The following is a 113,221-nucleotide window of genomic DNA, read 5'->3' as shown; positions in this document are numbered from 1 at the left end:
CGCGTGCGCGCATCGCCTTGGCGGCTTGCGGCGGCAACTGTGCGAAGACCGCGTTCGATTCGCGCGGGAACATGATGCTTACGCCGGGAATTTCCTGCAAGCGCGTTTGCAGCAACTCGGCCATCGCATTCGCGTGACGCGCGTTGCGTAGCCACACATCGTTATCGAGCAGGCCGAGCCACGGCGCCGAGATGAACCGCATCTTCGACGCCAACTGCCCGGCCTGCTTCAGACGGTAGGCAAAATCGTCGGCGAGCGAGCGGTCGAAAAACACCACCGCTTCGCCGACCGGCAAGCCGTTCTTGGTGCCGCCGAAGCACAGCACGTCGACACCCGCGCGCCACGTGATCTCCGAGGGATGCACATCGAGCGCGGCTACCGCGTTGGCGAAGCGCGCGCCGTCCATATGCACCTTCAGATGACGGCGCTTGGCAATCGCCGCGATCGCGCGCACTTCCTCGACGCTATAGACGGTGCCGACTTCCGTCGACTGCGTCAACGTGACGACTTTGGGCTTCGGATAATGGATGTCGGCGCGGCGCGTGACGATGGCTTCGATCGCATCCGGCGTGAGCTTGCCGCCGACGCCCGGCGCCGTCAGCAGCTTCGAGCCACCCGAGAAAAATTCGGGGCCGCCGCATTCGTCGGTTTCGATGTGGGCCAGTTCGTGGCAGATCACCGAGTGATACGACTGACACAGCGACGCCAGCGCCAGCGAATTGGCCGCCGTGCCATTGAATACGAAGAACACCTCGCAATCGGTCTGGAACAGGTCGCGCAGACGGTCGCACACCTGGTTGGTCCACGAGTCGTCGCCGTAGGCCGGCTCGTGACCGCTGTTGTTGGCGGCGATCAGCGCCTCGAGCGCTTCGGGGCAGATGCCGGCATAGTTGTCGGACGCGAAATGTTGCATGGCTGGCGGCGCGCCCGGCGACAGGCGCACTGAGATGGCGGGAAAGCGGTCATTCTAGTGCGCCGGTGGCCGATTGGGTTCTCGTCTGCTGCGGTGCGGCTAATTGCAGCCGCAATCCGGCATACGGCCTCGTCCGCGCGGGCGACGCGCCACCACGACCAGACCCGCCGCGCCCAGCAGCAACGCACCCGTCGCCAGCCACAAGGCAAGCGAGAACGAACCGGTGTGCTCGGCGATCGGCGCGGCAACCAGCGGACCGACGATCTGACCGATGCCATAGGCCGCCGTCGCGTAGCCCATCAGACCGGCTGCGTCGTCGCCGCGCAGACGCCGCGCTTCGCGCATCGCAAACAGCGTGATCGCGGTGAACGGCAAGCCGATCAGGATGCTGCCGAGCGAGAAGCCGCCCGCCGTCGGCCACACGATGCCGAGCGCGATGCCACAGGCTTGCAGCACGTAGCAGGCGGCCAGCAGGCTGCGATTGTCCCAATGCACCGGCAGGCGCGCCGCCAGCAGCGAGCCGACCATCAGCGCCGCGCCGAACATCGGCCAGAACAGATCGGGCCAGGCGGAGCCCGGCAGCGCATGGCGCGCGATTACCGGCAGGAAGGTCGCGGTGATGATGTAACCGAAGCCGGGAACGCCGTAGAGGACGATTAGCCAGAAGGCGTCGGCGCGGTGCGGGGGATGAGTGGGTCGGGCGGCTTGAGCGGCCGGGTTCACACGAGCGCCTTCGCTTTGACTTCGACCCGCGTTATTCGGTGGCGTATCGCCGAACACCGGCCATACCATGATGGAAAGCACCACGGCGATCGCGCCAAACGCGAGCCACCCTGCCGGGGCGCCATAGCCGCCGGCCGCGCTGACGAGCAAGCCCGTCCCGACGATCCCCAAACCGGGGCCCGTGTAGATCACGCCGCCCCAGCCATGCGCGCCCAATTCGGTCAGGCGGCGCAAGCCCCATTGCGACGCGAACACGAACGTCCACGCGCTGACGGCCCCGGCGATGAAGCGCACCATCGCCCACACCCAGAATTGCCCTGTCAGGCCCATTGCAAGCGTCAGCAAGGCCGTCGCGACCAACCCGACCCGTACCATGCGCGCGGGCTCGACCCTTAGCGCGGCGCAGGTGATGGCGCCGATGAAATAACCTGCGTAATTGAACGAGGCAAGCCAGCCGCCGTGCTGGATATCGAGCTGCGGCTGACCCCAGGCGCCGCCATGGAGCATCAAGGGTAGCAGCGGCGTAAAAGCGAAACGGCCGATCCCGAGCACGACGGCGAGCGCCACCATGCAGGCCAGCGCCGCGCGACGGGCAGCGTGGCGCTCGGCTCGAATGTCGTGGGCCGTAGCGCTGGGATTGGCCTTTGCGTTGGAAGCGAGATCGTTCATGAGCGGGCGCGAGTCGTAATGGATGACGAATGGAAGACGCCTGGCCGGCACGTTCGCCGGTTCGGATTCGTGTCATTGCATATTAGCTTGACCTTCGAATCATAAAAAATGAATAATTAGGATACTACTCATCGCTGGAAGAGAATCATGGATCTGGCCGGCTTGACCATATTTCGAGCTGTCGTGCGGGAAAACGGCGTGACGCGCGCCGCCGCCAAGCTCAACCGCGTTCAGTCGAACGTCACCACGCGCATCAAACAACTCGAAGAGCAGCTGGGAACCGATCTGTTTATCCGCGACGGCCGTCGCCTCGTGCTCACGCCGGCTGGCGAGACCTTGCTGCCTTATGCCGAGCGGCTGCTAGCACTGGCCGACGAGGCACGTCACGCGGTGCGCGAGGATCGTCCGAGCGGACGTCTGCGGTTGGGCACGATGGAAAGCGTCGCGGCGACGCGTCTGCCCGGCTTGCTCGCGCACTATCACCAGCAATGGCCGGACGTCGCGCTCGAGCTCGAGACGGGCACGACCGGCAAATTGATCGAGCGGGTCCGCGAATTCGAAGTGGATGCCGCTTTGGTGGCCACGCCGTCAGACCCGGCGGCGCTCGGCGATGTCTTCGAGTCGGTGCCGGTGTTCAGGGAACAGCTGGTGATGTTGACGCCGCGAGGGCATCGGCCGATTCACGAGGTACGGGATATCGCCCTATCGACGCTGATTGCGTTCGAGCGCGGCTGTGCCTACCGGGCGTATATCGAGAAGTGGTATCTGGAACATGGCGTGAGGCCGGCTCGCGTACTGGAACTGGGCTCGTATCACGCGATCGTGGCTTGCGTCGCGGCGGGCGCAGGCGTGGCCGTGGCGCCGAAATCCGTGCTGAATTTGCAGACCGATGCCAGCAATATCGCGGTTCACGAACTGCCCGATATCGACATGATCGAGACACTGCTTGTCTGGCGACGCGGGCATTTTTCGTCCGCGCTCAATGCTCTTCGGCAAACGCTGGTCGCGCATGAGGATGGGCGTGCGATGCCGGGGGGGATTGCGGATGCGAATACCGATGCGGGTATAGCGGCGGCTGCGTCCTGATCGTCTCTTGCAACTGGAGACTACTTCGCTCCATGCATCACCCATCAACGACTTGGGCCACGTGGGCGCTCGAACTTCGAGTGCCCACGTGGCCCAATCAGACCTGAATCAAAGCTTCGCGATCAGAGCTGCGCTTCGACCCAACCCTTGACGCCTGCCAGCGCCGCCGGCAGATTCGCCGGCTCGGTGCCGCCGGCCTGCGCCATATCCGGGCGACCACCGCCCTTGCCGCCGACCTGCTGCGCAACGAAGTTGACCAGCTCGCCCGCCTTGACCTTCTTGCTGGCGTCTGCCGTCACACCGGCGATCAGGCTCACCTTGCCGCCTTCGACCGAAGCCAGCACGATCGCCGCACTCTTGAGCTTGTCTTTCAGCTTGTCGACGGTCTCGCGCAGCGTCTTGACGTCCGCGCCTTCGAGCGTGGCCGCCAGCACATGAACACCGGCGATTTCGATGGCCTGACCGACGAGTTCGTCGCCCTGGCTCGACGCCATCTTCGACTTCAGCGCGCTCAGTTCCTTCTCCAGCGACTTCACCTGATCCTGCACCTGGGTGATGCGCTGGGTCAGTTCCGACGGTTGCGCCTTCAGCACTGCCGCCGCGGCATTGATGCGCGCGTCGAGCTCCTGCACGAAGCGCACGGCGTTGTCGCCCGTGATCGCTTCCACGCGACGGATACCTGCTGCCACACCGCCTTCCATCACGATCTTGAACAAACCGATGTCGCCGGTGCGATTCACGTGCGTGCCGCCGCACAATTCACGCGAGAAGCCGAGGTCGAGCACGCGCACTTCGTCGCCGTACTTTTCGCCGAATAGCGCCATCGCGCCGCCCTTCACCGCTTCGTCGAACGGCATGACCTGCACGATGCCCGGCGCGTTCGCCAGCACTTCGGCGTTGACGATTTCTTCGACGCGGCGAATCTGCTCGTCCGTCATCGGCGAGTTATGCGCGAAGTCGAAACGGGTCTTGTCGGCGTCGACCAGCGAGCCCTTCTGTTGCACGTGCGAGCCCAGCACTTCGCGCAGCGCCTTGTGCATCAAGTGCGTGGCCGAGTGGTTGCGCTGCGTGCGGGTGCGGCGCACCGCGTCGATTTCCGCCTTGACCACGTCGCCCAGCTTCAGCGTGCCTTGCTCCAGCGTGCCGTGATGACCGACCACGTCGGCTTGCACCTTCAGCGTATCGGCCACGGCGAAGCGGATGCTCGCGTTGGCCAGCACGCCCTGGTCGCCGACCTGACCGCCCGACTCGGCGTAGAACGGCGTGTGATCGAGCACGACGACAGCCTGCTGGCCGTCGCGCACTTCCTTTACCGATGCGCCGTCGACATACAGCGCGATCACTTTCGCGTCGTCGAACGCGACTTCTTCGTAGCCGTGGAACGTGGTCTTCGCGCCCGAGTATTCGAGGCCTTGCGCCATCTTGAACTTGCCTGCCGCGCGAGCCTGTTCGCGTTGACGCGCCATCGCTTCGTCGAAAGCGGCTTCGTCGACCGTCACTTCGCGTTCGCGGCACACGTCGGCCGTCAGATCGAGCGGGAAGCCGTAGGTGTCGTGCAGCTTGAATGCGAGTTCGCCGTCCAGTGTCTTGCCGCCCTTCGCTTCGAGGTCGGCCAGCGCGCTTTCGAGAATCGACATGCCGTGCTCGATGGTCTCGAAGAAGCGTTCTTCTTCCTGACGCAGCACGTCGGTCACGCGTTGTTCCGCTTCCTTCAACTCCGGATAGGCATCGCCCATTTGCGCGACGAGGTCCGGCACCATGCGATGGAAGAACGAACCCTTCTTGCCCAGCTTGTAACCGTGACGGATGGCGCGACGCACGATACGGCGCAGCACGTAGCCGCGGCCTTCATTGCCCGGAATCACACCGTCGACGATCAGGAACGAGCACGCGCGAATGTGATCGGCGATCACCTTCAGCGAGTTGTTGGTCAGATCGCTGACGCCGGTTTCGCGGCCGGCGGCCTTGATGAGCGCCTGGAACAGATCGATTTCGTAGTTGCTGTGCACGTGCTGCAGCACGGCCGCGATACGCTCAAGACCCATGCCGGTGTCGACGCACTGCTTGGGCAGCGGCGTCATGTTGCCTTGCGCGTCACGGCTGAACTGCATGAACACGAGATTCCAGATCTCGATGTAGCGGTCGCCGTCTTCCTCGGGCGAGCCCGGAGGGCCGCCCCACACGTCCGCGCCATGGTCGTAGAAGATTTCCGAGCATGGGCCGCACGGACCGACGTCGGCCATCTGCCAGAAGTTGTCCGAGGCGTAGCGCGCGCCCTTGTTGTCGCCGATGCGGATGATGCGCTCGACCGGCACGCCGACTTCTTTCGCCCAGATGTCGTGCGCTTCGTCGTCTTCGTGATAGACGGTCACCCACAGCTTGTCTTTGGGCAACTGGTACACGCCCGTCAGCAGTTCCCACGCGTAGTGGATCGCGTCGCGCTTGAAGTAGTCGCCGAACGAGAAGTTGCCCAGCATTTCGAAGAACGTGTGGTGACGCGCGGTGTAGCCGACGTTTTCCAGATCGTTGTGCTTGCCGCCGGCGCGCACGCTGCGCTGCGCGGTGGTGGCACGCGAATACGGACGCGATTCCGCGCCGAGGAACACATCTTTGAACTGCACCATTCCCGAATTGGTGAAGAGCAATGTCGGGTCGTTGCCGGGCACAAGGCTCGACGAACGAACGATCGAATGGCCCTTCGATTCGAAGAACTTGAGGAATTTCTCGCGGATTTCGGCGGCTTTCATAGCGTGCGGGGGACGGTCCTGGCTGTTACCGGCGGCATCGTGGGATGCGCCAACTGTTTGTTTCTTAAACGACTGATTATACGGGATCGGCGCCGCCGCGCGATGGCGGCCCCCGCAGGTCGGCCGTTCGGCCAGGTTTGACCGGGCAGCATGGGACATCGGCGCCGCTGGCGGGTGCGCGCTTCGTCCTATGCCGTTCGGCCGACTGCGCCTGCGTACGGGAATCGCTTAAGATTGCCCCACATCCGCGGCGTCCCGCACGCCGCGTCGGCTACCTAGGAGACATCGAACAAAATGGGCGCTCTCAGTCATATCCGCGTGCTGGATCTCACCCGCGTGCTCGCCGGGCCCTGGTGCGCGCAAACTCTCGCCGATTTCGGCGCCGACGTGATCAAGATCGAACGCCCCGAAGCCGGCGACGACACCCGTCACTGGGGCCCTCCGTATCTCAAGACGTTGGAAGGCGAAGACACGCGCGAGGCGGCCTATTACCTCGCCGCGAACCGCAACAAGCGCTCGGTCACCGTCGACATCGCCACGCCCGAAGGCCAGCGGATCATCCGCGAACTGGCCGCGCAGAGCGACGTGGTGCTGGAGAACTACAAGGTCGGCCAACTGAAGAAGTACGGTCTCGACTACGCCTCGCTCAAAGAGGTGAAGCCCGATCTGATCTACTGCTCGGTGACCGGTTTCGGGCAGACCGGACCGTATGCGCAGCGCGCGGGCTACGACTTCATCGTGCAGGGCATCGGCGGCTTCATGAGCATTACCGGTGAGCGCGACGGCCAGCCGGGCGGCGGTCCGCAAAAGGCCGGGGTTGCGATCGCCGACCTCATGACCGGCATGTACTCCACGATTGCCGTGCTCACCGCTCTCACCCATCGCGACCGGACGGGCGAAGGGCAATACATCGACATGGCATTGCTCGACGTGCAGGTGGCCATGCTCGCCAACATGAATTCCAACTACCTCGCGAGCGGTCAGCCGCCGGTTCGCTGGGGCAATGCGCATCCGAACATCGTGCCCTACCAGACCTTCCAGACGAGCGACGGCTGGATCATCGTCGCGGTCGGCAACGACGGGCAGTTCCGCAAATTCGTCGAAGCCGGCGCGCGCCCCGAACTGGCCGACGACGAGCGTTTCGCGACCAATCCGGCCCGCGTGCGGCACCGCGACGTCCTCGTGCCGATTCTCGCGGAGATGGTGCGCCTGCAGGGCAAGCAGCAATGGATCGCCGCGCTCGAAGCCGCGGGGGTACCGTGCGGGCCGATCAACGATCTGGGCGAGGTCTTCGAGAACGAGCAGGTGATCGCGCGCGACATGCGGGTGGATCTGCCGCATCCGTCGGGCGGCACGGTCAAGCTGGTGCGCAACCCGATCAGGATGACCGGGACCCCGCCGCAAGCGATCTCGCACCCGCCCACGCTCGGCGAGCACACCGAGAGCATCTTGCGCGACGTGCTGGGTTATGACGAAGCCAGGATTGCGGCATTGCGCACGCAATCGGTGATTTGACGCGGTAGCAGAGCCGGCGCGCCGGACGCAAACTCAAGCGCGTTCGGCGAGCGAAGCGAGCCACTGCCGGCCCTCGCCCCAGTCGCCAAGTCCGCTATCGGCGTTGATATGACCGCGCGCGCCGATCCCGATCCAGCGGCTGCCCCACGCGCTCGCGCAGCTTTGTGAGAACGGCACGCCGCCGTACGGATCGTCGCTGCTCGCTACGACAACGCTCGCAAACGGCAAGCGCGTGAGCGGCACCGGCGAGAAGCCGCGGGCGTCCGCCGGAAAGTGAGCTTCAGCGGGATCGGGCGGCGCCACCAGCAAGGCGCCCGCGACCTTCGGAAGCTGTGCGGGGCTGGCGTATCGCGACGCCCAGAAAGCGGCCGTCAGACAGCCAAGGCTGTGCGCCGCGAACACGACCGGCGATTGCGCGGCCGCCACGGCGGCGTCGAGCGTGCGGCACCAGGCCTCGCACACGGGATGATCCCAGTCCGGCATCTGCACCCGCTCGAACGCCGGATCGAGCGCCTCCCAGCGGGTTTGCCAGTGGCCGTCGCCAGAATTCTGATAGCCAGGCAGTACGAGTATGTTCGGTTTGTGTGTGCTCATCGGGTGCCCCGCCGCCGTTCTTATCTGCTATTTCTGCATCAACGTATCACACGTCCCACGCCCACTCCACGCGGGTCCGCTGCGGGCTCAGGCGTCGTGCCGTCGATACGGATCAGTTGCACGTCGCCGTTGAACGACTGCCCTTCGAGCACGTAGCCCTTGGCCTTCAACTGGTCCGCAAGCTCGCCCGTGACCGGATGGTACGGCTCAAAATAAATCGTCTTCTGCGGCAACAACTGATGATGAAAGCGCATCGCGGCCAATGCATCCGTGGGCGACAAATTGAAGTCGTACAGGTCGGTCATCACCTGGAAAATCGATGTCAGGATACGCGAGCCGCCCGGCGTGCCGATCACGAGCGCCACCTTGTTGTCCTTCAACAGAATGGTCGGCGTCATCGACGACAACGGCCGGCGTCCCGGCGCCACCGTATTCGCTTCGCTGTCGCTCGCGCCGGACGGGCTCGCTGCGGCGGGCTTGGTGACGAAATCGTCCATGGCGTCGTTCAGCACGAAGCCGCCACCGTCCACGACTACGCCCGAGCCGAAATCGCCGTTCAGCGTATAGGTGTTCGACACGGCGTTGCCCCACTTGTCGACCACCGAGAAATGCGTGGTCTGCGCCTTCTCCTGTGTTGCCTCGCCAAGGCCCGGCTTGACTGGCGTGGCGCCCGGGACTTCGTCGGGTTTGACTTCGTCGGCGCGTTGCGCGAGGTAGGCGTCGTCGGTCAGCTTGTCGACCGGCACCTGTGCCGAATCCGGATCGGCGAGGTATTGCTGACGATCGGCGAACACGCGGTCCTCGATCTGCGCGACCAGATGAATATACGGCGCGGAATTGAGTTCGAGGCCGTCGAAGGCCTGCTTCAGATCGGCCTTCATTTTCAGCATCTGGATCAGGCCGACACCGCCCGAACTCGGCGGCGGCGCCGTGAGCACGCGATAGCCGTTCCAGTCGGCCGAAAGCGGCTGGCGCCAGGCCGCCTTGTATTGAATCAGATCCTGCTTCGTCAAGAGGCCGTGACCGTACATCTGCTGGGCAATCAGATCGGCGGTGCGGCCCTCGTAGAACTCGCGGCCGCCGTCGCTGGAAATGCGCGACAACGTTTGTGCAAGCTCAGGCTGGCGGTACATCACGCCCGTCTTGAGATTCGAAAAATAGGCTTCGAAGTTGGTCTTGCCGGTGAAATTCTTCGCTGCCGCATCGCGGCGCTTCTGCAGACCGGCGTCGACCTGGAAGCCGTCGGTCGCGTAACGTATCGCCGGGGCCAGCACCTGTTTCCACTTCAATTTACCGAAACGCTGCTGCGCCTCCCACATGCCCTCGACCGTGCCCGGCACGCCCACCGCGCGATGGCCGACCGTACTTGCGCCCGGCATCAGGTTGCCCTTGTCGTCCAGGTACATGTCGCGCGTGGCCTGCTGCGGCGCGCGTTCACGGTAGTCCAGAAAGTACGGCTTGCCGTCCATGTAGAGCGTCATGAACCCGCCGCCGCCGATGTTGCCGGCGTCCGGCCGCGTCACGGCGAGCGTAAAGGCGATCGCCACCGCAGCGTCGACGGCGTTGCCTCCGGCCGCGAAGATCTGCTGCGCGGTGTCCGCACTGTAGCGATCCGGCACGGCAACCGCCGACGCATCGAATACCGCCTTGGGTGGCGCTGTTTTCGCCAGTGCGGCAGCCGGTGCGACACTGACCGCGAACGCGGCGAGCAGCGCCGAAGCCGTCACGGTGCGGACCAGAGAAAGAGAAGCGAAAAACGCGCGAGGCGCGTCGTGCGACGAAACGGGCATCCGAGAAACTCCGGGAACGAAGGGCGCCGGGGGTCCGGGCGACGGTAACTGGCAACCGCGGCGGTAACCGCGAGGCAAGGGCGGGCAACAGCCGCAACCGCGCCAACCTGGACGGAGCGACAAAGGACGGTGCGGCCCGCGTGAACGGCTGCGACGAGTGCACGCGCTGCGCGTCGGGAGCGCGAACTGCACTGCCCGGGACAATATCGGGCGGCGCGTGGATGGCGACAGGAAAAGGGCCGCGCATCCCGCGGACGAAGCCGCGCCGCGTGCATCCTAAGTCGCCGACGCCGACGCCGACAAACCGTTTTACCTCCTGTTACAGCACCTTTAACCCAGCTTGCAGCCGACCGTCAAACTTCCACAAACCCGTCAAATCCGCTCAAACGTTGGCTACACGCCGCACTCGTCAGCCGCAACGGAACGTGTCAGGTAGAATTGACGCATAAGTGGGTGCATTGCGCGCCCCCGACAGACTTTCACTTTCTCGCATGAATACCGAACGCAACGACGCGCCAGCGGCATCCAATTTCATCCGCAACATCATTGACGAAGACAACCGCAACGGCAAGTGGGGTCAGCGTGTCGAAACGCGCTTCCCGCCGGAGCCGAACGGTTATCTGCACATCGGTCATGCCAAGAGCATCTGTTTGAACTTCGGCGTGGCGCGCAGCTATGGCGGCGTGTGCCATCTGCGTTTCGACGACACCAATCCGGAAAAGGAAAGCGTCGAATACGTCGATTCGATCATCGACGCCGTGCGTTGGCTCGGCTTTGAATGGGAAAAGAGCGGCAAGGAAGAGCTGTACTACGCGAGCGACTACTACGACAAGCTGTACGAGTTCGCCGAACTGCTGATCGAACGCGGCAAGGCCTATGTGGACAGCCAGTCGGCCGAAGAAATGCGTGCGAACCGTGGCTCGGCCACCGAAGTCGGCACGCCGTCGCGCTTCCGCGAGCGCTCGGTGGAGGAAAACCTGGACCTGTTCCGCCGCATGAAGGCAGGCGAGTTCAAGGAAGGCGAGCATGTGCTGCGCGCCAAAATCAACATGTCGTCGCCGAACTTCAACATGCGCGATCCGGTCATCTACCGGATCCGTTTCGCGCATCACTACCGCACCGGCGACAAATGGTGCGTGTACCCGATGTACGACTACACGCACTGTATTTCGGACGCGCTGGAAAACATCACGCATTCGCTGTGCACGCTGGAGTTCGAAGACCATCGTCCGCTCTATGACTGGATTCTGAACGAGCTGGCCGAAGCCGGCATTTTCACGCGTCCGCTGCCGCAACAGATCGAGTTCTCGCGTCTGAACCTGACCTACGCGATCACCAGCAAGCGCAAGCTGCTGCAACTCGTGAACGAAGGTCACGTCGAAGGCTGGGACGATCCGCGCATGCCGACCATCGTTGGCGTGCGTCGCCGTGGTTTTACGCCGGAAGCGATCCAGTTGTTCTGCGAGCGCATCGGCGTGACCAAGGTCGATTCGTGGATCGACATGAGCGTGTTCGAAGGCGCGCTGCGCGACGATCTGGACGACAAGGCGCCGCGTACGGCCGCCGTGCTCGATCCGGTCAAGCTGATCATCGACAATTTTCCGGAAGGCGTCACCGAGTCGTGCAATGCGCCGGTTCACCCGCATCATCCGGAAATGGGCGTGCGCGAGTTTCCGATTTCGCGCGAGCTGTGGATCGAACGCGACGACTACAACGAAACGCCGCCGAAAGGCTACTTCCGCCTGTTCCCGGGCAACAAGGTCCGTCTGCGTTATGGCTACGTGATCGAATGCGTGGGCGCGGACAAGGACGAGAACGGCAACATCGTGGCAGTCCATTGCACGTACTTCCCGGACAGCAAGTCCGGTACGGAAGGCGCGAACAACTACAAGGTCAAAGGCAACATTCACTGGGTCAGCGCAGCCAGCGCCTGCCCGGCGGAAGTGCGGATTTACGACCGACTGTTCAAGGATGCGCAACCGGACGCCGGTGGCCGCGATTTCCTCGAGGCGCTGAATCCGGACTCGAAGCGCGTGGTCAACGCGTATCTCGAACCGGGCGCGCGCGAGGCCCTGCCGGAGCAGCGTTACCAGTTCGAGCGCCATGGCTACTTCGTCGCCGACCGGGTCGATTCGAAGCCGGGCAAGCCCGTGTTCAACCGTATCGTCAGCTTGCGCGACAGCTGGGGCAAGCCGGCGTAAGCCGGGGCGCTCGTCGCGCAGTTGAACCTGAATACGGCGTGCATCTTGTCCATGAGATGCACGCCGTTTTGTTGCACCATGTTCCATCGACAGCGACAGCGCGACCTCGGGTCCGCGCCAGTCCGGGAGGTCCGATGAAAGTTGCAGTCCGCCGCGGGACCATTACACGCAGTCAAACGCACCGCACGCGTCATTTGCTCGCCGCGCTGCTCACGTTCGGCACCGTCATGCTGGCCAGCCCTGTCCGCGCGGACGAACTCACCGGCACGCTGAAGAAAATCCACGACGACGGCGTGGTCGTGCTCGGCGTACGCGAAGCGTCGATGCCCTTCTCCTATTTCGACGGCAAGGCAACGGTGGGCTATTCGCAGGCCATCGCGATGCAGATCGTCGACGAAATCAGGAAGACGCTCAGCATGCCGCAGCTGAAGGTGCACGAAATTACCGTGACCTCGTCGAATCGCACGCCGATGCTGCTCAACAATCAGATCGACCTGGAGTGCGGTTCCACCACGCATACCGTGGAGCGCGAAAACGTCGCAGCCTTTTCGAACAGTTTCTTCCAGTATGCAGTGCGCATGATCACGCGCAAGAGCAGCGGTATTACGGATTTTTCGGAACTGGCCGGCAAGACGGTCGTCACGACCGCGGGCACCTCCGACGAGCGCCTGCTGCGTCAGCTCAACACCGAGAAACACCTGAACATGCGCATCACGAGTGCGCGCGATCACCAGGAGGCGTTCACCGCGCTCAAGGATGACAAGGCCGTGGCCTTCGTGATGGACGAGCCGATCGTGTACGGCTTCAAGGCGACCGACGCGCGCCCTGAGGACTTCGTGGTGACCGGCACGTCGCTCGGCGCCGAGGTCTACGCGTGCATGTTCCGCAAAGGCGATGAACCGTTCCGCGCACTGGTGAACGGCGTGATCGCGCGCGGTCAGACTTCCGGCGACGCGGAGCGTCTGTATCGGCAGTGGTTCACGCAGCCTATTCCACCGCGCGGCATCAATCTGAATTTTCCGCTATCGGAACAGAATCGCGCACTGTTCGCGCATCCGAACGATCGCGCGCTCGACTGAGCGTATCGACTCACACGCCACCGCTACAGCGACCGGTGGAGTTCCCCGAGCGACAGGATGGTCTGAAAGAGCCGCGTGAGACTGCGGCTCGCATAGCGTTCGACCTCGTGCGGCGCAGCCCAGCGGTAGGCATCCATTTCCGGAATCAGCGTGCCGTCGGTGCGACGCGGGAAGAACGACGTACAGGTGCACGTACTGAGATCGAGTTCGCTCGCGCGAGCACGCGCGGCGAACAGATGTAAATCCTTGTCCCGCCGGTAAACGAACAGCCCCAGATCCGTCAGCCGTTCGGGCTCGATGGCGATACCCGTTTCCTCGACCATTTCGCGCACGGCCGTAATGTGCGGCGCCTCGCCCTCTTCGCCATGTCCCTTGGGAATGTCCCAGTGCGAGGTTTCGGTAGCGTGCGCGAGTAGCGCCCGCCCCTGCGGGTCGAGCAAGACGATGCCGCACGAGACGACGCGCGTCATCATCGCCGGATCGGGGCGTGAGAACGATCAGCCATGCGCCGCGCCCGGCGCGAGTCCGCCGGCGCTGTCATCCCCGCTCGCATGCTCAGTGCTTTTTCTGCAGCACCCAGTTGCCGCTGCCCTGCTTGCAGAACTGCGGGCGCAGGTTCATCGATTGACCCTTGGCATTGAGCACGACGCCGAGATCGCGGCAAGTGCGGTCGCCGTCCTTGGCGGTGCTGGCCACCGTGATGTTGGCGTCGATCTTGACGCTGTTGCCGGTGCCTTCATTGACCCAGGTCGTGCTTTCGCCGTCCTTCTTGTCGTTCAACGCAGCGAACACGGCCTTTTTGACCGAGTCGATGTCGCGCTGCTTCATGTAGCTGATCGGCGTGTCGTTCAGAAAGCCGAGGTTCGCCGCTTGCGCGCCGAATGCACTGCCAAGCAGGAGACAACCGGCGCTCAGATGAAACAGGACTCGGGTTCGCATCGACATGAAGGGTTCTCCTCGAAAGTGTGGCAAGCGTTCACGAGTGCGCTCGCCGCGGCTCATGATCTGGACCTCAAAAGCATAGCATGTCCCTCCCGATGTGACCGCACGCCACAGTCTGGCGACGATCTGCATCAAGCGGCAACCGGCCCGGCGCACCGAATTTTAGGATCGATCTCATTCCGCCCGAGAAGATGCTTTTCTAAGATTGGACTGTTGCGCTTCCGCGCGAATTACACCTTAGGCCACGTCATCATGAACCTCTCCTGTGCGCTGCAAACCGCCACCGTCGCGCTCGCATTGCTCTGCATGGCGCTCGTGCCGCTTGCGCTGCGCCGCGATCCAGGCCTCGCGCGGCGCGTCGTGCGGATGGACCGCTTACCGCGCACGCGCTGGCCGAACTGGCTCACACGCATCGGTTTTGCCTGCCTGTTGACGTCCTTCGCGTTGCTGTTGATCGCCTGCTACTACATTCTCGCCGGCGCCGCCCAGTGAGCGCCGCACGGCGACACGAAGCCCGTCTTTTCCGCGCGGAATACCCCGCAGTCAGCGCCGCGTACAAGCAGCCATTTTTCAAGCAGATGAAACTTAAAAGGCGAGCAACGTCTCGCGCGAGTTGGGACTTTCACAGGGCAGCTTCGGCTGCCTTTTTTTACGTTTCCCGCACGCACGCCAAGCTCGGGCAGCGTTCTCGCGACCAGCGTATGCTTCGAGCGAAGGAGCGAGGTGCTCACACCTATGACGGCTCGACATCCTCTTACGACGTTGCAGGCCTGCCCATTTCATCAGGAGCTCGACAGCATGACTGAAAAAACCATCAAGGTCCCCGGCCCCGATCATCCGATCACGGTCGAGCCCGCTCAGGCTCGCGTGGTCGTGACCGTGGCCGGCCGCGTGATCGCGGATACGCAAAAGGCGCTGGTGTTGCGCGAGGCGTCGTATCCGGCGGCGTATTACATCCCGCGCACGGACACCGAGATGTCACTGCTCGAGCGCACCGATCACGCAACTTACTGCCCGTACAAGGGCGATTGCGCGTACTACAGCATTCCGCTCGGCGGCGAGCGGACCGTGAATTCGGTGTGGACCTACGAGTCGCCGTATGCGGCGGTGAAGGAAATCGCGCAGCATCTGGCGTTCTACCCGGATCGGGTCGACTCGATCGAGGTGAAGGCGGCGGGCTGAGCGTTGCATGACCGCGCGTCGTGGCTTGCCGCGGCGCGCGCTTGTTGAAGTGGGGTGCAGGGAAAAAGATGAAGTACGGCAGGAGGGACTCGAACCCCCCACCCTCGGCTTAGAAGGCCGATGCTCTATCCAGCTGAGCTACTGCCGTATTGACGTGAGGCGATGCAAGCGCCAGTTGCTACGCGCATCGCCCGCAATGAGAACCTGCTGTTGGGCACTGGACCCTGCGCCCTCATACATTTGCGAGCGGCAGCGTCCCGAATACCGAAATTGTAACTGACGGCAAGTTGAGCTGGGCCCGGATTATAACCGATCGTTCCCGACTCGCCACATCGCTGGACGCCCGGCAGCAGACGATCCGCCCGGGATCAAACCGGCTGCGGATGCAGCACGAACCAGCCGAGGAACAGCGCACCGGCGATCACGCAATACACGCCGAACGAAGCCAGACGTCCACGGCCTTCGAAATAGCGCATCAGGAAGCGCACGCTGAGATAAGCCGCGATGGCGGTCAGCACGCCGCCGAGCAGCGCGTCCGCGAGTTGACCCGGCGCATGAAACAGCTTCGGCAGTTCGAGCACACCGGCCGCGAAAATGATCGGCGTGCCAAGCAGGAACGAAAACTCCGCCGACTTCTCCGCCGTGAGGCCCGCCGCGTTGCCGGCGATCATCGTCAGACCGCTGCGCGAGAAACCCGGAATCAGCGCGCCGATCTGCGCCAGACCGACCAGAAAGGCCTGGCGGAACGTGAGCTTCTCCGGCGACTGATGCGCGCGCGAGCGCTGCAGCCGATCCCCGAACCACAGCAACACGCCGTTGACAATCAGCGCGATCGCCACGATGCGCAGATCGTGGAAAAGTCGCTCGAGTCGTTTTTCAAGGATCAGTCCGACCAGACCCGCCGGAATCGTGCCGATGATGAGCGCCCACATCATATGCGCGTCGTCGTTGCGACGTCCGCCGAACGAGGCGAAGAAACCGCGAAACAGCGCGCACCAGCGCTTGCGGAAGTACCACAGCAACGCGAACGCCGTGCCGAGATGCAGCGCGACGAGAAACGGCAGCAGCTGCGGCGCGTGTTTGTCGATATGCATCCCGAACAGAGCGGGCACGAGCAGCGTATGGCCGAGGCTGCTCACCGGAAACAGTTCGGTGACGCCTTGCAGCACGCTGAGAAAAATCAGAAACGACAGGTTCACGCGGCGGTCCTTGTAAGGAAAATGTCGGGGAACAGCGCGCCACGGAAGGAAAAACGGGCGCAGCAAAAGCGCACCGATTATGCCTGGCTGGAATGTCAGCGCCAAGCGTTTGCACCGCATTCGGGGAAATATTGATGCGCTGCGTCACAACTGGAAACCGTTGTTACGCCGCAGAAAAAGAAACGGGCTGCCATGACGGACAGCCCGCGTTCTGAGCGATTCCTTGAAGCGTCAGGTCATACGCGTCGACGTCACGCGCTACCGGCAGGCGGCAACCTGCAAGACCTGAAGCGAAGCGTACGGATCAGCCCTCGAGCTTGTAAAAAAAGTAGACCGTGCTTGCCGCAAACATGCCGAACAACGCCACACCCATTGCCATTGCGAGATCCATGAAGCCTCCGGAGCAGTCTCGCCCGGTCGTCGAAGTTACCGGGCAGTCGAGGCCATTATCGGCAAAGAGCACGGACGTGCGACACCCGCAATTTCCCCAGAAGGGTTTCCCCGTAGCGCAAAGCAGCGCAGAATCGGCGTCTTCCACCCCTACTTTTTCAGCCCACCGACCATGCCTCTTTCCCAGCAACCGGACATTCTCGAGATTGCCCAGGACACCTCCGTGCTCCGTTTCGCGCCGCAAGCGGGCGGCCGCCTGATGTCGTGGATCATCGACGGCGAAGAGGTGATCCATTGGCCCGAGCACGCCGACTGGAGCCAGCCGGCACGCGTTCGCGGCGGCAATCCGCTGCTGTTTCCGTTTCTCGGCCGACACCGCGTGGACGGCAAGATCGGCTACTGGCGCGACGCCGCAGGCACGGTTCGCGAACTGCCGATGCACGGCTTCGCCCGCGATCTGCCCTTCGACGCCCACGCCGACACGGACGGCGCCGGCCTGCGCATGGTCCTGACCGACAGCGATGCGACCCGCGCCGGCTACCCGTTCGGCTTCCGCTTCGAAGCGACCTATACGCTGGTCGACGCGCACACGCTGGACGTCAGCCTCACGACCACCAACACGGGCGACACGCGACTGCCCTACTACGCCGGCCATCACTTCTACTTCACGCTGCCGCATACGCAGCGCGGCGAATCCACGCTGGACTTGCCGAAAACCGAACGCTGCTACCAGCAGGAAGACGGCTCGATCAGCCCGGGCGAACCCGGCGCGCCGCGCTATACGCTCGACGAGGCGCGCATCCTCGACCGCTTCCATTGCCTCGTCGGTGCGCCGGATCAACCGGTGCGACTGACGGCGCCCGGCCTGAACCGTGTGATCACGATCGACCTCCAACGGCCCGGCTCGGTGCCCTGGTATGCCGTGACGACGTGGACCGAAGCGGCCGGATCGGACTTCTATTGCGTCGAGCCCTGGCTCGGTTTGCCGGACGCGATTCACAACGACCGGGGTTTGCGCTGGCTCGAAGCGGGTCAAACCGAAACGGCGACGCTGCGCATCAGCGTCGGCAAACCAGCCTGAGCGGAGGCTTTTCAGGGAGCCGTTCGCGGTCCCGGAAAGCCTTGGACGCGCTCCGGGCAGACAGCGCAGCCAGGCGGCTTCCGGTCGCGTCGCGCGCCGCACGAAGTGCTTCGGCTACCCACATTTCGGGTGCCGCAGCGCAAAACCGTTAGAATCGGACGCTTTGCATCCACCTGCCGCGTGATCGGGATCGGCGCGCGGCAGCGCTTTGCGAGGTCCCATGCGGGGAACAACAAGAATGATGAAACGACTCGCCTGCGCGTCGTTGCTGGCTCTGCTCGCCGCGTGCGGGTCGGCGCCGGTGGCGCCAGGCTTTTACCGGGTCGAACGGGGCGATACGCTGTCGAAGATCGCGCGCAGCAGCCGGCAATCCGTGCCCAGCATCGTGCGCTGGAACAATCTGGCCAATCCGGACGCCATCGAGGTCGGCCAGGTGCTGCGCGTCGTTCCGCCGGGCGGCGCATCGACGAGCGGCGCCGTGCGAAGCAGTGGTGGCGGCGCAAGCGCTTCGGCGACACCGCGTGCGGCGCCGGCCGAGAGCGCGCCGTCCGCTGCGCCCGCTTCGAGCATTTCACTGATCTGGCCCGCGGACGGCACGGTCATCCGCCGCTTCGACGGCGCCAACTCCAAAGGCATCGACATTTCGGCGGCAGCCGGCACGCCGGTGCTGGCGGCGGCGCCCGGCACGGTCGTGTATGCGGGCAACGGCTTGCGCGGTTACGGCAACCTGCTGATCCTCAAGCACAACTCGGAATATCTGACCGCCTACGCGCACAACCGCGCGCTGCTGGTGAAGGAAGGCCAAACGGTCAGCCGCGGCGAGAAGATTGCCGAAATGGGCGACACCGACACCGACCGGGTCATGCTGCACTTCGAACTGCGCTATCAGGGCCGCTCGATCGACCCGTCGCGGGCGCTCCCGCCACGCTAGACAACGATTGGAGCCGCGTGCCGCCGCCAGGCACGCGCCGTGCAACCGCGCTCGGGGAACCCAGCGTGCTATAAAAGGCTCCATTCGATACGCGACGTGGCTACGCGCCACGTCTTACTCCGATATCTGAAAGGAATTTGAAATGAAGAGCGCATGTGCGTCCGTCGCCACCGCCGTGGCGATCGGTCTTGGCCTGCTGACGCTCGGCGGCCTGAGCGGCTGCTCGAGCACCACCCAGATGACCTACCTGCCAAGCGGAGATACCGGCTTCGCAATCAACTGCAGCGGCAGCGACGCGAGTTCCAGCTGGGCTGAATGCTACAAACGCGCGGGCGAAGTCTGCGGCAACTACGGCTACGACGTGGTGTCGAAAGACGTCGACAATGGCGCGACCTCGGGCGGCACGGTCGGCGGCATCTTCGGTGCCAATGTGAAGAACCGCTCGATGGTGGTCCGCTGCAAACAATAACCCTGCCTGCCTTTCCGCGATTCGCGGCGTCGCATGGGCTAGCGTCGGCGCAAGCGTCCCGAGCGCGGATCGATACGCACCGCGAAAGCAAACAGCACCGCGAGCGCGACCGGCCAGATCACCAGAAATATGATTAACCAGGTCATGGCCGGATGAAAGGAAATGTAATTTTCCATGATGAGCGGCGCGTGTGAAGCCGTCATGAATCGGGCAAAAGCCGGACAGAAAAAAAGCCCGGCACGAGGCCGGGCTAACGGGGGTTCGGCGCATATCGGCAAAGGACCGGTTCACCATGCGCCAGAACGAAATTTAACAACCCCTATTTACAAGTGCAATCGCTTAATTGCACTTGCAATGTGACTCGGCGTACCGATTCCGCGTTACGTGAACCGAAACTGACGGATTTAAACTGGCCAAAAGCGCCTTGATGGCGGACAGAAAATACCGTTACAGGGATGAATGAAAAAACCCGTCCTGGCCGCCAGACCGCATCTATCCACGATCTACACGAATGGCGCGCAAACCCCTGAGGAAAGAACGCTGGCCGATATCCGCTATTTAAATCAGCCTATACCGGACGATTTATCGGCAATCCAGCTTTAGTGCGCCAACGCACCTTGAAGCAATATTAATTCAAATCACGCAACACGATAAACCGCAAATCTCCTCACCAGAAATTCGCGAATAGCGAAAAAACAGTTAATACCGCATTCTGCCGACAAAAGCCCGCCCGGAAAATCGCCCGCATTATCGATTCAACTGATTGGCTGATATGGTTCGCGGGCCGCACGATTGGCGGCCATAAGAATAGCGTCGAATTGCCCGGTTCGACGCCCCGACATAGCGCCTTACATCACACGCAATCCCAGTTCGGTGACCAGTACCGCGGCCTGTTGATGCGAGATCGTCGCACCTTTGAAAAGCGCCGCGTCGACCAGCCGCACGCCGCTCAGATCGGCCTCGCGCAAGTCCGCGCCATCGAAGCGGGCGCCCTTCAGATTCGCGTCCTTCAGACTCCCACCGTCGAAGATTGCCTCCCGGAAATCGACGCCGGCAAGGTCGGCATCGGAGAAATCCAGTTGCTCCAGCGTCGCCTTGCGAAACGACAAGCCGCGCAAGTGCGCGCCGACCAGCAGCGTTTCGACGAAGCTCAGGCCGAGCGACGTGCAGGCTTCGAAATTGGCGCCCGTGAGCTTGCAGCCGCGAAACGACGCCGAGGCGAGTTTGGCGCGCCGCCAACTCGTGTTGTTCAGATCGCTCGACTGGAACGCGGCATCGACCAGATCCGCCGACGCGAAATCCGCTTCGCGGCCCCGACAGCGAACCCACCGGGTATGCGAAAGCGCCGCGCCGAAAAACGAGGTCTCGGCGATCGTGCAGCGATGAAATTCGGCGCCGCGCAGATCGAGCCGCGACAGATCGGCGCCTTCGAAGTCGCAGTCGGTGAAATGAAGCGGCTGCCGGTTATCGGCGAGGCTTGCCGCGATGAGACGCTCCACGTCGGCACGCGTGAGAGTGAGTTCGCTCACGCCATGAGCCGTGGCGTTTGCAGCGTTGACCGGGCCCGGGGCCGGCGCCGTTGAATCCTGTGACATGAAGGTTCAGAATGATTTTTCGAAAGACCCAAAGCCTACCGGAAGGCGCGCCGCCCTGGCGGCCCACACCGATGGTTTATAGTAACGACCCCCTCAAAACACGCTTACGATGACTTCCAACGACGCCCCCCAAAGCCCGCTGTACGCCACGCTGCTCGCTGAAACCGCCAAGATCGGCTGGGGCGAGCTGGAACGCTTTTTTGCGCGCGGCATCCTGCTGCGCGTCGCACGCGATCTCGATCTGGTGAGCGTCGCGGAGGCGATCGCCGGCGACGACACCACCCAGGTCACACAGTGGTTGTCCGCCGGTCTCGTCGAGCGCGTGCAGGCTGAAACCGCCGCCGACTATGCCGCGCGCGACCCCGACCTGTGGGCTGTGGTCGTGTCGCCGTGGGTGTGCGTGCAGGAACGCAGTTGAACGACGCCGCACACGACGGTCAGATGCAGACGGCGACCAAATCGGCCCAAACGCAGACGCCCACGGCCGCCGCCGCGCTACCCGTGCACTGGCACCGGCGCGTGCTGACGCTGGCGTTTCCCATCGTCCTCGCCAATCTGACCCAACCGATACTCGGCGCCGTCGACACCGCCGTCGCGGGCCATCTGGAGGGCGCGTCCTACCTCGGCGGCGTGGCGCTCGGCGGCCTGTTTTTCAACTTCGTGTTCTGGGGCTTCGGCTTCCTGCGCATGGGCACCACGGGGCTGGTCGCTCAAGCACACGGTGCGGGCGATCAGGTCGAACTACGCAATAACATCGTGCGCGCGCTGCTGCTCGCGGCCACGATCGGCGCGGCGGTGCTCGCGCTGCAGGTGCCGCTGATCGATTGCGCATTGCGCGCCATCGGCGGCAGCGAAGCCGTGCAGCGTCATGCGCGCGTCTATTGTCATGCGCGCATCTGGGCGGCTCCACTCGCGCTCGGCAACTACGTCGTACTCGGCTGGTTGCTCGGCACGCAGCGGGTGCGGCTCGCGTTGCTGTCGCAGGTGTTCATCAATAGCGTCAACATCGTGGCGGTGCTGCTGTTCGTTTATGGGTTCGATTGGGGCGTAGCGGGCATCGGCGCGGCGACCGCCACCGCCGACACGCTCGGCTTCGTGCTCGGCGCCGCCCTGCTCTGGTACAACCGGCCGCGCGGACTGCCCGCGCTGAACCGTGCCGCCTTGCTCGACGGCGTGGCACTCAGGCGCCTCGTAGTCCTCAATCGCGACATCTTCGTGCGCACGCTGTGCCTGCTTGGCTCGTTCGGCTGGTTCGCTCATCTGGGCGCGCGGCAAGGCGACGCCACGCTCGCCGCGAACGCGCTACTGCTGAATTTTCAGACGTTCATGGCCTACGGACTCGACGGCTTCGCGCACGCCGCCGAAGCGCTCGTCGGCGCCGCAATCGGCGCGCGCGACCGGCACGCCTTCTCGCAGGCGATCAAGGTCACGGCGCTGTGGTCCGCGCTCGGCGCGCTGGGCTTCTCGCTGATCTATTGGGGCGCTGGGAGGTGGATCGTCGAGGGGTTGACCGACCAGCCCGCAGTACGCGCGACAGCGGAAATGTATCTGCCTTGGGCCGCGCTCTCGCCGGTGATTTCCGTATGGGGATTTCTGCTCGACGGCGTGTTCATCGGCGCGACCCGCACGCGCGAATTGATGCTGGCGATGGCGGTGTCGTTCGTGCTCTTCGTTGCTGCTTCGTGGGCCTTGCTCGCGCTCTACGGCAACCACGGTCTGTGGGCCGCCATGCTGCTTTTCATGGCCTTGCGCGGCGTAACGCTTGCGCGCTATTTACCCGGCCTCGTAAGCGGCATGGCGGGGCCCGCTGCGGCAACTGCGTAGTCCGCTTTACGGCACGACCGGCGCGGGCGTCATCGCGGGCGGACGGGTGTCGGTCGGCACGCCGTGGTAATCGGCGGGGTCTTGCGGCGCGGGGCGATGAACCGTCGAACCATCGACGCAACCTGCAAGGCCGGCGGCGAACAACAAGGCAATCATCTGAACTCGGAACATGGACAGTCGTCTCTCGAAACGGAAGGAAATGCTCGCCGCCTGGCGCCGGTAAGCACCAGCCGGGAACGCCGGGAGTCTACCTGCAAAGCTCATGCCCCGACGCCGCCGCGCGCACGCCGACCCTCCCGTTTTGCACCGCGTGACCTACTATAAAGTCACAGCCGCATGTCATAGGAGACTGCCATGGACGCTGAAACGATCGCGGGTCTGATCGGACTCGCAATAGGTCTGCTCGTGCTGCTCGCCCTGTCGATTTTCGAATCGAGAACCTACCGGCGCGAACACGACGGCGAAGGCATGCTGCACCACTGGGTGACGCACCAGCAGATGCACCGACCGCACTGGATGCGTCGCCGGCACTAACTCGTACCTCCCTTCCCGCGACTCCCTGGCGACGCCCGATAGGCACATGGATTGCTGAGTCTCCGGTTGCATGGAACGCGCAACTCGCGCGCGAAAACGTCCCGGCGCGAATGCGCCGAACCAACCAGACTACGGCCCCTCTGCCCCGAGGGCCAGACAGGGAGAATTCAAATGACCATCGGAACCATACTGCTAATTCTGCTCATCCTGCTGCTGATCGGCGCCTTGCCGAGCTGGCCGTACAGCAGCGGATGGGGTTACCGGCCGACCGGGCTCGTCGGCGTCGTGCTGATCATCGTGATCGTGCTGTTGCTGATGGGACGCATCTAGCCGTGCTGGCGGAGCAATTTCGCCTTCGCGTTCGCCCCGGATATCCGTTTTGATCCGCCACCAGGCGCCGCTTTTCACTTCGACGCAATTCGTGATTGACTCTGGCACCCAATGCCACGTAGAATCTCGGATTCGTCGGAGCGTAGCGCAGCCTGGTAGCGCATCTGATTTGGGATCAGAGGGTCGAAGGTTCGAATCCTTTCGCTCCGACCACGAAAAGCAGTACGAAACCCGCGTTGCCTCCGGCTTCGCGGGTTTTTGCTTTTTAGCGCCGAATTGAAACCATGACGGCCGCCGAAGTCGTGCCGCAACCCAAGTCAAGGAGACACGCATGGACCTGATTCTCTGGCGTCACGCCGAAGCCGAAGATTTTGCCAGCAGCGATCTCGCTCGCGCACTGACCACCCGGGGCCGCAAGCAGGCTCAGAACGTCGCCAAGTGGCTGCGCACCCGTCTGCCCGACGATGCCGTGGTGCTCGCAAGTCCCGCGGTGCGCACCATCCAGACGGCCGAAACCCTGAGCGATCAATATCGCGTGGTGCGCGAACTCGCGCCCAACGCCAGCGCCCACGACGTACTCGAAGCCGCCGGCTGGCCCAAAGGCATCGCGCAGACGGTGGTAATCGTCGGCCATCAACCGACGCTCGGCCATGTTGCCGCGCAATTGCTCGGGAATAGTCAGGCGAGTTGGCCGGTGAAGAAAGCCGGCGTGTGGTGGCTCGCGAGCCGCGAGCGCGCGGGCGACGACCAGGCCGTGCTGCTCGCCGCGATGAGCCCCGATCTGGTTTAAGACACGACCGAGGGTAACGACGCGGGTCGCGCGAAAACAACAATCGCGCCGCCTGCATCGACATTACAAGCCGCGCGCACGCAGCTTACGGGCAGTCATCCAATCGTCATGGCTTTGCCATGCGAGCGTCACCAGGCGTTACTACATTGGCGGAAAAAGACCTCCCCCTTTTTTCGACCAGGACGCCCCATGCGAGAACTGCCGACGCCCACCCTGCCCCTGGCTTCGATCTTCGAAACGCGACGTCTGCCGCGCGCCGAGGAAACGGTCACCGCCCAGCATCGCCTGCAAGTCACGTGGGCGCGCACCGACGAAGAACTGCGCGAAGCGCAACGTCTGCGCTACCGCGTGTTCGCCGACGAAATGGGCGCGCGTCTTACCGGCCCTGCAGGTCTCGATGTCGATTCGTTCGACGCGTATTGCGACCATCTGCTGGTACGCGATCTCGACACGCTGAAGGTGGTCGGCACGTATCGCGCGCTGCCGCCGCACCAGGCCGCGCGCATCGGGCGTCTGTATGCGGAAAGCGAATTCGACGTGTCGCGTCTCACGCACCTGCGCGCCAAGATGGTCGAAGTGGGCCGCTCGTGCGTGCATCCTGATTACCGCAGCGGCTCGGTCATCATGTCGTTGTGGGCGGGCCTCGCCGCCTACATGAAACACAACGGCTACGAGACGATGCTGGGCTGCGCAAGCGTCGCGATGGTCGACGGCGGACACTACGCGGCGAACCTGTATATGTCGCTGCGCGACAGCGCGCTGACGGCGCCGGAATATCGCGCGTTCGCTCATACGCCGCTGCCGGTCGAAGAATTGCAAACGGGCGCCGACGTCACTCCGCCCCCGCTCGTGAAGGGTTATCTGCGGCTCGGTGCGAAGATTTGCGGTGCACCGGCCTGGGATCCCGACTTCAATACCGCAGACTTTCTGACGCTGTTCCGTCTGTCCGATATCAACGCACGCTACGCGCGCCACTTCCTCGGCGACGCATAGCCGCGCTGAACGGATCGAGCCGCCGGTTCTGCGTCGGCGATAAAAAAGCCCGGTATGTACCGGGCTTTTTTGCTTTTGTCGCGGCGACGTCAATCGTCGGTATACACCACGCGATAGGGAATACCGACCTTCTCCCATTCCGCGGCTTCCTGGATCAGGCTGTAATCGGTCAGCGGATTGTTGGCCACCCATTCATTCGGCAAACGCACTTCATAGCCGCCATTGACCTGCGCGACCGCGATACCAGGCAAGCCGACATCCGCGCGTCGGCGGCACAGCAATGACGCGAGCCGCAAGCAGAACAGCAGCGGCCACTCCACTTCGCGCGTTTGCGACAACTTGCCGAGCTTACCCGCATGACCCAGCACCAGCGCCGCGAGGCGCGCCTGATCGGTGCGCGAAAAGCCCGGCATGTCGGCATTGCTGGCGATGTACGCCGAATGCTTGTGATATGCGCTGTGCGAAATCGACAGGCCGATCTCATGCAGCGCCGCGGCCCAGCCGAGGAACATATGGTTTTCAGCGCGGCGCTCCTGATCGGGCTCCGCGAACTGATCGTAGAAGCTCACCGCGAGTTCGCCGATGCGCGACGCCTGCGCGCGATCCACGCCATAGCGGCGCATGAAGCCTCCCACCGTGACCGTGCGCATGTCTTCGTGCTGCGAACGGCCCAGCAGGTCGTACAGCACGCCCAGACGCAGCGCACCGTCGGTGGTGTCGACGTAATCGACACCGAGTTCGTCGAACACGGCAATCATGATCGACAGGCCACCCGCGAGCACCGGAATGCGATCGCCTTTGAGCGACACCAGCTTCAGGCGATTGACGTTTTCCGCCTTGATCAACGCACGCTTGAGGCGCTCGAGGCCGCCGCGCGAAATGCCGTGCGTGATGCCCGGATCGTTGAAACCGTTCGCCTCGACCAGTTCGGCCAACGCGCGCGCCGTGCCCGACGAACCGATGGCTTGCTCCCAGCCGGTCTTTTTATACTCGGCGGAAATGATCTGGATTTCGCGGCCTGCGGCGAGTTCGGCCTGGCGCATCGTGTATTCGTCGACATTGCCGGCGGGAAAAAACGCGCGGCTATGGCTCACGCAACCGATGTACAGACTTTCCATCTTGATCGGCGTGTAGTGCGAGCCGATGATGAATTCTGTCGAGCCGCCGCCGATATCCACGACCAGACGCTTGCCCGGACTGGCGGGCACGGAGTGTGCAGCGCCCGCATAGATGAGGCGCGCTTCTTCGCGCCCGGCGATCACTTCAATCGGAAAGCCAAGCGCTGCTTGCGCCTCGCCGAGAAATTCGCCGGCGTTCTTGGCGATGCGCAGCGTATTGGTGGCAACCGCGCGAACGTGATCGGGATGAAAGTCGCGCAAGCGCTCGCCGAAGCGCTTGAGCGCGTCCCAACCGCGCACTTGCGAGGCCCGATCGAGCATCTTGTCGCGCGACAGACCGGCGGCCAGACGCACCGGTTCGCGCAACGCGTCGACCTGATAGATCTGGCTGCCTGCGTCGGTTTCCTCGACCCGGCCGATAATCAGCCGGAAGCTGTTCGAACCGAGATCGACGGCGGCGAGGAGTTGAGGCGTGTTGACCATCGAGTATGCAGACTCCATGCGCGCGAGCGCAGCGGCGTTGGGCGCGGACGATGCCATAGGCGCCTTGTGGCCGGCCGCGCGGTTCAAAGACGCCATTCTAAGCGTAGCGGGCCTCACGATGTCACCTTGCGCAGATGGGGGTCCCCTATGGTCCCATATGCACTGCGTCATATTGACGACACGCGCGTCATCGGGCGTAGAATCGAAAACATCGCGAATGTCATAACAACGTCATCATACTGTGAGAATTTCCGAGCGTCTTTCCGCCTCTCTTCCTGACATTCCATTCTCGCTGCCGATGTCCATCCGCTACCCCTTATTGAATCGCGAGCTGGGCATTCTGGGTTTCAACGAGCGTGTGTTGGCACAAGCTGCCGACCCTGCCGTCCCTTTGCTCGAACGCTTACGCTTCATCTGCATCACCAGCAGCAATCTCGACGAATTCTTCGAAGTCCGCATGGCCGGACTGCAGGAACAGATGCGCGACAACCCCGGCGCACTGTCGCCGGACGGCATGTCGCTGCAGCACGTGTACGACCTCGTGGTCGAGCGTGCGCAAAAACTCGTGCATCGTCAGTACACCATGCTGCACGACACCGTGCTGCCCGCGCTCGAAGGCGAAGGCATCTATTTCCACGGCACCGAAGCGTGGAACGAAGCGCAGACCGAATGGGCGCGCAACTATTTTTTCGACGAGCTGCTGCCGGTCCTCACGCCGATCGGACTCGACCCGGCGCATCCGTTTCCGCGCGTGCTCAACAAGAGCCTGAACTTCGTTGTCGAACTCGAAGGCAAGGACGCCTTCGGCCGTCAGGCCATGATGGGCATCGTGCAGGCGCCACGCGCGCTGCCGCGGCTCGTGCGCATGCCGCAGGACCTGTCGGGCTATCCGCATGGTTTCGTGCTGCTGAGCTCGCTGTTGCAGCGTTTTGTCGGCGAACTGTTTCCGAGTCTGGTGGTGCGTAGCTGCAATCAGTTTCGCATCACGCGCAATAGCGAACTGTTCGTCGACGAAGACGAAATCACCAATCTGCGCGTCGCGTTGCAGGGTGAATTGCCGGCGCGCCATCTGGGCAATGCGGTGCGGCTCGAAGTGTCGGCGGAAACGCCCGCGCATGTCGTGCGGCGTCTGCAGGACGAAAGCGGTCTGCTGGACAAGGACTGCTATTACGCCGACGGCCCAGTGAATCTCGTGCGTCTGATGCAATTGCCGGAGATGGTGGACCGGCCCGATCTGAAGTTCGTGCCGCACATTCCCGCCATTCCGGCACAGATCGCGAACAGCGCCAGCATGTTCGACGTGATCGATCAGGGCGACGTGCTGCTGCATCATCCGTATGAGAGCTTCCAGCCGGTGCTGGAATTGCTGCTGCAGGCGGCCAAAGATCCGAACGTGGTCGCGATCAAGCAGACCATTTATCGCACCGGCACCGATTCGCCGCTGATGGACGCGCTGATGCAAGCCGCGCGCAACGGCAAGGAAGTCACGGTGGTGGTCGAGCTGCTCGCGCGCTTCGACGAAGAAACCAATATCAACTGGGCCTCGCAACTGGAGGCCGTGGGTGCGCACGTCGTTTATGGCGTGGTGGGCCACAAGTGCCACGCCAAAATGATGCTGATCGTGCGACGCGTGTCGACCGGCGGCAAGACCACGCTCAAGCGCTACGTGCACCTGGGCACCGGCAACTATCATCCGCGCACGGCGCGTCTCTATACCGACTTCGGCCTGATGACGGCCGACCAGAAAATCTGCGAAGACGTGCATCATGTGTTCCAGCAACTCACGGGCATTGGCGGCGAGTTGCGGCTGCATGAGCTGTGGCAGTCGCCGTTCACCCTGCATCCGAAACTCGTCGATGCGATTCGCGCCGAAGCCGAGCACGCGCGTGCGGGCAAGAAGGCGCGCATCGTCGCGAAGATGAATGCGCTGCTCGAACCGACGGTGATCGCCGAGCTGTACGAAGCGGCGCAAGCCGGCGTAAAGATCGATCTGATCGTGCGCGGCGTGTGTTCGTTGCAGCCGGGTGTGCCGGGGCTGTCGGAGAACATCACGGTGCGCTCTATCGTGGGACGCTTTCTCGAGCACCATCGCATCTTCTACTTCTACGACGGCGGCAAGGAACAGGTTTATCTGTCGAGCGCCGACTGGATGGACCGCAACTTCTTCCGCCGTGTCGAAGTGGCGTTTCCGATCAATAACCGCCGCTTGAAACGGCGCGTGATCGCCGAAGGTCTGTCCGCGTTTCTCGGCGACAACCAGACCGCCTGGCTGATGCAGAGCGACGGCCATTATCGACGTCGCCGGCCGGGAAAATCGTCGCGCAACGCGCAGATGAGTCTGCTGGGGAAATTCTGTTCGTGAGTCGATACTGTCCCGACATGAAAAAGCCCCCTGCAGGTCATTGACCAACAGGGGGCTTTTTACAGAATCGCTACATCAAACCGCGCGCCTCGCCTTCAAACCGGCGCCGGCTGCCGCCGCGCCGTTCGATACACGGGAAAGCGCACGGTAAAGGTGCTGCCCCGCCCTTCTTCGCTCTTCACGTCGAGCTGGGCATCGTGCCGTTGCAGCACATGCTTGACGATGGCGAGGCCAAGGCCCGTCCCACCCGTGTCGCGCGAACGGCTGCGATCGACGCGATAGAAGCGCTCGGTGAGCCGCGGAATGTCGGCGGCCGGAATGCCCAGTCCGCTGTCCGTCACCGAGAACACCGCGTTGCCGCCCTGCGCATGCCAGTTCACCTTGATCGCACCGCCATCCGGCGTATAGCGGATCGCGTTGGTGACCAGATTGCCGAACGCGCTGAGAATTTCCGTTTCGACGCCCGTCACCGTGAGCCCTTCGTCGGTGTCGAAATGAATCCTGTGATGATGGCTGGACAGACTTTCCGCGTCGTCGCGCAGATGCCGCAAGACCGCGCGCATATCGATCATCTGATCGCTCGGCGGCTTGTTGTCGCCTTCGAGTTTCGCCAGCACGAGCAGATCGTTGACGATATGACGCATGCGCGACGCCTGCTGCTCCATCAGTTCGAGATAGCGCCCGCGCTCCGCTTCGCTCAGCGGCAGTTCGCGCATCGTCTCCAGAAAGCCGGACAGCACGGTGAGCGGCGTCTTCAGTTCGTGCGAAACGTTCGCCACGAAATCGCGCCGCATCGCGTCGGTGCGTTCGAGCTCGGTAATGTCTTGCGACAACACCAGCTTGCGATTCTCGCCATACGGAAACACCTGCACCGACAGCACGTTCTGGCGCTTCTCGCCCATGCCGCGCATGATCAGCATCTCTTCGTAGCGATGCGAATTCAGATAGCGGACGAAGTCGGGCTGACGCACCAGATGCGTGATGTGCTGACGCAAGTCGCGCTTCGCGTCGAGGCCGAAATGGATTTCGGAAATCGCGTTGCACCACTCGATCTGATCGTGATCGTCGAGCATCGCCACGCCATTGGGCGAGGCCTGGATAGCCTGAATGAAACGCGAATGCTGCTGTTCGACCTGGCGCACCTGGGCATGCCAGCGCTTCGCGAGCTTATGCAGACGGTAATAGATTTCGCCCCAGATGCCGGGTGCGCTCGGCACCTCGCCATACACGGGGGCGTCGAGCAAACGCCACAAACGTTGTTTATGAAACGTGCTGAAGAGGCTCTGCGCGAGCAGCATGACGATCGCGAGTACGAGCCCTGCCTTGACGTTCAGGAATGCGCCGACCAACACGCATAGAACAGCCAGCAGCACGACCGACACGATGGAGCGCGCCCAGATGATGTTCATGGTCTAGCGATCGAAGAGAGAAGCGTACGCGCCGAAAATGGAAATCGCCGCGCCCGGCGCGACGAAAAGTGACGTATCCAGCGTATCAACTGCAGGCGGCACACACGCCGCCTTCGTATCTCAGGCGCTCTTCGCGAGCCGGTAGCCGCTACCGCGTACCGTCTCAATCATAGCATCGCAGCCAGCGGGCTTAAGGGCCGCGCGCAGACGCTTGATGTGCACGTCTACCGTACGCTCTTCGACGAACACGTGATCGCCCCACACCTGATCGAGCAATTGCGTGCGGCTGTGCACGCGCTCCGGGTGCGTCATGAAAAAGTGCAGCAGACGGAATTCCGTCGGACCGAGATCGAGCTTGATCTCACTGCCTTCGGCATGCGCGGCCACGCGGTGCGTTGCCGGATCGAGCTTGAGGCCGTTGATCGCGACCACGTCTTCGGTCAACTGCGGCGCGCGGCGGCGCAACACCGCCTTGATGCGCGCCATCAACTCTTTCGGCGAAAACGGCTTGGTGACATAGTCGTCCGCGCCGATCTCGAGACCGAGCACCTTGTCCTGCTCATCGCCACGCGCGGTCAGCATGATGATCGGAATGTGCTTGGTGCGTTCGTTGCTGCGCAGATCGCGCGCGAACGCGATGCCCGATTTACCCGGCAACATCCAGTCGAGCAGCACGAGGTCGGGCAGTACGTCGCTGATCAGGTTTTGCGCCTGCTCCGCGTTGTACGCGCGAATCGGGCAGTGTCCGGCGTGTTGAAGATTGACCGAAATCAGTTCGGAAATGGCGGGCTCATCTTCAATGACGAGAATGCTGCTGGGCATCGGCACCTCTGGTCCTTATCTCTGGATTAACTGAGTGCTTCGCGTTCGAGCGCGTCGCGCGACTTGTGTCGCACATCGGTGCCCTTGACGATGTAGATGATGAATTCGGCGATGTTCTTCGCGTGGTCGCCGATCCGCTCGATCGCCTTGGCGATGAAGAGGAAATCGAGGCCCACCGAAATCGAACGCGGATCTTCGGTCATGTACGAAATCAGCTTGCGCACGAACGCGCGGAATTCCTCGTCGATGGCTTTGTCGTCGCGCACGATCTGCGCGGCGGCCACCGTATCGAGACGCGCGAACGCGTCGAGCGCGCGGCGCAGAATCGACACCGCCATTTCGCCCGACAGCTTGATCTCGGCGATATTGATGGTGCGCGAAGCGCCGTCTTCCATCAGACGCTTGGTACGCTTGGCGATTTTTTCGGCTTCGTCGCCGGCGCGCTCGAGATTCGTGATGGTCTTCGAAATCGCGATCAGCAGGCGCAGGTCACGCGCGGCCGGCTGACGGCGCGCGATGATGTTGCTGCACTCTTCGTCGATATCGACTTCCATCTTGTTCAGACGCTCTTCCGCGGCGATCACCTGCTCGGCGATGTCGAGATCGAACTCGTTGAGCGCGCGCATCGCATTGACGATCTGCGATTCGACGAGGCCGCCCATTTCGAGCACCTTCGAAGAAACCAGATTCAGATCGGCGTCGAACTGGCTGGACAGGTGTTTGTCGGACATGTCGTACTCCCTTGATTTGCTCGTCGGCTTAGCCGAAGCGGCCAGTGATGTAATCCTCGGTTTCCTTGCGGACCGGCTTGATGAAGATCTTTTCGGTGTCGCCGAATTCGATCAACTCACCGAGGTACATATAGGCAGTGTAGTCCGAACAGCGGGCCGCCTGTTGCATGTTGTGCGTGACGATCACCACCGTGTAATCGCTCTTCAGTTCAGCGATCAATTCCTCGATGCGGCCCGTCGAAATCGGGTCCAATGCCGAGCACGGTTCGTCGAGCAACAGCACTTCCGGACGGATCGCGATACCGCGCGCGATACACAGACGCTGCTGCTGACCACCGGACAAACCGTAGCCGCTCTGGCCGAGCTTGTCCTTCACTTCGTTCCACAGCGCGGCCTTGGTGAGCGCCCATTCGACGCGATCGTCCATTTCCGAGCGCGGCAGCGTCTCGAACATCTTCACGCCGAACGCGATGTTGTCGTAGATCGACATCGGGAACGGGGTTGGCTTCTGGAACACCATGCCGATCCGTGCGCGCAGCAGCGAGATATCGCGCTTGGAGGTCAGCAGGTTTTCGCCCTCCATCAGGATTTCGCCTTCGGCGCGCTGCTCCGGATAGAGCGCGTACATCTTGTTCAAAGTGCGCAACAAGGTGGACTTGCCGCAACCCGACGGGCCGATGAACGCGGTCACCTTGCCTTCGGGAATCTGCAGATTGATGTTCTTCAGCGCGTGATACTTGCCGTAGAAGAAGTTCAGGTCCTTGATCTCGATCTTCGGGCGCGACGACGACGGCGCCTGGCCGTTCTGGGACGGATCGAAACCAGCAGGTGCGGTAGGACGCACGGTCGGATTCAGTTGAGTTTCTGCCATATTCATCGGATTACACTCCGCCCTTACTTGTTCGAGAAGATCGTGCGCGCGAGGATATTCAATCCCAGCACCGCGAGCGTGATCAGGAAGACGCCGGCCCACGCGAGCGATTGCCACTGCGCAAACGGGCTCATCGCAAACTTGTAGATCGTGACCGGCAGGTTCGCGACCGGCTGGCCCATGTCCCACGAGAAGAATTGATTCGACAGCGCCGTGAACAGCAGCGGCGCGGTTTCGCCGGCAATCCGCGCGACGCCGAGCAGCACGCCGGTGACGATACCCGCAATGGATGCCTTGAGCGTGATCGACAGCACCATCTTCCACTTCGGCGTGCCGAGTGCGAAAGCCGCTTCACGCAGCGCGTTCGGCACCAGTTTCAGCATGTTTTCCGTGGTGCGGATCACGATCGGAATCTGCAGCAAGGCGAGCGCGAAGACGCCGGCCCAACCGCTGAAGTGACCCATCTTCGCCACCACCAGCGCGTAGACGAACAGGCCCACCACGATCGACGGCGCCGACAGCAGGATGTCGTTGATGAACCGCGTGAAGCTCGCAAGCCAGCCTTTCTGGCCGTATTCCGCGAGATAGACGCCCGCCAGAATACCGATCGGCGTGCCCACGAAGGTCGCGAGTCCAACCAGCATCAGACTGCCGACGATCGCGTTGGCGAGACCGCCGCCATCCGTGTTCGGCGGCGGCGTGGACTGCGTGAACAGCTCGACGGACAAGCCGCCGATACCGAGACGCAGCGTCGTATAGAGAATCCAGACGAGCCACAGCAAGCCGAAGGCCATCGCCAGCAGCGACATGGTCAGCGCAATGGCGTTCTTGAAGCGGCGGCGTCCTTGCAGACGCACGCGCATCGCTTCGAGCGCAGCCGCGTCGTTCGAACCCGGCATATTCAAAGTGGGCTGGCTCATTTCGCGCCCTCCGCTTTTTCCAGGCGAAGCAGCATGAACTTCGAGACTGCCAGCACGACGAAAGTAATCACGAACAGAATCAGGCCGAGCTCCATCAGCGCCGATGTATGCAGGCCCGGATCCGCTTCGGCGAATTCGTTGGCGAGCGCCGACGTGATGCTGTTACCCGGCGAAAACAGTGAGACGTTGTCGAGCAGGTTGGTGTTGCCGATCACGAAGGTGACGGCCATCGTCTCGCCGAGCGCGCGGCCGAGGCCGAGCATCACGCCGCCGATCACGCCGCTCTTCGTAAAGGGCAGCACGATCTTCCACATCACTTCCCACGTCGTGCAGCCGATGCCGTACGCCGACTCCTTCAGCAGGACCGGTGTCACTTCGAACACGTCGCGCATCACCGAGGCGATGTACGGAATGATCATGATCGCGAGAATCACGCCCGCGCACAGGATGCCGATGCCGATCGGCGCGCCCTGAAACAGCGCACCGACGAACGGAATGCCGCCGAGCACTGTGCCGAGCGGCTTTTCGAAATACGCCGCGAAAATCGGCGCGAACACCAGCAGGCCCCACATGCCGTACACGATCGACGGGATCGCGGCGAGCAGTTCGATGGCGATACCGAGCGGGCGACGCAGCCATGCCGGCGCGAGTTCGGTCAGGAAAAGCGCGATGCCGAAGCTGACGGGCACCGCGATGATGAGTGCAATGAGCGAAGTGGCGATCGTGCCGTAGATCGGCACCAAAGCGCCAAACTGTTTGCTGGGTGGATCCCAGTCGGAAGTCCACAGGAAGCTGAGACCGAATTGCCTGATCGACGGCATGGACGCGACGACCAGCGAAACGATGATGCCGCCGAGCAGCAACAGGGTGATGATCGCGGCAAGGCGCGCGAGACCGCCGAAGATCACGTCGCCGGCGCGGCTGGGCGCCTTCTGTTGCGACGCGCTGCCGGGCGGGGTCGACCGCGAAGCGCCAGACGCTAGTTGGATGTCGGACATGAGAGCCTGATGGACCTGGTTCCAGTTGCCGTCGACACTTGTCGAGCGGCGGTAGTGCCGGTGAATGCTGGCTTATTGCTGGCTTATTGCTGGCTAATGCCATTGGCCGTCCTCACACGAGGACGGCCAATGTGTTACATGAAGCTTGTAACGTGTCGCTTCGCTTACTCGGCGATTGCCTTGCCCGAAGCGTCCTTCACCTTCGACTTCCACTGCGTGCGGATTTCAGCCGTCACCGATTCCGGCAGCGAGATGTAGTCCAGATCGTTTGCAGCCTGGGTGCCGTTCTTGAACGCCCAGTCGAAGAACTTCAGTGCTTCCGCGCCTTGCGCCGGCTTGTCCTGCGCCGTGTGCAGCAGCACGAAGGTTGCGCCGACGATCGGCCATGCGTCCTTGCCCGGCTCGTTCGTCAGGATCTGGTAGAACGACTTCGACCAGTCAGCACCCGCTGCCGCTGCCTTGAACGTTTCCGTCTTCGGCTCGACCACGGCACCCGTCGAATTCTTCAGGCTGACGTACGTCATGTGGTTTTGCTTGGCGTACGCCCATTCCACATAACCGATTGCGCCCGGCAGACGTTGCACGAAAGCGGCGACGCCGTCGTTGCCCTTGCCGCCCGTACCCGTCGGCCACGAGACCGTTGCGCCTTCACCGACCTTCGCCTTCCAGTCCGGGTTGACCTTCGACAGGTAGTTCGTCCAGATGAACGTGGTGCCCGAACCGTCGGCGCGGCGAACCACGGCGATGTCGGTATCCGGCAGCTTGATCTTCGGGTTCAACGCGGCGATTGCCGGGTCGTTCCACTTCTTGATCTTGCCCAGGTAGATGTCGCCGAGCACTTCACCCGACAGCGTCAATTCGCCAGCCTTCACGCCCGGCACGTTGATCGCGGGAACCACACCGCCGACCACCGTCGGGAACTGGAACAGACCTGCCTTCGCGAGTTCGTCGTCCTTCAGCGGCGCGTCCGAACCGGCGAAATCGACCGTCTTCGCTTCGATCTGCTTGATACCACCCGACGAGCCGATACCTTGATAGTTGACCTTGCCGCCGCCCGACTTCTGATAGGCGTCAGCCCACTTCGTATAAATCGGTGCTGCAAAGGTGCTGCCCGCGCCAGTGATGTCTGCGGCTTGCGCGGAGATCGCGAAAAGCGCGCCAGCGACGCCAGCGAACACGGTGTGCATCAATTTCATGAGACTCTCCAAGGTGTGAGCGGTGTGAGCGGATAACACGAACACCGCGAAGCTTAGGGTCTCTTTGTGACAGTAACGTGACTTACCGTGAAACGGATGTGACAGTGAGATTACTAAGGTGAAAGGCGTTGCGACGGGGAAATAACTGTTTGCACGACGTTGCAGGCGTCGTTCTACAGATTAGACGAAAAAGACGGGGCGCGAACGTTTGCGCTTCTGGATAGAGAAACGGCGGGGGCGGCGTTGCACCTGCTCCCGCCGTGAACAGGCGTGTTAGGCCGTAGCCTGCTTGACTGCCGCCGCGATCGATTCCGCATGATGCAGCGCGTCGTCGACTTTTTCCGCCTCGACCATCACGCGCAGCACCGGCTCCGTGCCGGACGCGCGAATCAGCACGCGGCCGCGGCCCTTCAGGGCATCTTCGGCCTTGGCGATCGCGCGACGGATCACGTCGCTGCTCTTCCAGTCGGCGTCGGGCTTCATGCGCACGTTGATGAGCTTTTGCGGGAACAGCGTGACGCCGTCGAGCAGTTCCGCGAGCGACTTGTCGCTGCGCTGCATGGCGGCGAGCACGAGCAGTGCGGACACGATGCCGTCGCCCGTCGAATGGCGGTCAAGGGAGAGAATATGGCCGGAGCCTTCTGCGCCCAATTGCCAACCGTGCTCGCGCAATTGCTCGAGCACATAGCGGTCGCCGACCGCCGCGCGCACGAACTTCACGCCCACTTCCTGAAGCGCGACTTCGACTGCCATGTTGGTCATCAAGGTGCCGACCGCGCCCGGCACCTTGCCGTCGGTCGCCATGCGGTCCTTGACGAGGATGTACAGCAATTCGTCGCCGTTATAGAGCCGCCCTGCCGCATCCACCACCTGCAGACGGTCGGCGTCGCCGTCGAGCGCGATGCCGAGGTCCGCGTGATTCGCGCGCACCGCGCGCACCAGCGCATCCGGCGCGGTGGCGCCGACACCGTCGTTGATATTGAAGCCGTTCGGCGCAACGCCGATCGGAATCACATCCGCGCCGAGTTCATGGAACACGTGCGGTGCGACGTCGTACGCGGCGCCATGCGCGCAGTCGACCACCAGCTTCAGGCCGCGTAAGTCGAACGCGGCCGGGAACGTGCTTTTGCAAAACTCGATGTAGCGGCCGGCTGCGTCGTCCAGACGGCGTGCCTTGCCAAGCTGCTCGGAAGCGGCGCAAGCGAGCGGCTGGTCGAGCTGCTCTTCGATCTGCGATTCCACTTCGTCGGGCAACTTGTTGCCGTCGGCGGAGAAGAACTTGATGCCGTTGTCGTAATAAGGATTGTGCGACGCGCTGATCACGACGCCCGCGGCAAGCCGCAGCGCGCGCGTGAGGTAGGCGATACCGGGCGTCGGCATCGGACCGGCCAGCATCACGTCGACGCCTGCCGCGGAAAAGCCCGCTTCGAGCGCGGCTTCGAGCATGTAGCCCGAGACCCGCGTGTCTTTACCGATCAGCACCGTGGGCCGCGCGCCCGTTTTGGCCCAGCGGTCGCCGCCGGCGAGCACTTTGCCCGCCGCATAACCTAGTCGCAATACAAACTCCGGCGTAATTGGCCCTTCGCCGACTTTGCCTCGAATCCCGTCCGTTCCGAAATAACGACGTGCCATGTTTTATCTTCCTCCTTGGCTTTGGGTTCAACCGCGCGCGCGACGTTGATCCGCCGCGTCGCGCATGGCTGCCCATACTTTCAATGCATCTACTGTTTGTGCGACGTCGTGCACGCGCAAAATCGCCGCGCCCCGCTCCGCGGCGCACACCGCCGCGGCGATACTGCCCGCCACGCGCTCCGGCGCCGGACGCCCGACCACCGCGCCGATCATCGACTTGCGCGACATGCCGGCGAGAATCGGATACGGCGGCTCGGCTTGCGGCGCCGTGTCCAGCAATTGCGCGAGCAACTCGTAATTATGTTCGACGACGGCTTTGCCGAAGCCGAAACCTGGGTCGACGCTGATACGCGCACGCGCGATACCTGCGGCCTTGAGCGCGGCTACGCGCTCTTCGAGAAATTCTCTGACTTCAGCCACCACCTCATCATAGACGGGCTCGCCGAGCTGCATGGTCTGCGGTTCGCCGAGCATATGCATCACACATAGTCCGCATTCGCTGTCGCGCACGGCGTCGATTGCGCCGGGCATGCGAAAGCCCCAGATGTCGTTGATCAGATCGGCGCCCGCGGCCAACGTGTGACGCATGACTTCAGGCTTGTACGTATCGATCGATAGCGGGACGTTCGCGCCGCGCAACTGCTCGACAAGGGGAATCACGCGGTCCAGTTCCTCGTCGAGCGGCACCGGCGGCGCGCCGGGACGAGTCGACTCGCCTCCGATATCGATGATGTCGGCGCCATCGAGCAACATGCGCTCGGCCTGGCGCAACGCTTCAGCGCGCAGGGTGTATTGGCCACCATCGGAAAAGGAGTCGGGCGTGACGTTCAGAATGCCCATCACCAACGGGCGCTCGAAACTCAGCTTGAAGCGGCCGCATTGCAGCGGCTCGGGCACGGCAGGATAAGAGAAATCGACTTTCGACACGTAGCGGTACATCAACCAAAGCGGATAAATGCAAAACGGGCCGGTGTGAAACACACCGGCCCGCACTTTCTACTGATGAGTCATCAAGCCGGCGCGGTCGCGCTGCCCGGCTTCACTTCGGTGCCCGGGCTGCCGCCCGACGAAGCGTCGCTAGCCGACGGCGACGAGGTCTTCGGCGAACGCGGCGGACGGCCGGCCATGATGTCGTTGATCTGATCGGCGTCGATCGTTTCCCACTCCATCAGTGCGGCGGTCATCGCTTCGACCTTGTCGCGGTTTTCATCCAGCAGGCGCTTGGCGAGGTTGTACTGCTCGTCCAGCACGCGACGGATTTCCGCGTCGACCTTCTGCTGCGTCGCTTCCGAAATGGTGCGCGTGAAACCGCGGCCAAACGGCGTGGCGTCGTTTTCGTCGTCGACGTAGACCATCGGCCCGAGCGCGTCCGTCATACCGAAGCGAGCCACCATGGCGCGCGCGGTTTGCGTGGCCTTGTTGAAGTCGTCCGATGCGCCGGTGCTGATCAGGTTAAGAAACAGCTCTTCCGCGACACGGCCACCAAACAGGATCGCGAGACGATCGAGCAGGTAGTCCTTCGAATACGTTTCGTTGTCATGCTCCGGCAACTGCCAGGTGACGCCCAACGCACGGCCGCGCGGAATGATCGTGACCTTGTGCACCGGATCGGCCTTCGGCAACAGCTTGGCGATCACCGCGTGGCCCGACTCGTGGTACGCCGTAGCACGCTTCGATTCCTCGCGGATCACGGCCGACTTGCGCTCCGGACCCATGAAGATCTTGTCCTTCGCGTCTTCGAAATCGTTCATTTCGACGATGCGCTTGCCGCGGCGAGCCGCAAACAACGCCGCTTCGTTCACGAGGTTCGCGAGGTCGGCACCCGAGAAGCCCGGCGTGCCGCGTGCGATCACCGCTGCGTCGACGTCGTTCGAAATCGGCACCTTGCGCAGGTGAACCTTCATGATGTGTTCGCGGCCGCGGATGTCCGGCAGACCCACATACACCTGACGGTCGAAACGACCCGGACGCAACAGCGCCTTGTCGAGCACGTCCGAACGGTTCGTTGCAGCGATCACGATCACGCCTGAGTTCGCTTCGAAACCGTCCATCTCGACCAGCATCTGGTTCAAGGTCTGTTCGCGTTCGTCGTTACCACCGCCCATACCGGCGCCACGATGACGACCGACCGCGTCGATTTCGTCGATGAACACGATGCACGGTGCGTGCTTCTTGGCCTGTTCGAACATGTCGCGCACACGTGCTGCGCCGACACCGACGAACATTTCCACGAAGTCCGAACCCGAGATGCTGAAGAACGGCACTTTCGCTTCGCCGGCAATGGCCCGCGCCAGCAGCGTCTTACCGGTTCCCGGTGGGCCGACCAGCAACACGCCGCGCGGAATTCGACCGCCCAGCTTCTGGAATTTCTGTGGATCGCGCAGGAAGTCGACGAGTTCGGAGACTTCCTCCTTGGCCTCGTCGCAACCGGCGACGTCGGTGAAATTGATTGCGTTGTTGTTTTCGTCGATCAGACGTGCACGGGATTTACCGAACGAGAACGCACCGCCTTTCCCGCCTCCCTGCATCTGTCGCATCATGTAGAACCAGAACCCGATGATCAGGATCGTGGGTCCGAGGTAGTACAGCGCGGACACCAGCGCATTCGGTTCGTCGTCAGCCTTGCCGCTCACCTGAACGCCGTACTTCATCAGATCGCCGACCATCCAGATGTCGCCGGGCGACACGATCTGGTATTTCTGGCCGTCTGCTGGAGTGACCGTGAGGTTGCGCCCCTGGACAATGACGTTCTTGACTTTGCCGGCTTTCGCGTCGTCCATGAACTGCGAATAGGAAACGCCTTCCTGGACACGGGGCTTGTCGAACTGCTTGAACACCGTAAACAGCACCAGTGCGATAACCAGCCACACTGCTGCTTTCGAAAACATATTGTTGTTCAAAGCACCACTCCTTCACTTAGACGGGCGCCTACATTTGCCTTGCGGCACCACGAAAGCATTCTAATCCAGTCCGCAGACCCCTGCCATAACGAATCACTACCACAGAAATAGCGTAGCGAACCATCGCAGCGCCCATTTCGACGCCATCAGTCCATTAACGGCAGATGCGGTACCTTCCTGCAGCGCTCCTAGACGGAACGCTTGAGATGCTTACCCAAAATAAACGTTTCCGACGACTTGTCCCGCGACGCCTTCGGCTTGCGGGCCGCGACCACCTTGAACTGGCGCTTGAACTTTTCGACAATCTGGCTGTAACCACTGCCGTGAAAGCATTTGACTAAAAGGGCACCATCCGGTTTCAGGTGATTTTGCGAAAATTCCATCGCGAGATCGCACAAATGCTCGATCCGCGCGGCATCCGCCACCGCCACCCCCGACAGGTTGGGCGCCATATCCGAAATTACAAGGTCGACCTGTCGCTCTCCCACCAATTCTTCTAGCTGGTGCACGACCGCGTCTTCGCGGAAGTCGCCCTGAATGAAGTGGACATCGGCGATCGGCTCCATCGGCAGCATATCCAGCGCGATGATCGTGCCGTCGATCCCGCCCGCCCGTTCAGCGTCGCGTTGCGAGCCCTTTGCGAGCTTGTTGCGGGCGTACTGACTCCAGCTGCCCGGCACCGAGCCCAGATCGACGATCACCTGCCCCGGGCGGATCAGCTTGTCCTGCTCATCGATTTCCTTCAGCTTGTAGGCAGCACGGGCGCGATAGCCCTCCCGCTGCGCCATTTTCACGTAGGGATCGTTGATGTGGTCATGCAGCCACGCGGTATTGAATTTGTTTTTTGCCATTAATCTTTGAACTCTTGCTGCGTCATGTCGCGCTTTAGCGGATAATACGCGGTTAATTCGCGCGGCCGCCGCCAAAAACTGGCGATCATCCGCGATTCTGTTGTTCTGACGCGCCGCTCTGTCGAATCGATCCGTTTGCGCCCATCAAGTGGGCTGGAACGGGTACGCAGATGCCGCCATTTTAGTCGAGTCTCCCACTTTCCATGCCCGCTCTCAAAGTCTCTTCCGACCAACGCGCCGAATTGCGCTCCCAGGCACATGCGCTCAAACCGGTCGTGCTCGTCGGCGCCGAAGGCTTGACCGACGCTGTGCTCACCGAGATCAAGGTCCACCTTGGCGCTCACCAGCTGATCAAAATCCGCGTGTTCGGCGACGAACGCGAGGAACGCATCGCTATCTACGAAGAAATCTGCGACAAGCTGAGCGCTGCGCCGATCCAGCACATCGGCAAGCTGCTGGTGATCTGGAAGCCGGAAGGCGCCGTACAACCGGCGGTGAAGGCCAAGCGCGGCGCCCTGCCGAGCGCCCGTGAAGCTGCTGTCGAAGCCAAGCCGGGCAAGGGTCGCGCACCGCGTGTGGTGACCGTGGTCAAGCCCAGCGAAATTCCGATGCGCAAGCCGAAGGCCAAGGCGGTCGTGGTGCGCGGCAATGAACGCGTCACGCAAGGCGGCAACATCAAGCGCGCCAAGAAGCGCCAGACCAGTGCGAAGCGTTCGCACCAGTCGTCGAAGTAAGCGAGCGGTGAGAGGTGCGGGCCATGTCCCGCACCTTGGCCTGGACCGGCAAGCGAAGATCTCAGAACTCGGCGAGTGCTTGAAAACCGCGTGAGAGAAACTGCTGGGTCAGCTTGCTAGCCCAAGCCAAAGCTCAGCCCGTCACATTCCCCGCCCTACTGCGAGCACCCTGCTCTGCCGTTGCGCTCACGGCGCCCGCGGGCAGCTTCCACACGAGCGCCACGCCCAGCAGGCTTTCGATCAGATAGAACAAACTCGATACGCCGTGCAGGATGCCAAAGCGCGTCGCATAAACCGAGTGCCCGACATCGCTGCCAGCTTCGAGCGCGGCAACGCGCATTGCATTCATAAACGGCTGTAAAGCGAAATAACCCACCAGCACGCACACCAGCATGCCGGCGATCAGCCAGCGCAACCGACGATAAGCCTCGCCACCACGGCGAACCAGCAGATTGGCGAGACCCAGCAGCAAAATACCGCACACCGCGCCCAGCACACCTTCGATGCGAAACAGTTGCGCCGCCACCGCGCCCGCCGAAACACGGTCGAGCGATGTAAACAGTACGGGCGCAACCGCATAGCCGATAGTCAGCAGACTACCGACCCACACCACCGTCAATAGACGGAAAAATCGATGCGGCATCTGGGACACCGGCGCCGTCTTCAAACGTAGCTTACCGCGATGATTTCGTATTCGCGCACGCCGCCCGGTGCTTGCACCGAGGCCACGTCACCTTCGGACTTGCCGATCAACGCGCGCGCGATCGGCGAGCTGATCGAGATCAAACCGTGGTCGATATCCGCTTCGTCGTCGCCGACGATCTGGTACTTGACCGGCGCACCCGACTCCAGGTCTTCCAACTCAACCGTCGCGCCGAACACCACGCGGCCATCGGCTTCTACCTTGGACGGGTCGATCACTTGCGCGCCGGCCAGCTTCGATTCGATTTCGGCAATACGGCCTTCGACAAAACCCTGCTTTTCCTTCGCCGCGTCGTATTCCGCATTTTCCGACAGATCGCCTTGAGCACGCGCTTCTGCGATCGAATTGATCACGGAGGGACGCTCAACCGATTTCAGGCGCTGCAATTCATCGCGCAACATTTCCGCGCCGCGCTTCGTCAATGGAACAGTGCTCATAAACAACTCTATGCAAAAAAACAGCCGTAAAAAAAATCACCGCGGTTAAGTGCATTCCGTAGGAGCCGGCGCCGCGGGCAAAACCCGGGCCACAGCACCTGCGGAACGCCGCTTAACCGCGGCACTTACATCTTGGACAGGTATTCGAAGCCTTAGTTTAGGCGAGCATGCAGCCCTTGTAAATCATAGACTTCGAGGTCCTTCAAATAGCGCAAACCTTCCACGGCGGCCCGCGCGCCGGACATGGTCGTGTAGTACGTGACCTTGTTCGCCTGTGCGCTCATACGGATCGAACGCGAATCGGCGATCGCTGCGCGCGTTTCGTCGACGGTGGTGAAGACCAGCGCGATTTCGCCGTTCTTGATCATGTCGACGATGTGCGGACGGCCGTCTTTCACCTTGTTGACGACCTTGACCGGCACGCCCGCCGCTTCGATCGCGGCAGCCGTGCCCTTGGTGGCGACGATCGGGTAGCCGAGTTCGTGCAGCATGCGCGCGACTTCGACGGCCTTCGGCTTGTCGGCGTCCATCACGGTCAGCAGCACCGTGCCGGATTCCGGCAGACGCGAACCCGCAGCCAACTGCGACTTGAAGAGCGCTTCGCCGAAGGTCATGCCCACGCCCATCACTTCACCGGTCGAACGCATTTCCGGTCCGAGCACCGGATCGACTGCCGGGAACTTAACGAACGGGAACACGGCTTCCTTCACGCTGAAGTACGGCGGAATGATTTCCTTCGTCACGCCTTGCGAGGCGAGCGTCTGGCCGACCATCGCACGCGCCGCGATTTTCGCGAGCGGCAGGCTGGTCGCCTTCGACACGTACGGCACCGTCCGCGAGGCACGCGGGTTCACTTCCAGCACGTAGATGACGTCTTCTTTCGAGCCATCGGCCTGCGGCACTTGCTGGATCGCGAACTGCACGTTCATCAGGCCGATCACGTTCAGCGCCTTCGCCATCGCGCCGGTCTGACGCTTCAGCTCGGCAATGGTTTCCTGCGACAGCGAGTACGGCGGCAGCGAGCAAGCCGAGTCGCCGGAATGCACGCCGGCCTGTTCGATGTGCTCCATCACGCCGCCGATAAACACGGCTTCGCCATCCGAAATGCAATCCACGTCGCATTCGATCGCATCGTTCAGGAAGCGGTCGAGCAGCACCGGCGAATCGTGCGACACCTTCACGGCCTCGCGCATGTAGCGCTCGAGGTCGCGCGGCTCGTGGACGATTTCCATCGCGCGTCCACCCAGCACGTACGACGGGCGCACCACCAGCGGATAGCCGATTTCGTCGGCGAGCTTGAGTGCTTCGTCTTCGGCGCGTGCAGTGCGGTTCGGCGGCTGACGCAGACCGAGGTCCTGCAGCAGCTTCTGGAAACGCTCACGGTCTTCGGCAGCGTCGATCATGTCCGGCGAGGTGCCGACGATCGGCACACCGTTCGCTTCGAGATCGAGCGCGAGCTTCAGCGGCGTCTGGCCGCCGTATTGCACGATCACGCCAACCGGCTTTTCCTTGTCGACGATTTCGAGCACGTCTTCGAGCGTCAGCGATTCGAAATACAGACGGTCGGACGTGTCGTAGTCGGTCGAGACGGTTTCAGGGTTGCAGTTGACCATGATCGTTTCGTAGCCGTCTTCGCGCATGGCGAGCGCGGCGTGCACGCAGCAATAGTCGAACTCGATACCCTGGCCGATCCGGTTCGGGCCGCCGCCCAGCACCATGATCTTCTTGTTGTTGGTCGGGTTCGCTTCGCACTCTTCCTCGTAGGTCGAGTACATGTAGGCGGTTTTCGTCGCGAACTCGGCCGCGCAGGTGTCGACGCGCTTGTAGACCGGGCGCACGTTCAACTCGATACGGCGCGCGCGCACTTCCATCGGCTTCGCGCCGAGCAGCTTGGCCAGACGACGATCCGAGAAACCGCTTTGCTTCAGGTACTTCAGTTCTTCCTTCGAGAGGCTCGCGAGCGTGCGGCCTGCCAGCGCCTTTTCCTTCAGGACGATCTGTTCGATCTGCGCGAGGAACCACGGATCGATCGAGGTCTCTTCGAAAATCTCTTCGGCCGTCATGCCGACGCGGAATGCATCGCCCACGTACCAGATGCGATCCGGACCGGCTTCGCCGATCTCGCGGATGATCTCGTCGCGGCTTTCGGTCTTTTCATCCAGACCGTCGACGCCGACTTCCAGACCGCGCAGCGCTTTCTGGAACGATTCCTGGAAGGTGCGGCCAATCGCCATCACTTCGCCGACCGACTTCATCTGCGTGGTCAGGCGCGCATCGGCTTCGCGGAATTTCTCGAACGCGAAACGCGGAATCTTGGTGACGACGTAGTCGATCGTCGGTTCGAACGACGCCGGCGTCTGGCCGCCGGTGATTTCGTTCTTCAGTTCGTCGAGCGAGTAGCCGACTGCGAGCTTCGCCGCGATCTTGGCGATCGGGAAACCCGTTGCCTTCGAGGCCAATGCCGACGAACGCGACACGCGCGGATTCATTTCGATCACGACCATCCGGCCATCTTTCGGATTGATCGAAAACTGCACGTTCGAGCCGCCCGTGTCCACGCCGATTTCGCGCAGCACGGCGAGCGATGCGTTGCGCAGGATCTGGTATTCCTTGTCGGTGAGCGTTTGCGCCGGCGCGACGGTGATCGAGTCGCCGGTGTGAATGCCCATCGGGTCCAGGTTTTCGATCGAGCAGACGATGATGCAGTTGTCCTGCTTGTCGCGGACCACTTCCATCTCATACTCTTTCCAGCCGAGCAGCGATTCTTCGATCAGCAGTTCGCGCGTAGGCGAGAGATCGAGACCGCGCTTGCAGATCTCTTCGAACTCGTCGCGGTTATACGCGATGCCGCCGCCGGAGCCGCCCAGCGTGAACGACGGACGGATCACGACCGGATAGCCGCCGCTGCCCGTCAGTGCAGCGATTTCCGCCTGCACCTGCAACGCCTCTTCCATCGAATGCGCCGTGCCCGACTTGGCCGAACCGAGACCGATTTTGGTCATCGCGTCCTTGAACTTCTGACGATCTTCCGCCTTGTCGATGGCTTCCGGCGACGCGCCGATCAGCTCGACCTTGTACTTTTCCAGCACGCCGTGCGCGTGGAGGTCCAGCGCGCAGTTCAGCGCGGTCTGGCCGCCCATCGTCGGCAGGATCGCGTCCGGGCGCTCCTTGGCGATGATGCGCTCCACCACTTCCCAGGTGATCGGCTCGATGTAGGTGACGTCGGCCGTGTTCGGGTCGGTCATGATCGTCGCCGGATTGCTGTTGACGAGGATGACCTTGTAGCCTTCCTCACGCAGCGCCTTGCATGCCTGCGCGCCCGAGTAATCGAACTCGCACGCCTGGCCGATGATGATCGGACCCGCGCCGATAATGAGAATGCTCTTGATGTCTGTCCGCTTGGGCATAACGCTCTCGCTAAATATTCCTGTGTTCTTTCCGTTGGCGCGCGTCGTTGCTACGTTGCGCGCGCTCCGCTGTGTGCGGTTCGCTTCGCGTACTTCTCTCGCGCTGCGAACCGCGCGCCGCCGGGGCGCATCACATGCTCTGCCTGCTTTTGCTGACGCTTATGCTGCCTTTATGCCGCCGCGCTCTTGCCGGCCTTCTTCGCGTCCATCAACGCCGTGAAGCGGTCGAACAGATAGGCGATGTCGTGCGGGCCGGGCGACGCTTCCGGGTGTCCCTGGAAGCAGAACGCCGGCTTGTCGGTCAGCGCGAAGCCTTGCAGCGTGCCGTCGAACAGCGACACGTGCGTGGCACGCGCATTGGCCGGCAACGTATCGGCGTCGACCGCAAAACCGTGGTTCTGCGACGTGATGACCACGCGGCCGTCGTCGAGATCCTTCACTGGATGGTTTGCACCGTGGTGGCCGGTCTTCATCTTCATGGTCTTCGCGCCAACCGCGAGGCCCATGATCTGATGGCCGAGGCAGATGCCGAACGTGGGGATGCCGCGCTCGATAAGTTCCTTGGTCGCCGCGATCGCGTAATCGCACGGTTCCGGGTCGCCGGGACCGTTCGACAGGAACACGCCGTCCGGGTCGAGCGCGAGCGCGTCGGCCGCGGTGGCTTGCGCCGGCAGCACGGTCACGTGGCAACCGCGCTCGGCCAGCATGCGCAGAATGTTGTACTTGACGCCGTAATCAAACGCGACGACGCGATACTTCGGCGCGTTCTGCGTGCCGTAGCCGCTGCCCAGACGCCATTCGGTCTGGGTCCATTCGTAGGCTTCGTTCGTCGACACGACCTTCGCGAGGTCCATGCCGGCGAGGCCCGGGAACGAGCGCGCGAGTTCGATGGCTTTGGCTTCGTCGTCGGAACCGGCGAGGATCGCACCGTTTTGCGCACCCTTGTCGCGCAGCACGCGGGTCAGCATACGGGTGTCGAGACCGGCGATGGCGACCACGCCTTCGTCCTTGAGGTATTGCGGGAGCGTGCGCTCCATGCGGAAGTTCGACGCGAGAACCGGCAGATCGCGAATGATCAGGCCGGCGGCATGGACTTTCGTGGCTTCGACGTCTTCGGCATTCACGCCGACGTTGCCGATATGCGGATACGTGAGGGTCACGATCTGGCGCGCGTAGCTCGGGTCAGTCAGGATTTCCTGATAGCCGGTGATAGCGGTGTTGAACACAACTTCGCCGATGGTATGCCCGGGGGCGCCGATCGAGTAACCACGAAAGACCGTGCCGTCGGCGAGCGCGAGCAGAGCGGGAGAAAATGACGGCAACACGGGAGACTCCTTGGGGGAACACCCTGTTGCCGACCTGTCTATCCGACTGCGAGCCGCAGCGGAACGCATCCATGGGATGCACGCGCAGACTCGCTCGCGAACTGCCGATGACGTTGCAAGGGGCGCGATGGGTCCATTGTGTGGACGGATCGGCTGGGTGCAGGGCCCTTCTTGCTACGCCAGTGGCGCGCGGCGGATGAACGGTATGGGAGAGGTAGGCGCTAGGGTGCGGGTTGATAAGCTCAAACCTTGAAATTATAGCGCGAAACACCCCTTCCCTCCAAATCCGAGATGGCGAACCGGCTAGCGCCGACGCCTCCCTGAGTCAATCAAAGCCTTGCTGCGCCTGGCTTTCAAGCCGGCTGACAAAATTTACCCGGCGCGAATCGGGATAACGCCGGTCAATATGACATGGCCGGCGAACGCTAGCGCGACGGGGTTCAGGCTTCCTGCCGCTCGGGGGCGTCGACCGGCCGGCGCGCCTTCCGGTCAGGCCACACGAACCAGATCGCGCTCGCTATCTGCAGCACGATGAGAATGCCCCATGCGGTCAGATGCGCGGTAACCGGATAGTGGCCGCCACTGGCCGGCCAATGCGACAGCACCGCGCCGACGCCAATCTGGAAACCGAAAATCAGCAAGAAGATGATCAGATTCAGCGTGGTGTTGACGCGACCGGTCATCTGCGGCGGAAAATGCCGCGCCATCACCGCATAGATCAGGATGCCCGTGCCGCCGAACGCGCCGTACGCGGCCCACAGCAAACCGGCCGGCAGCGGCGCCTTGAACACGATCAGGAGTTGCGTCAGCACGAACAGCGCCATGCCGATACCGCAAAAGGCCTGCAACGGGACGCCGCGTCGCTCGAGACTGCGCGCCGCCGCGCCGAAGCCGACGCAGCCGGCCATCATCGCGAAACCGAGGATCGACACCAGCACCGCCGCCTCGCGCGGCTCGAAGGCCTGCACGTCACGCAGCCAGGCGCCGACCCACAGCGATTGCATCGCGTAGAAAACGCCCTGCGTGACCACCGAGAACGACGCAATCTTCCAGAATGCCGCGCTGCCCAGGATGTGCAGCGTGCCTTTGAACTGCGTGCGGATACTCGCCTGCTGGTGGGTTTGCTTCGTGTCCGGCGCGAGCGTCCACAGCGCCAGCGCCACCAGCACCGTCATCACGCCCAATCCGACACAAACCGTGCGCCAACTGGCGAAACCCAACACCCACGTGAGCGGCGAGCCGACCATCACGCCGCCCAGACCGCCGACCGCCATCACGAGCCCGTTCATCAACGGCAGACGCGCGGCGGCGAAGTGTTGCGCCAGCGCCTTGAATGCGCCACCCAGGCAAACCGAGACGCCCATGCCGATCAGCAGGCGTCCCACCATCATCATGCCGAGGCTGTGCGCCGCACCGAATATCCAGATCCCGAGCGCGGCAAAAAGCAAGGTACCCGCCGTGACCCGCCGTGCGCCGAAATGATCCAGCAACACGCCGGCTGGAATCTGCGCGCCCGCGAAACCAAGGAAATACAGACTGGTCAGCACGCCGAGGTTAGCCGCCGACAAACCGAGATCGTGCGTAATGAACGGCGCGAAACCGAGGTTGACGCCGCGAAACACGTAGGAAACGAAATAGCCCGCGGAAAAGAGCAGAAAGACGCGCAGTTGGGTAGACGACATAAACGTGAGTGAGAAACAGCTGGTTCAGTCAAAGGACGAACGATAAAGCAAATGTGCCCGCTTCACCGAAATCGTCTGCGCAATGAAAAACGCCGTCACCACAGGTGACGGCGTTGAAAAAGCACGGTGCGTGATCGGAGCGCAATCCACGCGCTGCCCCCGCAACGCATGTGGTCACTACCGTGAGAGCCGCTATTGGTCTATTTACCCTTCTTCGCGCTGGCCGCGGTCTTCGGGCGGCTCTCTGCCGCAGCCTTCGACGCCTTGCTGGGCGTGGAAACCGACACCTTCGTCACTTTGCCCTTGGTAGCGGCGGACGCTGTCGGCTTGCTGACCTTTCCTACCGGCTCGGATACTTTCACGACGCCCGAACGGCCACGACCCTTCTTCTTATCGTAGCGCGAATCGCTGCGTGTGTCTGCGACACGGGTGCCGATCTTCTCGACGCCGCCGGCCTGTACATCGGTGGCGATGCGCTCGGGACCCGGCTCGCTCGGCATGGCTTTGCCGACCGGAACGTGCAGCACGATCACCTGACCGCGTGAGACGCTATCGCGATGCGTGCGATTCCATCCCTTCACCTGACCGACTGAAACGCCGTAACGCAAAGCGATCGCTGCCATCGACTGGTTGCGGCGCACGCGGATCAGCATCTTGCGTGTGTCGGGGACGTCCGGCTCCATGGCCAGCACCGCGGTTTCAGCGACGTCGGCGCTGATGTCTTCGTCGTCGTCCGAGCCGCGCGGCACCACGATGGTAGAGCCCGGTTTCAAACGCATGCCGACCGGAATCTTGTTGACTTCCATCAGCGTGTCGGCATCGACACCGATTTTTTGCGCGATCGCCGCCGGCGCTGCGCGCTCGGTCACCGTGTACGTGGTCCACGACGACAGCGCGCCGGAGTATGCCTTCAGATTGCGCTCGAAGGCGCTGGCGTTGTCGAACGGCAGCAGGATTTGCGGCTGCGTGGCGCCGAGGATCACCGGCTTCCTGAACGACGGGTTCAGCGAACGGAACTCGTCGGTGGAAAGGTTCGCGAGCTTGGCGGCCATGTCCACGTCAATGTCGTGCGAGGTGGTCACCGTCACGAAATACGGGTGGTTCGGAATCGACGGCAGCGTGAGCCCGTACATTTGCGGGTTCATCACGATGTTCTTGACCGCCTGCAGCTTCGGCACGTAATTGCGCGTCTCGTTCGGCATGCGCAGGCTGAGGTAGTCGGTAGGCAGGCCAGCCGCTTCGTTGCGGGCGATCGCGCGCTGCACGTTGCCCTCACCCCAGTTGTACGCGGCGAGCGCAAGCTGCCAGTCGCCGAACATGTCATGCAGACGCGAGAGGTAATCGAGCGCGGCGCTGGTCGAAGCCAGTACGTCGCGGCGCTCGTCCTGCCACATGTTCTGCTTGAGGTTGTAGGTGCGGCCCGTGCCCGGCATGAACTGCCACATGCCGGCGGCCTTCGCCACCGACAACGCCTGCGGGCTATACGCCGATTCGATGAACGGCAGCAGCGCGAGCTCGGTCGGCATGTGACGTGCCTCAAGCTCTTCGACGATGTGATACAGGTATTTTTGCGAGCGCTCGGTCATGCGCTGCACGTAGTCGGGACGCTGCGCGTACCAGTTGACCTGCATGTCGACCAGATCGGTCTGCAGGTCGGGCATCTGGAAACCACGGCGAATACGGCCCCACAGATCGGCGTCGGCGCTCGTCAATTGATCGACCGAGCCCTGGTCGACGTTGATCGTCTCTTTGGCGCTGGCTGTCTTGCGAAGGGCGTCGGCTACGGCTTGCTGGCTGGCGGGATTTGTTGCGGAGGTAGAACTATTCGTCGCTGGTCCCTGACTCGCACACGCGGCGAGTGTCAGGACCAACAACGCACTAAAGATAAATCTCATGAACGTCTCGGCTTCCACAAGGGCTGGAATTTGCAGCCGATAGTACGAAACGGCAACGTTTACGTCAATCGGAAAATTACGAAAAAATCAAGCAAATCTTGGGCTTGGCGAATTTTTCCGATTTTTAGCGTGAGGAACACCCTCACGCGAGGCGGGTCATCGGAAGCGATTTTTCCATTCGCGCATCAGCGTAAATGCCGTCAATCGATCGGGCACTTTTTCATGCAACTGCTCTTGCAAGGCCGCCTGAACCCCCGGCACGTCGGCGCGCAAAAACGGGTTTACGGCGCGTTCGTGGGCGATGGTGGTCGGCAAAGTCGGCACGTTGCGGGACCGCAAGTCGGCCGCTTTGTCACGCCAGGCTTGCAGTTCGGCGTTGTCTGGCTCGCAGGCGAGCGCGAAGCGGATATTCGACAGCGTGTACTCGTGCGCGCAATGGACTTCGGTCGCGCCGGGCAACGCGGCGAGTGCGTCGAGCGAGGCGAGCATCTGCCTGGGCGTACCTTCGAAGAGCCGTCCGCAGCCACAGGCGAACAGCGTATCGCCGCAAAAGACGTGCGGTGTGCCGTTTGGATCGGCCGCCTGGAAATAGGCGATGTGACCACTCGTGTGACCCGGCACGTCGAGCACGCTCAGTTCGAGCGCCGGCGCCGCAATCGACACGCGATCGCCATTTTCAAGACGCTGCGTGAGATGCTCGATCGCTTCACCGGCGGGGCCGTAGACGGGCACCGCCTGGCCATTCAGCAGATCGGCCACCCCACCGACGTGGTCTTGATGATGGTGCGTGAGTAAAATAGCGCTCAGCCGCCAACCCCGTTTCGCCAGATAGGCGCGAACGGGCGCGGCCTCACCCGGATCGACGACGACCGCGTGGTGACCGTCGGAAACGACCCAGATGTAATTGTCATCAAACGCCGGGACCGGTACGTACTCGAGCGCATTCATAGGCGACGCATTCTTTGATATGACTGACCGAGCGATTATAGACTGGCCCGCCTGGACCGATTCGCCACCCGGCCGCTACGTGCTCGAATGGGAGCAAACCCAACTCGACCGTGTAGTGTCCGACGTGTTCGGCTACCATGCGCTGCAACTCGGCCTGCCGCAACTCGACGCGCTGCGCGAAAACCGCATGCCGTGCCGCGGCCTCGTGCTCGATGCTGCGAGCGGCGCGAGCGCGCCCTACACGTTCCCGCGCGGCGCGAAGCGCGTAGGCAACGGCCTGCTTCATGGCGCGGCACTGGGCGGCGGTGCCGATCTGTCGGCGCCGGGCGGCCGCAGTGCGGTATGGTGCGATCTGCTCGACTTGCCGTTCGAAGCGCAGAGCGTCGATCTGATCGTGATGCCGCACACGCTCGAATTCACCAGCGACCCGCATCGGCTGTTGCGCGAAGCCGAGCGCGTGTTGATGCCCGAAGGCCAGCTGATCATTCTCGGCTTCAACTCATTGTCTCTATGGGGCGCGCGGCAATCGGTCGGCAAGATGACCGGCCGCCCGTTCGTGCCGGCTGCCGTCGACCTGATCGCTTTCACGCGCCTGAAGGACTGGATCAAACTGCTGGGCTTCGACCTTGAACGCGGACGCTTCGGCTGCTATCGTCCGCCGCTTGGCAGCGATCAATGGCTGTCCCGCTATGAATTCATGGAAGCCGCCGGCGACCGCTGGTGGCCGATTTTCGGCGCCACTTACATGATCAAGGCGATCAAGCGCGTGCGCGGCATGCACCTCGTCGGCCCGCTGAAAGTGAAGAAACCCGTCCTCGCCGCGGGCCTCGCGCCCGCCGCCACACCGAATACACGCAACCACACTCAATGACTTCCGATCTCATCGATATTTATACCGACGGCGCCTGCAAAGGCAATCCTGGACCCGGCGGCTGGGGCGCGTTGCTGCGCTTCGGCGATCAGGAAAAAGAACTGTTCGGCGGCGAAGCCAACACCACGAACAACCGCATGGAACTGATGGGCGTGATTGGCGCGCTCGAAGCGCTCAAGCGTCCGTGCAAAGCGGTCGTTCACACCGACTCGCAGTATGTGCAAAAAGGCATCAGCGAGTGGATTCACGGCTGGAAGAAGAAAGGCTGGATCACCGCCGCCAAACAACCGGTGAAGAACGCCGATCTCTGGAAACGGCTCGACGCGCTCGTCGCGCAACACGAGATCGAATGGCGCTGGGTACGCGGGCACAACGGCCATCCGGAAAACGAGCGCGCGGATCAACTGGCCAATCGGGGCGTCGCGTCGCTCACGCAAGTTTGATCGCGAGCACGCCTTCGTCACGCGCCCTACTCGCGCTTTTTCCGTTGCAAATTTCTGAAGCAGGCTAATCCGACATGCGTCAACTCATCCTCGATACCGAAACCACCGGCCTGAATGCCCGCACGGGCGACCGGATTCTCGAACTCGGTTGCGTCGAAATGGTGAACCGCCGGCTCACGGGCAACAACCTGCATTTCTACATCAATCCGGAACGCGACAGCGATCCGGGCGCATTGGCGGTGCACGGACTGACCACCGAATTCCTGAGCGACAAGCCGAAGTTCGCCGAGATCGCCGATCAGATTCGCGACTTCATCCAGGACGCGGAACTGATCATTCATAACGCGCCGTTCGACATCGGCTTTCTCGACGCCGAATTCGCGCTGCTAGGTTTGCCGCCGGTCAAAACGTATTGCGGCGAGATCATCGACACGCTTGCGCGCGCGAAGCAGATGTTCCCCGGCAAGCGCAACTCGCTCGATGCGCTGTGCGACCGCTTCGGCGTCAGCAATGCACACCGCACGCTGCACGGTGCACTGCTCGACTCGGAACTGCTCGCTGAAGTTTATCTGGCGATGACGCGTGGCCAGGAGAGCCTGGTCATCGACATGCTCGGCGAATCGCATGGCGGTGGCGATGCGAATACGCCGCGGATCGCGCTCGAGTCGCTGGATCTGGTCGTGCTTGTCGCGAGCGACGACGAACTCGCCGCGCACCAGGCCGTGCTCGACGGACTCGACAAAGCGGTCAAGGGCACCAGCGTCTGGCGACTCGAACCGGCACCGACTGCGGATGAGCAAACCGCTTAAAAAATACTGGACGAGCCCGAAAATTGCTGACATAATTCGGCTCTCTTCGGGTGGTTAGCTCAGCGGTAGAGCACTGCCTTCACACGGCAGGGGTCACTGGTTCGATCCCAGTACTACCCACCAGAATTTTGGTGTGTCGATCACCGAAGAATAAAGGGCTTACGCAGCAATGCGTAAGCCCTTTTCTATTTTGTTGCTCGCATCCTCGCGTTGCAGCGTCAAGAACGAAACTTCGTACGATTGCGGGCGCGAAATACTGCTGATATAGTGGGTCTTCGGGCATTCGCCCCGTCTATTTGCTCCACTTCAATCGACCACAAGGGAGGCGTCACATGTTCGCAGTGCACATCGCTTTCCCCGGCATGGTCTCGCGATCGTACCTCCGACCGTAACGTCGTTATCGTCGTTGTTTCATCGCTTACGCGGTTCTGCCTGAACAGGCGTTTCGCGCAAATTCCAGACAGTTTGTAGTCCCATCGCCGATTCTTTGCGGCGCGGTTTAACTGTCTCGTCCTTTCGCTCCTGACTGGAACCTCGGCACGTTCACGCGTCGCCGGGTCGTGGCAAATGACCAGAAAAAAACTCGACTTTCGCGGACAAGCCTTCAAGGACGTCCTTGGCTTTACCTTCCTTCATTGGGCGCAACAGCCCTGGCGCGTTTGCGTCATCACCGCGCTGGTGTTGCTCGCCGCTTTGGCTGACGTGCTCACGCCGATGTTCGCCGGGCACCTCGTCGACGCCATCGCCTCCGGCTCGGCGGGCGACGCCGTCGCGTGGCACGCGGCCGTCACGGCCTTCTGCGTGCTCGCGGCGCTCGGCCTCGGCGCGACTTTGCTGCGGCAAGGCGTGTATTTCAACATCATCCGGCTCACGCTCGAGATGATGAGCGAGATCGCAGCCAACGCGTTTCATCGCGTGCAACGCTTTTCGACCGACTGGCACGCCAACAGCTTCGCGGGTTCCACGGTGCGCAAGATCACGCGCGGCATGTGGGCGCTCGACCTGCTCAACGACACGCTGCTGATCGCGCTACTGCCGTCGCTCGTCATGCTGGGCGGCGCAACGGTGCTGCTCGGCTGGCGCTGGCCGCTGATGGGCGCCGTCGTCGGCATCGGCTCGCTGCTGTATATCGCGGTAACCGTGGCGATGTCGCTCGGCTTCGTCGCGCCTGCCGCACGCCTCGCTAATGCATGGGACACGCGCATGGGCGGCGCACTCGCCGACGCGGTCAGCTGCAACGGCGTGGTGAAGGCGTTCGGCGCCGAAGAGCGCGAAGAAGCCCTGCTCGCGCGCGTGATCGACAAGTGGCGTCAGCGCACACGCCGCACCTGGCAGCGCGGCACGATCAACGGCGGCGTCCAGGGCGGCATGCTGGTGGCGATTCAGGCCGCGATTCTCGGCTCCGCGTTGTTGTTGTGGGCGCGCGGCGAAGCGAGCGTCGGCGACATCACGTTCGCACTGACCATGTTCTTCATGCTGCAAGGCTACTTGCGCGACGTCGGCATGCACATCCGCAACCTGCAGCGCTCGGTCAACGACATGGAGGAACTGGTGTCGCTGAACCGGCAGCCGCTCGGGATCGAAGATCGCGTCGACGCAGGTCCGATCGCGATCGGCAAAGGCGAGATCCGCTTCGAGCACGTCACGTTCCATTACGGCGCGAGCGGCAGGCCGCTCTACGAGAACTTCTCGGTGCGGATCGCGCCTGGGGAACGCGTTGGCCTGGTGGGACATTCGGGCTCGGGGAAAACGACCTTCATCAAGCTGATCCAGCGCCTGTACGACATTTCTGAAGGCCGGATCACGATCGACGGTCAGGACATCGCCCGTGTGCGGCAAGCGTCGTTGCGCGGCCAGATCGCGATCGTGCAGCAGGAGCCGGTGCTGTTTCACCGTTCGCTCGCGGAGAACATCGCGTACGCCCGACCGGGCGCAAGCCGCGCCGAGATCGAACGCGCGGCGCAACTGGCCAGCGCGCACGACTTCATCGCGGCGCTGCCCAACGGCTACGACACGCTGGTGGGCGAACGCGGCGTCAAGCTTTCGGGCGGCGAGCGTCAACGTGTGGCGATCGCGCGCGCGTTCCTCGCGGACGCGCCGATCCTGATTCTGGACGAGGCGACGTCGAGCCTCGACAGCGAGAGCGAAGTGCTGATCCAGCAGGCCATGGAACGCCTGATGATGGGCCGCACCACGCTGGTGGTGGCGCATCGTCTGTCGACCGTGCGCGCGCTCGACAGGCTGCTGGTACTGGACAAGGGCAAGGTCATCGAGGAAGGCAGTCACGACGCGCTGATCAAGCTCGAAAACGGCCTGTATCGGCGGTTGTTCGAACGTCAGGCGCTGGAGCTCATCAAGGGACTGGAGAAGCCGGACCTGGCCAGCGAGACGACTCGCGCAAAGGTGGGCCGAACGGATGAGTCCAGCCTGCTTGTGGGCAAGTAAGCCGTATCGAGACGCGGGGTAAGTGGAGTGTGGGAGGCGCCGGAACACGGCGCCTCCCACACACTGAGCCACGTCCGCCTGACTACACCGGCTACGGCTACACCACGCCCGCCGGCAATCCCACCCCACGCGCCATGCCCGTGGCGGCGAATACCATTAGTACCAGCAAGATCGTCTGAATCACGCTGAAGCGTGCGTACGAACGCGCCTTGTGCAGATCTGGCGGCGTGCCTTTTCTGAGCGACGCGCGCCAGCGCATCAACGCGAGCATCGACGGCACTTCGAGCACGAGGATCACGACCAGCAGCGTCATCTTCAAGTGAAAGAGCGGCTCATGGAGATAGTAGTCCGCGCCCTTTTCATAACCGCCGAAAGCGCGCATCAGACCGGTGACGATCAGTACCAGAGCCGACAACCCCCAACCGGTATCCGCACGAAACACGGATCGCAAAGCAGCGGGCACGGTGGCGCGGCGCAGCGCCCAGGTGCGCCGGAGAATCGACGCGAGCGCAAAACCAAACGCAAGCAGATGGACGGCGGCAAGCAACCAGCGAACCAGCATAGCGACTCCTGCGAACGACGCGACACGATCGATGTACGTCCAAGCCCCGTCTTCTTGCGGCGGGCGCCATGACTTCATTATCGGCTAAGGCTCAATCTACGAAGACTGCTTTGGCCGCGCGGTGCGTGGCCGACTGCACCAAGCCGACGATTCAGACCTGCTGCAATGAGGTGTCGAGTGCACGCGCGGCGGCCCGATCGCCTTCGCTGGTCAACGCGGCGCGAAATACGGTTTGCCGGTTGTGACCTGCCGCGGCCGGCGAATCCCAAAGCAATTCGATTTTCTGCCGGCGCCTGAACGCGCCGTGCGCCAAAGCCGGCGCCGTTGCCGAGCCTTGCGATGCACGCGCCACGCCCGCCTCACCGACGCCGCTGAACGCGACTACCGGAGTGGGCGTCGGCGCAGCGGGCATCGCTTGCCCGAGCGCCCATCGCACGGATAGTTCGCGCGCATCGTACTGCCCCACCTTGCGACGCTCCGCCCATACGATCGCCGTGCGCGTGACCGGATCGAGCGCCATCGCGTAACGGCCGATCGCAAACCGGCGCGCAGCAATATTGGTACGCCACAGCGCGCGCGGGCGGCAGATCCACATGACCGCGGCATACAGCGCCGGCGCGGCCAGCAGCCAGCCGTTGGTGGCCGCCACCGCTTGCGCCGCGCGCCGCCAGCCCGCGCTCGCCGCAAAGGCGCCGATCGACCAGACGGCAAACAGAAATCCGAGGAAAGCAAAGAGCCGCAGCGCCTGCCGCAGCCATTGCGGCAGCGGATGAAACGGACGCTCGGCCATAGCGCGCGCGCCAGGCAGGAAAATCAGCAGAAACAGGAATACCAGGTTGACGCACGCCCAGGGCGACGACACCATGGCCGACAGCGCAGCGCCCAGGTCCATCTGCGCCATCGAAAATAGCCAGCGGGCGAGGAGCACGAGACCGATGGCGCGCAACGCGAAAATCGTTCCGGCGCCGGGCGCCGCGTTCGCACGCGTCTCTTTCGTTCTCGCCAAGGCATCCTCCTGTCGTCGGCGTCGCCGCAGCCAAATTTGCGGCACGGCCATTATAGGGATATTACGGAGGGTGGCTCATTCCGGCCGGTCGAAACCCGCACTTTCCACCGATCAATCCAAAAAACGCGGCGCGCATGCAACAACGCCCCGTGAGCGCGCGGCGCACGGGGCGTTGTGTGGCCGTCGCGAGAGTGCCCGAAAGCGCTCTTACCCGGCCGGACTGCTTCGAATTTCAGCTCGCGTTGACTTCACGCAGCACCGTACGATGCTTCTGACGCAGCAGCTCTTCGTAGGTGGCGACGTAGTTCTTCGCCATCACCTTCGACGAGAAGCGCGATTCGAATGCCTTGCGCACACCGGCGCGCGACAGCGTGTGCAGACGCTTGACGGCGGCGACCGCGCTGATTTCGTCTTCGACGACGAAGCCCGACACGCCGTTTTCGATCACTTCCGGCACCGAACCGCGGTTGAACGCGATCGCCGGGGTACCGCACGCCATCGCTTCGATCATGACCAGACCGAACGGCTCCGGCCAGTCGATCGGGAACACCAGCGCATGCGCGTTGCCGAGGAACTCACGCTTTTCGGTTTCGCCGATTTCGCCGATGTACTCGACGTGCGGGAGCGCCATCAGCGGCTTGATCACTTCTTCGTAATAGGCGCGGTCGGCCTTGTCGATCTTCGCGGCAACCTTGAGCTTCATACCTGCCTGCCCGGCGATACGGATCGCGCGGTCGAGGCCCTTCTCCGGCGAGACGCGGCCGAGGAAAGCGAGGTAGCCCGGCTCGACGTTGGGGATCGGCGTGAGCACGTCTTCCGGCAGGCCGTGATACACGGTTTGCAGCCAGTTCGCCTGTTGCAGCGGAATACGCTGGTTGTCCGAAATCGACACCACCGGCACGTCGCTGAACGTGTTGAAGATCGGCTGCAGTTCCGGCAGATCGAGACGACCGTGCAGCGTGGTCAGAAACGGCACCGGCTGACGCGCGAACAGCGAGAACGGGTAGTAATCGATGTGGAAATGCAGCACGTCGAATTCGTCCGCGCGGCGGCGCACTTCTTCCAGCAGCAGCATGTGCGGGGCCATCACGTCGCGGATGGTCGGGTCGAGGCGCAGCGCCTGCGGCCAGAAGGCTTCGAGCTTTGCCGAGGTAATGGAATCGCCGCTCGCGAAGAGCGTGACGTCATGGCCCTGCTCGACCAGCGCTTCGGTCAGATAGGACACCACGCGTTCCGTCCCGCCATACAGCTTGGGAGGAACCGCCTCGTGCAACGGAGCGATTTGAGCGATTCGCATATGAAAAACTCCTCGTAAAAAATCAGGCAAAGATACTGCGTTTGGTAAAAGCGACTCGCTTGCTCGCCAGGGCAGTCTGGCCGGACATGCCGGCACGGGCCTGATTCTTTCGAGAAATCCTGCGATGGATCGCTTGGGGTATGGAGCCCAGACCGGCTGTCGCCGTCTGCGCATGTGCAATAAAACGCACACGCCGCAGCTACGTTGACAAACTGTCAGAAATTTCGTTGGGCATACGGTGCATGCATTATCGATGCCGGGAGCCTCGCTGCACCACACCATTTCAAAGTCTTTACGTTGTTACAAGGGCGAAACACTTTGCAAACCCTTGTTTTCTAAGACAGTTCTACAGTGGCAACTGGTTCGCGGCGATTGCGGCACCGCGGCATCGGTAAGCACTTGCGTCAACTTTGCCGGTACGCATTGAAGAAATGCCGCAGCGCAGTTGAATGCAATTTGTAATTATATCCTGAAATATTCCGCCACCTGGGTGAACCACCGACCCGTCGACGGGTCCAGGAACTGTAGGTCGCGGAGGTCTATCGCGAATTGAATCGCGCCATCGCCCGGATACACAGGGCGCAATCGCTTTTGCATGTTTACAATGCGAAGCATCGGCTTCGCGGGGCGCCATGCCTGTGTGGCCCGCGCTTTGCATGCACAACCCGAATCTCATCGACCTCACGATCAATTGGAACACTTAACCATCGCCCAGCGTAATGCCCAGAACGCAAAGCTCGCCAGCTATGCGCACCGGCCGCTCGCGTTTCTTTTCCGCTTTATCCGCCGCCACCCGCTTGCCCATGCGATCGTGTTGTGCAGCGTGTTTGCGGCCGTGGGTTGTGCGCTCGCTTCGCAATACGCGATCAAGCATCTGATCGACGTGCTCGGCGAAGGCCGGCATCATCCCGGCCCGCTGTGGGGCGCGTTCGCCATCCTGGTCGGCCTGATCGCCGCCGACAACCTGCTGTGGCGGATCGGCGGATGGGTGGCCGCGCATACCTTCGTCGCCGTGACGGGGGATCTACGGCGCGACCTGTTCCAGTATCTCAGCGGCCACTCGCCGACTTATTACTCCGAGAAACAGCCCGGCATGCTCGCCAGCCGGATCACCGCGACCTCGAACGCCGTCTACACCGCCGAAAACACCACGGCCTGGAACGTGCTGCCGCCTTGCATCGCGGTGCTCGGCGCGATCGTCATGATCATCGCGGTCAATCCGCTGATGGCCGGCGGCCTGATGCTGTGCTCGGCGATTCTCTCGGTCGTGCTGTACAAACTGGCCGGGCGCGGCTCGGCTCGCCACCATCATTTCGCGACCAAGGCGGCCTCCGTCGACGGCGAGCTGGTCGATGTGATCAGCAATATGGGCCTCGTGCGCGCGTTCGGCATGACCTTCCGCGAACAGCAACGGTTTGGCGCGACGGTCAAGGCGGAGATGGACGCGCGCCAGCAGAGCCTGCTGTATCTGGAAAAGCTGCGTCTGTTGCACGCGGTGATCACCGCGCTGCTGTCGGCGGGTTTGCTGGGCTGGGCGCTGTGGCTGTGGGATCAGGGCAAGGCGACCTCGGGCGACATCGTGCTGGTCAGTTCGCTCGGCTTCACGATCCTGCACGGCACGCGCGATCTGGCCGTGGCGCTCGTCGACGTCACCCAGCACGTGGCACGACTCGCCGAAGCCGTGCGCACGCTGCTCGAGCCGCATGGCATGCCGGATCGAGACGGCGCGACCGAGCTGGTGCCGCAAGGCGGCCGGATCGACTTCGAAAGCGTCACGTTTGCCTACCCGCGCCGCCGGCCGATTCTCGATCACTTCGACCTGCATATCGAACCGGGCCAGCGCGTCGGCCTGATCGGCAAGTCGGGGGCCGGCAAATCCACCGTGCTGGCGCTGCTACAGCGTTTCTACGAGACCCAGGGCGGCGCAATCAGGATCGACGGCCAGGACATCGCCACGGTCACGCAGGACAGCTTGCGTCATTCGATCGCGCTGGTGCCGCAGGATATTTCGCTGTTCCATCGCTCGGTGTACGAGAACATCGCCTACGGCCGCCCCGAAGCGACCCGCGACGAAGTGCTCGCCGCCGCTCGCGAAGCGCGTTGCGCCGACTTCATCGAAGCCATGCCGGAAGGGTACGACACGATCGTCGGCGATCGCGGCGTGAAGCTCTCGGGCGGTCAACGTCAGCGGATTGCGATTGCACGTGCGATTCTGAAGAACGCGCCGATCCTGCTGCTCGACGAAGCGACCTCGGCGCTGGACAGCGCGTCGGAAGAAGCGATCCAGAAGGCGCTCGACCGACTGATGGTCGGTCGCACGGTGGTCGCGATCGCGCACCGTCTGTCGACGCTGAACAACTTCGACCGGATCATCGTGATGAGCGCCGGCAAGGTGATCGACGACGGCAGCCCGGAAGAATTGCGTCAACGTCCGGGCCTGTATCGCGATCTGCTTTCGAAGCAGTACGGTAAGGGGACGACGTTGCATGTCGGCGGCAAGAAGGTGGACGAACAGCACGTCGTTTGAAACTAGCCACACGCAAATAAAAAGGCCGCTCGACAGAGCGGCCTTTTTTATCGGCGGGTGCTTCGCACAGAGTCGCAGCCGGCCCGATAAACTAGCCCGCCAGCGTTTCCCGCGCCGCCTTCTTCCCGGACGACGCAGCCCGCCCCTTCCCGCTTTTAGCGTTCTTCGTCGCAGTAATCCCCTGCAAATCGCGCATGAAGTTATCGCGCCACACCGACACATTGTTTGCGCGCAGCTGCACCATCATGTCGCGATAACGCGCCTGACGCTCCGCCAGCGGCATCTCCAGCGCCCTCGCCAGCGCCTCGGCCATGCCGTCGATATCGACCGGATTGACGATCAACGCGCCGTCCAGTTCCTGCGCCGCGCCCGCAAACCGCGACAACACCAGCACGCCTGGATTCTCCGGATCCTGCGCCGAGACATACTCCTTGGCGACGAGGTTCATGCCGTCGCGCAAAGGCGTGACATAGCCCACGTGCGCCGTGCGAAACAGCGCGGCCAGCACCGAGCGCTCGTACTGTTTATGGATGTAGAGAATCGGCGTCCAGTCGAGTTCGGCAAAGCGTCCGTTGATACGCCCCGACTCCCCTTCGAGCTGCAGGCGGATGTCCTGATAAGCGTGCATATCGGCGCGCGTCGGCGGTGCGATCTGCAGGAACGACACCTTGTTGCGCTGCGCGCTCGCCTGTTCGAGCAGGCGCTCGAAGGCGCGAAACCGCTCCACCAGTCCCTTTGAATAATCGAGACGGTCGACGCTCATGATCAGCTTGCGCGAGTGCAGCGTCGCCTTCATGGTGCGCACCGGCTTGCCGCGCTCGCCCGCTTTAGCCAGCTCGGCGATCTCATCCGGATAGACGCCGATCGGATATGCCGCCGCGCGCAAGCTGCGGCCGAATGCGTGGAGGGTCAGCGGGCCGTTGGCCGCAGCGTCCACCGAACCGTTCGCCTCGTTGACGATGTAGTCGCAGAACGCGCGCAGATCCGGCGACGTCTGGAAACCGAGCAGATCGAACGAACAGAGCGCTTCGACCAGCTGGCGATGCGGAGGCACCGCCAGCAACACTTGCGAAGCCGGAAACGGAATATGCAGGAAGAAGCCGATCCGGTTCTTCACGCCGGCTGCACGCAGCGCTTGCGCGAACGGAATCAGGTGATAGTCGTGTACCCAGATCACGTCGTCGTCACGCAGCAGCGGCACGAGTTGCTGCGCGAGCCATGCGTTGACCCGGCAATAGCCTTCGAAATCGTGCCGGTCGTATTGCACCAGGTCGGCGCGATAGTGGAATGCGGGCCATAGCGTTGCGTTCGAGAAGCCGCGATAGTACTGATCGTAATCGCGGCGCATCAGCGCGATGGTCGCGAACGTCACCGGCCCGCGCTCTTCGACCTTGATCTGCGGCTGGCCCGAGCTGAGCACGTCGCCGCTCCAGCCGAACCACATGCCGCCGGTTTCCTTCAGCGCGTCGTACACGCCGACCGCCAGACCGCCCGCCGCCGGGCCGCCCTCGGAGATCGGCGCTACCCGGTTCGATACGATGATCAGTCGGCCCATGTAGCGCGATTCCCGATGCAGTATTGGATTGATGTTGAACGTCGCGGCGTCGCCATCATGCGGTGCGCGTCGCCGCGACAATCGATTCCAGCCAGTCGAGCAGCGCCGTCACCGAGTCGACGCGCGTATGCGCCAGCGTCTCGCCCGCGCCGACCTTGATCGACAGCCCAGCGCGCTCGTTGACGACGACAAAGCCTTTCTCGTCGGTCAGATCGTCGCCGGCGAATACCGGCTTGCGGCCGACGAAGGGCGGTTCGTCCAGGAACGCCCGCATGGCGCGGCCCTTGTCGACGTCCTTCGGTTTGATTTCGTAGACCATCTTGCCCGGCTGCAGCACGTAGGCGCCAGGGTAGTCGGCCACCAGCCGCTCGGTCGCTGCACGGGCGACCTGTTCGCGGTCTGGCGCATTGCGATAGTGCAGCGCGAGCGCCGCGCCCTTGATCTCGAGCAGCATGCCCGGATGGTCGTTGACCACCTGCGCAAGCACTTGCTCCATGCGCAGCAGCCGCTCATCGTGAAAGCCGATGCGCTGCGTGTCGCCATTCGCATCGCGCCGCTCGGCGCCGTGCAGACCGGCGATCGGCAGATCGGGCATGCCGAGAAACGCGTCGATACTGTCGATGCCACGCCCCGACACGATGGCTACCGCGCCATTGGTCAGGCTGCGCAGCTCGGTCAGTAGCACGATCACGCGCGGTTCCACCAGCACGCCGTCCGGCGTGGGTGCGAGTTCGACCAGCGTGCCGTCGAAGTCGAAGAAAAATGCCGTCTCGCTCGGAGACAGAACAGCCGGAAGTGCTTGCATCGGTTAGTTTTGCCTTTCAGCCTTCTGAGGCCGGAAAAGTGTGCGCATCTTACCGCGCAACGCTCAAATTTTCGAGAAAGTAAGCTTTAACGCAGGCGCGGCACCGCGCGTGCGGGCTGCCGTGATCGCGTTCAAAAGCGGAACAATCCTGCTCCATCAGGCGTACAGCAGTCTGCGTCAAATTGACCCGCAAACCACGCGCCCGCAGGCTCGCACGGCGTCGACCCCAGTTTTGCTATACAGTCCCTGCCACCAGCGCCATTGTCATCGCGGCCATATTTGCACACTATGACGGGCCATGTGTTTGCAGACCAAACCGCGCGGCGCCAATCGCGTTTCATAGTGTGCGCTGTCCTTCAATCGAGTCATTGAACCCTGCTTTGTTCCCGACCTTCACTCCCCGGCATCCGCGGACAAACGACACACCGGCGCACGAACCGCGGTCGGCGCGCCGCCTCGCGCTGGTTGCGGCACTGAGCGTGCTGACCATGCTGGCGGCCTGCACGCATCGCACGGAAACGTGGCAGTTGACCAATGTAACCGGCCACCTGCCCGACCTAGATCTGACGCTCACCGGCGACGACGGCCGCGCCGTGACAGCCGATACGTTCAAGGGCCGCACCTCGCTCGTCTACTTTGGCTACACGCATTGTCCCGATGTGTGCCCTGAAACCATGGGACGCCTGATGCAGGTGCTCGCCAAACTCGGCCCCGACGCACAGAAGGTGCGGATCCTCTTCATCACCGTCGATCCCGCGCGTGACACGCCGCAAGCTTTGCGCGATTACGTCGGCGCCTTCGACTCGCAGCATGCCGAAGGTCTGACCGGCACCGACTGGCAGATCGAGTCGCTTGCCAAACGTTACCGGGTTGCGTATCAGATGGAAAAACGCGACCCCAACGGCAACTATGAAGTCACCCATAGCTCCGCCGTCTACGTGTTCGACAGCCAGGGCCACGCGCGCCTGCTGGCTACCGACCACGACACGCCCGATGCGATCGCACAAGACCTGCGTCGTATCATCGATGACCGTTCCTGACCTTTCCCGAGTCTATACATGTCGATCAAGATCAAAACGTTCGCTTCACTGAGCTGCGCCCTCGCCCTTTCTTTTGGTGGTGCGTTGAACGCGCACGCGGCCGGCGCCGGCGCCGGCGCCATCAGCGTCAAGGACGCGTGGGTTCGCTGGCTGCCGAACAATCTGCCCGCCGCCGGCTACGTGACGCTCGTCAACGCGAGCGACAAACCGGTCGACCTCGTCGACGTGTCGAGCAAGGACTACGGTGGCGCGATGTTGCATCAGACCGTGTCGAACGGGTCGTCGCAGCAGATGGTGATGGTCGACAAGCTGACGGTGCCCGCGCACGGGCAGGCGTCGATCTCGCCGGGCGGCTATCACGTCATGCTGGAGGACGCGAAGCACAAGATCGCACCGGGCGACACCGTGCATCTCACGCTGAAGTTCTCCGACGGCGAAACGCTCGATACGCCGTTCGCCGTCAAGTCGCCGGCCCAGACCAAGTAATCCGCTGCGATGAACCTGCTCTACTGGCTCGATCCCTGGGAGTTTTCGCCGACCGTCGTGATCGCCTTGCTGGTGCCGGCGATCCTGTTCGTGCGCGGCGCGCGCAAGGCGAAGCTGTCGCTCGCGCGGCGCATTTCCTTCTGGTTCGGGCTGGTGGGGTTGTACGTCGCGCTGCACACGCGACTCGATTATTTCTTCGAGCATGAGTTCTTCATGCATCGGGCGCAGCATCTCGTGCTGCATCACCTCGGGCCGTTTTTCATTGCGCTGTCGTATCCGGGCGCGGCATTGCGTGCCGGGATTCCGTTTGGCTGGCGACAGCGGTTCGTGCGACCCGCACTCGACACGCCGTTCGTACGCAGGCTGCTCGACGTGGTGATGCATCCGGTCGTCGCGGTCACGCTGTTCGTTGGGCTGATTTACTTCTGGCTGATGTCACCGATTCATTTCGTCGCGATGCTCGACTGGCGGCTGTATCGCGTGATGAACTGGAGCATGGTGATCGACGGCCTGCTGTTCTGGTGGCTCGTGCTCGATCCGCGCCCCGCGCCACCGGCGCGTTTGTCGCCGGGCAAACGCGTTCTCGTGGTGATCGCCGCGATTCCGCCGCAGATCATGCTCGGCGCGTTTATCTTCTTCACGTCGCACGAGTTGTATCCAATCTACTCGATCTGCGGCCGCGCGTTCACGTGGCTGAGCCCGATGCGCGATCAGCAGATCGGCGGGCTGCTGCTGTGGATTCCGGGTTCGATGATGAGCGTGATCGGTGCGCTCGTCGCGCTGCGTCACTGGATGCGGCTGTCGGCACGCGGCCGCTTGCGCAACGAACGACGCGCGAGGACGGCCCAGGGATCGACGACGAGCGCGCCGACGTCGCCGTCCGCTTAGGCCGAACGCATCCAGACGTGCGGGATGCCGTCTTCGTCGTGAATCTCCGAGACCGGCGCAAAGCCGAATGCCCCGTAGAAGCCTTGCAGATGCGCCTGCGCATGCAAACGGATCGGCGTGTCGGGCCATTGCGCACGGATATGCGTCAGCGCGCGTTCGAGCATCGCGTTGCCCAGACCGATGCCGCGGAATCCCGCCGTCGTGAGTACGCGGCCGATGCGGATATCGGTGTCGTCGGCGTCCGGTAGCAAGACGCGCAGATAACCCGCGAGCGGCGGTCGCTGTTCGCCGGGGCCAAACGCGAAAAGATGCCACGCGTCCGTATCGAGGCCGTCGATATCGCCATACACACAATTCTGCTCGACGACGAACACCGCGCTGCGCGCAGCCAGCATCGCATAGACTTCGGCGCTGCTGAGGTGGTCGAACGCCTTCCAGCGCCATTCGAGTTGCGCCAGTCGCGTGGCGGCGCTTTGCTGCGGTTCGGTCATGAAAAAATTCGAAAAATAAACCCGTCGCCAACACGGCGACGATGGCGAATTATGCCCGACGCGGCTTCCTGCTACAGCGGGCTCGCGCGGCTCAGCCGTGCTGCTGCGGGTCGCGCGCTTGCGGGCGCGCCCCGGCGTTCTCCGGACAAACCCGCAGCCCCCACCAGCGCGCTGCTTACGTGTCGGCCAGAACCGGTTCGACGGGACGCGCGAGGCATTCGAGCAGATTGCCGGGCCCGCTTAAATGCAAGGCGCCGACCACCACCAGGGTCCGCTCCGGCCGCGCCAGCAATTCGGTCAGGCGCGTGGCCCACGCGCGATTGCGTGCGTCGAGAATCGCGTGACGGATGCCCGGCAGGTTGAACATCGGCGACTCGTCGGCGATCTGCTGCACGGCCGCGAGATCGCCCTCCAGCCATGCCGCGTGCATGCGTTCGAGCGTGCGTTGCGGTTCCGCGAGATCGGCCATCAATAGAGCGAGCGCCGCACCGGCGACTTCCAGCGGAATCGTCTCGAGCGCCGCCGCCACTTCCTGCGCGCTTTCGAGGTAGCGAAACGGCTTGGTTTCGGCTAGCGCCGAGCGCAACATGCGCGGCTCGACGCCTTCGACGACTTGCTGAAACAGCGTTGGCGCGACGATCAGCGCGGCCCACGGACGTAATCCGGCCAGCGGCGCCAACGGGCCTTCGATGGGCCATGCAGCCTGAAGCCGCGCCCATGCTTCGGCGGGAAGAAAAGCCTGGAGCTGATCGGCGCCGCCCTGCACACCGCCCGTGAGAAACGGCAGGATCGACGGCGGATCGGATTCGAAGACCAGCGCTTCGGCCCAGTCATAAGCCTCGCCGATCCACGGCGGCGTTCTACGGCTGCTGGCGGGAAACAGATGCATCGAGCCGAGCAGACGCACGTTGGTGCCGGTAAGTTGTAGGTACATGCGGTCTCGGTAGGGACGGGCAATAAGGCAAGAAAGCGGACCTGCCAGCGCGTGCTTCAGCCGCTGACGCCCAGCGCGCTTCGACGGTTCACGACGCCACGCCACGCGGTGCGAACGGTGCAGGCGACGAACAGCAGGAAAAAGATCTGCGAAAGGTACAGGTCCGCGCGAATCGGATAATGCAGCGCGAACCACGAATTGTGCGCCACATCCGTCACGATGACGGCGACGCACATTATCAGCCCTGCTGCCGGCGCGACGAGAAGGAGCAAAGCGGTCAGCGGATCGATGAAGAGGAGCGACGTCCAGTAGACCCGCGTGAGCGGTGCGGCGCCGCCATAATCCCACCATAAGCCGTGAATCAATGCCGCATGCAGATGCGTCCACGTGGCGCCGCACAGGCACAGCGCGTAGAGCACGCGCAGGCAAAGGGAGCGCCGTTGGATGTCCTGCCCAGGCATACGTTGCGAGCCTCCGGAATAAAGCGTTCGAAGGCCCGATAATCGCATAGGTCGTGCTTATTCCGTGCTTCGTTTATACGATTCCAGTTCGTTGGTATAACGCTCGGAACGAACGCCATTACTGCCGTAATACTCTTCCACCGATTTCACCCAGCGGCCGATTTCCGGCACATACCAGAATGCTTTATATGTGCGCCCGGTCACCTGAGCGGGACCGATTTTCTGGGCGTGCGTGATCATCGCCGTATCGCCTTGCTGGGTTTGCACGGCTTGCGTAACCGTCTGCGTCGGCTCGAGTTGCGCGACCCAATCGCCTTCGGCTTCGATCTTGATCGCCTGATATTTTCCGGCCGGCACATCGACGGCTTCCGTGCCGACGACGCGATATTGCGTCGTCCATTTCGCCGACGCGAAAGCCTTGTTCGGATGCGGCTCCGTGTATTGGATTTCCCAGCTCTTGCCGGGCGACAGCGGGAACACGAGCGGTCGGTTGACGACCGTATCCGTGCCGTTTACGTTGCGCTCGCGGCTCCAGTCAGCGCCCGCGATCACTTCGGCCGGCGCCTGAGTCGCGCCCACTGGTTGCGACGTGTAGTAGATGTGGGACGGCGTGACGCGCGTGACCGTGACCAGGTCGTGCGTCTGACGCCAGACCGACGGCGCTTTCTCGTAAGTATTCACGTAGGTCCACGCGTCCCCGCTCTTCACCGAGGACGGCGGCATTGATTGCGCCGCCGCTATAAATGGCAAAGCCACGGCTAATAACATTGCAAAGTTTATGATTTTTTTCATGGTCGAATCGTTGTAGTTAGAGCGGTTTTTCATCGGACCGGCGTGGGATACTTTATATGATCGGCGGTGAATCGATAACGGTCATTGTCTGATTTCCGGCAGTAAAAAATCAACAAATAAAATTGAAAGAGAAAAATAGAAAAATGAAAGAAAAGACCAGACGTTTAGTCATTGAACGGGCCATTACGCTGACGGGCACCGCACTGCTTTTATCGGCGTGCGGAGGGGGTTCATCGGGGAGTTCGGGGTCGGCGGCCAACGCGGCCAATCTGAGCGATACGCAAAAGAGCTACGAAAGCGTGGCGCTCGCGGCAAACGGCGGGCTGCACTATGTGTATGGCAGCCTGTCGCTCACGACGTCGTCGAGCGGCGCACTCTCGGTCAGCCCGAGCAGCCTTTTCTACACGGACGATTCAAGCCTGCCGCAAAGTCCGGCGAACGGTCCGCAGATGCTGAGCATCGCGACTACGTCGTTGTCGGCGTCGCTGAAGGTGCCGACGCCCAGCGCCTATCGCGAGGTCATCAACGGCGCTGTCAATCTCAGCTCGGTGCCGGCGCAGGTCCGCGTCAGCTACACGGGACCAAACGTGCGGGAAGACTATCTTGCTGCCGACGGCCAGACGGTGATGCGCACCTACCTGGGCACGAGTTACACGGTGGTGCCGCTAACGGGTCTGGTCTCTGCGTCGCCAGCCGATCTCTTCGCGAATAGCCCGCTCGGGCTCATCACGAATTCACTGAACGGGAAATCGCTCTACAACACGCAGGCGAGTTGGCAAGCTGGCGCGGCGTATACGAAGGTGGTGAGACAGACCGTCGGCGACGAACTGTTCACGTACGATTGCGTATCGCCCGCCACCACGGGCACCACGCCGACGCCGTGCTCGACGACGGCATCGACACTCGAAAGCTTCTTCCCCTACGCGAGCACGGCCGACGGCAAAACCTATCAACTCAGCGATGGACAGATCTTCACCGAAGGCGGTGTGCGGGCGTGGGTCGCCAATGCACAACTCGGCGGCTCGACCACCGACTATCGGGTCTACTACCAGATCAACGGTGGGATCTCGGCTGCCTATCTCATCAAGGACGGCACGACGCTGCAGGTTGCCCCGCTCGGTGGTGGAACGCCGCAGAGCAGCTATTACTTCCTCAACGGCGCGGCGGTTCAGACGATCAAGTCGGCGATCAATTTTTGATGTGGCAAGTGTGAAGTCGTGAGTCGGCGCTCGTGGAGCGCCGAAAAAAGAAAAGCCCCGACGAGTCGGGGCTTTTCTTTACATCAACTACTGGAGGCGCGAGCCGGAGTCGAACCGGCCTAAACGGCTTTGCAGGCCGCTGCATAACCGCTTTGCTATCGCGCCGCAAGCGGACTCTGGAACCTAGCTGCAGATTCTCAGGTTGTCTGGCGGCCAATCACGTGGATCGACCCACCAAACAAAAAGGGAAGCGTTGCTTCCCCTTATGTATGGAGCGGGAGACGAGGCTCGAACTCGCGACCTCAACCTTGGCAAGGTTGCGCTCTACCAACTGAGCTACTCCCGCATTGCCCTGCTTCACAACGCGCTGCACTTTTACTTCGCCAAACAACGCGGTGCTTCAAAAATCTGGAGCGGGAGACGAGGCTCGAACTCGCGACCTCAACCTTGGCAAGGTTGCGCTCTACCAACTGAGCTACTCCCGCATTGTGCTGCTTTTGCTACTAACTTCTGCCTTGTTACTGCAACTGCTCTCTTACTGCCTCCGACGCTTAGAACTGCGTGCATCGGAGAAACGAGATTATGGAGAATCGACCGAAACGTGTCAACCCCTTTTGCGAATCTCTTTTACTGAACAGATTTCACTCATGAATCAACGATGTTGAAACACGCACGAGACGGCGCATCGCCCTGAACCATCAGGCCACGCCGCCCCGCTCGCGAATCTGTGGCCACGCGAGTTTCATGTAGTACAGCATCGACCAGATCGTCAGGAACGCGGCCAGATAAATCAGCCACAAGCCCCACACGCGCGTGTCGACTGTCACGCCGCCGCCGAACGGCAAGGGACCGTAGAACAGCAGCATCGGAATCGCCACCATCTGACAGACGGTCTTCAATTTGCCGAGCGAATTCACCGCCACGCTCTTCGACGCGCCGATCTGCGCCATCCATTCGCGCAGCGCCGAGATCGCGATTTCGCGGCCGACGATCACCAGCGCAATCGCCGAATCGATTCGCGCCAGTTGCACGAGCACCAGCAGGGCTGCAGTCACCATCAGCTTGTCCGCGACCGGATCGAGGAACGCACCGAATGCCGACGTCTGATTCCACTTGCGCGCCAGAAAACCGTCGAACCAGTCGGTCAGCGCCGCCAGCACGAAGATCGTCGCGGCCGCCACGTTACGGTGCATGGGGCTCATCATCATGTCGGGCAAATAGAACACACCGACGACGAGCGGAATCAGGACGATCCGCAGCCAGGTCAGGAAAATCGGGAAATTAAACGGCATGGGCAGGCGCAGCGTCTGGCAAGGGAGATGCAATTGTGCCGTGTCACAAGGCCTGCCACAAGCAAAGCGGCGCGCGGGGCTTGCCACACGCGCCGTCAAAGCCCTGCTTCAGCAGCCCGGCAGCGTCGCCGGACCGAGGCAGTCAGTGCAACTGCCGGTAAATCTGTTCGGCAAGCGCCTGCGAAATCCCTTCGACGCTCGCCAGATCCTCGACGCTCGCCGCCACCACGCCACGCAGCCCGCCGAAGCGCGCGAGCAGCCGTTGACGCCGTTTCGCCCCCACGCCTTCGAGTTCTTCGAGGCGCGAGGTCTGGCGCGTCTTGGCGCGCTTCGCCCGCATGCCGGTGATGGCAAAGCGGTGCGCTTCGTCGCGGATCTGCGCGACCAGCATCAGCGCGGCGCTTTCCTTGCCGAGCTCGAGCGGCGCGCGACCGTCGGCAAAAATCAGGGTTTCGAGACCGACCTTGCGCCCTTCGCCCTTGGCGACGCCGACCAGCATGCCGGTGTCGAGCCCCAACTCCGTGAACACCTGACGCGCGATTTCGACCTGCCCCTTGCCGCCGTCGATCAGCACGATGGTCGGCAAAATGCCGCCTGCCGCGCCCGGCTCGGCGGCATCGGGCGTGAGCGACGAAGCGGTTGCCGCGTCGCTTTGCAATTCGGCGGCTTCGTCGGCGGCGTTCGCGGCGGCTTGCGCGACCATCTTCTCGTAACGGCGCGTGAGCACCTGGCGCATCGCCGCATAATCGTCGCCGGGCGTGATGCCGGTGATGTTGTAGCGGCGATATTCCGACGACTGCATCTTGTGATGGTGATACACCACGCACGACGCCTGGGTCGCCTCGCCCATCGTATGGCTGATGTCGAAGCATTCGATACGCAGATGCGCGAGGTCGTCGCACTCCATGCCGAGCGTGTCGGTCAGCGCGCGCGTGCGGGCTTGCTGCGAACCTTGCTCGGAGAGCAGCCGCGCGAGCGCCAGCCGCGCGTTCTGTTCGGCCATCGTCAGCCACGCGCGGCGCTGGCCTTGCGGCTGACGCAGCACGGTCACCTTGTGGCCGGCTTGCTCGATCAGCACGTCGACCAGTTCGCGCGTGGAGGGCGCGTGGCTGACCACCAGCACCGGCGGCACACGATTGCCGAGGTAGTGTTGCGCGATGAACGCTTCGAGCACTTCGGACTCGATGCCGCCACGCGTCGCGCGGCCTTTGCGGGGCTTGGCGGATTCGGTTTCCGCTTCCGCTTCCGCTTCGCGGGCCTCTTGCGCGGGGGCCGCTTCGTCCGCGTCGTCCGCTTCGTCCGCTTCGTCCGCTTCGTCTTCGGACAGCATGTCTTGCGCAAATGCGAGCGCATCGGCGGCATCGAACGATCGGGTCGCGTCGCTCATGCTGACCCGCGTGGCCAAAGCCGACTTCGAAGCGCTATCGATCAGCGCATCGTCGCCATCGCCCTCTTCATCGCCGTCGACCTGCTCCAACCCGCCTTCATCGGCCGTCAACGCGCTTTCCACATGCGCCGGGAAATACGCCTTGTCACCGAGATGCCGGCCGCCGCGCACCATCGCGAGATTCACGCACACGCGCCCGCCCAGTGCGACCACCGCGAGAATATCGACGTCGCTGTCGCTGCCCACTTCGATGGCCTGCTGATGCAGTACCGTCGACAGCGAACTCATCTGATTGCGCACCGCCGCGGCCTGTTCGAACTTCAACTCGCCCGCGAAGGCGTGCATCTTGTCCTCGAGCTCCTTCATCACTTCGCCCTGCCGCCCGAGCAGGAATCGTGAAGCATTGGCGACGTCGCGTGCGTAGTCCTCCTGGTTGATCGCACCGACGCAAGGCGCCGTGCAGCGTCCGATCTGATGCAGCAGACAAGGCCGCGTCCGATTGTTGAACACCGAGTCTTCACAGGTACGCAACTGGAACACGCGCTGCAGGATCTGGATGCTCTCGCGCACTGCCCACGCACTCGGAAACGGACCGAAGTACTGATTCTTGCGATCCACCGAACCACGGTAATACGCCATGCGCGGAAACTGATGACCGGTCAGCTTGAGGTACGGATACGATTTGTCGTCGCGAAACAGGATGTTGTAACGCGGCGCGAGCGCCTTGATCAGATTGTTTTCGAGCAGCAGGGCTTCGGCCTCGGAACGCGTGACGGTCGTCTCGATGCGCGCAATGCGCGTCACCATCATGGCGATACGCGGCGACAGTTGCGTCTTCGTGAAATAGCTCGACACGCGCTTCTTGAGATCGCGCGCCTTGCCCACGTAAAGCACCGCGCCGTGCGTATCGTAATAACGATAGACGCCGGGCAAATGCGGCAATTGGACGAGCACTTTTTTCGGCTCGAAAACGTCGGTTGCTTCGGGTTCGGTCATGCAGAGTCAGTTGGGTGGGACAGCGTCTCGCAGCCTTGCTCGGCATGCCGCGCGCTGACATGCAGCGGACACGCGCAGCGCGAACGAGTGCTTTAGAATCGCCAGTTTAGAACATTCCGCGTGCGGTCGAACCCTGCTGGCTCGAATCGACCCGTGCAGCGACGGCGGCCGGTCGCGGCGCACGGATCGGCCGCGCCGTGCCGCCGCCAGACCGCACCCCTGTTCGACTCTGCGACCCAGGCTCTCATGTCCTCCGTTCCGCCTCTTCCCGAATCCACCTCCAGCGCGCCGGACCTGATCGCCTGCGATATCTTCTGCGCGGTGATCGACAACTTCGGCGACATCGGCGTGTGCTGGCGTCTGGCGCGCCAACTCGCAAGCGAGCACGGCTGGCAGGTGCGCGTGTTCGTCGACGATCTGCATGCATTCCAGCGCTTGTGCCCGTCGCTGGCACTGGATCTCGCCCGTCAGACAATCGCCGGGATCGTCGTCGAGCACTGGCACGAGCCGACCCATGCGGGCGATACGCTCGACGTGGCCGACGTCGTGATCGAAGCCTTCGCCTGCGAACTGCCGCCGGTGTACGTCGCGGCGATGGCGCAGCGCGAGCGCACGCCCGTGTGGCTCAACCTCGAATATCTGAGCGCCGAAGACTGGGTCGCGGATTTTCATCTGCGGCCGTCGCCCCACCCGCGCTATCCGCTCACCAAGACGTTCTTCTTCCCCGGACTCGGCCCGGGCACCGGCGGCGTGCTCAAGGAACAGCAACTCGACGCCGCCCGCGCGAGCTTCGAAGCCTCGCCGGCGGCGCGCGAAGCGTGGTGGCTCAACAGCATCGGCCACGCGCCGCCGCCCGCCACGGCCACCGTCGTCTCGCTGTTCGCGTATGAAAACCCCGCCGTCGACAGCCTTCTCCAGCAATGGTGCGACAGCGCCAGGCCGATCGTGCTGCTGGTGCCGGAAGGCCGCATTTCAGGCGCGATCGCACGCTTTTTCGGCTTGCCCGGATTCGCCGCCGGCGCCACGGCCGAGCGCGGCAGCCTGCGCGCCCACGCACTCGCCTTCACCGAGCAAGCCAACTACGACGCCTTGTTATGGGCAAGCGACATCAACTTCGTGCGCGGCGAAGACTCGTTCGTGCGCGCCCAGTGGGCCGCCCAACCCTTCGTCTGGCACATCTACCCGCAAGCCGACGACGCCCATCTGCCCAAGCTCGACGCCGCGCTCGCCCACTACACCCGCACACTGCCCGCCGACGCGCGCGACGCGTTCGGGCGCTTCTGGCACGCCTGGAACGGCGCGGGACAACCCGACTGGAGCGAATTCCAGCGCCATTACCCAGCGCTGAAGCGGCGCGCCGCCGAATGGGCCGACGAACTCGCGCAAGTCGGCGACCTCGCCGGAAATCTGGCCTTGTTCGCAAAAACTCAGTTAAAATAAGCGGTTATCCAACGGCCGACGACGCAAGCGCGGCCCGATCACAGCGGCGCAGCCTCGTATCGAAAGACGCGAGTGGCGCCCAACTCCCCTAGCTGATAGCGGCATCGTCAAAAAAGGGACGCAGATTGTCGATCGGCGCCACTCGTGGACACGCCCGCAGAGGGTAAAGAGCAGGTAACGGACAACAAGGGATTGCAGGGATTGCCCGGCGAAGCCGCTTGCGCCGTATGCCGTTGAGCACAAGTTGAAGCTACTAATTTCGTACAGGACTGTTTTATGAAGACCGCACAGGAACTCCGCACCGGCAACGTCGTGATGATCGGCGCAGACGCAATGGTCGTGCAAAAGGCCGAATACAACAAATCGGGCCGCAACTCCGCCGTCGTCAAGATGAAGTTCAAGAATCTGCTGACGGGCGCAGGCATGGAAAGCGTCTACAAGGCCGACGACAAGTTCGACGTCGTCGTGCTGGAACGCAAGGAAGTGACGTACTCGTACTTCGCTGACCCGATGTACGTGTTCATGGACGCCGACTACAACCAGTTCGAAGTCGAAGGCGAAATGATGGGCGACGCCCTTCACTACCTCGAAGACGGCATGGCTTGCGAAGTCGTGTTCTACAACGAGAAGGCCATCTCGGTCGAACTGCCGACCACGCTGGTCCGCGAAATCATCTACACGGAACCGGCTGTCAAGGGCGATACGTCGTCGGGCAAGGTGCTGAAGACCGCCAAGCTGACCACCGGTTTCGAACTGCAAGTGCCGCTTTTCTGCAGCATCGGCGACAAAATCGAAATCGACACGCGTACGCACGAGTACCGCAGCCGCGCGTAAGCGCCCTGCTCGCCTGAATCCGACGCCGTAACCACGGCGTTGCGAAAAGAATGGCAAAAAAAGCGCCCAAATTGGGCGCTTTTTCTTTTTTGTGCCGCCGTGTATGGTGGAGGAAATCTTTACCGGCAAGCTGCTAAAAATTGCCTGGACCGCGCCCCAAAATTCCCGTCTGGCGTCCGACAAACCATTGATAAGCTTAAGTAAATGTGTCTGGCACACTCCATGCTTCGTCTGGGTATAGGCCAGTTTGGCTTTATTTTCCTCAACCCGGGAGATGCGACATGAATAACGACATCGCGGAAGGCAAGTGGAAGCAGATGGTCGGGAAGGCCAAGACAGCGTGGGGCGAACTGACGGACGACGAACTGACGAAGGCCGAAGGACGCGCCGACAAACTGGCGGGACTGATCCAGGAACGTTACGGCAAGACGCGCGAACAGGCAGAACTCGAAGTACGCCGCTTTTTCGATAGCAACCGGGATTTCTGACAGCCCGAGTGAAGTAACTACCGGCGTCCGCGCGTCCAAATTGACGCGCCGGACGCCGTGAACCAAGCCAAGGACCGTAACTGACGTGAGTCGAATCGCTGACGCCCCGCTTCCCGGCGTCCCCTTGCCGGGTCTCACGCTCGCACCGGGCATTCCATCCATCTAAAAAATTGCGCTCGCCATGCCACACGCCCTGATAGTTGAAGACGATCCCAATAGCCTTTCAGGCCTGTCCGCCATCCTCGCTGCGGACGGTTTTTCCGTCGACACCGCAACCACGATCGCCGAGGCACGGGCGGCGCTGACGCGCTTCATTCCTGATGTCGTTCTGGTGGACCTGAATCTGCCCGATGGCAGCGGTCTCGATGTGCTGCAGCATCTGCCCGCGCATCCGCCCGGCGGCGCCTTGCCGGTCATCGTGATGACCGGCAACGCCACGGTGGAAAGCGCGATCGAAGGTCTGCGCCACGGCATCTGGGACTATCTGCTCAAGCCGGTCAACATCCCGCGCTTGCGCAGCCTGCTCGCGCGCATTCCGCGTCCGTACGAATTGACCGAAGAGGTTCAGACGCTGCGCGCCTCGCTGCGCCAACTCGGCCGTTTCGGTTCGATGCTCGGCCGCAGCGGCGCGATCCAGCACGCTTACGACACCATCGAGCACATCGCACCGACCGAAGCCGCTGTGCTGATTTCAGGTGAAGCCGGTACCGGCAAGCAGATTGCAGCACGCACCATGCACGACATGAGCCGGCGCCGCAAAGGCCCGTTCATCACGTTCGATTGCCGGACGGCGGCAAGCGTCAACGCACAGCGCTCGATCGACAGCCTGCTGTTCGGCCATGAACGCGGAGCCTTCAACGGCGCCGAGCAACGCGAGCCTGGCCTGTTCGAACAGGCCAGCGGCGGCACGCTGTTCATCGACGAAATCGCCGAGTTGCCGCGCGCGCAGCAGGAGGCGCTGCTACGTGCGCTCGATTCGCAAACCTTCATGCGGGTCGGCGGCACCAATCAGGTGGTGACGGACTTCCGTCTGATCGCTTCGACCCGCAAGGCACCGCGCGCGGCCGTCGCAGACGGCACTTTGAATGAGGAGCTGGCGTTACGTCTCGAAGCCGCGGCCGTTACGCTGCCGCCGCTGCGCGAGCGCGGCGAGGATCCGGCGCTGATCGCGCAAGCAGTGGTCGACGAACTGAATCATGAAGCAACCGCGCGCGGCACCGCGGAGACCGCGAAACAGATCGGGCCGAACTTCCTGCGCGAATGTCTCGCGTACGAGTGGCCGGGCAATGTGCGCGAATTGCAGGACCGCGTGCGGCGCGCCTATCACGCGTCGGGCGACGTGCTGGAATCGCTGCGTGCGGACGAAGCCGGTTCGGTGAACGGTCGCGATCTCAACGGAAGCCGCGTACAGGTGACCGTCGGTACGCCGCTCGCCGACGTCGAAGAGATGCTGATTCGTGCCACGCTCGACGCGGTCGGTGGCACGCGGCACCGGGCGGCTTCGCTGCTCGGTATCAGTCCGAAGACGCTCTACAACAAGCTGCAGCGAATGCGTTTGAACTGACTGTCGCGGCCGTTGCGGCCGGTCTGAACGTCAAACAGAAAGCGGCGCCTTGAGACTCAAGGCGCCGCTTTTTACTTCTAGCCGCACAATCCGCGACGGAAATTCAGGCGAATGCGCTACGCAAAAGTGCCTGCGCCTGCAGATACTGTGGCTGCGCCACCAGCTTGCTCCACTTGAGCGCTTTGCCGCGCGGCCGCATGCGCTCGATACGCTGCTGCGATTGCTTCGACGGCGTGAAGCGCAAGGCATCCAGCACCTTCTCCGCCTCGTCGGGCTGATTGCAGATCAACACCATATCGCAGCCGGCCTGCAATGCGGCGCTTGCGCCTTCCGTCAACGTGCCGCCTTGACGCGCGGCTTCCATCGAAAGATCGTCGCTGAAAATTGCGCCTTCGAAGCGCAGCTTGTTGCGCAGAATGTCTTGCAGCCAGACGCGCGAAAAACCCGCCGGCTTCGAATCCACCTTGGGATAGACCACGTGCGCCGGCAGCACCGATCCCAGCGACAGATCCAGCCAGTCATACGGCGCCACGTCGTCGCGCAGAATTTCTTCGAGCGAGCGTTCGTCGATCGGCATCGCGACGTGCGAGTCAGCCTGGGCAAACCCGTGCCCCGGGAAGTGCTTGCCGCAATTGCTCATGCCGGCGAGCGCGAGGCCGTGGTTGAGGCTCTTCGCCAGCAACGTCACCACGCGAGGATCGCGGTGGAACGAGCGATCGCCGATCACTTGCGACTGCCCGTAATTCAGATCGAGCACCGGTGTGAAGCTCATATCGATGCCGCAGGCGCGCAACTCGGCCGCGAGGATATAGCCGACCGCCGTCGTAACCTTGGTCGCGTGCAGCACGTCGCTATCCCACAGCGTGCCGAGCTTGCCCATCGCCGGCAGCACGGTGAAGCCGTCGGTCCGAAAGCGCTGCACGCGGCCGCCTTCGTGATCGACCGCAATCAGCAGATCGTCGCGAACCTTGCGGATCGAGTCGGTCAGCGCCATCAACTGCGCGCGGCTTTCGTAGTGGCGAGCAAACAGGATCACGCCGCCAGTCATGGGATGGGCAAGGCGGCGTCGGTCGTCGTCGTTCAGCGTTTTGCCGACCACGTCGAGCATCACCGGTCCGGGATTGGTTTTCATCGAATTCCGCTAGAAAAAGCTTGAGGCAAAGAGAGGCACGGCCGTCCACGGCCGCGTTCAGAATTTATTCGTCGGCAGCGGGTGCGTGCGGCGCGCTGGAAGTTGCTTGCGAGGCCGGTGCCTGGGTTTGGCCCTGTGCCTGGGCCGTTTGTGCCGGGGCCGTTTGTGCCGGGGCCGTTTGTGCCGGGGCCGTTTGTGCCGGGGCCGTTTGTGCCGGGGCCGTTTGTGCCGGGGCCGTTTGTGCCGGGGCCGTTTGCGTCTGCTCCGTTTCCGCGATCACGAATGACACCGCGTAATCGCGCTCGTCGCTGATGGTGACGCGTGCCGTGATGCCGCGTGCTTCGAGCCACTCGGCGAGTTCGCCGGAAGCAACCACCATCGGCTCGCCGCTCGGCTTGTTGAGCGTTTGTAGCGCGCGCCAGGTCATCGGCCAGCGCATGCCGAGACCGATCGCTTTCGAGAACGCTTCTTTCGCCGAGAACCGCGTGGCGAGAAACGCGAGGCCGCGCGCCGCCGATCTGGCGTGACGCGCGTGATAGACGCGCAGTTCGTCGGGGCCGAGCACCTTCTCGGCGAAGCGTCCGTTGGTGCGCGTCATGACCGCGGCCACGCGGCTTACCTGAACAATGTCGGTACCGATGCCGTAGATCGCCATGCGCGTCGTCGCCTGATTACGCGCGGGCGCCGAGACGCGCGGCGACCATGATCGCCTTCATCTCGCGCACTGCGTTGTCCCAGCCGGCGAAGATCGCGTGAGCGACGATCGCATGGCCGATATTCAGTTCGACGATGCCTTCGATCGCGGCAATCTGCTGCACGTTCGTGTAGTGCAAACCGTGCCCTGCGTTGACCTTGACGCCGAGCGTCGCGCCGAACTCGACCGCACGCACCACGCGCTCGAATTCGCGTTCCTGTTCGGCGGGATCGTGGGCTTCGGCGTAACGGCCGGTGTGCAGCTCGACCACCGGTGCGCCGGCTTCATGCGCCGCGCGAATCTGCGTTTCGTCGGGATCGATGAAGAGCGACACGCGCGAGTTTGCTTCGGCGAGCTGCTTGCATGCGGCACGCACCGCTTCGAACTGACCGGCCACATCAAGACCGCCTTCGGTCGTCAGTTCCTGACGCTTTTCCGGCACGAGACAGACGTCGTGCGGCTGCACTTCGCACGCGATATCGAGCATCTCCTGCGTGACCGCGCATTCGAGATTCATGCGCGTTTTCAGCAGTGGACGCAGTTTGCGCACGTCGGCGTCGACGATATGGCGGCGGTCTTCACGCAGATGCAGCGTGATCACGTCCGCGCCCGCCTCTTCGGCCATCAGCGCGGCGCGGATCGGGTCGGGATAGGACGTGCCGCGCGCATTGCGCAGCGTGGCGACGTGATCGATGTTCACGCCCAGGTCAATCACATTCGGCGACGTAAGAAAGAAGCTCATAAGTTCTGCAGGTCGATGAGGATCTGGCGCGTCGCGAGCGGCGTGCCGGCCAGGTAAGTGTTGAGCAGAAAGCGCATCAGCGTTTTGCTTTGCGCGACGGTCTGCGCTCGATGGTAATCGTCCTTTTCCATATCCAGCAAGGTCTGCCCGGCGACGACAGGCCACTGCGCGGGCAGATCGTCGGAGGCTTCGCGCACGCCGCGCTCCGGATCGAACACGTAGCGACCTTCGGGCTGCACCGCTTTGCGCGCGACGGTACGATCCAGCGCCATCGCATAGCCGGTCTCGCGCAGCAGCACGCGTTCGAACGAGCGCAGCACCTGCACGGCGGGTTCGTCGTGGGCGAGCCGCGTCATGGTGACGACGTAGTGATGGAACAACTGCGGATGCGGATCTTCGCGCGCGCAGAATTTGACCATCAGTTCGTTGACGTAGAAGCCGCAGAGCAGCGCGTCACCGGCCAGAGGCAGCATGCCGCCGACCCATTCCGCGCCGGTCAGCGTGCGTACTTCGGACTTGCCCGACCACGACAGCGCGAGCGGCTGGAAGGTCTGCAACACGCCACGCAGCGCCGAATGTGGACGCTTCGCGCCCTTCGCGACGAGCGCAAGCCGACCGTGATCGCGCGAGAGCACGTCGATGATCAGACTGGTCTCGCGATACGGATAACTATGGAGAACGAAAGCGGGTTGTTCCGCGATCCGGTATTCGGATGCGGAAGTGCGCGGCGCGCGGCGGGCCGGCGCTTTACGCGGCTCGCCCTCGGCGCCCTGCGCGCTTTTACTGGAGGATTTTTTGGTGCTGCGAGCGGGTTTGGCCGGCTCGCGTGCGGGCTCCGAATCAGGCGCGTCGAGAGGCTCAAGCGGCCTAACTGACTCGCCTGACTCCCGGCCGTGCGGATCAGCGTCGGAATTCAGCGTCATCCACGCGTCATTCGTACCCATACGCACGGAGTCCGGCTTCGTTGTCGGCCCAGCCACTCTTCACCTTGATGAAGGTTTCCAGATACACGGGGCCGTCGAACAGCTTTTCCATGTCCATACGCGCTTCGGTGCTGATCTGCTTTAGCTTGGCGCCCTTCTGGCCGATGATCATTGCCTTGTGCATGTCGCGGTCGACCATGATGGTCGCGAAAATGCGGCGCAGGCGGCCTTCGGTTTCGAACTTCTCGATCAGCACGGTGCTCGTGTACGGCAGTTCGTCGCCGGTCCAGCGGAACACTTTTTCACGCAGGATTTCTGCGGCGAGGAAGCGCTCGCTGCGGTCGGTCAGGTCGTCTTCGCCGTAGATCGGCGCGCCTTCCGGCAGGAACGGCTTGACGGTCGCCATCAGACGCGTGATGTCGTCGGGGCTCTTCGCCGACAGCGGCACGATCTCGGCAAACTGATGCAGCGCGCTCACCTGTTGCATGAACGGGAACAGCGAGTCCTTGTCCGTCACGCGATCGAGCTTGTTGGCGATCAGCAGGGTGGGCACCTTCGGCGGAATCAGGTCGAGCACTTTCTGGTCGTCCGGGCCGAAACGGCCGGCTTCGATCACGAACAGGATCGCATCCACCGAGGTCAGCGTGGAAGTGACCGCGCGATTGAGCGAGCGGTTCAGCGCGCCGCTGTGCTTGGTCTGGAAACCCGGCGTGTCGACGAAAATGTACTGCGCGTCTTCCAGCGTATGAATGCCGGTGATGCGATGGCGCGTGGTCTGCGCCTTGCGCGACGTAATGCTGACTTTCTGGCCGACCAGCGCGTTCATCAGCGTGGACTTGCCGACATTGGGGCGGCCGACGATCGCGACCATGCCGCAGCGAAAACCAGTGGGAGTGGGAGTGTTCATATTCGGGCTACGGCAAGTTCAGATCGGCGCGCGAAAATGGCGTGCCGACGGCAATCAATGGCCCGCGTCGGCGACGCGCGTTTGCACCGCGTCGGCTACGCCGGGTTCGTGTTCGGTGGCTGCGGGTGCGCTCGGCGCGGTCCCGGCGGGACCCGTCGCGGCGTCACGGCTGCGCGGTTTGTCGACGCTGCGCACGGTCGCGGGTTCGGCTTTGGTGTCGACGGGTTTGCTTGACGCGCTCTCGGTGGGCTTGTCCGTGTCGGCTTTGTCGGTGGATTTATCGCCGGAGTGAGGCTGTTGAGGTTTGTCCCCTCGGTCGGACTTCTCGGCGCGTTCACCCCGATCCTGGCCACTGTACTCGACATGCGCCGCCCGAATCACGGCTAGCGGCGCCGCCGCGACGCTCAGCACGGGACGCTCGGCGGCGCTGTCCGCTACCGGGGTGGCACGAGACTCTGCGCGCGCCGCTCCCCGCTCGCTCTTGCGATCCGGGCTGCGCAAATCCAATGCGGCCTGGACGCCGGTAACGCCGGGCACGATCTCCAATTCAGCATTCTTCGCGGCGCGCGCACCCTTCGAACGCTTGGGCTTGGCGACCACGGCGGGCGCTGCAGCCATCACTTCGTCGAGCGCTTTCTTGGCAGCGGCCTGCTCGGCCGCGCGACGGCTTGCGCCGGAACCGGAGACTTTGACATCCAGCTTCGGCACCGTACACTCAACTTCGAATTGCTGATTGTGCGCCGCACCATGAGTCGCAACCACGGTGTAAGTCGGCAGCGCGATCTTGTGACCCTGCAAATATTCCTGAAGCAGCGTCTTGGCGTCCTTGCCGAGTGTGCGCGGATCGATGTGATCGAGAATCGGCACGTAGAGGCGTTTGATGACCGTCTGGGCGGCGTCGAAGCCGCCGTCGAGGAACACCGCGCCCAGCACCGCTTCGAGCGTATCAGCGAGGATGGAGGGACGCCGGAAGCCGCCGCTGCGCAGTTCGCCCTCGCCCAGCCGCAGGCCCTCTGAGATATTCAGGGCCTGAGCGATTTCGTATAACGACTGCTGTTTGACCAGATTAGCCCGGACGCGCGACAGATCGCCCTCGTCCAGTTTGCTGAAACGTTGGAACAAGAGCGCAGCCACCGCGCAATTTAGAACGGAATCGCCGAGAAACTCGAGCCGTTCGTTATGCGTGGGACTGTGGCTGCGGTGCGTTAAAGCCTGGCGCAACAATTCCGCATTGCGAAATTCGTAGCGCAGACGGCTTTCCAACGGAGATAGGGGCATGGGCAGAGTATAACGCGGGCGCCTGACCGGGCGAAAACGCCGGAGCGCCAGCGGAAAAAGCGTGGTGTAGCGACGTTGCCGCTTGTTCTTAAAGTAGCGTGATAACACGCCGCGGGTGAAGTGACCGACGTGTGGGTCATTCGCGCGGCGTGTCGTGCGATCGAAGCAGATGGACTCAGTGGAACGAGCCGACGCGCTTCAGATTGCTGAAGTTCATCCAGATGAAAAACGCGCGGCCGACGACATTCTTGTCCGGCGCGAAACCCCAGTAACGGCTGTCCGCGCTGTTATCGCGGTTATCGCCCATCATGAAGTAATTGCCCGGCGGCACCTTGCAGATCACGCCGCGCGCGTTGTACGTGCAGTTGTCGCGATACGGATAATCTTCCGCGCCGACGATGAACGGCGGCACCGCCGGGTTATTCAGAATCGCGTTCTTGCGGCCGCCGAGATCTTCTTCGAACTGCTTCGCGTAACCCATGCGTTCGTCGTCGAGATAGTCGGGCAGCGCGGTTTCCGGCACGGGCTTGCCGTTGATCGTGAGCTGCTTGTCCTGATACGCGACGGTGTCGCCCGGCAGGCCGATCACGCGCTTGATGTAGTCGACCGATTCGTCTTTCGGGTAGCGGAACACCACCACGTCGCCGCGTTCGAGCGGACGGCCTTCGGTGATTTTCGTGTTGGTGATCGGCAGACGGATACCGTATTCAAATTTATTGACGAGGATGAAGTCGCCCACCAGTAACGTCGGCACCATCGAACCCGACGGAATCTTGAACGGCTCGACCACGAACGAGCGCACCATGAACACCACCAGGATCACCGGGAAAAAGCTCGCTGAATACTCGAGCCACCACGGCTGACGCAGCTTGTCGTCACGCAGACGGGCGCGCGTTTGCGCCGCGTTTTCGTCGGCGAATCGCTCGCCGACGCGAGCCTGCTGGCGGTCGAACTCAGCGACTGCGGCTTCCGCCGCGCGGCGCCGTTGCGGCAGGAAAACCAGTTTGTCTGCAACCCATGCGAGGCCCGTCAAAATGACGAGCACAAAAAGAATCAGCGCAAAATTCATAGAGTTCCGTTGTTCGTCTTATTTGTCTTCGACACGCAGGATGGCGAGGAAAGCTTCTTGCGGAATCTCGACCGAGCCCACTTGCTTCATTCGCTTCTTGCCTGCCTTTTGCTTTTCCAGCAGCTTCTTCTTACGGGAGATATCGCCGCCGTAGCATTTTGCCAGCACGTTCTTACGCAACGCTTTAATGTTCTCGCGCGCAATAATGTTCGCGCCGATGGTGGCCTGAATCGCCACGTCGTACATCTGGCGCGGAATCAGTTCGCGCATTTTCGACGCCACTTCGCGACCGCGATACTGACTTTGCGAACGGTGCACGATGACCGACAACGCATCGACCTTGTCGCCGTTGATCAGCATGTCCACCTTCACGACGTCGGCCGCGCGGTATTCCTTGAACTCGTAGTCCATCGACGCGTAACCACGCGAAATCGATTTCAGACGGTCGAAGAAATCGAGCACGACTTCGCCCATCGGGATTTCATACGTGAGCTGCACCTGACGGCCGTGGTACTGCATGTTGATCTGGTTGCCGCGCTTTTGCGTGCACAGCGTGATCACCGCGCCGACATAGTCTTGCGGCATGTACAGGTTCACAGTGACGATCGGCTCGCGCACTTCTTCGATCTTCGACGGCTCCGGCATCTTGGCCGGATTTTCGACCATGAGGATCGTGCCGTCGCGTTGCAGGACTTCGTATACCACGGTCGGCGCCGTGGTGATCAGGTCCATGTCGAACTCACGCTCGAGACGTTCCTGCACGATCTCCATGTGCAGCAGCCCCAGGAAGCCACAACGGAAACCGAAACCGAGCGCTTGCGACACTTCCGGCTCGTACTGCAGCGAAGCGTCGTTCAGCTTCAGCTTCTCGAGCGAGTCGCGCAGCGCGTCGTACTGGTTTGCCTCGACCGGATAGAGACCGGCGAACACCTGCGGCTTCACTTCCTTGAAGCCCGGCAGCGGCTCGGTAGCCGGACGGTTCACCAGCGTGACAGTGTCGCCCACCTTCGCGGCGGCCAATTCCTTGATGCCGGCGATGATGAAGCCCACCTGCCCCGCCGACAACGATTCGAGATTCTTCGACTTCGGCGTGAACACGCCGATATGCTCGACCGGGTACTGCGCGCCGGTGGCCATCATGCGGATTTTGTCTTTCGGGCGCAGCGTGCCGTTGACGATACGCACCAGCATCACGACGCCGACGTAGTTGTCGAACCACGAGTCGATGATCAGCGCCTGCAGCGGCGCTTCCGGATCGCCCTTGGGCGCCGGAACCTTGAGGATCAGCGCCTCGAGCACGTCTTCGACGCCGAGCCCTGTCTTCGCGCTGCAATGCGTCGCGTCGGTGGCGTCGATGCCGATCACGTCTTCGATTTCGGCGATCGCGTTTTCGGGGTTGGCAGCCGGCAGGTCGATCTTGTTGAGCACCGGAACCACGTCGACGCCGAGTTCGATCGCCGTGTAGCAGTTGGCGACCGTCTGCGCCTCGACGCCCTGGCTCGCGTCGACGACCAGCAGCGCGCCTTCGCAGGCGGACAGCGAGCGGCTGACTTCGTACGAGAAGTCGACGTGGCCCGGCGTGTCGATCATGTTCAGGTTGTAGATCTGCCCGTCACGGGCCTTGTACGTCAGTGCGGCCGTTTGCGCCTTGATGGTGATGCCGCGCTCGCGCTCGAGATCCATCGAGTCGAGCACCTGGGATTCCATCTCGCGGTCGGACAGGCCGCCGCAAATCTGGATGATGCGATCGGCGAGCGTCGACTTGCCATGGTCGATGTGCGCAATGATCGAGAAGTTACGAATATGATCCATTCAGTACCGATCAAGCGAAAAAGGCGCGCTCGGACAATAGCGGAGCACGCCTTGTAAGTAGGTGAAAAACCTATCTATTTTAGCCGAAAAGGCCATCGCCCGGCGCATCTTGCGAGGTCCGGGCGGAAAAGACGGTTCAGGAGAGACGTGAAACCTGGCGTGAACAACGCACGTTAGCGCCCTTTGTTCGCGGAATGCCTGACGAACTCAGGAGCCGGCGCTGGCACGCGCCACGCGTGCGGCCAGAGCGGCGCGAACTCGCGCGACGTCGAGGTGATAGTGACACAGCTCGACGCCGCCGCAGACCAGCACCGGCACGAGTTCGTTGTAACGGGCTTCCAGCAAGGGATCGCTGTCGACGTCGACAACTTCGAGTTGCGCACCGAATTCGGCCAGGAGCGGCTCGAGCGCGGTGCGCATGTCGTCGCAAAGGTGGCACCACACGCGCCCGTAGAGCGTGAGTGGCGCCGCCTGGGTCATTTCTGCGCGGCGCGCGGACGAATCGGCACGAACTGGGTGTTCTCGCCGCGGCGCACCAGCAGCGCGACCATCTTCGACGAATCGAGATGGGCGCACAGGTCGTCGAACTGCTTCGCGCTCGTAATATCCGTATCGCCTACCCGCAGGACGATGTCGCCCTTTTGGAGGCCGACGCGCGCTGCGGGACCGTCCGCGGCGTCGATCTGCACGCCGTTATGCAGTTTCAGCGCCTTGAGCTGATCCGACGGGATATCGCTGACGGCAAGACCCAGCACATTCGTGGCGCGCTGCTTCGGCGGCTGCGGCTTCTTCTGATCCGCCTTGGCCGCCTTGTCCGGCTGCATTTCGGCGATCGTGACCGGCAGATCGCGCGTCTGACCCTTGCGCCAGATCGTGATCGTCGCCTTGGTGCCCGGCTTCGTGTCGCCGACCATGCGCGGCAGATCCGTTGCCGTATCCACCGAGTGGCCGTTGAACTTCAGGATGATGTCGCCCGGCTGCACGCCGGCCTTGTCCGCAGGACCGCCCGGCTCGACGCTGCTGACCAGCGCGCCCTGTGCTTTCGGCAAACCCAGCGAATCGGCGACGTCTTTGGTCACCTCGCCTATCGCCACCGCGATCCGGCCGCGCACCACCTTGCCCGACGTCTTCAGCTGATCGGCTACGCGCATCGCCTCGTCGATCGGAATCGCGAACGAGATGCCCATGAAGCCGCCGGTACGGCTGTAGATCTGCGAGTTGATGCCGATCACTTCGCCCTGCATATTGATCAGCGGGCCGCCCGAATTGCCCGGATTGACGGCCACGTCGGTCTGAATGAACGGCAGATAGTCGCCTGTATCACGCCCCTTGGCGCTGACGATGCCCGCCGTCACCGTGTTCTCGAGACCGAACGGCGAACCGATCGCCACCACCCATTCGCCGACGCGAACCTTGTTCGAATCGCCGATCGTGATGGTGGGCAGATTGGCCGCGCTGATCTTCACGACCGCGACGTCGGTGCGATCGTCCACGCCAATCAGTTTTGCCTTGAATTCGCGCTTGTCGGTGAGCGTGACGTAAATGGTGTCCGCGTCGTCGACGACGTGCGCGTTGGTCATCACGTAGCCGTCGGCGGAAAGAATGAAGCCCGAGCCGACGCCGCTGTTCTGTTCGGGATCGCTGTTATCCGGCGCATCCTGGCTGCCGCCACTGCCGCCGTTGTCACCACCGTGCGGCGAACTCGGCGCACCTGGCGATTGCGGTGACTGCGGCAGCGGAATTCCGAAGAAGCGGCGGAAAAACTCGGACATGTCGCCGTCGTCCATCCCTGGCGGCAATCCTCCGCGGGTTCCACTGTTCGATACACGCGTGGTCGTGCGAATGTTGACGACCGCCGGGCCGACTTTATCGACCAGATCGGTGAAGTCAGGCAGATTGGCAGCCGGCGCCGCCGACGCCGTATGCGGCATGAGCGGTAAACACGCCAGCACCACTGCGGCCGCGAGGAATTTGCGCACCGAGAAAGTCGTCATATCGTTGCAAGCCGAGGGAGTCAGGATTCGAAGGGTTACTTCGGAGCTTTGTATTCTATGGCAGACGCAAATTGCTGTAATGTGCTCTGGGGCACTTCACCCAGCAGAGTAATCCAGAAGTCGCCACGTCGCTTGACCAGCACGTGCGTGGCGCCGCTGCTGCCCGCGCCTTCCTTGCGGGTATTGTTTTCAACCGGCTCGACGAATACCGAAATTGCCGCGAGGCCATCGGAGAAGACGGCCTGATCCACCGGAATGGTCGGCTGACCCGCATCGCGCGCGGCCATTGGGCGGCGCAGTTCGCGAATCATGCGAAAACCCGGCACCGTCGGCGTGATCTGCCAGCCTTGCGCAGCCATGTCGACCGGCTCGACCGGCGGACGCACCACTGTCCAGCCGGCAAGATTACGAATGCCGTTGGCAATGCCGGCCTTATCGGCCGGCACGCCAATGCGAATCTGGGAAAACGACAGTTGTTCGAGCACCTGACCGTTCGGGTCGAGCGTTTGCGCGCGCAGCAGCAGACCGGTTTTCTTATCGGCCCAAAGTTTGTAGGCGAAGCGATATGCGTCTTTCGGATCGAGTTCGATAACTTGACTGTCGACGCCCGCGACGCGGTCGTCGCCGAGCAACCTGGGTTCGTAGACGGACAGAACCTGGTCGCCGCTCACCGCCAGCAACGCCGGGAACGAATCTTTGTTCTGACGCTTCTCGACCACGCACAAATGCCGCTCCGGCACGAACGTGTAGAGCTCGTCGTTATGACGCAGCATTTTGCGCGGCTTGCCGTCGAGGCTCTCGAGTTGCTCGAATTCGCCGTCCGTACGGGTCGCGTAGTGTGCGATCCGCGACGTCTGCACGAAATTGCCGCGCTGATAGACGAACGCACCTTCGTAATTTTGCTGTTGCGCGGCCTGATGGATGCGATCGAGCAGATCCGCGGCCGTGCGACGGGCGACGAGTGGATCGTCGGTTTGTGCAAAGACCCGCGGTGTAGCGGACAACAATACGGCTGCGCAGAACAGAAATGCCGGCAGCCGCCCCCAGATAGTCGTTATATTCAACCGCGGAGTCTGCATCAAACTATTGGCCTTGCGTGGAAACGGCGGCAGCGCGAATCAGTGGCATCGAGCCCGGCATAACCGGTTGTTGCCCGAATTGCTGGTGAGCTTCCAGATACTGATCGAGACTGGCGTCACGAATGATGTTGGCGTCTTGCGCGACCGGCTGGATCGTTGCCGCCGGCACGGACGCCATGGCCACGCGCTGCAGCGAATCGCCATGCGACGAGATCGACGCGAGCTGCGCCGAGCCTGGGCCACCCGGCACGCCTTGCAGTTGCGGCACGACGATCCACGTAAGCGTGGCAGCGGCGGCGGCCACGGCAAAAGCCGGAACGACACGGCGACGCAACGCCAGCAAACGGCGCGCTACCGGCATGGCGGCGGGCGCCAGCACATGCGGCTCGCTGTCCAGACGTGCGGCGAAACCGCTCAGAAACGCGCTGCTCGCCGCCGGACTGACTGCCAGATCGTCGGAACGCATGGCGTCGCCGATCAGGTGATAGCTCGACCACGCGGCGCGATCTGCACCGCCCAGCTCGGAAATAAACTTGTCCAGATTCAGATGCTCTTCGCCGAACAGCTCACCGTCGACAAAAGCGGACAGACGCTCGCCGTGCGAGCTTGCTTGCGATTGCACCGAGACCGACCCCATGATGCTCCCCATCTTACAAATACCCCGTAGTGACACCACTAATCCAGATATTGCACCCGTGCCCCGTTCGGCCGGCCAGTGTTTACCAGCGTTTGCCTTCAGGTGTGTCAAGCAACGGACGCAATTTTGCCGCAATGGCTTCGCGAGCGCGGAAAATTCGTGATCTGACTGTGCCAATTGGGCAACCCATCATCTCAGCGATTTCCTCGTAGCTCAAACCCTCAATTTCACGAAGAGTAATGGCGGTGCGCAATTCTTCCGGTAAAACCGCCATCGCAGCATTGACCGTCTCAGCGATCTGCTTGCTCATCAACATCGACTCAGGCGTGTTGATATCCCTTAGTTGGTCCGCGTCCGAGAAAGTTTCAGCTTCTTCAGCATCTGCTTCGGTCGATGTCGGCGCGCGCCGCCCTTGGGTCGCAAGGTAATTCTTTGCCGTGTTGACCGCAATCCGGTACAACCACGTATAAAAGGCCGATTCTCCGCGAAATTGCGGCAATGCCCGGTACGCCTTGATAAAGGCATCCTGGGCGACGTCTTCCACCTCGGCGGGGTCTCGCACGAGACGCGAGATCAACCGGAGAATCTTGCGGTGGTATTTGGAGACCAGAAGCTCGAACGCGGCCTTGTCGCCCTTCTGGACGCGCTCGACCAGCACCTGATCAATTTCTTTTTCGCTCACCTGATAAATCCGTTAACTATAGGGCGCATGGCGGGGCACCATTGTAGCGTCCCCATCATTGGGACACGTTACGCCGGTAACAGCGGTTACAGTCGTTACAGTCAGGCGCCCGCAGCGCGCCGACCCAGCACGGCCAGTTCGCGGAAAACGGCTGCAGGAAGGGCATCGGCACTCAGCAGCACGGTGCGCGTGCGGCCCGTTTCGGGCGCCACCGCCAGAACCAGCAGACGATCGCTCCATTGCGAACAGCCCGCAATTCGACCCTGCACCAGCAGCTTGCCCGCCCGATCCCACACTGACAGCCCCGCTGGCGCGATTTTGAGCGCCACAGGCAGCGCACCATTACGCCGCGCCGCGCAAAGCATGAGCAAGCCGGCCACGGCGGCGGTCAACGGAATTGCTTGCCAGGCGCCCAGGCGCGATGCGAAGCAAGCATAGACGGCTAGCGTCGCCGTCACGACGAATACCGCGACGGCGACGCTCAATGTGACAGAGCGCCGCAACGCAATCCGTTGCGGCGCTCTGTCAGACACTACCGATGCGGGGGCATCCGCCGGACGAACCGGCGGTGTCGGCTGGCGTGTTACCAAGCGATCAGGCGCGCTTGAAGACCAGCGTGCCGTTCGTGCCGCCGAACCCGAACGAGTTCTTCAGCGCGACGTCGATCTTCATTTCCCGCGCGGTATTGGCGCAGTAGTCGAGATCGCAGGCCGGGTCCTGGTTGAAGATGTTGATCGTCGGCGGCGAGATCTGATGATGCACGGCCAGCACGGTGAACACCGACTCCAGACCGCCGGCGCCGCCCAGCAGGTGACCCGTCATCGACTTGGTCGAATTCACGACCATGTCTTTGGCGTGGTCGCCGAAAGCGCGCTTGATGCCGGTGGTTTCAGCCAGGTCGCCGAGCGGCGTGGACGTGCCGTGCGCGTTCAGGTAATTCACCTGATCGGCGTTCACGCCCGCGTTCTTCATCGCGGCCAGCATGCAGCGGCGTGCGCCGTCGCCATCTTCCAGCGGCGCGGTCATGTGATAGGCGTCGCCGCTCATCCCATAGCCGCTGACTTCGGCGTAAATCTTCGCGCCGCGCGCCTTCGCGTGTTCGTACTCTTCGAGCACCATCACGCCGGCGCCCTCGCCCAGCACGAAACCGTCACGATCCTTGTCCCACGGACGGCTCGCCGTAGCCGGATCGTCATTGCGTTGCGACAGCGCACGCGCCGCCGCAAAGCCGCCGATGCCGAGCGGCGACACAGTCGATTCCGCCCCACCGGCGATCATCACGTCGGCGTCGCCGTATTCGATCAGGCGCGAAGCCTCGCCGATACAGTGCAGACCCGTCGTACACGCGGTGACGATGGCGAGATTCGGACCCTTGATGCCGAACTTGATCGACAGGTGGCCGGAGATCATGTTGATGATCGACGCCGGCACGAAGAACGGCGAAATCCGGCGCGGGCCGCGATTCGCATATTCCGTCTGCGTAGCTTCGATCATCGGCAAGCCGCCGATACCCGAACCGACCACGACACCGATGCGCTCCGAATTCTCGTCGGTGACTTCCAGACCGCTGTCCTGCATCGCCTGGATGCCGGCAGCCACGCCGTAATGGATGAACGTATCCATGTGGCGCGCTTCCTTACCGGGGATGTAGTCCTCGATATTGAAGCCCTTCACCTCGCCGGCGAAACGAGTCGAGAAGTTCGACGCATCGAACTTCGTGATATTGGCAATACCCGACTTGCCGGCGACCAGATTGGCCCAGCCGTCGGCAACATTATTGCCAACAGGCGAAATCAGCCCCAGGCCTGTAACAACAACACGACGGCGGCTCACGGTAACCCCTTTTTCATAGATGACAAAAGCAAAAGCCACAGCGGCCACAGGAACTTGCCCTGTGTGCCCTGTGGCTGTTAAGTCGGCAATCGCGCGAAAAATTGCGCTGTCAACATCGCTGGCTCCTGCACGGCAAAAAGCGCCAGCCCTGCTGGCGTCGATGACCGACACGGCAGGGCGTCATACGCCGCCAACGCAGAAACGCAGGCGCGAATGACTTTAGGCCTTGACGTTCGCGCGAGCGTAGTCGATCGCTTGCTGAACGGTGGTGATCTTCTCGGCTTCTTCATCCGGAATTTCCATGCCGAATTCGTCTTCGAGGGCCATCACGAGTTCAACGGTGTCGAGCGAGTCGGCGCCGAGGTCGTTCACGAACGAAGCTTCGTTCTTGATCTCAGCTTCTGCAACGCCCAGTTGTTCTGCGACGATCTTCTTGACGCGCTGTTCGATATTGTCCATTACCCCTCCAAGGGAAAAGAAGTTCAAAAATACAGGTGCGCGCATTTTATCAGGTTTGACCCGGCAAAAAAGTGGCGCATCGGGTTGCTGTCAAGGCATGCGCCTTACGCATTACAAACGCATCAAGGCGCGGATAGTAACCGAATTTGGTTACTACATGTACATTCCGCCGTTCACATGCAGTGTGGTGCCGGTGATATAGCCCGCTTGCGGCGACGCGAGGAACGCAACGGCGTGCGCGATATCGTCCGGGCTGCCGAGGCGACCAAGCGGAATCTGCGTTTTCAGCGCCATTTGCTGCTCTTCCGGCAGGCTTTTGGTCATATCGGTGTCGATGAAGCCCGGCGCAACGCAATTCACGGTGATGCCGCGGCTGCCGATCTCGCGCGCAAGGGCGCGGGTCATGCCCGCCACGCCCGCTTTCGCGGCGGCGTAGTTGATCTGCCCCGGGTTGCCGGTCGAGCCGACTACCGACGTGATGTTGATGATGCGGCCGCCTTTCGCCTTCATCATCGGGCGCAGCACCGCGCGAGAGAGACGGAACACCGACTTGAGGTTGGTGTCGATCACCGCGTCCCAGTCGTCGTCCTTCATGCGCATGGCCAGCTGGTCCTGCGTGATGCCGGCATTGTTCACCAGCACGTGCAGCGCGCCAAATTCCTTCACCGTGCCTTCGATGAGCGCGTCGGCCGCAGCCGCGTCGTTCACGTTGAGCAGAGCGCCACGGCCGTTCACGCCGGCGGCGTTAAACGCCTCCGTGATCGCTGCCGCACCGCTTTCGCTGGTCGCCGTGCCGATCACCGTCGCGCCCTGGCGCGCCAGTTCCATCGCGATCGCCCGGCCAATGCCGCGCGAAGCGCCCGTCACGATTGCGATCTGCTTGTCGAGAGTCTTTTCCATCTGTCAGTCCGGATGCCCTTCGGAGGGCTGATTGTTTCTGATGCCGCGTGCAGGTGCTACGTTCTGAGTCCGCCGCGAAGTCCTGTTGCCGGCCACTTCGCGCGAGGCGTTCAGCCTGCCTTCACGAGCTTAAGCGTTTCTTCGAGCGATGCCGGATCGAAAACCGACGCGCCGACCAGATTCCCGTCGATACGCTTGGTCAGACCCGCAAGCACCTTGCCCGGACCGCATTCGATCACGTGCGTGACGCCTTGCGCCGCGATCGATTGAACGCTTTCGACCCAACGCACCGCGCCCGCTGCCTGACGCACCAGCGCATCTTTGATCCCGGCCGGTTCGTTGACCACGGCGACGTCGACGTTATTGATGACGGGAATCGACGGCACCTGCACGTCGACGCTCGCCAGATACTCGCGCAGTTGATCCGACGCCGGCTTGAGCAGCGAGGAATGGAACGGCGCCGATACCGGCAGCGGCAGCGCGCGCTTGGCGCCCTTCGCCTTTGCGACTTCGCAAGCCTTTTCGACCGCAGCCTTGTTGCCGGCGATCACGACTTGCGACGGCGCATTGAAATTGACCGCTTCGACGACGCCCGCGATCGACGCTTCGGCGCAGACTGCGCGCACGGTGTCGTCGTCGAGACCCAGAATCGCGGCCATGGCACCTTCGCCGACCGGCACAGCCGTTTGCATGGCTTGTGCCCGGAAACGCACGAGCGGCACGGCGTCGCGAAACGCGAGCGCGCCCGCCGCGACCAGCGCGGTGTATTCGCCAAGGCTGTGGCCCGCGACAATCGCGGGTTTCGGGCCGCCCGCCTGCGCCCACGCGCGATAGATCGCGTAGGCGGCGGTGAGCATGACCGGCTGGGTATTGGTGGTGAGGTTCAGATCTTCGACGGGGCCTTCGGCGATCAGCTTGCCGAGGTCCTGATTGAGCGCGTCGGATGCTTCCTGAACGGTTTCACGCACGACTGCGTGATCGGCGAATGCATTGAGCATGCCGACCGACTGCGAGCCTTGCCCAGGAAAAACGAACGCAAATTTCATAACGTCCTCAAAATCGATTGAGTCAGATGTGGGTGGCGCGCGGCGCCGACCTCACGCGCGCGCGGGCGCCGCAAGCAGCGCCGTCTGCAACGTCGCCGCCGTTAATAGCGGATAACCGACGCGCCCCAGGTGAAGCCGCCGCCGACGCCTTCGATCAGCACGTTCTGGCCGCGCTTGATGCGGCCGTCGCGCACCGCGACGTCAAATGCGAGCGGGATGGACGCAGCCGACGTGTTGCCGTGCTCGCCCACCGTGACGACCATGCGCTCCTGCGGCAAGCCGAGCTTGCGGCAAGTGCTTTGCATGATGCGGATATTGGCCTGATGCGGAATCAGCCAGTCGATCTGCTCGGCCGTCATGTTGGCTTTTTCGAGCGCTTCGACCGCGACCTTTTCGAGCACGTTGACGGCGAGCTTGAACACGGCTTGCCCGTCCATATGCAGAAACGCGCTGCCGGCGACCACACCGCCGTTCACGTTGCCCGGCGTGCAGAGAATGTTCGAATGGCTGCCGTCCGCGTGCAAAGCGCTGGCCAGCACGCCCGGCTGCTCCGACGCCTGCAGGATCACCGCACCCGCACCGTCGCCGAACAGCACGCAGGTGGTGCGGTCCTTGAAGTCGAGAATACGCGAGAAGGTTTCCGCGCCGATCACGAGTGCCGTGCGATGCTGACCGCTGCGAATGAAGCTGTCCGCCGTGGCCACTGCGTAGGCGAACCCGGAACAGACGGCCTGCACGTCGAATGCCGCGCCGTGATTCTTGATGCCGAGTTTGTTCTGCAACAGACACGCCGTGCTCGGAAACACGAAGTCGGGCGTGGAGGTGGCGACGATGATCAGGTCGATGGACTGCGGATCGATGTCCGCCGCTTCGATCGCGCGCTGGGCGGCGATCAGCGCCAGATCGCTGGTCGCGACGTCCGGTTCCGCGAAGTGGCGTGCGTGGATGCCCGTGCGGGCCACGATCCACTCGTCGCTCGTCTCGACGCCTTCTTTGGCGAGACGTTCGGCCAGATCCTGATTAGTGACGCGTCCGGGCGGCAGGTAGCTGCCGGTGCCCAGCACGCGGGAATAAATTGTCGATTGAGCCATTATGCCTTCGAGGATTGCGCAGCGTAGGGCTCGGCTGGCTGGCCTGCGATCGGGCTTGCGTGACCCGCACCGCTCGCGTCGCGCGCCGCCTGTTCGAGAGAACCTGCGTTCTCTTCCATTGCACGCGCAAGGCGTTCCAGCACGCCGTTTTTGACGGCATCATACCCGCGTTTGATAGCCCACTCAAACGCGTAGGCATCAGCGGAGCCGTGGCTTTTGATCACCAGCCCGCGCAGGCCGAGCAACGCGGCGCCATTGTATTGCCGATGATCGACGCGCTTCTTGAAGCGCATCAATACCGGCAACGCCAGCACCGCCATCACCTTGGTGAGCCACGAACGGCCGAACTCTTCCTTGATGATGTTGGACAGCATCTGCGCGAGGCCTTCCGACGTCTTCAGCGCGACATTGCCGACAAAGCCATCGCAGACGATCACGTCGACGGTGCCTTTGAAGATATCGTTGCCTTCCACGTTACCGTGAAAATTGAGTGTACTCGCGCGCAGCAGTTCGCCGGCACGTTTGATGGTTTCGTTGCCCTTGATGACTTCTTCGCCGATGTTGAGCAGACCGATGGTGGGTCGCTCCTTGCCTTCGAGCGCGGACACGAGCGCGTGCCCCATCTCCGCGAACTGCAGCAGATGCTGCGGCTCGCAATCGACGTTGGCGCCCAGATCGAGCATCATCGTGTAGCCATTGGGATTGGGCAACGCGGACGCGATGGCCGGGCGTTCAATACCCGACAGCGTCTTTAACACATAGCGAGAGACCGCCATCAGCGCGCCGGTATTGCCGGCCGAAACGCAGGCTTGCGCCTCGCCTTCCTTGACGCGATTCAGCGCCACGCGCATGGAGGAATCTTTTTTCTTGCGCAGCGCGACTTCAACCGGGTCGTCCATGGCGACGATCTCGGAAGCAGGTACAACGGTCAGCGCCGGCAGGTCTTGAGCCTTCAACTTCTTCAGCTGCGCGTGGATCGCACTTTCAATACCGACGAGCAGAAGCTGCGCGTCGGGGTGCGAGCGAACGAAGTTGACGGCTGCGGGAACGGTCACGGACGGGCCGTGGTCGCCTCCCATGCAATCTATCGTGAGCTTTACTGTCATGGAGTGCGACGAATTTCAGGCGCCCTGCATGGGACCGCAGTAAGCGCCAAAGCGCCAAATGCAATCGACACAAAAAAGCGGCAGTTGAATGCCGCCTTTTTGCCGAGCCGGGAAAATGTCAAGCGAGCCGATCGCCACGCGAAACGCCAAGGGGCGCAACGCAGTGAAACGATTAGTCGTTCTTCGTCTTGACGACTTTCTTACCGCGATAGTAGCCGTTCGGGCTAACGTGGTGACGCAGATGCACTTCGCCCGTGCTCGGCTCCACGGCCAGCGGCGCTGCCGTCAGGAAATCGTGCGAACGGTGCATGCCGCGCTTCGACGGCGACTTCTTATTTTGCTGAACTGCCATGACTAACTCCTAAAAATTTTCCGAATTCTAACACAGCCCGACCCGGTCTCCGCCACTGGCCGAATGGCCAGTGCGCCCGCATCGCGCTCCTACGCAACTGTTCAGTGCTTCTTGTCGCCCGGCTCACCGCGCTTGAGACTTTCGAGCGCCGCAAACGGATTGGGTCGCTGGGGCTCACCGCCCTCACCCGCCTCGTCTGATGCGCCCTCGTCGCCCTCACCTTCAGCACCGGCCACACCAGAGACGAGACTCTCGTGCACTTCGGGACACACCTCGTGCTTGGGCACGAGTGGCAAGGAAAGCAGCAACTCTTCTTCGATCAAGTCGATGAGATCGAAATGGTGCGAACCCACGATCACCTCGACTTCATCCTCGTCGAGCGGAAACTCTTCGGCTTCCGCCTCAGTGCCGACGATCCGGTAAATTGAATCGACGTTGAACGGCTGCGAATACGGTGTCAAGCACCGCTGACATTCGAGCCATGCCGCGCCATGAATCGCCATCCGCAAATAAGGCTGGGGACCCTCGGCGCCGTCATCCTGCAATTCCGGCTGCGTCGTGCCTTCGGCTTGCCAGGTGAACGCGGTATCGCGGTCTGGCGCTTCTGCCGGGACTTCGTTTAACATGCGCGGCAGTTGCGAGACGCGCACGACACCCGCGGCCTGACGCCCAGTCCGCGCAAATTCGAAGAGATCGAGATCATGCGGGTCGGACAGACCAGCAGGGTTGCCAGGATGTTGAGTCATGTGCGCTCCTGCGTCGGCAAGGATTTCGCCGGGGTAAAACGGTTTGCAAAGCCGCCGCAAGGTCCGCAGCACTGTGTTCGCATCATACTCAATGGAACACGCCGAAACCCGCCTAGCGCAAGCATACCGATGAAAAGCCCGAAATCATATCCGTTTTGTCTTTTCGAGTCAAACACTTAAGCCCGTACACGCGCGAACTTTGCGCCAGCCCGTACGCCCCGCCTCTCTAGCCGCAGATTGACCATGCCAGATTCCCCCAATCGCCCGCCACGCCTGATTCTGGCGTCGAGTTCGCCCTATCGTCGCGAGTTGCTCGAGCGCTTGCGCGTTCCGTTCGAAGTCGTCGTGCCCGCGATCGACGAGACTCCACTCGCCGGCGAAACGCCCGAAGTAACCGCACTGCGCCTTGCCGAAGCCAAGGCACGTGCCGTGGCCAGCAAACCAGGCGCTGACGAAACGGCGCTCGTGATCGGCTCCGATCAGGTCGCCACCTACGACGGTTTGCAGATCGGCAAGCCCGGCACACACGAAAAGGCACTCGCGCAGTTGCAAGCGATGCGCGGCCGCGAAGTCCTGTTTCATAGCGCGCTGTGCCTGTTCGACAACCGCTCCGGGGTGGCGCAGTCCGTCGACGTCATTACCCGCGTGCAGTTCCGCGACTTGCCGGATGATCTGCTCGAAGCCTATCTGCGCGCCGAAACGCCGTACGATGTGGCCGGTAGCGCCAAATCCGAAGGCTTGGGCATCGCGTTACTCGAGGCCATCTATTCCGACGACCCGACTGCGCTCGTCGGACTGCCGTTGATCGCACTGTCGCGCATGCTGCTCGCAGTGGGTTTTCCGCTATTGGGGGCACAATGAGCGGCACGCTCTATCTAATTCCGAACACGCTCGGCGAAGGCGATGCCGATGCGCTAGACGCCGTTTTGCCCGCCCCAGTCCGAGCGCGCGCCGCGTCGTTGCAGTATTACATCGGCGAAAACGCGAAAACCACCCGCGCATTTCTCAAGAAAGTCGGCACCGAGCGGCCGATCCAAGAAATCGAAATTCGCGAACTGAACGTCAACACACCGGCCGGCGAAATCGATAAGTTGCTCGCGCCAGTGCTTGCCGGGACGGACGCTGGCCTTGTCTCCGAGGCCGGCTGCCCGGCGGTGGCCGATCCGGGCGCCCTGCTGGTGCGTCGGGCGCACGAGCGCGGCGTAAAAGTCGTGCCGTTTGTCGGGCCGAGTTCGATCCTGCTGGCTCTGATGGCATCAGGACTCAACGGACAGAGCTTTGCGTTTCACGGCTATCTTCCGGTAGATGCCGCCGAACGCGCCAAGCGCCTGCGCGACCTGGAGCAACAGTCGCGCAAGGGCAAACAGACCCAGATTTTCATCGAGACGCCATATAGGAATCGCCCGCTGCTCGATACCCTGCTGGCAACGTGCGCGCCGTCCACACTGGTGTGCGTCGCTGTCGATCTGACGCTGGAAACGGAAACCATCGCGAGCCACTCGGTGGCCGACTGGAAGAAGAAACCAGCGATCGATCTGCACAAGCGCCCGGCCATTTTTCTGATATTGGCCAATTGACTCGCGACAAACCGATCGAAGCCGGCCCGCCGATAGATAAAAGCCCCGCCCGTCCAATCAGGACAGGCGGGGCTTTTTTCATTTCAGCAAAATATCCGGCTAGCGCAAGCTCATCTTCGCGCCGAGCGCCATCGCGTGCATCGCACCGCTGCCAACGGCCGCGCCGAATTTGCGCGCAACACGATCGGTGATGCTTTCTTTTACCGTGTAATCGACGATATCCGGTGCCTTGATGATGTCGCGTGCCACGTAGTCGGCGTCGCCGAAACCGTCGGCCAGACCCAGTTCGACGCTCTTCTGGCCCGTCCAGAACAAACCCGAGAACATGTCGGGCGTCTCGTGCAGGCGTTTGCCGCGGCCTTGACGCACCGCATCGATAAACTGCGCGTGGATCTGATCGAGCATATCCTGCGCATGTTCGTCCATCTTTGGCGTTTCCGGCGAGAACGGGTCAAAAAAGCCCTTGTTCTCGCCTGATGTGTGCAGACGCCGCTGAATCCCAAGCTTGTCCATCAAACCGGTGAAGCCAAAGCTATCCATGAGCACGCCGATTGAACCGACGATGCTGGCCTTGTCGACATAAATCTTGTCGGCGGCCGCAGCAGCGTAGTAACCGCCCGAGGCGCACATATCACCAACCACCACGTAAAGCGGAATTGACGGGTATTTGGCGCGCAAACGGCGAATTTCGTTATAAATGATGCCCGCCTGCACCGGACTGCCGCCCGGGCTATTACAGCTCAGGATCACGCCGGCCGTGCCTTCGTCGTCGAACGCAGATTCCAGGGCGGTGTTGATATCTTCGGCGTTCGCATTCGTATCGGCGGAGATTTCGCCGTCAAGCGTCACCATCGCCGTGTGGCGCCCGGTTGCGGCCACCTTGTCGCCAGAGAAATCGATCGCGCCCCAGATCGCCAGGAGCAGGACGATCAGGAAGACAAAGCGGAAAAAGATTCTCCAGCGACGTGCGGCGCGCTGTTCGTTGATCGCCGCCATGGCGATCCGCTCAAGCGCGGCGCGTTCCCAGCCCGGCTCATCGGCAGGCGTACGGGGGCGGCCTGGCAAGGACGGTTCCTTCGGCTCGGGAGTCAAATTATCGGACATGCGGTGCAGTGGAAAGATCGAAGAAAGGAAAAATCAAGGCTTGGACGGACGCAACTCACCGTCCGGCAGCCAGAATACGGCACGGCCTTCGGGTGTGTCGCGCTCTTCCACCTGAACCGGACGCAACCGGCCGCCGCGGCACGGACCACCCACACACCTGCCGGTTTCAGGCGCGTAAATCGCGCCATGCGTCGCACACATCAAGTATAAACCGGACGATTCGAAGAACTCGCCCTCAGCCCAGTCGAGCTCCATCGGCACGTGGGCGCAGCGGTTCAGATAGCCGTATGGCTGGCCATCATAGCGAACAAAAAAGACTACGACCTCACTCCCACCCAATGTCGCTTCGCGCCGAACACCCTTGCCGCCGTCGGCCAGTTCTTCCGACGCGCAGATACGGACCGCTTCCGCCGTTGCCTGCGTCGTGTCGGTGGTCATGCGTTTTCTCGCAACCAGTCCGACAGCACGCCGACACTGGAAGCGACGAATTTCGGCGATAACGCAGTCAACGAACCAGCAGGATGCGCCCCGTAGGTGACGCCGATGCCCGCGACGCCCGCATTGATCGCCATTTGCAGATCGTGCGTGGTGTCGCCGACCATCACCGTACGCACGGGATCCTGCCCCAGTTCGCGCGTGAGCTCGTGCAGCATGGCGGGGTGCGGCTTCGAGAAGGTTTCGTCGGCGCAACGCGTGCCGTCGAACAAGCTGGTCAAGCGCGATTGATCGAGCGCCCGGTTCAGCCCGACACGGCTTTTGCCGGTCGCCACCGCCAGCAGGTAACCCTGATCGCGCAAATCCTGCAACATTTCACGCACGCCGACGAACAACTCGGTGGTCTGATCCTTCAGCAGATAGTGGAAGCGGTAACGCTCGGCCAGGCGCGGATAGTCGGACGGGTCCAGCGTGGGCGCGGCAATCTGCAGCGCGTCGCGCAGACCGAGGCCGATCACATAGCTGGCAGCCTCGTCGGCGGGGACCGGCAGGCCCATGTCGCGGCACGCGGACTGGATGCTGCGCGTAATGTGGGCGGTCGAATCCATCAGCGTCCCGTCCCAGTCGAAGACGATCAGATCAAATTGCTCTCTAGCCATGCGGTGCCGTCTCCGGGTTTGACCCATTTCTTAAATCGTTGAGTTGCGCGACGAAAGCGCGGCATTCCGCCGGCAGCGGCGCCTCGAACTGAATCGGTGCGCCGGTTGCGGGGTGCACGAGCTTCAGCCGATAGGCGTGCAGGAACATGCGTTTGATGCCGGGCCTGGCGTTGGCGCGCGCCAATGCCTTGTTCAGCGCGAAATCGCCATATTTGGCGTCGCCGACGATCGGCAGCTCCAGATGCTGCAAATGCACCCGGATCTGATGCGTTCGGCCGGTCTTCAATTCCGCCTCCAGCAGCGCATATTCCGGCCAGCGGTCGATCAGGTTGAACACCGTATGCGACGCCAGGCCGTCCGCCTGCACGCGCACGCGCCGCTCGCCGTCTGCCGTCAGATACTTGTGCAGCGGCTCCTTGACCGCGCGGCGACGGCCCCAATCGCTCGCCCAGTCGCCATGAACGCAAGCATAGTAGCGCTTATCCATCTTGTTCTCGCGAATCTGCTCGTGCAGGTTGACAAGCGCCGAACGCTTCTTGGCCAGCATAAGAATGCCGGACGTCTCGCGATCCAGCCGATGCACCAATTCGAGGAATTTCGCCTGCGGGCGCGCCTCGCGCATCTGCTCGATCACGCCGAACGCGACACCACTGCCACCATGAACCGCCACTCCGGCCGGTTTATCGATGACCAGCATGTGCTCGTCTTCGAAAATGATCCGGAAATCGGCGCTCGGGACCGGCAGATGGGCGACGGCCTCGTTCGGTTGAGCGACGCGAATGGGCGGCACGCGCACCAGATCGCCCAGTTCGAGCCGGTACTGCGCGTCTATCCGGCCCTTATTGACTCGCACCTCTCCACTGCGCAGGATGCGATAAATATGGCTCTTCGGCACGCCTTTACAGACGCGCAGCAAGAAGTTGTCGATGCGCTGTCCGGCCGCACTGTCGTCGATCTCGATCAACGAGACCTGGTCGCTTGCGACCGATTTCTGGGATATTTTGCCTAACTCTTTCATTCTGAATATAATTTGCCCAGCAGTCTGCGGCGGCCGGCGCAGTGTCCGGAATTCGGGCGGATTGCGCAGGTGCAAGCGTTAAACCGTTATTTTACTTGCGCCGGGGTCTGGTTGCTCACCCTGAAAATGAGATGCAACAAGTTGCACGCACGAAGTCAGTACCCGGCAGGGACGGCGCCCACAGGCGCGTTCGGTCAAGGTCAGCTTCGACGGTAACGGAATTTTGGTAAAAAAGAATTTAACTTTCAGCTTCGGTATCGGGCGGTCTGACGCCCTGCTGTAGGAAGCTGCGAGTTGCGAAAATACGGCGTGCGCCCGAGGCGTCTTGTAGAAAGTACAAGACATGGCGACGTCAAAATGAGGCGAGACACCCCCAGCAGGAAAAGACGCGCCGACTGCGCGAACTTCCCGCTGCGGCATGACCGCAGCCTTCGACCCTCCGGTCACGCGCCCAGTTGGCGCACCGGCGCGAGTGGACGAAGGCTTATGAAGGTCTGCTGGCAGAACCCGCGGCGTGTCGGGTCGTTATTTGAAGCCGTGTTCGCATGTGCCCTGCGGCACCGTGCCCACTTTTTAATGGGCCGGGCCCTCTCAGGCAATTCTCCCGCCATTTTTCCCGCTCCAGCGTGCTTGTGAAAACACAATAAGGCGCGGCATGCCGCTGCCCGCTTCGCTCTCGCGACTGACAACCGCGCAGCGAAGGGCAGGCTAAGCCGCTCTGGAGCCGTTCAATGAAACGAATGTTGTTCAACGCGACGCAGCAGGAAGAACTGCGCGTTGCCATCGTCGATGGGCAAAAACTCATCGATATCGACATCGAAACCGCCGGGCGCGAACAGCGCAAAGGCAATATTTACAAGGGCATCATTACCCGCATCGAGCCGTCGCTCGAAGCCTGCTTCGTCAATTACGGCGAAGACCGCCACGGCTTTCTGCCGTTCAAGGAAGTCGCGCGCCAGTATTTCCGCGACGGCGTCGACATGCGTTCCGCACGCATCCAGGACGCACTGCGCGAAGGCCAGGAACTGATCGTTCAGGTCGAAAAAGAAGAACGCGGCAATAAGGGCGCAGCCCTGACCACGTTCATCTCGCTCGCCGGCCGTTACCTCGTGCTGATGCCGAACAACCCGCGCGGCGGCGGCGTGTCGCGCCGGATCGAAGGCGACGACCGTCAGGAGTTGCGCGAAACCATGGCGCAACTGCAATTGCCGGAAGGCATGAGCATCATCGCGCGCACGGCCGGCATCGGTCGCAGCGCCGAAGAGTTGCAGTGGGACCTGAACTACCTGATGCAACTGTGGCGCGCGATCGAAGCCGCGTCGCAAAGCGGTTCCAACGGTCAGCCGATGCTGATCTATCTGGAATCGAGCCTCGTGATCCGCGCGATCCGCGACTACTTCCAGCCGGATATCGGCGAAATCCTGATCGACACCACCGAAATCCATGACCAGGCTCGCGCCTTCATGGACATCGTGATGCCGGACAATGTCAGCAAGGTGAAGCGGTATCACGACGACGTGCCGCTCTTCTCGCGCTTCCAGATCGAACACCAGATCGAAACCGCGTACTCGCGCACGGTTCCGCTGCCTTCGGGCGGCGCCATCGTGATCGACCACACGGAAGCACTGGTTGCGATCGACGTGAACTCGGCCCGCGCCACCAAGGGCGCCGACATCGAGGAAACGGCCGCGCGCACCAACCTCGAAGCCGCCGACGAAGTCGCCCGCCAGTTGCGCTTGCGCGATCTGGGCGGCCTGATCGTGATCGACTTCATCGACATGGAATCGGCCAAGAGCCAGCGTGAAGTCGAGCAACGTCTGAAAGACGCGCTCAAGCACGACCGCGCTCGCGTCCAGATGGGCAAGATCTCGCGCTTCGGCCTGATGGAACTGTCGCGTCAACGTCTCCGCCCGGCGCTGTCGGAAGGCAGCCACGTGACCTGCCCGCGTTGTAACGGCACGGGCCACATCCGCGATACCGAATCGTCCGCGCTGCAAGTGCTGCGGATCATTCAGGAAGAAGCGATGAAGGAAAACACCGCGGCGATCCATTGCCAGGTGCCGGTCGAAGTGACCGCCTTCCTGTTGAACGAAAAGCGTGCCGAGATCAACAAGATCGAATCGCGCTTCAAGGTCAACGTCGTTCTGATCCCGAACAAGCACCTCGACACGCCGCATTACAAGCTAGAGCGTCTGCGTCACGACGATGCGCGCCTCGACGAGCCGCGTGCTTCGTGGAAGATGGCCGAAGAAGCGGCCCGCGAACTGGAATCGGAAACCGGTTACAGCAAGCGTGCTGAAGAAGTGAAGCCGAAGCAGGAAGCGGCGGTTAAGGGCATCACGCCTGAGAAGCCGGCGCCGAGCGCACCGGTTCGTCCGGCGGCTACGCCTGCTCCGGTGGCGGTGACGCCGGCGAGCGGAGGTTTCATCGGCTGGCTGAAGAATCTGTTCGGCGTGCAGTCGGCGGCGCCCGCCCCGGCCGCACCGGCCACGACAGACAAGCAGACGCGTCCGCAACGCGGCGAGCGCACGGAGCGCGGTGAGCGCACCGGCGAACGTGGCGGCGATCGCAACCGCAATCGTCGTGGCGGCGCAGCCGGCCGCGATGCAGCGGGCCGTGGCGAAGCCGCGAGTACTGCTGCGGCTACGGGTACAGGTACGGGCCGTCAAGGTCAGCCGCGTCGCGAGGAACGCGAACCGCGTGAGGCACGTGAAACACGCGAGGGTCGTGAGCCACGTGAAGCACGTGAACCGCGCGAAGGCCGTGAACCGCGTGGCAATCGCGAGCCGCGTGAGGCTCGCGAAGGCCGTGAACCGCGTGAGGCTCGTGAGCCGCGCGAGGGTCGCGAGCCGCGTGAAAACCGTGACCGCGACAGTCGCGGTGGCGAACGCGTGGAAAGCGCAGAAGGCGCACCGCGCGGCGAGCGTCAGGAACGCGGCGAACGCCGTGAACGTGGTGATCGCGCTGAACGTGGCGAACGCCGCAAGCCGCAGGCCGAAACGGCAGATGCACTGACGCAAAGCGACACGCAGACGACCGAGGACCTGGCGCAAAACCAGATCGCCTTGGGCGAAAACGGCGCGCCGATCGATCAGGAAGCGGTGGCGCGTGAGGGTGAAGAGCGTCGTCGTCGTCGTCGCGGCCGTCGTGGTGGTCGTCGTGAACGTGAAGAGGACGTGAACGGCAACCTGGCAGCAGACGTCGCGGAAAGTGAAGGCGACAACGCCGGCGCAAACGACGAAGCACCGGTGCGCGTGGCACATCAGCCGGTCGAGCACCAGGCTGAAGCCAGCGAAGCGAAGCACGTGACGCCGGTCGAAGTCGTGGTCGCTGCAGTTGCAACTGAAACCGCCGTAGTCACGGAGCTGCACGCATCTGCTGAAACGCCGGCTCTGGCCGTCGAGAAAGCGGCCAGGACGGAAGCGGTTGTACCGGTCGACGAAGCGCCGGCAGTTCCGGCAGCGGTCGAGCCGGTGGCGCAAGCCGCCGCGGCGCCGATCGAAGTCGCGCAAGCTGCTCCGGCCGTCAGCGAGACGGTTTCCCTGGCCGAACCGGTTGCGCAGGTCGAGGCGCCCGTTCAGGTGCATGCCGAAGCCCCGGCAGTCGCACCGGTCGTCGAAGCGCAAGCCGCTCCGACTCCGGTCGAAACCGCGGCTCCCGCTGCAGCGATCGAAGCACCGGCCGTTCAGCCGGCGCCGCAAGCCGAAATCGTTGAAGCGCAGCCGCTCGTGGCAGCAGCCGCACCCGTCGTGGAACCGGTAGCCGCGCCGGCCGCTGTGGAGCCGGCGCCTGTCGCCGCTGCTCCGCAAGCCGCCCCGGCGACGCCTCGTCAGGCCGCCGTGTCGGCGGAAGCCCTGAAGCCGGTGCTGGAACAAGCCGGTCTCGTCTGGGTGAACACCGACGCCGACAAGCTGCGTGCCGCGCAGGAAGCCTCTGCGCAGACCGCCAAGCCGGCTCGCGTGGTCCGTGAGCGCAAGCCGTTGCCGGTGCTCGATAGTGAGCCGATGCAGCAGGTGGAAACGGGTAAGCACTCGCAGTAAGCTGACTCGTCGTCCTCGAAAAGCCCGCCCTCACCGGCGGGCTTTTTGTTTTTGGACGCCAAAACGGAGCGCCCACCGGCCGACATGCCTGTAGCCGTATACCCCGATGCCTCGCCCTTGCACCAGCCTGGAGAGGCATTTCCGATAGAATGAATAACTGGTTTTCCTTTCAAGCACCGACCGAAGTCTTTCATGCCCCGACGCGTCATCCCTGTTGCCGATTTGAGCGCGGCGCCGGTCATCACCGGCCCGGTGCAGACGCCTCGTGGCGTGCTGCGCGACACGCTGGCGCGTCCGCTGCGCGATCTGCGCATCTCAGTGACGGACCGCTGCAACTTCCGCTGCGTCTACTGCATGCCTCGGGAAGTGTTCGACAAGAACTATGCGTTCATGCCGCACAGCGCGCTGCTGAGCTTCGAGGAGATCGAGCGGCTGGCGCGACTCTTCGTCGCGCATGGTGTGGAGAAAATCCGGCTGACCGGTGGTGAGCCGTTGCTGCGCAAGAATCTGGAATTCCTGATCGAGCGGCTCGCGCAACTGACGACGCCAGCCGGCCGCCCGCTCGACCTGACGCTGACCACCAACGGTTCGCTGCTGGAGCGCAAGGCGCGCAGCCTGAAAGACGCCGGTCTGAACCGCGTGACGGTCAGCCTCGACGCGCTCGACGACACGCTGTTTCGCCGTATGAACGACGCCGACTTCGCGGTCGCCGACGTGCTGAACGGCATCGCTGCGGCGCAGGCGGTGGGGCTCGAGCCCATCAAGGTCAACATGGTCGTCAAACGTGGCACCAACGACAGCGAGATCGTGCCGATGGCGCGTCATTTCAAAGGCTCGGGCGCGGTGCTGCGGTTTATCGAATATATGGACGTGGGCACCTCGAACGGCTGGAACATGACCGAGGTGCTGCCGTCTGCCGAGGTCGTCGCGCGTATCGCGGAGCATTTCCCACTCGCGCCGCTCGAAGCGCACAGCGCGGCCGAGACGGCCCAGCGCTGGGGTTACGTGGACGGCGGCGGCGAAATCGGTGTGATTTCGAGCGTGACACGGGCGTTCTGCGGCGACTGCACTCGGGCGCGTCTGTCCACTGAGGGCAAGCTGTATCTGTGCCTGTTTGCGTCATCGGGACACGATTTGCGCGCCTTGCTGCGCAGTGGCGCGAGCGACGCCGAGATCGGCACTGCCGTCGCGGAAATCTGGCAAGGCCGTGGCGATCGCTACTCGCAACTACGCGGCAGCAGCGCCGCCATTTCGAGCATGCCGGACGGCCGTCGCGTCGAGATGTCATACATCGGCGGCTGAGCGGCAAATATGGCACCCACGCGCGAACACATCACCGGTCTGCTGCTGGCAGGTGGACGCGGCATGCGTATGGGCGGCGCCGACAAAGGGCTGCAAACGCTGCACGGCGAACCGCTCGCCGGCCACGTTCTGAAGCGGCTGGCGCCGCAAACCGGCGCGCTGCTGATCAGCGCCAATCGCAATCCCGACATTTACGCCGCGCTCGGCGCACCTTTCGGTGCAAGGGTAGTGGCCGACACCTTGACCGACTTTCCAGGCCCGCTGGCGGGCTTGCTCGCCGGACTACGCGCCGCCGACACGGCGTACGTGCTCTGCGCCCCCTGCGACTCACCGTGGCTGCCCACCGACCTTGCCGCCCAGCTTGCGCAAGCACTCGAGGCGAACCACGCCGACGCCGCCACCGTCACGACCGTGAGCGCCCTGGGCGAGGTCTCGCTGCACCCCGTTTTCGCCCTGCTGCGCACGGAGCTCGCTGACGACCTCGCGGCCTTTCTGGCCGCCGGAGAACGCAAAGTGCGCGCGTGGTACGCACGCCACACGACGGTCGAAGTCACCTTTACCGATGAGCGCGCGTTTTACAATGTCAACTCGCTACAAGAACTCGCCGACCTCGAGCGTCATTGAGGCCCCGGTTGAAATTCCGCTCCGGCCGCCCGGCAACAGGCCGCTCCCGCCTCCGGTCGCGACGTCCATCTCTTCATGACCACGCTTAACGACTTCTCCCGCTGCGTCGCGCAGTACGATCCTCACGCGCTGCCGGTTCCGGCTGCTCAGGCCATTGTTCGCCAATGGGCCGAGCCGGTCGCGGTCGTCGAACGCGTGGCTTTGCGCGACGCGCTCGATCGCGTGCTCGCTGCCGACATCGTGTCGCCGATCGACGTCCCTGCCCACGACAACTCCGCGATGGACGGCTACGCGTTCAGTCGCGCGGCATTGGCAAGCGGCGCGCCGACGGTCGAACTGGCCATCGTAGGCAAGGCGCTCGCCGGGCACCCGTTCGCCGGCCGCGTGGAAACGGCGCAATGCGTGCGCGTCATGACAGGCGCCTGCATGCCGGCGGACTGTGACACCGTCGTGCCACAGGAACTCGTGGAACGCAGCGCCGATTCCGCTTCGATCCGCTTCGCCGTCGGCAGACTGACGGGCGGCGCCAACCGCCGCCTCGCCGGCGAAGATCTGGCGCGCGGCCATGTCGCGCTGCGGGCGGGTCGCATCATGCGCGCGTCCGACCTCGGTTTGCTGGCGTCGCTCGGGATTGGCGAAGTGAATGTCAGACGACGCCTGCGTGTCGCGTTCTTCTCGACCGGCGACGAATTGCGTTCGCTCGGCGAGCCGCTCGACCCGGGTGCCGTGTACGACAGCAATCGCTACACACTGTTCGCCATGCTGCGGCGCCTGAACGTCGACACGCTCGATCTCGGCGTAGTGCGCGACGAGCCCGCCGCGCTCGAAACCGCGTTGCGCAGTGCCGCGGCCAGCGCGGACGTGGTGCTGACCTCGGGCGGCGTGTCGGTGGGCGAGGCCGACTTCACCAGGCAGTTGCTACAGACGCTCGGCGACGTCGCTTTCTGGAGTCTTGCGATGCGCCCCGGCCGCCCACTCGCTTTCGGCCGCGTCTGGTCCGGCGAGCGGCCGGGTGTTGGACTACCCGCGCTATTCTTCGGTCTGCCGGGCAATCCCGTCGCCGTGATGGTGGCGTTCTACCAGATCGTGCGCGAGGTGTTATTGCTCATGTCGGGCGCGACGCCGCAGCCGCTGCCGGTGATTCATGCCGCGAGCCGTCAGATCATCCGCAAACGCCCGGGCCGCACGGAGTTTCAACGCGGTGTGGCCGAGCAGGATGCGCAAGGCGGCTGGCATGTCACGCCGACCGGCTCGCAAAGCTCCGGCGTACTGAGTTCGATGAGCGAGGCGAATTGCTTTATCGTGCTCGGACACGATGAAGGCGAGATTGCCGAAGGTGAGCGCGTCGCCATCATGCTGTTCGACGGGCTTATCTGATCCCTGCAGGACCGACGTCTGCGGTACCGGCCGCCGACAGCTTTACCCATTACCACTACGACACACGGGTTTGACTTACATGAAAAAACAGATCTCGTTCATTGCACCGGGACAGACAGCCAAAGCACTGATTCTCGTGTATCTGACGTTCTCGGTGCCCATCGTTCTGCTCGGCGTGCTGGTCGCGTTCATCCGATACGGGTCGGTGGAACTGAGCACGGTGTTCAGCGCGCTGCTGCTCAATGCGATCCTCGGCTTCATCCTGCTGTGGATTGCATGCCACGCGTACAACTGGGTGGCCTCGCGCTTTGGCGGCATTGAAATCCATCTGACCGACGCGCCCGAAGAAGCGTAATGGCATTCACGATCCGTGCCGCCACTCCCCACGACACCGGCGCGATTTTCGCGCTGACGTACGAACTGGCGGAATACGAAAGCCTCACGCACGTCTTTGTTGCAACCGAAGCCGGTTTGCAAGAAGCGCTTTTCGGTGCGCGTCCCGCCATCGAGGCGCTGGTGGCCGAGAACGAAGGACGCATCGTCGGCTACGCGCTGTTCTTCCACAATTACTCGAGTTTTGTCGGCAAGCGCGGGCTGTATCTCGAAGACGTCTATGTGCAACCCGCTGAACGCGGCACCGGCCTGGGCAGTGCGCTCCTGCAGCGCCTCGCGGCTTTGGCGGTGGAGCGTCAATGCGGACGTTTCGAGTGGACCGTGCTGGACTGGAATCAGCCGGCAATCAGCTTCTACGAAAAAATGGGCGCAACCGTGTTGCCGGACTGGCGCGTGGTGCGGTTGACGGGCGCTGCGCTTGAACGCCTCGCGGCTGGCTCGGGCGCAGCCTGAGTCGAGACCGGTCCGATTGCAGAACTGAACTGAACCAGACCGGACTCCGCGACTTACCTGCCGCGGCGGTAGCGTCCGTTTTATTGCTCGTCGGGATCCACGCCCGATAACGCGTCCCCAAGCAGATCACTCGCCTCTTCCCCC

Annotated in this window: 105 protein-coding genes, 6 tRNA genes and 1 pseudogene (2 of these 112 running past the window's edge); 40 read left to right on the top strand and 72 right to left on the bottom strand. The window is 62.7% G+C overall.

Annotation, left to right across the window (positions count from 1 at the left end; translation table 11 throughout):
- On the bottom strand, window positions 1–913 hold the 5' portion of the coding sequence (locus FQ705_RS02840) for a threonine aldolase family protein (RefSeq protein WP_144137936.1). 119 nt of this gene lie to the left of the window's left edge; the window shows 913 of its 1,032 coding nt (coding positions 1–913); the start codon lies at window positions 911–913; the stop codon falls past the left edge of the window.
- A 99-nt stretch (window positions 914–1,012) separates the two neighbouring features.
- The gene (locus FQ705_RS02835; RefSeq protein WP_144137935.1) at window positions 1,013–2,305 is read right to left on the bottom strand and encodes a YbfB/YjiJ family MFS transporter; all 1,293 of its coding nucleotides are present in this window, start codon (window positions 2,303–2,305) and stop codon (window positions 1,013–1,015) included.
- A 147-nt stretch (window positions 2,306–2,452) separates the two neighbouring features.
- Between FQ705_RS02835 and FQ705_RS02830 the strand changes: the two genes are divergently transcribed.
- On the top strand, window positions 2,453–3,391 hold the full coding sequence (locus FQ705_RS02830) for a LysR family transcriptional regulator (protein WP_144137934.1): 939 nt from the start codon (window positions 2,453–2,455) through the stop codon (window positions 3,389–3,391).
- A gap of 122 nt (window positions 3,392–3,513) precedes the next feature.
- Here FQ705_RS02830 and alaS read toward each other — a convergent pair whose 3' ends face one another.
- A complete protein-coding gene (gene alaS, locus FQ705_RS02825) occupies window positions 3,514–6,138 on the bottom strand; it encodes an alanine--tRNA ligase (RefSeq protein WP_144137933.1) in 2,625 nt (874 codons plus the stop codon).
- Between the two features lie 294 nt (window positions 6,139–6,432).
- On the opposite strand from alaS, the gene FQ705_RS02820 reads away from it, so the two are divergent.
- Window positions 6,433–7,653: a CaiB/BaiF CoA transferase family protein gene (locus FQ705_RS02820; protein ID WP_144137932.1), complete on the top strand. Its 1,221-nt coding sequence runs from the start codon at window positions 6,433–6,435 to the stop codon at window positions 7,651–7,653.
- A 33-nt stretch (window positions 7,654–7,686) separates the two neighbouring features.
- Here the strand turns inward: FQ705_RS02820 and FQ705_RS02815 are convergent, their stop codons facing one another.
- Window positions 7,687–8,247 carry an RBBP9/YdeN family alpha/beta hydrolase gene (locus FQ705_RS02815; RefSeq protein ID WP_144137931.1) on the bottom strand — a complete coding sequence of 187 codons (561 nt, stop codon included), beginning with the start codon at window positions 8,245–8,247 and terminating at the stop codon, window positions 7,687–7,689.
- A 38-nt stretch (window positions 8,248–8,285) separates the two neighbouring features.
- On the bottom strand, window positions 8,286–10,037 hold the full coding sequence (ggt, locus tag FQ705_RS02810; protein ID WP_144137930.1) for a gamma-glutamyltransferase: 1,752 nt from the start codon (window positions 10,035–10,037) through the stop codon (window positions 8,286–8,288).
- Between the two features lie 491 nt (window positions 10,038–10,528).
- On the opposite strand from ggt, the gene FQ705_RS02805 reads away from it, so the two are divergent.
- Together FQ705_RS02805 and FQ705_RS02800 are read left to right on the top strand one after the other, a co-directional pair.
- The gene (locus FQ705_RS02805) at window positions 10,529–12,238 is read left to right on the top strand and encodes a glutamine--tRNA ligase/YqeY domain fusion protein (RefSeq protein WP_144137929.1); all 1,710 of its coding nucleotides are present in this window, start codon (window positions 10,529–10,531) and stop codon (window positions 12,236–12,238) included.
- Between the two features lie 134 nt (window positions 12,239–12,372).
- Complete coding sequence (locus tag FQ705_RS02800; protein WP_409934672.1) at window positions 12,373–13,317, top strand: transporter substrate-binding domain-containing protein; 945 nt, start codon at window positions 12,373–12,375, stop codon at window positions 13,315–13,317.
- Between the two features lie 23 nt (window positions 13,318–13,340).
- Here FQ705_RS02800 and FQ705_RS02795 read toward each other — a convergent pair whose 3' ends face one another.
- Both FQ705_RS02795 and FQ705_RS02790 read right to left on the bottom strand, forming a co-directional pair.
- Complete coding sequence (locus FQ705_RS02795; RefSeq protein WP_144137928.1) at window positions 13,341–13,790, bottom strand: NUDIX hydrolase; 450 nt, start codon at window positions 13,788–13,790, stop codon at window positions 13,341–13,343.
- An 82-nt stretch (window positions 13,791–13,872) separates the two neighbouring features.
- Complete coding sequence (locus FQ705_RS02790) at window positions 13,873–14,262, bottom strand: RT0821/Lpp0805 family surface protein (protein WP_144137948.1); 390 nt, start codon at window positions 14,260–14,262, stop codon at window positions 13,873–13,875.
- Between the two features lie 249 nt (window positions 14,263–14,511).
- Between FQ705_RS02790 and FQ705_RS02785 the strand changes: the two genes are divergently transcribed.
- Window positions 14,512–14,751, top strand: a complete 240-nt coding sequence (locus FQ705_RS02785) for a hypothetical protein (protein ID WP_144137927.1) — start codon at window positions 14,512–14,514, stop codon at window positions 14,749–14,751.
- A 306-nt stretch (window positions 14,752–15,057) separates the two neighbouring features.
- On the top strand, window positions 15,058–15,441 hold the full coding sequence (locus tag FQ705_RS02780; RefSeq protein WP_144137926.1) for a DUF427 domain-containing protein: 384 nt from the start codon (window positions 15,058–15,060) through the stop codon (window positions 15,439–15,441).
- 74 nt (window positions 15,442–15,515) lie between these two features.
- Here FQ705_RS02780 and FQ705_RS02775 read toward each other — a convergent pair.
- A tRNA-Arg gene (locus FQ705_RS02775) sits at window positions 15,516–15,589 on the bottom strand.
- A gap of 220 nt (window positions 15,590–15,809) precedes the next feature.
- Window positions 15,810–16,640 (bottom strand): undecaprenyl-diphosphate phosphatase, encoded by an 831-nt coding sequence (locus FQ705_RS02770; RefSeq protein WP_144137925.1) that lies wholly within the window; start codon window positions 16,638–16,640, stop codon window positions 15,810–15,812.
- Window positions 16,641–17,202: 562 nt separating this feature from the next.
- Here FQ705_RS02770 and FQ705_RS02765 point away from each other — a divergent pair.
- The 3 genes from FQ705_RS02765 (at window position 17,203) to FQ705_RS02755 (ending at window position 19,511) form a co-directional block, all read left to right on the top strand.
- Window positions 17,203–18,111 (top strand): aldose epimerase, encoded by a 909-nt coding sequence (locus FQ705_RS02765; protein WP_144137924.1) that lies wholly within the window; start codon window positions 17,203–17,205, stop codon window positions 18,109–18,111.
- A gap of 220 nt (window positions 18,112–18,331) precedes the next feature.
- Window positions 18,332–19,042, top strand: a complete 711-nt coding sequence (locus FQ705_RS02760; protein WP_144137923.1) for a peptidoglycan DD-metalloendopeptidase family protein — start codon at window positions 18,332–18,334, stop codon at window positions 19,040–19,042.
- Window positions 19,043–19,184: 142 nt separating this feature from the next.
- Entirely contained in the window at window positions 19,185–19,511 is a 327-nt protein-coding gene (locus FQ705_RS02755; RefSeq protein ID WP_144137922.1) for a hypothetical protein, read from the top strand.
- A gap of 38 nt (window positions 19,512–19,549) precedes the next feature.
- Here FQ705_RS02755 and FQ705_RS34390 read toward each other — a convergent pair whose 3' ends face one another.
- Both FQ705_RS34390 and FQ705_RS02750 read right to left on the bottom strand, forming a co-directional pair.
- Window positions 19,550–19,687: a hypothetical protein gene (locus FQ705_RS34390; RefSeq protein ID WP_186307767.1), complete on the bottom strand. Its 138-nt coding sequence runs from the start codon at window positions 19,685–19,687 to the stop codon at window positions 19,550–19,552.
- A gap of 672 nt (window positions 19,688–20,359) precedes the next feature.
- Window positions 20,360–21,106 (bottom strand): pentapeptide repeat-containing protein, encoded by a 747-nt coding sequence (locus FQ705_RS02750; RefSeq protein WP_144137921.1) that lies wholly within the window; start codon window positions 21,104–21,106, stop codon window positions 20,360–20,362.
- 109 nt (window positions 21,107–21,215) lie between these two features.
- Here FQ705_RS02750 and FQ705_RS02745 point away from each other — a divergent pair, with 109 nt between their 5' ends.
- Together FQ705_RS02745 and FQ705_RS02740 are read left to right on the top strand one after the other, a co-directional pair.
- Entirely contained in the window at window positions 21,216–21,524 is a 309-nt protein-coding gene (locus FQ705_RS02745; protein WP_144137920.1) for a DUF2288 domain-containing protein, read from the top strand.
- Window positions 21,521–22,930, top strand: a complete 1,410-nt coding sequence (locus FQ705_RS02740) for an MATE family efflux transporter (protein WP_409934671.1) — start codon at window positions 21,521–21,523, stop codon at window positions 22,928–22,930. The genes FQ705_RS02745 and FQ705_RS02740 overlap by 4 nt, the downstream gene beginning before the upstream one ends.
- Window positions 22,931–22,936: 6 nt before the next feature.
- On the opposite strand, the gene FQ705_RS33920 is transcribed toward FQ705_RS02740, so the two are convergent.
- On the bottom strand, window positions 22,937–23,101 hold the full coding sequence (locus FQ705_RS33920; RefSeq protein WP_186307766.1) for a hypothetical protein: 165 nt from the start codon (window positions 23,099–23,101) through the stop codon (window positions 22,937–22,939).
- Between the two features lie 183 nt (window positions 23,102–23,284).
- Here FQ705_RS33920 and FQ705_RS02735 point away from each other — a divergent pair, with 183 nt between their 5' ends.
- From FQ705_RS02735 to FQ705_RS02715, 5 genes are all read left to right on the top strand, one after another.
- A complete protein-coding gene (locus FQ705_RS02735; protein WP_144137919.1) occupies window positions 23,285–23,464 on the top strand; it encodes a hypothetical protein in 180 nt (59 codons plus the stop codon).
- 171 nt (window positions 23,465–23,635) lie between these two features.
- A complete protein-coding gene (locus FQ705_RS02730) occupies window positions 23,636–23,794 on the top strand; it encodes a DUF3309 family protein (RefSeq protein ID WP_144137918.1) in 159 nt (52 codons plus the stop codon).
- A gap of 136 nt (window positions 23,795–23,930) precedes the next feature.
- Window positions 23,931–24,007 (top strand) — tRNA-Pro (locus tag FQ705_RS02725).
- A gap of 118 nt (window positions 24,008–24,125) precedes the next feature.
- Window positions 24,126–24,584, top strand: a complete 459-nt coding sequence (gene sixA / locus FQ705_RS02720) for a phosphohistidine phosphatase SixA (RefSeq protein WP_144137917.1) — start codon at window positions 24,126–24,128, stop codon at window positions 24,582–24,584.
- Between the two features lie 189 nt (window positions 24,585–24,773).
- Window positions 24,774–25,577, top strand: a complete 804-nt coding sequence (locus FQ705_RS02715; protein ID WP_144137916.1) for a GNAT family N-acetyltransferase — start codon at window positions 24,774–24,776, stop codon at window positions 25,575–25,577.
- 89 nt (window positions 25,578–25,666) lie between these two features.
- Here the strand turns inward: FQ705_RS02715 and FQ705_RS02710 are convergent, their stop codons facing one another.
- The gene (locus FQ705_RS02710; RefSeq protein WP_409934670.1) at window positions 25,667–27,274 is read right to left on the bottom strand and encodes an exopolyphosphatase; all 1,608 of its coding nucleotides are present in this window, start codon (window positions 27,272–27,274) and stop codon (window positions 25,667–25,669) included.
- 202 nt (window positions 27,275–27,476) lie between these two features.
- On the opposite strand from FQ705_RS02710, the gene ppk1 reads away from it, so the two are divergent.
- Window positions 27,477–29,540, top strand: coding sequence for a polyphosphate kinase 1 (ppk1, locus tag FQ705_RS02705; RefSeq protein WP_144137914.1), 2,064 nt, complete (start codon window positions 27,477–27,479; stop codon window positions 29,538–29,540).
- Between the two features lie 95 nt (window positions 29,541–29,635).
- Here ppk1 and phoR read toward each other — a convergent pair whose 3' ends face one another.
- From phoR to FQ705_RS02645, 11 genes are all read right to left on the bottom strand, one after another.
- Window positions 29,636–30,949, bottom strand: a complete 1,314-nt coding sequence (gene phoR / locus FQ705_RS02700) for a phosphate regulon sensor histidine kinase PhoR (protein WP_144137913.1) — start codon at window positions 30,947–30,949, stop codon at window positions 29,636–29,638.
- Between the two features lie 120 nt (window positions 30,950–31,069).
- Window positions 31,070–31,771 carry a phosphate regulon transcriptional regulator PhoB gene (gene phoB, locus FQ705_RS02695; RefSeq protein ID WP_144137912.1) on the bottom strand — a complete coding sequence of 234 codons (702 nt, stop codon included), beginning with the start codon at window positions 31,769–31,771 and terminating at the stop codon, window positions 31,070–31,072.
- A 26-nt stretch (window positions 31,772–31,797) separates the two neighbouring features.
- On the bottom strand, window positions 31,798–32,502 hold the full coding sequence (gene phoU / locus FQ705_RS02690; protein WP_144137911.1) for a phosphate signaling complex protein PhoU: 705 nt from the start codon (window positions 32,500–32,502) through the stop codon (window positions 31,798–31,800).
- 28 nt (window positions 32,503–32,530) lie between these two features.
- Complete coding sequence (gene pstB, locus FQ705_RS02685) at window positions 32,531–33,379, bottom strand: phosphate ABC transporter ATP-binding protein PstB (protein WP_144137910.1); 849 nt, start codon at window positions 33,377–33,379, stop codon at window positions 32,531–32,533.
- A gap of 17 nt (window positions 33,380–33,396) precedes the next feature.
- A complete protein-coding gene (pstA, locus tag FQ705_RS02680; protein ID WP_144137909.1) occupies window positions 33,397–34,293 on the bottom strand; it encodes a phosphate ABC transporter permease PstA in 897 nt (298 codons plus the stop codon).
- Entirely contained in the window at window positions 34,290–35,291 is a 1,002-nt protein-coding gene (gene pstC, locus FQ705_RS02675; protein WP_144137908.1) for a phosphate ABC transporter permease PstC, read from the bottom strand. The genes pstA and pstC overlap by 4 nt, the downstream gene beginning before the upstream one ends.
- A 164-nt stretch (window positions 35,292–35,455) precedes the next feature.
- Complete coding sequence (gene pstS, locus FQ705_RS02670) at window positions 35,456–36,487, bottom strand: phosphate ABC transporter substrate-binding protein PstS (RefSeq protein WP_144137907.1); 1,032 nt, start codon at window positions 36,485–36,487, stop codon at window positions 35,456–35,458.
- A gap of 273 nt (window positions 36,488–36,760) precedes the next feature.
- The gene (glmM, locus tag FQ705_RS02660) at window positions 36,761–38,119 is read right to left on the bottom strand and encodes a phosphoglucosamine mutase (RefSeq protein WP_144137906.1); all 1,359 of its coding nucleotides are present in this window, start codon (window positions 38,117–38,119) and stop codon (window positions 36,761–36,763) included.
- Between the two features lie 27 nt (window positions 38,120–38,146).
- A complete protein-coding gene (gene folP, locus FQ705_RS02655) occupies window positions 38,147–39,058 on the bottom strand; it encodes a dihydropteroate synthase (RefSeq protein ID WP_144137905.1) in 912 nt (303 codons plus the stop codon).
- Window positions 39,059–39,129: 71 nt separating this feature from the next.
- Window positions 39,130–41,019: an ATP-dependent zinc metalloprotease FtsH gene (ftsH, locus tag FQ705_RS02650; protein ID WP_144137904.1), complete on the bottom strand. Its 1,890-nt coding sequence runs from the start codon at window positions 41,017–41,019 to the stop codon at window positions 39,130–39,132.
- A 188-nt stretch (window positions 41,020–41,207) separates the two neighbouring features.
- Window positions 41,208–41,870: an RlmE family RNA methyltransferase gene (locus FQ705_RS02645; RefSeq protein WP_144137903.1), complete on the bottom strand. Its 663-nt coding sequence runs from the start codon at window positions 41,868–41,870 to the stop codon at window positions 41,208–41,210.
- Window positions 41,871–42,073: 203 nt separating this feature from the next.
- Here FQ705_RS02645 and FQ705_RS02640 point away from each other — a divergent pair, with 203 nt between their 5' ends.
- On the top strand, window positions 42,074–42,604 hold the full coding sequence (locus tag FQ705_RS02640) for a YhbY family RNA-binding protein (RefSeq protein WP_144137902.1): 531 nt from the start codon (window positions 42,074–42,076) through the stop codon (window positions 42,602–42,604).
- Between the two features lie 133 nt (window positions 42,605–42,737).
- Here FQ705_RS02640 and FQ705_RS02635 read toward each other — a convergent pair whose 3' ends face one another.
- From FQ705_RS02635 to gloB, 7 genes are all read right to left on the bottom strand, one after another.
- Complete coding sequence (locus tag FQ705_RS02635) at window positions 42,738–43,247, bottom strand: DUF4149 domain-containing protein (RefSeq protein ID WP_144137901.1); 510 nt, start codon at window positions 43,245–43,247, stop codon at window positions 42,738–42,740.
- 20 nt (window positions 43,248–43,267) lie between these two features.
- Complete coding sequence (greA, locus tag FQ705_RS02630; protein WP_144137900.1) at window positions 43,268–43,744, bottom strand: transcription elongation factor GreA; 477 nt, start codon at window positions 43,742–43,744, stop codon at window positions 43,268–43,270.
- Window positions 43,745–43,896: 152 nt separating this feature from the next.
- Entirely contained in the window at window positions 43,897–47,151 is a 3,255-nt protein-coding gene (gene carB / locus FQ705_RS02625; protein ID WP_144137899.1) for a carbamoyl-phosphate synthase large subunit, read from the bottom strand.
- Between the two features lie 170 nt (window positions 47,152–47,321).
- Window positions 47,322–48,476 carry a glutamine-hydrolyzing carbamoyl-phosphate synthase small subunit gene (gene carA / locus FQ705_RS02620; protein WP_144137898.1) on the bottom strand — a complete coding sequence of 385 codons (1,155 nt, stop codon included), beginning with the start codon at window positions 48,474–48,476 and terminating at the stop codon, window positions 47,322–47,324.
- 440 nt (window positions 48,477–48,916) lie between these two features.
- Window positions 48,917–50,158 carry an MFS transporter gene (locus FQ705_RS02615; RefSeq protein ID WP_144137897.1) on the bottom strand — a complete coding sequence of 414 codons (1,242 nt, stop codon included), beginning with the start codon at window positions 50,156–50,158 and terminating at the stop codon, window positions 48,917–48,919.
- 200 nt (window positions 50,159–50,358) lie between these two features.
- The gene (locus tag FQ705_RS02610; protein ID WP_144137896.1) at window positions 50,359–52,053 is read right to left on the bottom strand and encodes a transglycosylase SLT domain-containing protein; all 1,695 of its coding nucleotides are present in this window, start codon (window positions 52,051–52,053) and stop codon (window positions 50,359–50,361) included.
- A gap of 156 nt (window positions 52,054–52,209) precedes the next feature.
- Window positions 52,210–53,001 (bottom strand): hydroxyacylglutathione hydrolase, encoded by a 792-nt coding sequence (gloB, locus tag FQ705_RS02605; RefSeq protein WP_144137895.1) that lies wholly within the window; start codon window positions 52,999–53,001, stop codon window positions 52,210–52,212.
- Between the two features lie 19 nt (window positions 53,002–53,020).
- Here gloB and FQ705_RS02600 point away from each other — a divergent pair, with 19 nt between their 5' ends.
- From FQ705_RS02600 to FQ705_RS02580, 5 genes are all read left to right on the top strand, one after another.
- Window positions 53,021–53,872, top strand: coding sequence for a class I SAM-dependent methyltransferase (locus FQ705_RS02600; protein ID WP_144137894.1), 852 nt, complete (start codon window positions 53,021–53,023; stop codon window positions 53,870–53,872).
- A complete protein-coding gene (gene rnhA, locus FQ705_RS02595; protein WP_144137893.1) occupies window positions 53,869–54,315 on the top strand; it encodes a ribonuclease HI in 447 nt (148 codons plus the stop codon). Before FQ705_RS02600 ends, rnhA begins: the two co-directional genes overlap by 4 nt.
- A gap of 74 nt (window positions 54,316–54,389) precedes the next feature.
- A complete protein-coding gene (gene dnaQ, locus FQ705_RS02590; RefSeq protein WP_144137892.1) occupies window positions 54,390–55,124 on the top strand; it encodes a DNA polymerase III subunit epsilon in 735 nt (244 codons plus the stop codon).
- 48 nt (window positions 55,125–55,172) lie between these two features.
- Window positions 55,173–55,247, top strand: a tRNA-Val gene (locus FQ705_RS02585).
- 444 nt (window positions 55,248–55,691) lie between these two features.
- A complete protein-coding gene (locus tag FQ705_RS02580; RefSeq protein WP_144137891.1) occupies window positions 55,692–57,569 on the top strand; it encodes an ABC transporter ATP-binding protein in 1,878 nt (625 codons plus the stop codon).
- A gap of 97 nt (window positions 57,570–57,666) precedes the next feature.
- Here the strand turns inward: FQ705_RS02580 and FQ705_RS02575 are convergent, their stop codons facing one another.
- The 3 genes from FQ705_RS02575 to FQ705_RS02565 form a co-directional block, all read right to left on the bottom strand.
- Complete coding sequence (locus tag FQ705_RS02575; RefSeq protein ID WP_144137890.1) at window positions 57,667–58,131, bottom strand: DUF2214 family protein; 465 nt, start codon at window positions 58,129–58,131, stop codon at window positions 57,667–57,669.
- A 151-nt stretch (window positions 58,132–58,282) separates the two neighbouring features.
- Window positions 58,283–59,137 carry a hypothetical protein gene (locus FQ705_RS02570; RefSeq protein ID WP_144137889.1) on the bottom strand — a complete coding sequence of 285 codons (855 nt, stop codon included), beginning with the start codon at window positions 59,135–59,137 and terminating at the stop codon, window positions 58,283–58,285.
- Window positions 59,138–59,369: 232 nt separating this feature from the next.
- The gene (locus tag FQ705_RS02565) at window positions 59,370–60,434 is read right to left on the bottom strand and encodes a glycosyltransferase family 4 protein (protein WP_144137888.1); all 1,065 of its coding nucleotides are present in this window, start codon (window positions 60,432–60,434) and stop codon (window positions 59,370–59,372) included.
- Between the two features lie 691 nt (window positions 60,435–61,125).
- Between FQ705_RS02565 and FQ705_RS02560 the strand changes: the two genes are divergently transcribed.
- Complete coding sequence (locus tag FQ705_RS02560; RefSeq protein WP_144137887.1) at window positions 61,126–62,961, top strand: ABC transporter ATP-binding protein; 1,836 nt, start codon at window positions 61,126–61,128, stop codon at window positions 62,959–62,961.
- Window positions 62,962–63,052: 91 nt separating this feature from the next.
- On the opposite strand, the gene otsA is transcribed toward FQ705_RS02560, so the two are convergent.
- Both otsA and otsB read right to left on the bottom strand, forming a co-directional pair.
- Complete coding sequence (otsA, locus tag FQ705_RS02555) at window positions 63,053–64,516, bottom strand: alpha,alpha-trehalose-phosphate synthase (UDP-forming) (RefSeq protein WP_144137886.1); 1,464 nt, start codon at window positions 64,514–64,516, stop codon at window positions 63,053–63,055.
- A gap of 55 nt (window positions 64,517–64,571) precedes the next feature.
- On the bottom strand, window positions 64,572–65,321 hold the full coding sequence (otsB, locus tag FQ705_RS02550; protein WP_144137885.1) for a trehalose-phosphatase: 750 nt from the start codon (window positions 65,319–65,321) through the stop codon (window positions 64,572–64,574).
- Window positions 65,322–65,809: 488 nt separating this feature from the next.
- On the opposite strand from otsB, the gene FQ705_RS02545 reads away from it, so the two are divergent.
- From FQ705_RS02545 to FQ705_RS02535, 3 genes are read left to right on the top strand one after another with little or no spacing between them, the layout of a single operon-like run.
- Window positions 65,810–66,361, top strand: a complete 552-nt coding sequence (locus tag FQ705_RS02545) for an SCO family protein (protein WP_260854376.1) — start codon at window positions 65,810–65,812, stop codon at window positions 66,359–66,361.
- 18 nt (window positions 66,362–66,379) lie between these two features.
- A complete protein-coding gene (locus FQ705_RS02540; RefSeq protein WP_144137884.1) occupies window positions 66,380–66,847 on the top strand; it encodes a copper chaperone PCu(A)C in 468 nt (155 codons plus the stop codon).
- A gap of 9 nt (window positions 66,848–66,856) precedes the next feature.
- Entirely contained in the window at window positions 66,857–67,735 is an 879-nt protein-coding gene (locus FQ705_RS02535) for a cytochrome c oxidase assembly protein (protein ID WP_144137883.1), read from the top strand.
- Here the strand turns inward: FQ705_RS02535 and FQ705_RS02530 are convergent.
- From FQ705_RS02530 to FQ705_RS02515, 4 genes are all read right to left on the bottom strand, one after another.
- Entirely contained in the window at window positions 67,732–68,226 is a 495-nt protein-coding gene (locus FQ705_RS02530; RefSeq protein ID WP_144137882.1) for a GNAT family N-acetyltransferase, read from the bottom strand. The two genes, FQ705_RS02535 and FQ705_RS02530, sit on opposite strands and share 4 nt — an antisense overlap.
- A 175-nt stretch (window positions 68,227–68,401) precedes the next feature.
- Complete coding sequence (locus tag FQ705_RS02525) at window positions 68,402–69,160, bottom strand: TraB/GumN family protein (RefSeq protein ID WP_144137881.1); 759 nt, start codon at window positions 69,158–69,160, stop codon at window positions 68,402–68,404.
- A gap of 56 nt (window positions 69,161–69,216) precedes the next feature.
- Entirely contained in the window at window positions 69,217–69,621 is a 405-nt protein-coding gene (locus FQ705_RS02520) for a hypothetical protein (protein WP_144137880.1), read from the bottom strand.
- A gap of 57 nt (window positions 69,622–69,678) precedes the next feature.
- Complete coding sequence (locus FQ705_RS02515) at window positions 69,679–70,344, bottom strand: hypothetical protein (RefSeq protein WP_260854372.1); 666 nt, start codon at window positions 70,342–70,344, stop codon at window positions 69,679–69,681.
- Between the two features lie 212 nt (window positions 70,345–70,556).
- Here FQ705_RS02515 and FQ705_RS02510 point away from each other — a divergent pair, with 212 nt between their 5' ends.
- A complete protein-coding gene (locus FQ705_RS02510) occupies window positions 70,557–71,612 on the top strand; it encodes a hypothetical protein (RefSeq protein ID WP_144137878.1) in 1,056 nt (351 codons plus the stop codon).
- 91 nt (window positions 71,613–71,703) lie between these two features.
- On the opposite strand, the gene FQ705_RS02505 is transcribed toward FQ705_RS02510, so the two are convergent.
- From FQ705_RS02505 to uvrC, 5 genes are all read right to left on the bottom strand, one after another.
- A tRNA-Cys gene (locus tag FQ705_RS02505) sits at window positions 71,704–71,777 on the bottom strand.
- Between the two features lie 105 nt (window positions 71,778–71,882).
- Window positions 71,883–71,958: transfer RNA gene (locus tag FQ705_RS02500), tRNA-Gly, on the bottom strand.
- A 63-nt stretch (window positions 71,959–72,021) separates the two neighbouring features.
- Window positions 72,022–72,097 (bottom strand) — tRNA-Gly (locus tag FQ705_RS02495).
- A 213-nt stretch (window positions 72,098–72,310) separates the two neighbouring features.
- Window positions 72,311–72,904, bottom strand: coding sequence for a CDP-diacylglycerol--glycerol-3-phosphate 3-phosphatidyltransferase (pgsA, locus tag FQ705_RS02490; RefSeq protein ID WP_144137877.1), 594 nt, complete (start codon window positions 72,902–72,904; stop codon window positions 72,311–72,313).
- A 142-nt stretch (window positions 72,905–73,046) separates the two neighbouring features.
- Window positions 73,047–75,287: an excinuclease ABC subunit UvrC gene (gene uvrC, locus FQ705_RS02485; protein ID WP_144137876.1), complete on the bottom strand. Its 2,241-nt coding sequence runs from the start codon at window positions 75,285–75,287 to the stop codon at window positions 73,047–73,049.
- A 246-nt stretch (window positions 75,288–75,533) separates the two neighbouring features.
- On the opposite strand from uvrC, the gene earP reads away from it, so the two are divergent.
- From earP to FQ705_RS02465, 4 genes are all read left to right on the top strand, one after another.
- The gene (gene earP / locus FQ705_RS02480; protein ID WP_144137875.1) at window positions 75,534–76,727 is read left to right on the top strand and encodes an elongation factor P maturation arginine rhamnosyltransferase EarP; all 1,194 of its coding nucleotides are present in this window, start codon (window positions 75,534–75,536) and stop codon (window positions 76,725–76,727) included.
- Window positions 76,728–77,003: 276 nt separating this feature from the next.
- The gene (efp, locus tag FQ705_RS02475) at window positions 77,004–77,561 is read left to right on the top strand and encodes an elongation factor P (protein WP_144137874.1); all 558 of its coding nucleotides are present in this window, start codon (window positions 77,004–77,006) and stop codon (window positions 77,559–77,561) included.
- A gap of 281 nt (window positions 77,562–77,842) precedes the next feature.
- Window positions 77,843–78,049, top strand: coding sequence for a CsbD family protein (locus FQ705_RS02470; protein WP_062127806.1), 207 nt, complete (start codon window positions 77,843–77,845; stop codon window positions 78,047–78,049).
- 181 nt (window positions 78,050–78,230) lie between these two features.
- A complete protein-coding gene (locus tag FQ705_RS02465) occupies window positions 78,231–79,613 on the top strand; it encodes a sigma-54-dependent transcriptional regulator (protein WP_144137873.1) in 1,383 nt (460 codons plus the stop codon).
- 103 nt (window positions 79,614–79,716) lie between these two features.
- Here FQ705_RS02465 and nagZ read toward each other — a convergent pair whose 3' ends face one another.
- The 22 genes and pseudogenes from nagZ to FQ705_RS02345 form a co-directional block, all read right to left on the bottom strand.
- Window positions 79,717–80,745, bottom strand: coding sequence for a beta-N-acetylhexosaminidase (gene nagZ / locus FQ705_RS02460; protein ID WP_144137872.1), 1,029 nt, complete (start codon window positions 80,743–80,745; stop codon window positions 79,717–79,719).
- Window positions 80,746–80,962: 217 nt separating this feature from the next.
- Window positions 80,963–81,400 (bottom strand): annotated as a pseudogene (gene acpS / locus FQ705_RS02450) (holo-ACP synthase); the annotation flags it as partial.
- Between the two features lie 16 nt (window positions 81,401–81,416).
- Window positions 81,417–82,181, bottom strand: coding sequence for a pyridoxine 5'-phosphate synthase (gene pdxJ, locus FQ705_RS02445; RefSeq protein ID WP_144137871.1), 765 nt, complete (start codon window positions 82,179–82,181; stop codon window positions 81,417–81,419).
- Window positions 82,178–83,125 (bottom strand): DNA repair protein RecO, encoded by a 948-nt coding sequence (gene recO, locus FQ705_RS02440; protein WP_144137870.1) that lies wholly within the window; start codon window positions 83,123–83,125, stop codon window positions 82,178–82,180. The genes pdxJ and recO overlap by 4 nt, the downstream gene beginning before the upstream one ends.
- The gene (gene era, locus FQ705_RS02435) at window positions 83,112–84,011 is read right to left on the bottom strand and encodes a GTPase Era (protein ID WP_144137869.1); all 900 of its coding nucleotides are present in this window, start codon (window positions 84,009–84,011) and stop codon (window positions 83,112–83,114) included. Before era ends, recO begins: the two co-directional genes overlap by 14 nt.
- A gap of 54 nt (window positions 84,012–84,065) precedes the next feature.
- Complete coding sequence (rnc, locus tag FQ705_RS02430) at window positions 84,066–85,289, bottom strand: ribonuclease III (protein ID WP_144137868.1); 1,224 nt, start codon at window positions 85,287–85,289, stop codon at window positions 84,066–84,068.
- A 175-nt stretch (window positions 85,290–85,464) separates the two neighbouring features.
- On the bottom strand, window positions 85,465–86,358 hold the full coding sequence (gene lepB, locus FQ705_RS02425) for a signal peptidase I (protein ID WP_144137867.1): 894 nt from the start codon (window positions 86,356–86,358) through the stop codon (window positions 85,465–85,467).
- Window positions 86,359–86,376: 18 nt separating this feature from the next.
- Window positions 86,377–88,170, bottom strand: coding sequence for a translation elongation factor 4 (gene lepA, locus FQ705_RS02420; protein WP_144137866.1), 1,794 nt, complete (start codon window positions 88,168–88,170; stop codon window positions 86,377–86,379).
- Between the two features lie 207 nt (window positions 88,171–88,377).
- A complete protein-coding gene (locus FQ705_RS02415; protein ID WP_144137865.1) occupies window positions 88,378–88,650 on the bottom strand; it encodes a glutaredoxin family protein in 273 nt (90 codons plus the stop codon).
- Window positions 88,647–90,164 carry a DegQ family serine endoprotease gene (locus FQ705_RS02410; RefSeq protein WP_144137864.1) on the bottom strand — a complete coding sequence of 506 codons (1,518 nt, stop codon included), beginning with the start codon at window positions 90,162–90,164 and terminating at the stop codon, window positions 88,647–88,649. Before FQ705_RS02410 ends, FQ705_RS02415 begins: the two co-directional genes overlap by 4 nt.
- A gap of 35 nt (window positions 90,165–90,199) precedes the next feature.
- Complete coding sequence (locus FQ705_RS02405) at window positions 90,200–91,243, bottom strand: MucB/RseB C-terminal domain-containing protein (RefSeq protein ID WP_144137863.1); 1,044 nt, start codon at window positions 91,241–91,243, stop codon at window positions 90,200–90,202.
- 4 nt (window positions 91,244–91,247) lie between these two features.
- Window positions 91,248–91,880, bottom strand: a complete 633-nt coding sequence (locus tag FQ705_RS02400) for a sigma-E factor negative regulatory protein (RefSeq protein WP_144137862.1) — start codon at window positions 91,878–91,880, stop codon at window positions 91,248–91,250.
- A gap of 82 nt (window positions 91,881–91,962) precedes the next feature.
- On the bottom strand, window positions 91,963–92,562 hold the full coding sequence (gene rpoE / locus FQ705_RS02395; protein ID WP_006051939.1) for an RNA polymerase sigma factor RpoE: 600 nt from the start codon (window positions 92,560–92,562) through the stop codon (window positions 91,963–91,965).
- Window positions 92,563–92,663: 101 nt separating this feature from the next.
- Window positions 92,664–93,047 (bottom strand): hypothetical protein, encoded by a 384-nt coding sequence (locus FQ705_RS02390; RefSeq protein WP_144137861.1) that lies wholly within the window; start codon window positions 93,045–93,047, stop codon window positions 92,664–92,666.
- A 109-nt stretch (window positions 93,048–93,156) separates the two neighbouring features.
- Window positions 93,157–94,395 (bottom strand): beta-ketoacyl-ACP synthase II, encoded by a 1,239-nt coding sequence (fabF, locus tag FQ705_RS02385; RefSeq protein ID WP_144137860.1) that lies wholly within the window; start codon window positions 94,393–94,395, stop codon window positions 93,157–93,159.
- A 219-nt stretch (window positions 94,396–94,614) separates the two neighbouring features.
- Window positions 94,615–94,854, bottom strand: a complete 240-nt coding sequence (gene acpP, locus FQ705_RS02380) for an acyl carrier protein (RefSeq protein ID WP_004197638.1) — start codon at window positions 94,852–94,854, stop codon at window positions 94,615–94,617.
- 153 nt (window positions 94,855–95,007) lie between these two features.
- Window positions 95,008–95,754 (bottom strand): 3-oxoacyl-ACP reductase FabG, encoded by a 747-nt coding sequence (fabG, locus tag FQ705_RS02375; protein WP_144137859.1) that lies wholly within the window; start codon window positions 95,752–95,754, stop codon window positions 95,008–95,010.
- A gap of 110 nt (window positions 95,755–95,864) precedes the next feature.
- Window positions 95,865–96,800 carry an ACP S-malonyltransferase gene (gene fabD / locus FQ705_RS02370; RefSeq protein WP_144137858.1) on the bottom strand — a complete coding sequence of 312 codons (936 nt, stop codon included), beginning with the start codon at window positions 96,798–96,800 and terminating at the stop codon, window positions 95,865–95,867.
- A 101-nt stretch (window positions 96,801–96,901) separates the two neighbouring features.
- On the bottom strand, window positions 96,902–97,891 hold the full coding sequence (locus tag FQ705_RS02365) for a beta-ketoacyl-ACP synthase III (protein WP_144137857.1): 990 nt from the start codon (window positions 97,889–97,891) through the stop codon (window positions 96,902–96,904).
- Window positions 97,891–98,997 carry a phosphate acyltransferase PlsX gene (plsX, locus tag FQ705_RS02360; RefSeq protein ID WP_144137856.1) on the bottom strand — a complete coding sequence of 369 codons (1,107 nt, stop codon included), beginning with the start codon at window positions 98,995–98,997 and terminating at the stop codon, window positions 97,891–97,893. Before plsX ends, FQ705_RS02365 begins: the two co-directional genes overlap by 1 nt.
- 172 nt (window positions 98,998–99,169) lie before the next feature.
- Entirely contained in the window at window positions 99,170–99,349 is a 180-nt protein-coding gene (gene rpmF, locus FQ705_RS02350; protein ID WP_006051932.1) for a 50S ribosomal protein L32, read from the bottom strand.
- 101 nt (window positions 99,350–99,450) lie between these two features.
- Complete coding sequence (locus FQ705_RS02345; RefSeq protein ID WP_144137945.1) at window positions 99,451–100,095, bottom strand: DUF177 domain-containing protein; 645 nt, start codon at window positions 100,093–100,095, stop codon at window positions 99,451–99,453.
- A gap of 243 nt (window positions 100,096–100,338) precedes the next feature.
- Here FQ705_RS02345 and FQ705_RS02340 point away from each other — a divergent pair, with 243 nt between their 5' ends.
- Window positions 100,339–100,956 (top strand): Maf-like protein, encoded by a 618-nt coding sequence (locus tag FQ705_RS02340; protein WP_144137854.1) that lies wholly within the window; start codon window positions 100,339–100,341, stop codon window positions 100,954–100,956.
- Window positions 100,953–101,672: an SAM-dependent methyltransferase gene (locus FQ705_RS02335; RefSeq protein WP_144137853.1), complete on the top strand. Its 720-nt coding sequence runs from the start codon at window positions 100,953–100,955 to the stop codon at window positions 101,670–101,672. The genes FQ705_RS02340 and FQ705_RS02335 overlap by 4 nt, the downstream gene beginning before the upstream one ends.
- A gap of 99 nt (window positions 101,673–101,771) precedes the next feature.
- On the opposite strand, the gene FQ705_RS02330 is transcribed toward FQ705_RS02335, so the two are convergent.
- Genes FQ705_RS02330 through FQ705_RS02315 form a run of 4 tightly spaced genes read right to left on the bottom strand, consistent with a single transcriptional unit; the run spans window position 101,772 to window position 104,888 of the window.
- Window positions 101,772–102,776, bottom strand: coding sequence for a S49 family peptidase (locus FQ705_RS02330; RefSeq protein ID WP_144137852.1), 1,005 nt, complete (start codon window positions 102,774–102,776; stop codon window positions 101,772–101,774).
- A 33-nt stretch (window positions 102,777–102,809) separates the two neighbouring features.
- Window positions 102,810–103,214 carry a Rieske (2Fe-2S) protein gene (locus tag FQ705_RS02325; protein WP_144137851.1) on the bottom strand — a complete coding sequence of 135 codons (405 nt, stop codon included), beginning with the start codon at window positions 103,212–103,214 and terminating at the stop codon, window positions 102,810–102,812.
- The gene (locus FQ705_RS02320; RefSeq protein ID WP_144137850.1) at window positions 103,211–103,870 is read right to left on the bottom strand and encodes an HAD-IA family hydrolase; all 660 of its coding nucleotides are present in this window, start codon (window positions 103,868–103,870) and stop codon (window positions 103,211–103,213) included. Before FQ705_RS02320 ends, FQ705_RS02325 begins: the two co-directional genes overlap by 4 nt.
- Window positions 103,863–104,888 carry an RluA family pseudouridine synthase gene (locus FQ705_RS02315; protein WP_144137849.1) on the bottom strand — a complete coding sequence of 342 codons (1,026 nt, stop codon included), beginning with the start codon at window positions 104,886–104,888 and terminating at the stop codon, window positions 103,863–103,865. The genes FQ705_RS02320 and FQ705_RS02315 overlap by 8 nt, the downstream gene beginning before the upstream one ends.
- A 731-nt stretch (window positions 104,889–105,619) precedes the next feature.
- Here FQ705_RS02315 and FQ705_RS02310 point away from each other — a divergent pair.
- The 6 genes from FQ705_RS02310 (at window position 105,620) to FQ705_RS02285 (ending at window position 113,077) form a co-directional block, all read left to right on the top strand.
- Window positions 105,620–108,928 (top strand): Rne/Rng family ribonuclease, encoded by a 3,309-nt coding sequence (locus FQ705_RS02310; protein ID WP_144137848.1) that lies wholly within the window; start codon window positions 105,620–105,622, stop codon window positions 108,926–108,928.
- Window positions 108,929–109,120: 192 nt separating this feature from the next.
- Window positions 109,121–110,230: a GTP 3',8-cyclase MoaA gene (moaA, locus tag FQ705_RS02305; protein ID WP_144137847.1), complete on the top strand. Its 1,110-nt coding sequence runs from the start codon at window positions 109,121–109,123 to the stop codon at window positions 110,228–110,230.
- Window positions 110,231–110,239: 9 nt separating this feature from the next.
- Window positions 110,240–110,854, top strand: coding sequence for a molybdenum cofactor guanylyltransferase MobA (mobA, locus tag FQ705_RS02300; RefSeq protein WP_144137846.1), 615 nt, complete (start codon window positions 110,240–110,242; stop codon window positions 110,852–110,854).
- A gap of 75 nt (window positions 110,855–110,929) precedes the next feature.
- A complete protein-coding gene (gene glp, locus FQ705_RS02295) occupies window positions 110,930–112,231 on the top strand; it encodes a gephyrin-like molybdotransferase Glp (RefSeq protein ID WP_144137845.1) in 1,302 nt (433 codons plus the stop codon).
- Window positions 112,232–112,310: 79 nt separating this feature from the next.
- On the top strand, window positions 112,311–112,586 hold the full coding sequence (locus tag FQ705_RS02290) for a hypothetical protein (RefSeq protein ID WP_064268466.1): 276 nt from the start codon (window positions 112,311–112,313) through the stop codon (window positions 112,584–112,586).
- On the top strand, window positions 112,586–113,077 hold the full coding sequence (locus FQ705_RS02285; RefSeq protein ID WP_144137844.1) for a GNAT family N-acetyltransferase: 492 nt from the start codon (window positions 112,586–112,588) through the stop codon (window positions 113,075–113,077). Before FQ705_RS02290 ends, FQ705_RS02285 begins: the two co-directional genes overlap by 1 nt.
- An 80-nt stretch (window positions 113,078–113,157) precedes the next feature.
- Here the strand turns inward: FQ705_RS02285 and FQ705_RS02280 are convergent, their stop codons facing one another.
- On the bottom strand, window positions 113,158–113,221 hold the 3' portion of the coding sequence (locus FQ705_RS02280; protein ID WP_144137843.1) for a DNA recombination protein RmuC. The gene runs 1,385 nt beyond the window's last position; the window shows 64 of its 1,449 coding nt (coding positions 1,386–1,449); its start codon lies off the right edge, out of view; the stop codon is at window positions 113,158–113,160.

This window comes from Paraburkholderia sp. BCC1884, assembly GCF_900996225.1.
Taxonomy (GTDB): Bacteria; Pseudomonadota; Gammaproteobacteria; order Burkholderiales; family Burkholderiaceae; genus Paraburkholderia.
The sequence above is the reverse complement of the archived record's forward strand: the minus strand, read 5'-3'. Positions and strand labels throughout refer to the sequence as shown.

Bases quoted from the DNA above. Each gene is read 5' to 3' on its own strand.
- FQ705_RS02835 (WP_144137935.1), bottom strand. From the start codon at position 2,305: ATGAACGATCTCGCTTCCAACGCAAAGGCCAATCCCAGCGCTACGGCC.
- FQ705_RS02830 (WP_144137934.1), top strand. From the start codon at position 2,453: ATGGATCTGGCCGGCTTGACCATATTTCGAGCTGTCGTGCGGGAAAAC.
- alaS (WP_144137933.1), bottom strand. From the start codon at position 6,138: ATGAAAGCCGCCGAAATCCGCGAGAAATTCCTCAAGTTCTTCGAATCG.
- FQ705_RS02820 (WP_144137932.1), top strand. From the start codon at position 6,433: ATGGGCGCTCTCAGTCATATCCGCGTGCTGGATCTCACCCGCGTGCTC.
- FQ705_RS02815 (WP_144137931.1), bottom strand. From the start codon at position 8,247: ATGAGCACACACAAACCGAACATACTCGTACTGCCTGGCTATCAGAAT.
- ggt (WP_144137930.1), bottom strand. From the start codon at position 10,037: ATGCCCGTTTCGTCGCACGACGCGCCTCGCGCGTTTTTCGCTTCTCTT.
- FQ705_RS02805 (WP_144137929.1), top strand. From the start codon at position 10,529: ATGAATACCGAACGCAACGACGCGCCAGCGGCATCCAATTTCATCCGC.
- FQ705_RS02800 (WP_409934672.1), top strand. From the start codon at position 12,373: ATGAAAGTTGCAGTCCGCCGCGGGACCATTACACGCAGTCAAACGCAC.
- FQ705_RS02795 (WP_144137928.1), bottom strand. From the start codon at position 13,790: ATGATGACGCGCGTCGTCTCGTGCGGCATCGTCTTGCTCGACCCGCAG.
- FQ705_RS02790 (WP_144137948.1), bottom strand. From the start codon at position 14,262: ATGTCGATGCGAACCCGAGTCCTGTTTCATCTGAGCGCCGGTTGTCTC.
- FQ705_RS02785 (WP_144137927.1), top strand. From the start codon at position 14,512: ATGAACCTCTCCTGTGCGCTGCAAACCGCCACCGTCGCGCTCGCATTG.
- FQ705_RS02780 (WP_144137926.1), top strand. From the start codon at position 15,058: ATGACTGAAAAAACCATCAAGGTCCCCGGCCCCGATCATCCGATCACG.
- FQ705_RS02765 (WP_144137924.1), top strand. From the start codon at position 17,203: ATGCCTCTTTCCCAGCAACCGGACATTCTCGAGATTGCCCAGGACACC.
- FQ705_RS02760 (WP_144137923.1), top strand. From the start codon at position 18,332: ATGCGGGGAACAACAAGAATGATGAAACGACTCGCCTGCGCGTCGTTG.
- FQ705_RS02755 (WP_144137922.1), top strand. From the start codon at position 19,185: ATGAAGAGCGCATGTGCGTCCGTCGCCACCGCCGTGGCGATCGGTCTT.
- FQ705_RS34390 (WP_186307767.1), bottom strand. From the start codon at position 19,687: ATGGAAAATTACATTTCCTTTCATCCGGCCATGACCTGGTTAATCATA.
- FQ705_RS02750 (WP_144137921.1), bottom strand. From the start codon at position 21,106: ATGTCACAGGATTCAACGGCGCCGGCCCCGGGCCCGGTCAACGCTGCA.
- FQ705_RS02745 (WP_144137920.1), top strand. From the start codon at position 21,216: ATGACTTCCAACGACGCCCCCCAAAGCCCGCTGTACGCCACGCTGCTC.
- FQ705_RS33920 (WP_186307766.1), bottom strand. From the start codon at position 23,101: ATGTTCCGAGTTCAGATGATTGCCTTGTTGTTCGCCGCCGGCCTTGCA.
- FQ705_RS02735 (WP_144137919.1), top strand. From the start codon at position 23,285: ATGGACGCTGAAACGATCGCGGGTCTGATCGGACTCGCAATAGGTCTG.
- FQ705_RS02730 (WP_144137918.1), top strand. From the start codon at position 23,636: ATGACCATCGGAACCATACTGCTAATTCTGCTCATCCTGCTGCTGATC.
- sixA (WP_144137917.1), top strand. From the start codon at position 24,126: ATGGACCTGATTCTCTGGCGTCACGCCGAAGCCGAAGATTTTGCCAGC.
- FQ705_RS02715 (WP_144137916.1), top strand. From the start codon at position 24,774: ATGCGAGAACTGCCGACGCCCACCCTGCCCCTGGCTTCGATCTTCGAA.
- FQ705_RS02710 (WP_409934670.1), bottom strand. From the start codon at position 27,274: ATGGCGTCTTTGAACCGCGCGGCCGGCCACAAGGCGCCTATGGCATCG.
- ppk1 (WP_144137914.1), top strand. From the start codon at position 27,477: ATGTCCATCCGCTACCCCTTATTGAATCGCGAGCTGGGCATTCTGGGT.
- phoR (WP_144137913.1), bottom strand. From the start codon at position 30,949: ATGAACATCATCTGGGCGCGCTCCATCGTGTCGGTCGTGCTGCTGGCT.
- phoB (WP_144137912.1), bottom strand. From the start codon at position 31,771: ATGCCCAGCAGCATTCTCGTCATTGAAGATGAGCCCGCCATTTCCGAA.
- phoU (WP_144137911.1), bottom strand. From the start codon at position 32,502: ATGTCCGACAAACACCTGTCCAGCCAGTTCGACGCCGATCTGAATCTG.
- pstB (WP_144137910.1), bottom strand. From the start codon at position 33,379: ATGAATATGGCAGAAACTCAACTGAATCCGACCGTGCGTCCTACCGCA.
- pstA (WP_144137909.1), bottom strand. From the start codon at position 34,293: ATGAGCCAGCCCACTTTGAATATGCCGGGTTCGAACGACGCGGCTGCG.
- pstC (WP_144137908.1), bottom strand. From the start codon at position 35,291: ATGTCCGACATCCAACTAGCGTCTGGCGCTTCGCGGTCGACCCCGCCC.
- pstS (WP_144137907.1), bottom strand. From the start codon at position 36,487: ATGAAATTGATGCACACCGTGTTCGCTGGCGTCGCTGGCGCGCTTTTC.
- glmM (WP_144137906.1), bottom strand. From the start codon at position 38,119: ATGGCACGTCGTTATTTCGGAACGGACGGGATTCGAGGCAAAGTCGGC.
- folP (WP_144137905.1), bottom strand. From the start codon at position 39,058: ATGTACCGCTACGTGTCGAAAGTCGATTTCTCTTATCCTGCCGTGCCC.
- FQ705_RS02645 (WP_144137903.1), bottom strand. From the start codon at position 41,870: ATGGCAAAAAACAAATTCAATACCGCGTGGCTGCATGACCACATCAAC.
- FQ705_RS02640 (WP_144137902.1), top strand. From the start codon at position 42,074: ATGCCCGCTCTCAAAGTCTCTTCCGACCAACGCGCCGAATTGCGCTCC.
- FQ705_RS02635 (WP_144137901.1), bottom strand. From the start codon at position 43,247: ATGCCGCATCGATTTTTCCGTCTATTGACGGTGGTGTGGGTCGGTAGT.
- greA (WP_144137900.1), bottom strand. From the start codon at position 43,744: ATGAGCACTGTTCCATTGACGAAGCGCGGCGCGGAAATGTTGCGCGAT.
- carB (WP_144137899.1), bottom strand. From the start codon at position 47,151: ATGCCCAAGCGGACAGACATCAAGAGCATTCTCATTATCGGCGCGGGT.
- FQ705_RS02615 (WP_144137897.1), bottom strand. From the start codon at position 50,158: ATGTCGTCTACCCAACTGCGCGTCTTTCTGCTCTTTTCCGCGGGCTAT.
- FQ705_RS02610 (WP_144137896.1), bottom strand. From the start codon at position 52,053: ATGAGATTTATCTTTAGTGCGTTGTTGGTCCTGACACTCGCCGCGTGT.
- gloB (WP_144137895.1), bottom strand. From the start codon at position 53,001: ATGAATGCGCTCGAGTACGTACCGGTCCCGGCGTTTGATGACAATTAC.
- FQ705_RS02600 (WP_144137894.1), top strand. From the start codon at position 53,021: ATGACTGACCGAGCGATTATAGACTGGCCCGCCTGGACCGATTCGCCA.
- rnhA (WP_144137893.1), top strand. From the start codon at position 53,869: ATGACTTCCGATCTCATCGATATTTATACCGACGGCGCCTGCAAAGGC.
- dnaQ (WP_144137892.1), top strand. From the start codon at position 54,390: ATGCGTCAACTCATCCTCGATACCGAAACCACCGGCCTGAATGCCCGC.
- FQ705_RS02580 (WP_144137891.1), top strand. From the start codon at position 55,692: ATGACCAGAAAAAAACTCGACTTTCGCGGACAAGCCTTCAAGGACGTC.
- FQ705_RS02575 (WP_144137890.1), bottom strand. From the start codon at position 58,131: ATGCTGGTTCGCTGGTTGCTTGCCGCCGTCCATCTGCTTGCGTTTGGT.
- FQ705_RS02565 (WP_144137888.1), bottom strand. From the start codon at position 60,434: ATGCGAATCGCTCAAATCGCTCCGTTGCACGAGGCGGTTCCTCCCAAG.
- otsA (WP_144137886.1), bottom strand. From the start codon at position 64,516: ATGGGCCGACTGATCATCGTATCGAACCGGGTAGCGCCGATCTCCGAG.
- otsB (WP_144137885.1), bottom strand. From the start codon at position 65,321: ATGCAAGCACTTCCGGCTGTTCTGTCTCCGAGCGAGACGGCATTTTTC.
- FQ705_RS02545 (WP_260854376.1), top strand. From the start codon at position 65,810: ATGCTGGCGGCCTGCACGCATCGCACGGAAACGTGGCAGTTGACCAAT.
- FQ705_RS02540 (WP_144137884.1), top strand. From the start codon at position 66,380: ATGTCGATCAAGATCAAAACGTTCGCTTCACTGAGCTGCGCCCTCGCC.
- FQ705_RS02535 (WP_144137883.1), top strand. From the start codon at position 66,857: ATGAACCTGCTCTACTGGCTCGATCCCTGGGAGTTTTCGCCGACCGTC.
- FQ705_RS02530 (WP_144137882.1), bottom strand. From the start codon at position 68,226: ATGACCGAACCGCAGCAAAGCGCCGCCACGCGACTGGCGCAACTCGAA.
- FQ705_RS02525 (WP_144137881.1), bottom strand. From the start codon at position 69,160: ATGTACCTACAACTTACCGGCACCAACGTGCGTCTGCTCGGCTCGATG.
- FQ705_RS02520 (WP_144137880.1), bottom strand. From the start codon at position 69,621: ATGCCTGGGCAGGACATCCAACGGCGCTCCCTTTGCCTGCGCGTGCTC.
- FQ705_RS02515 (WP_260854372.1), bottom strand. From the start codon at position 70,344: ATGCCGCCGTCCTCGGTGAAGAGCGGGGACGCGTGGACCTACGTGAAT.
- FQ705_RS02510 (WP_144137878.1), top strand. From the start codon at position 70,557: ATGAAAGAAAAGACCAGACGTTTAGTCATTGAACGGGCCATTACGCTG.
- pgsA (WP_144137877.1), bottom strand. From the start codon at position 72,904: ATGCCGTTTAATTTCCCGATTTTCCTGACCTGGCTGCGGATCGTCCTG.
- uvrC (WP_144137876.1), bottom strand. From the start codon at position 75,287: ATGACCGAACCCGAAGCAACCGACGTTTTCGAGCCGAAAAAAGTGCTC.
- earP (WP_144137875.1), top strand. From the start codon at position 75,534: ATGTCCTCCGTTCCGCCTCTTCCCGAATCCACCTCCAGCGCGCCGGAC.
- efp (WP_144137874.1), top strand. From the start codon at position 77,004: ATGAAGACCGCACAGGAACTCCGCACCGGCAACGTCGTGATGATCGGC.
- FQ705_RS02470 (WP_062127806.1), top strand. From the start codon at position 77,843: ATGAATAACGACATCGCGGAAGGCAAGTGGAAGCAGATGGTCGGGAAG.
- FQ705_RS02465 (WP_144137873.1), top strand. From the start codon at position 78,231: ATGCCACACGCCCTGATAGTTGAAGACGATCCCAATAGCCTTTCAGGC.
- nagZ (WP_144137872.1), bottom strand. From the start codon at position 80,745: ATGAAAACCAATCCCGGACCGGTGATGCTCGACGTGGTCGGCAAAACG.
- pdxJ (WP_144137871.1), bottom strand. From the start codon at position 82,181: ATGAGCTTCTTTCTTACGTCGCCGAATGTGATTGACCTGGGCGTGAAC.
- recO (WP_144137870.1), bottom strand. From the start codon at position 83,125: ATGGGTACGAATGACGCGTGGATGACGCTGAATTCCGACGCTGATCCG.
- era (WP_144137869.1), bottom strand. From the start codon at position 84,011: ATGAACACTCCCACTCCCACTGGTTTTCGCTGCGGCATGGTCGCGATC.
- rnc (WP_144137868.1), bottom strand. From the start codon at position 85,289: ATGCCCCTATCTCCGTTGGAAAGCCGTCTGCGCTACGAATTTCGCAAT.
- lepB (WP_144137867.1), bottom strand. From the start codon at position 86,358: ATGAATTTTGCGCTGATTCTTTTTGTGCTCGTCATTTTGACGGGCCTC.
- lepA (WP_144137866.1), bottom strand. From the start codon at position 88,170: ATGGATCATATTCGTAACTTCTCGATCATTGCGCACATCGACCATGGC.
- FQ705_RS02415 (WP_144137865.1), bottom strand. From the start codon at position 88,650: ATGACCCAGGCGGCGCCACTCACGCTCTACGGGCGCGTGTGGTGCCAC.
- FQ705_RS02410 (WP_144137864.1), bottom strand. From the start codon at position 90,164: ATGACGACTTTCTCGGTGCGCAAATTCCTCGCGGCCGCAGTGGTGCTG.
- FQ705_RS02405 (WP_144137863.1), bottom strand. From the start codon at position 91,243: ATGCAGACTCCGCGGTTGAATATAACGACTATCTGGGGGCGGCTGCCG.
- FQ705_RS02400 (WP_144137862.1), bottom strand. From the start codon at position 91,880: ATGGGGTCGGTCTCGGTGCAATCGCAAGCAAGCTCGCACGGCGAGCGT.
- acpP (WP_004197638.1), bottom strand. From the start codon at position 94,854: ATGGACAATATCGAACAGCGCGTCAAGAAGATCGTCGCAGAACAACTG.
- fabG (WP_144137859.1), bottom strand. From the start codon at position 95,754: ATGGAAAAGACTCTCGACAAGCAGATCGCAATCGTGACGGGCGCTTCG.
- fabD (WP_144137858.1), bottom strand. From the start codon at position 96,800: ATGAAATTTGCGTTCGTTTTTCCTGGGCAAGGCTCGCAGTCGGTCGGC.
- FQ705_RS02365 (WP_144137857.1), bottom strand. From the start codon at position 97,891: ATGGCTCAATCGACAATTTATTCCCGCGTGCTGGGCACCGGCAGCTAC.
- plsX (WP_144137856.1), bottom strand. From the start codon at position 98,997: ATGACAGTAAAGCTCACGATAGATTGCATGGGAGGCGACCACGGCCCG.
- rpmF (WP_006051932.1), bottom strand. From the start codon at position 99,349: ATGGCAGTTCAGCAAAATAAGAAGTCGCCGTCGAAGCGCGGCATGCAC.
- FQ705_RS02345 (WP_144137945.1), bottom strand. From the start codon at position 100,095: ATGACTCAACATCCTGGCAACCCTGCTGGTCTGTCCGACCCGCATGAT.
- FQ705_RS02340 (WP_144137854.1), top strand. From the start codon at position 100,339: ATGCCAGATTCCCCCAATCGCCCGCCACGCCTGATTCTGGCGTCGAGT.
- FQ705_RS02335 (WP_144137853.1), top strand. From the start codon at position 100,953: ATGAGCGGCACGCTCTATCTAATTCCGAACACGCTCGGCGAAGGCGAT.
- FQ705_RS02330 (WP_144137852.1), bottom strand. From the start codon at position 102,776: ATGTCCGATAATTTGACTCCCGAGCCGAAGGAACCGTCCTTGCCAGGC.
- FQ705_RS02325 (WP_144137851.1), bottom strand. From the start codon at position 103,214: ATGACCACCGACACGACGCAGGCAACGGCGGAAGCGGTCCGTATCTGC.
- FQ705_RS02320 (WP_144137850.1), bottom strand. From the start codon at position 103,870: ATGGCTAGAGAGCAATTTGATCTGATCGTCTTCGACTGGGACGGGACG.
- FQ705_RS02315 (WP_144137849.1), bottom strand. From the start codon at position 104,888: ATGAAAGAGTTAGGCAAAATATCCCAGAAATCGGTCGCAAGCGACCAG.
- FQ705_RS02310 (WP_144137848.1), top strand. From the start codon at position 105,620: ATGAAACGAATGTTGTTCAACGCGACGCAGCAGGAAGAACTGCGCGTT.
- moaA (WP_144137847.1), top strand. From the start codon at position 109,121: ATGCCCCGACGCGTCATCCCTGTTGCCGATTTGAGCGCGGCGCCGGTC.
- mobA (WP_144137846.1), top strand. From the start codon at position 110,240: ATGGCACCCACGCGCGAACACATCACCGGTCTGCTGCTGGCAGGTGGA.
- glp (WP_144137845.1), top strand. From the start codon at position 110,930: ATGACCACGCTTAACGACTTCTCCCGCTGCGTCGCGCAGTACGATCCT.
- FQ705_RS02290 (WP_064268466.1), top strand. From the start codon at position 112,311: ATGAAAAAACAGATCTCGTTCATTGCACCGGGACAGACAGCCAAAGCA.
- FQ705_RS02285 (WP_144137844.1), top strand. From the start codon at position 112,586: ATGGCATTCACGATCCGTGCCGCCACTCCCCACGACACCGGCGCGATT.